Source organism: Sheuella amnicola, assembly GCF_010499255.1.
GTDB lineage: Bacteria > Pseudomonadota > Gammaproteobacteria > Burkholderiales > Burkholderiaceae_B > Zwartia > Zwartia amnicola.
In genome coordinates, this window is sequence record NZ_JAAGRN010000003.1 from 173,014 (window position 1) to 288,356 (window position 115,343).

The 115,343-nt window shown below is 49.6% G+C and carries 113 protein-coding genes, 4 tRNA genes and 1 pseudogene (2 of these 118 only partly in view); 52 read left to right on the forward strand and 66 right to left on the reverse strand.

Features of this window, described 5'->3' with window-relative positions; all coding sequences use genetic code 11:
• Nucleotides 1-408 carry the end of a phosphoserine phosphatase SerB gene (gene serB / locus G3I67_RS05590; RefSeq protein ID WP_163652384.1) on the forward strand. It extends 450 nt beyond the left edge of the window, so the window shows 408 of its 858 coding nt (coding positions 451-858); the start codon falls outside the window, past its left edge; its stop codon occupies nt 406-408.
• Between the two features lie 11 nt (nt 409-419).
• Here the strand turns inward: serB and G3I67_RS05595 are convergent, their stop codons facing one another.
• From G3I67_RS05595 to G3I67_RS05670, 16 genes are all read right to left on the reverse strand, one after another.
• Nucleotides 420-752 carry a DUF2818 family protein gene (locus tag G3I67_RS05595; protein ID WP_163652386.1) on the reverse strand — a complete coding sequence of 111 codons (333 nt, stop codon included), beginning with the start codon at nt 750-752 and terminating at the stop codon, nt 420-422.
• A 31-nt stretch (nt 753-783) separates the two neighbouring features.
• A complete protein-coding gene (gene nuoN, locus G3I67_RS05600) occupies nt 784-2,274 on the reverse strand; it encodes an NADH-quinone oxidoreductase subunit NuoN (protein WP_163652388.1) in 1,491 nt (496 codons plus the stop codon).
• A gap of 8 nt (nt 2,275-2,282) precedes the next feature.
• Nucleotides 2,283-3,785 carry an NADH-quinone oxidoreductase subunit M gene (locus G3I67_RS05605; protein ID WP_311197052.1) on the reverse strand — a complete coding sequence of 501 codons (1,503 nt, stop codon included), beginning with the start codon at nt 3,783-3,785 and terminating at the stop codon, nt 2,283-2,285.
• A complete protein-coding gene (nuoL, locus tag G3I67_RS05610) occupies nt 3,782-5,827 on the reverse strand; it encodes an NADH-quinone oxidoreductase subunit L (protein ID WP_163652390.1) in 2,046 nt (681 codons plus the stop codon). Before nuoL ends, G3I67_RS05605 begins: the two co-directional genes overlap by 4 nt.
• 17 nt (nt 5,828-5,844) lie before the next feature.
• A complete protein-coding gene (nuoK, locus tag G3I67_RS05615) occupies nt 5,845-6,153 on the reverse strand; it encodes an NADH-quinone oxidoreductase subunit NuoK (protein ID WP_163652911.1) in 309 nt (102 codons plus the stop codon).
• Complete coding sequence (locus G3I67_RS05620; protein WP_163652392.1) at nt 6,153-6,770, reverse strand: NADH-quinone oxidoreductase subunit J; 618 nt, start codon at nt 6,768-6,770, stop codon at nt 6,153-6,155. Before G3I67_RS05620 ends, nuoK begins: the two co-directional genes overlap by 1 nt.
• Before the next feature lie 19 nt (nt 6,771-6,789).
• A complete protein-coding gene (nuoI, locus tag G3I67_RS05625) occupies nt 6,790-7,278 on the reverse strand; it encodes an NADH-quinone oxidoreductase subunit NuoI (protein ID WP_163652394.1) in 489 nt (162 codons plus the stop codon).
• 29 nt (nt 7,279-7,307) lie between these two features.
• Entirely contained in the window at nt 7,308-8,381 is a 1,074-nt protein-coding gene (gene nuoH / locus G3I67_RS05630) for an NADH-quinone oxidoreductase subunit NuoH (protein WP_163652396.1), read from the reverse strand.
• On the reverse strand, nt 8,381-10,714 hold the full coding sequence (gene nuoG, locus G3I67_RS05635) for an NADH-quinone oxidoreductase subunit NuoG (protein ID WP_163652397.1): 2,334 nt from the start codon (nt 10,712-10,714) through the stop codon (nt 8,381-8,383). The genes nuoH and nuoG overlap by 1 nt, the downstream gene beginning before the upstream one ends.
• Nucleotides 10,715-10,729: 15 nt before the next feature.
• Complete coding sequence (gene nuoF / locus G3I67_RS05640; RefSeq protein WP_163652398.1) at nt 10,730-12,094, reverse strand: NADH-quinone oxidoreductase subunit NuoF; 1,365 nt, start codon at nt 12,092-12,094, stop codon at nt 10,730-10,732.
• Entirely contained in the window at nt 12,091-12,591 is a 501-nt protein-coding gene (nuoE, locus tag G3I67_RS05645) for an NADH-quinone oxidoreductase subunit NuoE (protein WP_163652400.1), read from the reverse strand. The genes nuoF and nuoE overlap by 4 nt, the downstream gene beginning before the upstream one ends.
• 32 nt (nt 12,592-12,623) lie before the next feature.
• Nucleotides 12,624-13,880 (reverse strand): NADH-quinone oxidoreductase subunit D, encoded by a 1,257-nt coding sequence (locus G3I67_RS05650; protein WP_163652401.1) that lies wholly within the window; start codon nt 13,878-13,880, stop codon nt 12,624-12,626.
• Between the two features lie 2 nt (nt 13,881-13,882).
• Complete coding sequence (locus tag G3I67_RS05655) at nt 13,883-14,503, reverse strand: NADH-quinone oxidoreductase subunit C (RefSeq protein ID WP_163652403.1); 621 nt, start codon at nt 14,501-14,503, stop codon at nt 13,883-13,885.
• Nucleotides 14,504-14,532: 29 nt separating this feature from the next.
• The gene (locus tag G3I67_RS05660; RefSeq protein ID WP_163652412.1) at nt 14,533-15,009 is read right to left on the reverse strand and encodes a NuoB/complex I 20 kDa subunit family protein; all 477 of its coding nucleotides are present in this window, start codon (nt 15,007-15,009) and stop codon (nt 14,533-14,535) included.
• Between the two features lie 23 nt (nt 15,010-15,032).
• Nucleotides 15,033-15,392 carry an NADH-quinone oxidoreductase subunit A gene (locus G3I67_RS05665; RefSeq protein WP_163652414.1) on the reverse strand — a complete coding sequence of 120 codons (360 nt, stop codon included), beginning with the start codon at nt 15,390-15,392 and terminating at the stop codon, nt 15,033-15,035.
• A 260-nt stretch (nt 15,393-15,652) separates the two neighbouring features.
• Complete coding sequence (locus G3I67_RS05670; RefSeq protein WP_163652415.1) at nt 15,653-16,834, reverse strand: porin; 1,182 nt, start codon at nt 16,832-16,834, stop codon at nt 15,653-15,655.
• Nucleotides 16,835-17,212: 378 nt separating this feature from the next.
• On the opposite strand from G3I67_RS05670, the gene G3I67_RS05675 reads away from it, so the two are divergent.
• Nucleotides 17,213-17,665: a PaaI family thioesterase gene (locus G3I67_RS05675; protein ID WP_163652417.1), complete on the forward strand. Its 453-nt coding sequence runs from the start codon at nt 17,213-17,215 to the stop codon at nt 17,663-17,665.
• On the opposite strand, the gene G3I67_RS05680 is transcribed toward G3I67_RS05675, so the two are convergent.
• From G3I67_RS05680 to tpiA, 5 genes are all read right to left on the reverse strand, one after another.
• On the reverse strand, nt 17,666-18,676 hold the full coding sequence (locus G3I67_RS05680; RefSeq protein WP_163652418.1) for a type II asparaginase: 1,011 nt from the start codon (nt 18,674-18,676) through the stop codon (nt 17,666-17,668). It lies immediately after the preceding gene.
• A 34-nt stretch (nt 18,677-18,710) separates the two neighbouring features.
• Entirely contained in the window at nt 18,711-19,916 is a 1,206-nt protein-coding gene (locus G3I67_RS05685) for a pyridoxal phosphate-dependent aminotransferase (RefSeq protein ID WP_163652420.1), read from the reverse strand.
• Between the two features lie 166 nt (nt 19,917-20,082).
• Nucleotides 20,083-20,167, reverse strand: a tRNA-Leu gene (locus G3I67_RS05690).
• A gap of 73 nt (nt 20,168-20,240) precedes the next feature.
• On the reverse strand, nt 20,241-20,708 hold the full coding sequence (gene secG / locus G3I67_RS05695) for a preprotein translocase subunit SecG (RefSeq protein WP_163652422.1): 468 nt from the start codon (nt 20,706-20,708) through the stop codon (nt 20,241-20,243).
• A gap of 27 nt (nt 20,709-20,735) precedes the next feature.
• Nucleotides 20,736-21,500 (reverse strand): triose-phosphate isomerase, encoded by a 765-nt coding sequence (tpiA, locus tag G3I67_RS05700; protein WP_163652425.1) that lies wholly within the window; start codon nt 21,498-21,500, stop codon nt 20,736-20,738.
• Between the two features lie 168 nt (nt 21,501-21,668).
• On the opposite strand from tpiA, the gene G3I67_RS05705 reads away from it, so the two are divergent.
• A tRNA-Ser gene (locus tag G3I67_RS05705) sits at nt 21,669-21,758 on the forward strand.
• Nucleotides 21,759-21,872: 114 nt separating this feature from the next.
• On the opposite strand, the gene G3I67_RS05710 is transcribed toward G3I67_RS05705, so the two are convergent.
• Entirely contained in the window at nt 21,873-22,847 is a 975-nt protein-coding gene (locus G3I67_RS05710) for a Bug family tripartite tricarboxylate transporter substrate binding protein (protein WP_163652426.1), read from the reverse strand.
• 119 nt (nt 22,848-22,966) lie between these two features.
• On the opposite strand from G3I67_RS05710, the gene G3I67_RS05715 reads away from it, so the two are divergent.
• Nucleotides 22,967-24,112 carry a M20 family metallopeptidase gene (locus tag G3I67_RS05715; RefSeq protein WP_163652427.1) on the forward strand — a complete coding sequence of 382 codons (1,146 nt, stop codon included), beginning with the start codon at nt 22,967-22,969 and terminating at the stop codon, nt 24,110-24,112.
• An 82-nt stretch (nt 24,113-24,194) separates the two neighbouring features.
• On the opposite strand, the gene G3I67_RS05720 is transcribed toward G3I67_RS05715, so the two are convergent.
• Both G3I67_RS05720 and G3I67_RS05725 read right to left on the reverse strand, forming a co-directional pair.
• Complete coding sequence (locus G3I67_RS05720) at nt 24,195-25,310, reverse strand: alpha-hydroxy acid oxidase (RefSeq protein ID WP_163652430.1); 1,116 nt, start codon at nt 25,308-25,310, stop codon at nt 24,195-24,197.
• Between the two features lie 10 nt (nt 25,311-25,320).
• Nucleotides 25,321-26,196: an isocitrate lyase/PEP mutase family protein gene (locus G3I67_RS05725; protein ID WP_163652432.1), complete on the reverse strand. Its 876-nt coding sequence runs from the start codon at nt 26,194-26,196 to the stop codon at nt 25,321-25,323.
• Nucleotides 26,197-26,347: 151 nt separating this feature from the next.
• Here G3I67_RS05725 and G3I67_RS05730 point away from each other — a divergent pair, with 151 nt between their 5' ends.
• The 5 genes from G3I67_RS05730 to G3I67_RS05750 all read left to right on the forward strand — a co-directional run bounded on the left by G3I67_RS05730 (nt 26,348) and on the right by G3I67_RS05750 (nt 29,272).
• Nucleotides 26,348-26,545 (forward strand): hypothetical protein, encoded by a 198-nt coding sequence (locus G3I67_RS05730; RefSeq protein WP_163652433.1) that lies wholly within the window; start codon nt 26,348-26,350, stop codon nt 26,543-26,545.
• Nucleotides 26,546-26,639: 94 nt separating this feature from the next.
• Nucleotides 26,640-27,530, forward strand: coding sequence for a DUF6662 family protein (locus tag G3I67_RS05735; RefSeq protein WP_163652434.1), 891 nt, complete (start codon nt 26,640-26,642; stop codon nt 27,528-27,530).
• Nucleotides 27,527-28,087 carry an FMN-binding protein gene (locus G3I67_RS05740; protein ID WP_235931718.1) on the forward strand — a complete coding sequence of 187 codons (561 nt, stop codon included), beginning with the start codon at nt 27,527-27,529 and terminating at the stop codon, nt 28,085-28,087. Before G3I67_RS05735 ends, G3I67_RS05740 begins: the two co-directional genes overlap by 4 nt.
• Nucleotides 28,077-28,832: an FAD:protein FMN transferase gene (locus G3I67_RS05745; protein ID WP_163652436.1), complete on the forward strand. Its 756-nt coding sequence runs from the start codon at nt 28,077-28,079 to the stop codon at nt 28,830-28,832. Before G3I67_RS05740 ends, G3I67_RS05745 begins: the two co-directional genes overlap by 11 nt.
• Nucleotides 28,829-29,272, forward strand: a complete 444-nt coding sequence (locus tag G3I67_RS05750; RefSeq protein ID WP_163652438.1) for a hypothetical protein — start codon at nt 28,829-28,831, stop codon at nt 29,270-29,272. Before G3I67_RS05745 ends, G3I67_RS05750 begins: the two co-directional genes overlap by 4 nt.
• Here the strand turns inward: G3I67_RS05750 and modC are convergent.
• The 3 genes from modC to modA are packed head-to-tail and all read right to left on the reverse strand — an operon-like array spanning nt 29,247 to nt 31,789.
• Nucleotides 29,247-30,311 (reverse strand): molybdenum ABC transporter ATP-binding protein, encoded by a 1,065-nt coding sequence (gene modC, locus G3I67_RS05755; protein ID WP_163652440.1) that lies wholly within the window; start codon nt 30,309-30,311, stop codon nt 29,247-29,249. The two genes, G3I67_RS05750 and modC, sit on opposite strands and share 26 nt — an antisense overlap.
• Complete coding sequence (gene modB, locus G3I67_RS05760; RefSeq protein ID WP_203583557.1) at nt 30,308-30,991, reverse strand: molybdate ABC transporter permease subunit; 684 nt, start codon at nt 30,989-30,991, stop codon at nt 30,308-30,310. Before modB ends, modC begins: the two co-directional genes overlap by 4 nt.
• A 30-nt stretch (nt 30,992-31,021) precedes the next feature.
• Entirely contained in the window at nt 31,022-31,789 is a 768-nt protein-coding gene (gene modA / locus G3I67_RS05765) for a molybdate ABC transporter substrate-binding protein (RefSeq protein WP_163652443.1), read from the reverse strand.
• A 140-nt stretch (nt 31,790-31,929) separates the two neighbouring features.
• Here modA and moaA point away from each other — a divergent pair, with 140 nt between their 5' ends.
• The 6 genes from moaA (at nt 31,930) to moaC (ending at nt 36,080) form a co-directional block, all read left to right on the forward strand.
• On the forward strand, nt 31,930-32,922 hold the full coding sequence (moaA, locus tag G3I67_RS05770; RefSeq protein ID WP_163652445.1) for a GTP 3',8-cyclase MoaA: 993 nt from the start codon (nt 31,930-31,932) through the stop codon (nt 32,920-32,922).
• Between the two features lie 82 nt (nt 32,923-33,004).
• Nucleotides 33,005-34,228, forward strand: coding sequence for a molybdopterin molybdotransferase MoeA (locus G3I67_RS05775; protein WP_163652447.1), 1,224 nt, complete (start codon nt 33,005-33,007; stop codon nt 34,226-34,228).
• A 33-nt stretch (nt 34,229-34,261) separates the two neighbouring features.
• Complete coding sequence (locus tag G3I67_RS05780) at nt 34,262-34,522, forward strand: MoaD/ThiS family protein (RefSeq protein WP_163652449.1); 261 nt, start codon at nt 34,262-34,264, stop codon at nt 34,520-34,522.
• Nucleotides 34,523-35,017: a molybdopterin synthase catalytic subunit MoaE gene (gene moaE, locus G3I67_RS05785; protein WP_163652451.1), complete on the forward strand. Its 495-nt coding sequence runs from the start codon at nt 34,523-34,525 to the stop codon at nt 35,015-35,017.
• Entirely contained in the window at nt 35,014-35,601 is a 588-nt protein-coding gene (gene mobA / locus G3I67_RS05790) for a molybdenum cofactor guanylyltransferase MobA (protein ID WP_163652459.1), read from the forward strand. Before moaE ends, mobA begins: the two co-directional genes overlap by 4 nt.
• Nucleotides 35,598-36,080, forward strand: a complete 483-nt coding sequence (gene moaC, locus G3I67_RS05795; RefSeq protein ID WP_163652467.1) for a cyclic pyranopterin monophosphate synthase MoaC — start codon at nt 35,598-35,600, stop codon at nt 36,078-36,080. Before mobA ends, moaC begins: the two co-directional genes overlap by 4 nt.
• A 38-nt stretch (nt 36,081-36,118) precedes the next feature.
• Here the strand turns inward: moaC and G3I67_RS15130 are convergent, their stop codons facing one another.
• The gene (locus tag G3I67_RS15130) at nt 36,119-38,881 is read right to left on the reverse strand and encodes an autotransporter outer membrane beta-barrel domain-containing protein (protein WP_163652475.1); all 2,763 of its coding nucleotides are present in this window, start codon (nt 38,879-38,881) and stop codon (nt 36,119-36,121) included.
• Between the two features lie 605 nt (nt 38,882-39,486).
• Between G3I67_RS15130 and G3I67_RS05805 the strand changes: the two genes are divergently transcribed.
• Complete coding sequence (locus G3I67_RS05805; RefSeq protein WP_163652477.1) at nt 39,487-40,755, forward strand: MFS transporter; 1,269 nt, start codon at nt 39,487-39,489, stop codon at nt 40,753-40,755.
• Here the strand turns inward: G3I67_RS05805 and G3I67_RS05810 are convergent.
• Nucleotides 40,739-43,366, reverse strand: coding sequence for a bifunctional diguanylate cyclase/phosphodiesterase (locus G3I67_RS05810; RefSeq protein ID WP_311197053.1), 2,628 nt, complete (start codon nt 43,364-43,366; stop codon nt 40,739-40,741). The genes G3I67_RS05805 and G3I67_RS05810 overlap by 17 nt on opposite strands.
• Here G3I67_RS05810 and G3I67_RS15065 point away from each other — a divergent pair.
• The gene (locus tag G3I67_RS15065; RefSeq protein ID WP_260074260.1) at nt 43,322-43,447 is read left to right on the forward strand and encodes a hypothetical protein; all 126 of its coding nucleotides are present in this window, start codon (nt 43,322-43,324) and stop codon (nt 43,445-43,447) included. The genes G3I67_RS05810 and G3I67_RS15065 overlap by 45 nt on opposite strands.
• A gap of 259 nt (nt 43,448-43,706) precedes the next feature.
• On the opposite strand, the gene hemN is transcribed toward G3I67_RS15065, so the two are convergent.
• The 3 genes from hemN to G3I67_RS05825 form a co-directional block, all read right to left on the reverse strand.
• Entirely contained in the window at nt 43,707-45,104 is a 1,398-nt protein-coding gene (gene hemN, locus G3I67_RS05815) for an oxygen-independent coproporphyrinogen III oxidase (RefSeq protein WP_163652481.1), read from the reverse strand.
• 13 nt (nt 45,105-45,117) lie between these two features.
• Nucleotides 45,118-46,371 (reverse strand): NAD(P)H-dependent flavin oxidoreductase, encoded by a 1,254-nt coding sequence (locus G3I67_RS05820; RefSeq protein ID WP_163652483.1) that lies wholly within the window; start codon nt 46,369-46,371, stop codon nt 45,118-45,120.
• Between the two features lie 110 nt (nt 46,372-46,481).
• Nucleotides 46,482-47,333: an IclR family transcriptional regulator gene (locus tag G3I67_RS05825; protein WP_163652485.1), complete on the reverse strand. Its 852-nt coding sequence runs from the start codon at nt 47,331-47,333 to the stop codon at nt 46,482-46,484.
• A 163-nt stretch (nt 47,334-47,496) separates the two neighbouring features.
• Between G3I67_RS05825 and G3I67_RS05830 the strand changes: the two genes are divergently transcribed.
• From G3I67_RS05830 to amaB, 8 genes are read left to right on the forward strand one after another with little or no spacing between them, the layout of a single operon-like run.
• Entirely contained in the window at nt 47,497-48,561 is a 1,065-nt protein-coding gene (locus tag G3I67_RS05830; RefSeq protein WP_163652487.1) for an ABC transporter ATP-binding protein, read from the forward strand.
• On the forward strand, nt 48,558-49,412 hold the full coding sequence (locus tag G3I67_RS05835) for an ABC transporter permease (RefSeq protein ID WP_163652489.1): 855 nt from the start codon (nt 48,558-48,560) through the stop codon (nt 49,410-49,412). Before G3I67_RS05830 ends, G3I67_RS05835 begins: the two co-directional genes overlap by 4 nt.
• Nucleotides 49,413-49,416: 4 nt before the next feature.
• The gene (locus tag G3I67_RS05840) at nt 49,417-50,211 is read left to right on the forward strand and encodes an ABC transporter permease (protein WP_163652491.1); all 795 of its coding nucleotides are present in this window, start codon (nt 49,417-49,419) and stop codon (nt 50,209-50,211) included.
• Between the two features lie 32 nt (nt 50,212-50,243).
• Entirely contained in the window at nt 50,244-50,528 is a 285-nt protein-coding gene (locus G3I67_RS05845) for a (2Fe-2S)-binding protein (RefSeq protein ID WP_163652492.1), read from the forward strand.
• Nucleotides 50,525-51,946, forward strand: a complete 1,422-nt coding sequence (locus G3I67_RS05850) for an FAD/NAD(P)-dependent oxidoreductase (RefSeq protein WP_235931720.1) — start codon at nt 50,525-50,527, stop codon at nt 51,944-51,946. Before G3I67_RS05845 ends, G3I67_RS05850 begins: the two co-directional genes overlap by 4 nt.
• Nucleotides 51,943-53,064, forward strand: a complete 1,122-nt coding sequence (locus G3I67_RS05855) for an NAD(P)/FAD-dependent oxidoreductase (RefSeq protein WP_163652494.1) — start codon at nt 51,943-51,945, stop codon at nt 53,062-53,064. The genes G3I67_RS05850 and G3I67_RS05855 overlap by 4 nt, the downstream gene beginning before the upstream one ends.
• A 57-nt stretch (nt 53,065-53,121) precedes the next feature.
• Nucleotides 53,122-54,210 (forward strand): ABC transporter substrate-binding protein, encoded by a 1,089-nt coding sequence (locus tag G3I67_RS05860; protein WP_163652496.1) that lies wholly within the window; start codon nt 53,122-53,124, stop codon nt 54,208-54,210.
• Between the two features lie 14 nt (nt 54,211-54,224).
• Complete coding sequence (gene amaB / locus G3I67_RS05865; RefSeq protein ID WP_163652498.1) at nt 54,225-55,736, forward strand: L-piperidine-6-carboxylate dehydrogenase; 1,512 nt, start codon at nt 54,225-54,227, stop codon at nt 55,734-55,736.
• Here amaB and G3I67_RS05870 read toward each other — a convergent pair.
• The 4 genes from G3I67_RS05870 to G3I67_RS05885 all read right to left on the reverse strand — a co-directional run bounded on the left by G3I67_RS05870 (nt 55,737) and on the right by G3I67_RS05885 (nt 58,677).
• Nucleotides 55,737-55,821, reverse strand: a tRNA-Leu gene (locus G3I67_RS05870).
• A gap of 45 nt (nt 55,822-55,866) precedes the next feature.
• A complete protein-coding gene (locus G3I67_RS05875) occupies nt 55,867-56,235 on the reverse strand; it encodes a Rap1a/Tai family immunity protein (RefSeq protein WP_163652500.1) in 369 nt (122 codons plus the stop codon).
• A 17-nt stretch (nt 56,236-56,252) separates the two neighbouring features.
• Entirely contained in the window at nt 56,253-57,509 is a 1,257-nt protein-coding gene (locus G3I67_RS05880) for a DUF3300 domain-containing protein (protein WP_163652502.1), read from the reverse strand.
• A gap of 109 nt (nt 57,510-57,618) precedes the next feature.
• Nucleotides 57,619-58,677 (reverse strand): serine hydrolase domain-containing protein, encoded by a 1,059-nt coding sequence (locus tag G3I67_RS05885; protein WP_163652503.1) that lies wholly within the window; start codon nt 58,675-58,677, stop codon nt 57,619-57,621.
• Between the two features lie 169 nt (nt 58,678-58,846).
• Here G3I67_RS05885 and G3I67_RS05890 point away from each other — a divergent pair, with 169 nt between their 5' ends.
• The 5 genes and pseudogenes from G3I67_RS05890 (at nt 58,847) to G3I67_RS05910 (ending at nt 64,081) form a co-directional block, all read left to right on the forward strand.
• Nucleotides 58,847-60,403, forward strand: a complete 1,557-nt coding sequence (locus G3I67_RS05890; protein WP_163652505.1) for an ABC transporter substrate-binding protein — start codon at nt 58,847-58,849, stop codon at nt 60,401-60,403.
• A gap of 3 nt (nt 60,404-60,406) precedes the next feature.
• Entirely contained in the window at nt 60,407-61,324 is a 918-nt protein-coding gene (locus tag G3I67_RS05895; protein WP_163652507.1) for an ABC transporter permease, read from the forward strand.
• A pseudogene (locus G3I67_RS05900) lies at nt 61,318-62,151 on the forward strand (ABC transporter permease); the annotation flags it as partial. The gene G3I67_RS05895 and the pseudogene G3I67_RS05900, both read left to right, overlap by 7 nt.
• 2 nt (nt 62,152-62,153) lie before the next feature.
• Nucleotides 62,154-63,137: an ABC transporter ATP-binding protein gene (locus G3I67_RS05905; RefSeq protein ID WP_163652936.1), complete on the forward strand. Its 984-nt coding sequence runs from the start codon at nt 62,154-62,156 to the stop codon at nt 63,135-63,137.
• Nucleotides 63,134-64,081, forward strand: a complete 948-nt coding sequence (locus tag G3I67_RS05910; RefSeq protein ID WP_163652951.1) for an ABC transporter ATP-binding protein — start codon at nt 63,134-63,136, stop codon at nt 64,079-64,081. Before G3I67_RS05905 ends, G3I67_RS05910 begins: the two co-directional genes overlap by 4 nt.
• 73 nt (nt 64,082-64,154) lie before the next feature.
• Here the strand turns inward: G3I67_RS05910 and G3I67_RS05915 are convergent, their stop codons facing one another.
• From G3I67_RS05915 to G3I67_RS05945, 7 genes are all read right to left on the reverse strand, one after another.
• Entirely contained in the window at nt 64,155-64,787 is a 633-nt protein-coding gene (locus tag G3I67_RS05915) for a class I SAM-dependent methyltransferase (protein ID WP_163652511.1), read from the reverse strand.
• A gap of 30 nt (nt 64,788-64,817) precedes the next feature.
• Nucleotides 64,818-65,546, reverse strand: coding sequence for an amino acid ABC transporter ATP-binding protein (locus G3I67_RS05920; RefSeq protein WP_163652954.1), 729 nt, complete (start codon nt 65,544-65,546; stop codon nt 64,818-64,820).
• 33 nt (nt 65,547-65,579) lie between these two features.
• Nucleotides 65,580-66,269 (reverse strand): amino acid ABC transporter permease, encoded by a 690-nt coding sequence (locus tag G3I67_RS05925; RefSeq protein ID WP_163652513.1) that lies wholly within the window; start codon nt 66,267-66,269, stop codon nt 65,580-65,582.
• Between the two features lie 9 nt (nt 66,270-66,278).
• Nucleotides 66,279-67,028 carry an amino acid ABC transporter permease gene (locus tag G3I67_RS05930; protein ID WP_163652515.1) on the reverse strand — a complete coding sequence of 250 codons (750 nt, stop codon included), beginning with the start codon at nt 67,026-67,028 and terminating at the stop codon, nt 66,279-66,281.
• Between the two features lie 74 nt (nt 67,029-67,102).
• Nucleotides 67,103-68,017 carry an amino acid ABC transporter substrate-binding protein gene (locus tag G3I67_RS05935; protein ID WP_163652517.1) on the reverse strand — a complete coding sequence of 305 codons (915 nt, stop codon included), beginning with the start codon at nt 68,015-68,017 and terminating at the stop codon, nt 67,103-67,105.
• A gap of 94 nt (nt 68,018-68,111) precedes the next feature.
• Complete coding sequence (locus tag G3I67_RS05940) at nt 68,112-69,068, reverse strand: tripartite tricarboxylate transporter substrate binding protein (protein WP_163652519.1); 957 nt, start codon at nt 69,066-69,068, stop codon at nt 68,112-68,114.
• A 100-nt stretch (nt 69,069-69,168) separates the two neighbouring features.
• Complete coding sequence (locus G3I67_RS05945) at nt 69,169-69,633, reverse strand: Lrp/AsnC family transcriptional regulator (RefSeq protein ID WP_163652521.1); 465 nt, start codon at nt 69,631-69,633, stop codon at nt 69,169-69,171.
• A gap of 132 nt (nt 69,634-69,765) precedes the next feature.
• Here G3I67_RS05945 and mdeB point away from each other — a divergent pair, with 132 nt between their 5' ends.
• Nucleotides 69,766-72,402 carry an alpha-ketoglutarate dehydrogenase gene (gene mdeB, locus G3I67_RS05950; RefSeq protein ID WP_163652523.1) on the forward strand — a complete coding sequence of 879 codons (2,637 nt, stop codon included), beginning with the start codon at nt 69,766-69,768 and terminating at the stop codon, nt 72,400-72,402.
• A 4-nt stretch (nt 72,403-72,406) separates the two neighbouring features.
• A complete protein-coding gene (locus tag G3I67_RS05955) occupies nt 72,407-73,078 on the forward strand; it encodes a PIN domain-containing protein (protein ID WP_163652525.1) in 672 nt (223 codons plus the stop codon).
• Here the strand turns inward: G3I67_RS05955 and G3I67_RS05960 are convergent.
• From G3I67_RS05960 to rpsO, 3 genes are all read right to left on the reverse strand, one after another.
• Nucleotides 73,058-74,275 carry a threonine ammonia-lyase gene (locus G3I67_RS05960; RefSeq protein ID WP_163652527.1) on the reverse strand — a complete coding sequence of 406 codons (1,218 nt, stop codon included), beginning with the start codon at nt 74,273-74,275 and terminating at the stop codon, nt 73,058-73,060. The two genes, G3I67_RS05955 and G3I67_RS05960, sit on opposite strands and share 21 nt — an antisense overlap.
• 144 nt (nt 74,276-74,419) lie before the next feature.
• The gene (gene pnp, locus G3I67_RS05965; RefSeq protein ID WP_163652529.1) at nt 74,420-76,585 is read right to left on the reverse strand and encodes a polyribonucleotide nucleotidyltransferase; all 2,166 of its coding nucleotides are present in this window, start codon (nt 76,583-76,585) and stop codon (nt 74,420-74,422) included.
• A 109-nt stretch (nt 76,586-76,694) separates the two neighbouring features.
• On the reverse strand, nt 76,695-76,964 hold the full coding sequence (rpsO, locus tag G3I67_RS05970) for a 30S ribosomal protein S15 (RefSeq protein WP_163652537.1): 270 nt from the start codon (nt 76,962-76,964) through the stop codon (nt 76,695-76,697).
• A 172-nt stretch (nt 76,965-77,136) separates the two neighbouring features.
• Between rpsO and G3I67_RS05975 the strand changes: the two genes are divergently transcribed.
• Together G3I67_RS05975 and G3I67_RS05980 are read left to right on the forward strand one after the other, a co-directional pair.
• Nucleotides 77,137-77,697, forward strand: coding sequence for a hypothetical protein (locus G3I67_RS05975; RefSeq protein WP_163652539.1), 561 nt, complete (start codon nt 77,137-77,139; stop codon nt 77,695-77,697).
• A 21-nt stretch (nt 77,698-77,718) separates the two neighbouring features.
• Nucleotides 77,719-78,216, forward strand: coding sequence for a hypothetical protein (locus G3I67_RS05980; RefSeq protein ID WP_163652541.1), 498 nt, complete (start codon nt 77,719-77,721; stop codon nt 78,214-78,216).
• 84 nt (nt 78,217-78,300) lie between these two features.
• Here G3I67_RS05980 and pssA read toward each other — a convergent pair whose 3' ends face one another.
• The 5 genes from pssA to G3I67_RS06005 form a co-directional block, all read right to left on the reverse strand.
• Complete coding sequence (gene pssA / locus G3I67_RS05985) at nt 78,301-79,062, reverse strand: CDP-diacylglycerol--serine O-phosphatidyltransferase (RefSeq protein WP_163652550.1); 762 nt, start codon at nt 79,060-79,062, stop codon at nt 78,301-78,303.
• A 7-nt stretch (nt 79,063-79,069) separates the two neighbouring features.
• Complete coding sequence (locus tag G3I67_RS05990) at nt 79,070-79,729, reverse strand: phosphatidylserine decarboxylase (RefSeq protein ID WP_163652552.1); 660 nt, start codon at nt 79,727-79,729, stop codon at nt 79,070-79,072.
• 76 nt (nt 79,730-79,805) lie between these two features.
• Nucleotides 79,806-80,822, reverse strand: coding sequence for a ketol-acid reductoisomerase (gene ilvC / locus G3I67_RS05995; RefSeq protein ID WP_163652554.1), 1,017 nt, complete (start codon nt 80,820-80,822; stop codon nt 79,806-79,808).
• Between the two features lie 77 nt (nt 80,823-80,899).
• Nucleotides 80,900-81,391 (reverse strand): acetolactate synthase small subunit, encoded by a 492-nt coding sequence (gene ilvN / locus G3I67_RS06000; RefSeq protein ID WP_163652563.1) that lies wholly within the window; start codon nt 81,389-81,391, stop codon nt 80,900-80,902.
• 10 nt (nt 81,392-81,401) lie between these two features.
• On the reverse strand, nt 81,402-83,120 hold the full coding sequence (locus G3I67_RS06005; RefSeq protein ID WP_163652565.1) for an acetolactate synthase 3 catalytic subunit: 1,719 nt from the start codon (nt 83,118-83,120) through the stop codon (nt 81,402-81,404).
• Between the two features lie 81 nt (nt 83,121-83,201).
• Here G3I67_RS06005 and G3I67_RS06010 point away from each other — a divergent pair, with 81 nt between their 5' ends.
• From G3I67_RS06010 to G3I67_RS06020, 3 genes are all read left to right on the forward strand, one after another.
• The gene (locus G3I67_RS06010) at nt 83,202-83,450 is read left to right on the forward strand and encodes a hypothetical protein (protein ID WP_163652567.1); all 249 of its coding nucleotides are present in this window, start codon (nt 83,202-83,204) and stop codon (nt 83,448-83,450) included.
• A 68-nt stretch (nt 83,451-83,518) separates the two neighbouring features.
• A complete protein-coding gene (locus G3I67_RS06015) occupies nt 83,519-85,750 on the forward strand; it encodes an FUSC family protein (protein WP_163652569.1) in 2,232 nt (743 codons plus the stop codon).
• Nucleotides 85,751-85,806: 56 nt separating this feature from the next.
• On the forward strand, nt 85,807-86,589 hold the full coding sequence (locus G3I67_RS06020; RefSeq protein WP_163652572.1) for a 3-hydroxybutyrate dehydrogenase: 783 nt from the start codon (nt 85,807-85,809) through the stop codon (nt 86,587-86,589).
• 21 nt (nt 86,590-86,610) lie between these two features.
• On the opposite strand, the gene G3I67_RS06025 is transcribed toward G3I67_RS06020, so the two are convergent.
• Nucleotides 86,611-87,780: a DUF3734 domain-containing protein gene (locus G3I67_RS06025; protein WP_163652574.1), complete on the reverse strand. Its 1,170-nt coding sequence runs from the start codon at nt 87,778-87,780 to the stop codon at nt 86,611-86,613.
• Between the two features lie 18 nt (nt 87,781-87,798).
• Complete coding sequence (gene yaaA, locus G3I67_RS06030; protein ID WP_163652577.1) at nt 87,799-88,569, reverse strand: peroxide stress protein YaaA; 771 nt, start codon at nt 88,567-88,569, stop codon at nt 87,799-87,801.
• Between the two features lie 106 nt (nt 88,570-88,675).
• Between yaaA and G3I67_RS06035 the strand changes: the two genes are divergently transcribed.
• Nucleotides 88,676-88,765 (forward strand) — tRNA-Ser (locus tag G3I67_RS06035).
• Nucleotides 88,766-89,372: 607 nt separating this feature from the next.
• Nucleotides 89,373-89,660, forward strand: a complete 288-nt coding sequence (locus G3I67_RS14920) for a site-specific integrase (RefSeq protein ID WP_203583558.1) — start codon at nt 89,373-89,375, stop codon at nt 89,658-89,660.
• 480 nt (nt 89,661-90,140) lie between these two features.
• Here G3I67_RS14920 and G3I67_RS06045 read toward each other — a convergent pair whose 3' ends face one another.
• Nucleotides 90,141-90,446: a hypothetical protein gene (locus G3I67_RS06045; protein ID WP_163652579.1), complete on the reverse strand. Its 306-nt coding sequence runs from the start codon at nt 90,444-90,446 to the stop codon at nt 90,141-90,143.
• Between the two features lie 178 nt (nt 90,447-90,624).
• Between G3I67_RS06045 and G3I67_RS06050 the strand changes: the two genes are divergently transcribed.
• Entirely contained in the window at nt 90,625-93,378 is a 2,754-nt protein-coding gene (locus G3I67_RS06050; RefSeq protein WP_163652587.1) for an autotransporter outer membrane beta-barrel domain-containing protein, read from the forward strand.
• A gap of 20 nt (nt 93,379-93,398) precedes the next feature.
• On the opposite strand, the gene G3I67_RS06055 is transcribed toward G3I67_RS06050, so the two are convergent.
• Genes G3I67_RS06055 through G3I67_RS06065 form a run of 3 tightly spaced genes read right to left on the reverse strand, consistent with a single transcriptional unit; the run spans nt 93,399 to nt 95,369 of the window.
• A complete protein-coding gene (locus tag G3I67_RS06055) occupies nt 93,399-94,025 on the reverse strand; it encodes an HAD family hydrolase (protein ID WP_163652589.1) in 627 nt (208 codons plus the stop codon).
• A 19-nt stretch (nt 94,026-94,044) separates the two neighbouring features.
• Nucleotides 94,045-94,500, reverse strand: coding sequence for an HIT domain-containing protein (locus tag G3I67_RS06060; protein WP_235931722.1), 456 nt, complete (start codon nt 94,498-94,500; stop codon nt 94,045-94,047).
• A gap of 17 nt (nt 94,501-94,517) precedes the next feature.
• Nucleotides 94,518-95,369, reverse strand: a complete 852-nt coding sequence (locus G3I67_RS06065) for a hypothetical protein (protein WP_163652591.1) — start codon at nt 95,367-95,369, stop codon at nt 94,518-94,520.
• A gap of 551 nt (nt 95,370-95,920) precedes the next feature.
• On the opposite strand from G3I67_RS06065, the gene G3I67_RS06070 reads away from it, so the two are divergent.
• From G3I67_RS06070 to G3I67_RS06085, 4 genes are read left to right on the forward strand one after another with little or no spacing between them, the layout of a single operon-like run.
• Complete coding sequence (locus G3I67_RS06070) at nt 95,921-96,325, forward strand: DUF2946 domain-containing protein (RefSeq protein ID WP_163652592.1); 405 nt, start codon at nt 95,921-95,923, stop codon at nt 96,323-96,325.
• Nucleotides 96,326-96,352: 27 nt separating this feature from the next.
• Nucleotides 96,353-96,850, forward strand: a complete 498-nt coding sequence (locus G3I67_RS06075; protein WP_163652595.1) for a copper chaperone PCu(A)C — start codon at nt 96,353-96,355, stop codon at nt 96,848-96,850.
• A gap of 15 nt (nt 96,851-96,865) precedes the next feature.
• Nucleotides 96,866-97,762, forward strand: a complete 897-nt coding sequence (locus G3I67_RS06080) for an MbnP family copper-binding protein (protein WP_163652597.1) — start codon at nt 96,866-96,868, stop codon at nt 97,760-97,762.
• A gap of 1 nt (nt 97,763) precedes the next feature.
• The gene (locus tag G3I67_RS06085) at nt 97,764-98,906 is read left to right on the forward strand and encodes a methanobactin export MATE transporter MbnM (RefSeq protein ID WP_163652599.1); all 1,143 of its coding nucleotides are present in this window, start codon (nt 97,764-97,766) and stop codon (nt 98,904-98,906) included.
• Nucleotides 98,907-99,079: 173 nt separating this feature from the next.
• Here the strand turns inward: G3I67_RS06085 and G3I67_RS06090 are convergent, their stop codons facing one another.
• Nucleotides 99,080-99,301, reverse strand: a complete 222-nt coding sequence (locus G3I67_RS06090) for a hypothetical protein (protein WP_163652142.1) — start codon at nt 99,299-99,301, stop codon at nt 99,080-99,082.
• Between G3I67_RS06090 and G3I67_RS06095 the strand changes: the two genes are divergently transcribed.
• On the forward strand, nt 99,196-100,488 hold the full coding sequence (locus tag G3I67_RS06095) for a tetratricopeptide repeat protein (protein ID WP_375539302.1): 1,293 nt from the start codon (nt 99,196-99,198) through the stop codon (nt 100,486-100,488). The two genes, G3I67_RS06090 and G3I67_RS06095, sit on opposite strands and share 106 nt — an antisense overlap.
• Before the next feature lie 56 nt (nt 100,489-100,544).
• Here G3I67_RS06095 and G3I67_RS06100 read toward each other — a convergent pair whose 3' ends face one another.
• The 3 genes from G3I67_RS06100 to G3I67_RS06110 all read right to left on the reverse strand — a co-directional run bounded on the left by G3I67_RS06100 (nt 100,545) and on the right by G3I67_RS06110 (nt 104,296).
• The gene (locus G3I67_RS06100) at nt 100,545-101,012 is read right to left on the reverse strand and encodes an Lrp/AsnC family transcriptional regulator (RefSeq protein WP_163652603.1); all 468 of its coding nucleotides are present in this window, start codon (nt 101,010-101,012) and stop codon (nt 100,545-100,547) included.
• 251 nt (nt 101,013-101,263) lie between these two features.
• Nucleotides 101,264-102,043 carry a LamB/YcsF family protein gene (locus tag G3I67_RS06105; RefSeq protein ID WP_235931727.1) on the reverse strand — a complete coding sequence of 260 codons (780 nt, stop codon included), beginning with the start codon at nt 102,041-102,043 and terminating at the stop codon, nt 101,264-101,266.
• An 87-nt stretch (nt 102,044-102,130) separates the two neighbouring features.
• Entirely contained in the window at nt 102,131-104,296 is a 2,166-nt protein-coding gene (locus tag G3I67_RS06110) for a cation:dicarboxylate symporter family transporter (protein ID WP_163652605.1), read from the reverse strand.
• A 117-nt stretch (nt 104,297-104,413) separates the two neighbouring features.
• On the opposite strand from G3I67_RS06110, the gene G3I67_RS15135 reads away from it, so the two are divergent.
• Complete coding sequence (locus G3I67_RS15135) at nt 104,414-104,560, forward strand: DUF6726 family protein (RefSeq protein WP_311197054.1); 147 nt, start codon at nt 104,414-104,416, stop codon at nt 104,558-104,560.
• A 5-nt stretch (nt 104,561-104,565) separates the two neighbouring features.
• Here G3I67_RS15135 and G3I67_RS06115 read toward each other — a convergent pair whose 3' ends face one another.
• Nucleotides 104,566-104,979, reverse strand: a complete 414-nt coding sequence (locus G3I67_RS06115) for a hypothetical protein (protein WP_163652606.1) — start codon at nt 104,977-104,979, stop codon at nt 104,566-104,568.
• A gap of 160 nt (nt 104,980-105,139) precedes the next feature.
• Between G3I67_RS06115 and G3I67_RS06120 the strand changes: the two genes are divergently transcribed.
• The gene (locus G3I67_RS06120; RefSeq protein WP_163652609.1) at nt 105,140-105,901 is read left to right on the forward strand and encodes a 2OG-Fe dioxygenase family protein; all 762 of its coding nucleotides are present in this window, start codon (nt 105,140-105,142) and stop codon (nt 105,899-105,901) included.
• A 7-nt stretch (nt 105,902-105,908) separates the two neighbouring features.
• Here the strand turns inward: G3I67_RS06120 and G3I67_RS06125 are convergent, their stop codons facing one another.
• Nucleotides 105,909-106,541 carry an FABP family protein gene (locus tag G3I67_RS06125; protein ID WP_163652611.1) on the reverse strand — a complete coding sequence of 211 codons (633 nt, stop codon included), beginning with the start codon at nt 106,539-106,541 and terminating at the stop codon, nt 105,909-105,911.
• A 169-nt stretch (nt 106,542-106,710) separates the two neighbouring features.
• On the opposite strand from G3I67_RS06125, the gene G3I67_RS06130 reads away from it, so the two are divergent.
• The 4 genes from G3I67_RS06130 to G3I67_RS06145 are packed head-to-tail and all read left to right on the forward strand — an operon-like array spanning nt 106,711 to nt 113,151.
• Nucleotides 106,711-108,180: an efflux transporter outer membrane subunit gene (locus G3I67_RS06130; protein ID WP_163652613.1), complete on the forward strand. Its 1,470-nt coding sequence runs from the start codon at nt 106,711-106,713 to the stop codon at nt 108,178-108,180.
• Nucleotides 108,180-109,247, forward strand: coding sequence for an HlyD family secretion protein (locus G3I67_RS06135; protein ID WP_163652615.1), 1,068 nt, complete (start codon nt 108,180-108,182; stop codon nt 109,245-109,247). The genes G3I67_RS06130 and G3I67_RS06135 overlap by 1 nt, the downstream gene beginning before the upstream one ends.
• Nucleotides 109,248-109,252: 5 nt before the next feature.
• On the forward strand, nt 109,253-112,027 hold the full coding sequence (gene rbbA, locus G3I67_RS06140) for a ribosome-associated ATPase/putative transporter RbbA (RefSeq protein WP_163652617.1): 2,775 nt from the start codon (nt 109,253-109,255) through the stop codon (nt 112,025-112,027).
• A 53-nt stretch (nt 112,028-112,080) separates the two neighbouring features.
• Nucleotides 112,081-113,151 (forward strand): ABC transporter permease, encoded by a 1,071-nt coding sequence (locus G3I67_RS06145; RefSeq protein WP_163652962.1) that lies wholly within the window; start codon nt 112,081-112,083, stop codon nt 113,149-113,151.
• Nucleotides 113,152-113,173: 22 nt separating this feature from the next.
• Here G3I67_RS06145 and G3I67_RS06150 read toward each other — a convergent pair whose 3' ends face one another.
• From G3I67_RS06150 to G3I67_RS06160, 3 genes are read right to left on the reverse strand one after another with little or no spacing between them, the layout of a single operon-like run.
• Nucleotides 113,174-113,593: a YeeE/YedE family protein gene (locus tag G3I67_RS06150; RefSeq protein ID WP_163652618.1), complete on the reverse strand. Its 420-nt coding sequence runs from the start codon at nt 113,591-113,593 to the stop codon at nt 113,174-113,176.
• Between the two features lie 11 nt (nt 113,594-113,604).
• On the reverse strand, nt 113,605-114,042 hold the full coding sequence (locus G3I67_RS06155; RefSeq protein WP_163652620.1) for a YeeE/YedE family protein: 438 nt from the start codon (nt 114,040-114,042) through the stop codon (nt 113,605-113,607).
• Nucleotides 114,043-114,044: 2 nt separating this feature from the next.
• Complete coding sequence (locus tag G3I67_RS06160) at nt 114,045-114,365, reverse strand: ArsR/SmtB family transcription factor (RefSeq protein WP_203583559.1); 321 nt, start codon at nt 114,363-114,365, stop codon at nt 114,045-114,047.
• Between the two features lie 159 nt (nt 114,366-114,524).
• Between G3I67_RS06160 and G3I67_RS06165 the strand changes: the two genes are divergently transcribed.
• On the forward strand, nt 114,525-115,343 hold the 5' portion of the coding sequence (locus tag G3I67_RS06165; RefSeq protein ID WP_163652622.1) for an MBL fold metallo-hydrolase. It continues 57 nt past the right edge of the window; only the first 819 of its 876 coding nucleotides appear in the window; it begins with the start codon at nt 114,525-114,527; its stop codon lies off the right edge, out of view.

Genomic DNA, 115,343 nt, shown 5'->3' on the forward strand with positions numbered 1-115,343 from the left:
AACCCGGGTGCTGAGCAACTCGTAGGCCGCGCTCGTGAAGCCGGCATTCGTGTATTGCTGGTGTCGGGCGGCTTTACCTTTTTTACCGAAAAACTCAAATCCAGACTTAATCTTGATGCCGCGCATGCCAATGTGCTGGAATCGGTCGATGGAAAACTGACAGGATCGGTATTAGGGCGCATTCTGGATGCTCAAGGCAAAGCGGATACGCTCAAAAGTTTTGCCGCCGAATGCGGCGCACAACCACATCAGATCATCGCAATCGGGGATGGTGCAAACGACTTGAAGATGCTGGCCAATGCAGATTACTCCGTCGCCTATCGAGCAAAAGCAGTTGTGCGCGCTCAGGCCAGATACTCGCTGAATGTCACTGCGCTTGACGGCGTACTGAACTGGTTCGAGCCTTAATCTCTGCGCGCTTAATCTCTACGCAACAAATATCGCAAAACAAATCCCGGAAAACCCATCACCATGAACAGACTGAAGGTGATGGCATAAAACTCCCACTTCTGCCTGAAGGGATTTCCCATCGTGCTTTCAAGCGCAAAGCCAATCGAGCCAACCAGCACATAAAGCAAAGTCATTTCGAACAAACGCAGCCAGAATGGCTTGCTGTCACGACTTGAATTGCCAGACACTTGCTTGACTATATTTAACTGAAAAATCGCAAACAGACGATCATTCAGAAATGGAACGTTCGCCGCTAATAACGCCAGCACGATCAGAAACCATACTGCAGATGTCTGATTCATATCGCGCCAACGCCCTATTTACCGAAAACCATCAAAACACAATCGTGTTTTTGATGGCAATCAGACACAGATTCATGAGACTCGATGGAATCAACCCTAGCACCAGCACCAGCGCGCCATTGAGCATCATCAATGTGCGAGGAAAGAAGCAAGTACGCGGCAAGTCGGGGGTAGCTGCAACAGGCTCATCAAAATAAACCACCTTGATCACGCGTAGGTAGTAGAAAGCACCGATCAACGAGAAGGCAACGGCTATCAATGCAAGCCACAGATGGTCATTGAGCATCAGAACCTGGAGCACCATCAGCTTGGCGCTAAACCCGACAAGCGGAGGCAAGCCGGCCAACGAGCACATCAAAACCAGAATCATGCCGGCCATCCATGGGCTGCGCTTGTTCAGGCCTTTCAGATCATCAATGTTTTCACATTCAAAACCTTCTCGCGACATCAACATGACCAGACCAAACGATGCAAGCGTCGTCAAGACATAAGTAATCATGTAGAACATGGCCGATCCGTACGCATACGAGTCAACTGCCTTGTCGCCTTCGATCGAGCCGGAAGACATCGCCAGCAAGACAAAACCCATGTGAGAGATGGTCGAATAGGCTAGCATGCGCTTGAAGTTGGTTTGCATCAAGGCAGTCAGGTTACCGATCGCGAGAGACAAAACGGCCAAAATCATGAGCATTGGCTGCCACTCGATGACCAGATCACCCAGTGCAGTCACCAATATACGCATTGCGATAGCAAACGCCGCCAGCTTGGGCGCAGCAGCCAATACCAAGGTCACGGCTGTTGGCGAACCCTGATATACATCTGGAACCCACATGTGGAAAGGAACGGCACCCAGTTTGAAGGCCAATCCGCAAACAAGGAACACCAGACCAAACACCAGCGGCAAAGCTTCAAAATCGCCGGATGCAATGAATTCAGCGACCCCGGCCAGATCAAGTGTACCGGTCGCGCCATAAATCATGGACACGCCATACAGCAAGAATCCGGATGCCAGCGCACCTAAGACAAAATACTTCATTGCCGCTTCGGTTGATTCGGTATGGTCACGACGGATTGCAACCAATGCATACAAGGCGAGCGACATCAGTTCGAGACCGAGATAAATCGTCAGGAAATTACCTGCCGAAATCATGACCATCTGGCCTAGCAACGCCAACAGAACCAGAACATAGAATTCGCCGCCCCGCAGCATATCGCGACTTTGAATATACTCGCGACCATATACGAGCGTAAGCGCCACAGAAATATAAGAAACGATCTTCAGCAGATGCGACATCGCATCACCGACGAATAGTCCCGAAAAAGTACGAGTAAAACTCGGCGTGTTCACCCACAAGTAGGACTGCATCACGGTCAAGACAGCCAAGGTAAGCAACGACAAAACATATGTTGTCGTACGGCGCTTACAGGTGCTGAAGGCGTCGAGCACCAGGATAACCATACCCATGACCAGCAAGGTAATTTCCGGTGCGGCCAGGGCGAAATCAAATTTGGATTGCATCATGGCGTAGCTTACAGTTTTGAATTGGAGACGTGTTGCAACAGGGCCTCGACAGATGTGTGCATCACATCGGCGAAGGGCTTGGGGTGAATCCCCATGTAAATGACTGCAATGGCAAGAATTCCCAAAATCAGGAACTCACGGGATGACAGATCCTGGAGATTACGCACATCGTCATTTGCGATTTCGCCGAATGCGACGCGCTTGACCATCCAGAGAGAATAAGATGCGCCAAGAATCAAGGCGGTCGCAGCAAGCATTCCAATCCAGAAGTCGTATTCAACGGCACCCATGATGACCATGAACTCGCCGACGAATCCACTGGTTGCCGGCAATCCGGCGTTGGCCATCGAAAAGAGCACAAAAAACGTGACGAACTTGGGCATCGTGTTGATCACGCCGCCATACGCGGCGATGTCTCGACTATGCACCCGGTCATACAACACGCCGATGCAAAGGAACATGGCTGCCGATACGAAACCGTGCGAAACCATTTGCACTATTGCGCCTTCAACACCGGCTGTATTGAAAATGAAAAATCCGAGGGTCACAAAGCCCATATGCGCAATAGAGGAATAAGCCACAAGCTTTTTCATATCACTCTGAACGATCGCGACCAGACCAATATAGATCACCGCAATCAAGGACAATGTGATGATGAATGGGCCCATGGCTTGCGATGCATCAGGAGCAATCGGCAACGACAGACGCAAGAATCCATATGCACCAAGTTTGAGCATGATCGCAGCCAGTACGACCGAACCACCGGTTGGCGCTTCAACGTGAGCATCGGGCAACCAGGTATGAACAGGCCACATTGGCACCTTGACCGCGAAAGCCGCCAGGAATGCGAAGAAAATCATGACCTGGGGCGTGTAATCCAGAGGCATCATTTGCCAGGTACGGATGTCGAACGATCCACCAGATACATTCCACAGATAGATAAATGCGATCAAGGTCAGCAAGGAACCCATCAAGGTATACAGGAAGAACTTAAACGCCGCATATACGCGATTGGGACCGCCCCACACGCCAACGATGATGTACATCGGAATCAATGTGGCTTCGAAAAATACATAAAACAGCAGTCCATCGAGGGCAACAAACACGCCGATCATCAATCCCGACAAAATCAGGAATGCGGCCATGTACTGGGATACTCGAGTAGTGATCACTTCCCAACCCGCCATGACGACGATGATGGTAATGAAAGCAGTCAGCAAGACAAACCAGAGCGAAATGCCATCGATGCCTAGGTGGTAATACACTGCGAAGGCAGGAATCCAGACTGATTTTTCGACAAACTGCATATCGGCTGTCGTTGCGTCGAATCCGGTATACAGCGGTATGGTCACCAGAAAACTGACGATTGCGCCGATCAAGGCAAGCAAACGCGTTGCCCCCGGACGTTCATCGCTGCCAAAGGCAAGCACGATCAAACCGAATACGATCGGTACGAAGATCGAAAGGGTCAACCAATTTGTAGATAAAGATGCCATCATGCTTGCCATTATTTGGGGCCAAAGATAATGAGAGTGATCGCAGCCAATAGGCCGATGATCATCGCAAATGCATAGTGATAGATATATCCTGACTGCAGGCGGCGCGTCACCGAAGCGATCATCCCAACCAGGCGTGCCGAACCGTTAACCAACAGGCCATCGATCAGGCCGCGATCACCTTGCTGCCACAGGCCTTTGCCCAGACAACGTGCGCCTCGCGCCAGCACTTGCTCATTGAACCAGTCGAAGAAATATTTATTTTCCAGTATGTAATTCAAACCTGACAGTTTGCGCTGAATCGTGGCCGGGATTTTGGGATTGATCAGATAGCAGTACCAGGCAACGACGGCACCAGCCACAACCAACCAGAATGGCAGGGTCGAGAACGCATGCAGCGCGTAAGACACCCAGTCATGGAAATGCGATTTCAAGACCCCCATCGCCGGGTGTGAAGATAGATTGAAAATCGTATTTTTAAAGTAATCGCCAAACAGAAGCGGCTTGACCACCAAAGCACCAATGACGATGGATGGAATCGCAAGCAATACCAGCGGTAAAGTCACAACCCAAGGAGATTCATGCGGAACGCCACCGTGATGGTCGTCATGACCGTGTCCATCATGAGCATGATCATCATGTGCATGCGATCCATGACCATGATGTGCATCTTCTGTGGCAAAACGCTCTTTGCCATGGAATACAAGGAAATAAACCCTGAACGAATACAGCGATGTGACAAACACACCTATCAAGGTTGCGTATTTGGCGAAAGTCGCACCCCAGACGTTGGCATTGGCAGCGGCTTCGATGATGTGTTCTTTCGAATAAAAACCCGAAAAGAACGGTGTTCCCACCAATGCAAGCGTGCCGATCAGAAACGTTAGCCAGGTAATCGGCATGTATTTGCGCAATCCACCCATGTTGCGGATGTCCTGATCATGATGCATACCGATGATGACCGAACCCGCTCCAAGGAACAATAAAGCCTTGAAAAAAGCGTGCGTCATCAGATGGAAAATAGCGACCGAGTAAGCCGAAGCACCAAGGGCAACAGTCATGTAGCCAAGTTGCGACAAGGTCGAGTATGCAACCACACGCTTGATGTCGTTTTGGATGATGCCGAGAATACCCAAAAACAAAGCGCCAATCGCTCCAATTACGATTATGAAGGACAGCGCAGTATTGGATTGTTCGAACAGAGGCGAAAAGCGTGCCACCATGAATATGCCGGCCGTCACCATGGTTGCTGCGTGGATCAGCGCGGAAATCGGAGTCGGGCCTTCCATCGAATCAGGCAGCCAGGCATGCAAGGGAACCTGGGCGGACTTACCCATCGCACCGATAAACAGACAAATACAGGCAACGGTGATCAGCATCCATTCCGTGCCCGGCAACATGAGGCCCTTCAATTTATCGATCTGGGAAAACACTTCGCCATAGTTCATTGTTCCGGTATTTGCGAACAACAAACCGATTCCCAACACGAAGCCAAAGTCACCGACACGGTTTACAAGGAATGCCTTCATATTTGCAAAAATCGCGGTCTGTTTGGTGTACCAGAAACCGATCAGCAAATACGAAACCAAGCCCACAGCTTCCCAACCGAAGAACAACTGAACCATGTTATTGGACATGACCAGCATCAACATCGAGAATGTGAACAGCGAAATATAAGCAAAGAATCGTTGATAGCCCGGATCATCCGACATGTAGCCAATGGTGTAAATGTGAACCATCAGAGAAACCGATGTCACGACAACCATCATCAATGCCGACAGTGGATCAATCTGGAAACCGATCTCCAGCTTGATGTTTCCGATCAGACTCCACGTATAGATCGTGTCATTGAAGAGCGTTCCTGTCGCATGATGCATCACTTGATTAAGCACATAAACCGATCCGATTGCCGAAACGGCAACCAGAGCGATCGTGATCATGTGCGAACCACGGCGACTAATGAAGCGTCCGAGAAAACCGGTTCCGAACAGACCGGCAAGGATCGCACCCAGTAACGGAGCCAGTGCGATGAGCAGGTAAAGAGATACGTTAGACATATTGTTCCGTCGTCCGATCAGCCCTTAAGGCGGTCAAGTTCATCAACATTGATCGTGCTGAGGTTGCGGAACAACAGCACTAGAATCGCCAGACCGATCGCAGCTTCAGCTGCCGCAACGGTCAAGATGAAAAACACAAAAATCTGTCCTGCCGCATCGCCGAACCAAGTCGAAAATGCGACAAAATTCATATTGACCGCCAACAGCATCAGCTCTATCGACATCAACAGTACGATCAGGTTGCGACGGTTCAGAAAAATCCCGAATACCCCAACCGCAAACAGAATGGCGCCAAGCACCAAAAAATGGGGCAAAGTCAGCGTCATCATGACTGTTCTCCTGATTTCGCGTTAAACGCTTCCTGCGCGGGAACATCCAACAGTCGAACGCGATCCTTGGCGCGTACGCGCAACGCGGCACCCGGATCGTTGTATTTGACATCACGACGGCGACGCAACGTCAATGCAATTGCCGCCACCATGCCAACCAATAACAACACCGCGCCGACTTCGACGGCGAACGCATATTGTGTGTAAAGCTGCTCGCCAAGCGTGCGCGCGTTGTTGTAATTGTTGCCCAAATCGGCGGCCGGTCCGACATCGCCCCAGCTCAGACTCAGCACGAGCGACATTTCAACCACCATGATCAGACCGACAGTCAGTCCGAGCGGAAGGTATGTTTTGATGCCGGCACGTAATTCTTCCATCTTGACATCAAGCATCATCACAACGAAGAGGAACAGCACCATCACAGCACCGACGTATACCAGCACCAAAAGCAAAGCAAGAAACTCGGCGCCCAGAATCATCCAGATAAACGAGGCATTCACAAACGCCAGGATCAAATGCAAAACCGCGGTCACAGGGCTCTTGGCGGTAATGACGCGAAACGCCGCAACGACCAGAACCAGCGCGAGAATATAGAAGAGTATGGTTGTAAACATTCTTTGTCAGCCCCGATGATCAGCGATAAGGCGCATCGGCTGCGCGATTGCGGGCGATCTCTGCTTCGTAACGATCTCCAACGGCCAGGAGCATGTCCTTGGTGAAGTAGAGATCGCCACGTTTTTCGCCGTGGTATTCATGGATATGCGTTTCAACGATTGAATCGACCGGGCAGCTTTCTTCGCAAAATCCGCAAAAAATACACTTGGTCAAATCAATGTCATAGCGCGTGGTGCGTCTTGAACCATCGTCACGTTGATCGGATTCAATCGTAATCGCCATGGCAGGACAGACAGCTTCACATAATTTGCAAGCGATGCAGCGCTCTTCCCCGTTCGGATAACGGCGCAACGCATGCAGGCCACGAAAACGCGGCGACATCGGAGTCTTTTCCTGCGGATAGCGCAAAGTGATCTTGCGCCTGAAAAAATATTTGCCAGTCAGCTTCATACCCTTGAGCAACTCAAGGAGCATGAGACTACCGAAAAAATCTTTGATCGCTTCCATAACCTGCCTTTTTTACCGTCGTGTCGCGGTTATTTCCAGATATTCCAAGGCGTCTGCATCCAGATCGCCACCACAACCAGCCACACACCAGTCAAGGGAATGAAAATTTTCCAACCCAAGCGCATGATCTGGTCATACCGATACCGTGGAAAGGTCGCACGGAACCAGATGAACATCGAAACCACCACAAAAGTCTTCAAGCCAAGCCATAACCAACCTGGAATCCAGGTCAACGGCGCAATATCCACCGGAGGAGTCCAGCCGCCAAGGAACATGATCGATGCCATGCATGACAAGAAAATCATGTTGGCGTATTCACCCAGGAAGAACAGGGCAAAAGCCATCCCCGAATATTCGACCATGTGACCGGCCACAATCTCGGATTCACCCTCCACCACATCGAAGGGGTGACGGTTGGTTTCGGCAACGGTCGAAATCACGTAGATGACAAATAATGGCAACAGTGGCAACCAGTTCCACGACATGAAGTTCCATCCTCGCTCGGCAAACCATCCACGAGTTTGCACATTGACGATTTCGGACATATTCAAGCTACCGGAAACCAGCAATACGGTAACGAGCACAAAACTGATGGCAAGTTCATAAGACAACATTTGTGCCGATGCGCGCATGGCGGCCAAAAACGCATATTTGGAGTTTGACGCCCATCCTGCCACGATCACGCCATAGACTCCGATCGAGGTAATCGCCATGACGTACAACAGGCCGGCATTGACGTTTGCCAGCACGAGGTCGGGACCGAAAGGAATCACGGCCCAGGCAGCCAACGCAGGCATCAGTGTGACAACTGGCGCCAGAACGAACAAGACTTTGTTTGCCTGTGAGGGAACAACAACCTCTTTGGTCAGCAACTTGAATACGTCGGCAAAAGGCTGCAGTAACCCTCTGTAACCAACCTGCGTTGGCCCGAGACGAATATGCATCGCACCGATCATTTTGCGCTCCCAATACGTCAGATACGCAACACAAAGAATGATTGGCACGGCGATGATGAGAATCTTAACCAGTGTCCAAACAACCATCCAGATTGTCGGGCCAAGCAGGTCTGTGCCCATTGTTTCAAGAACGTTCAGCCACTGCATCAGGCACGCTCCACGTTAAGTTGACCAAACGCACTGCCAAGCGCGGCGGTCTGTTCGAAACCGGCCGATACCCGCACACAACCGGAAGGCAATGTCGCATCATTTTCTGCAATCAATTCGATCTGACCGGTTGTGGAACGAACGCGGACTTTTGCCCCCTCGGCCAAACCAAGCGCAGTCATCGAGTCAGGATGCAAACGTGCAACCGGTTGACGAGATGCCTGAGAAGCCTGCAGAGCATCAGCACGTCTGACAATCGCATCGGTGCGGTAAATCGGCACATCAGTCACGCGCTGCAATGCTCCACCCGCGTGTTGCGTTGACAATCCAGGCTTCGATTGAACTTGATTCGAAAGACGACTTTGGATATTTCCGGACAATACGGCATCGCGCACTGACTCGGATGACTCTTCCTCGAAACCGGTCAAATGCAGAATGTTGCCCAACACTCGCAAGACTTTCCAGCCGGGGCGCGTCTGGGCAAATGGCGCAACCGTCGCCTTAAAGCTTTGCGGCAAGCCTTGCGCATTGACAAAAGTGCCTGAAGTTTCGGTGAATGGAGAAATCGGCAAAATGACTTTTGCCCATTCTTTTGCAGAGGATGCGTAGGGAGTCAGCGCAACCGCGAATTCCGCAGCCTTCAATGCAGCGATCGCTTGGGCTCCGTTATCCGCATCAAGCAATGGTTCGGCATTCAGGACAATATAAGCCTTCATCGGATGCGTAAACATCGCAGCGGCATTTTTTCCGCCGTTGACAGGCATAGCACCGGCAAGATAACCACCAACCGTGTTCGCACCTGCAGTCAGGAAGCCAAGCTTCGCGCCGGACAATTGAGCAACCATCTGAGCATTCGCAACGATACGCGCAGCATCAGGTGCGTTCACAGCCACATTGCCAAGCAAGACGGCTGATTTTTCGCCACTAGCCAGACTTTCGGCAATCTTTTGCGCATGCGCGCCAACGGATACGCCAGCAAACTCTGCGGGTACATCGACAGATTTAATGTTTGCTAACGCAACAGCTACTTGAGCGAGCGTATCAGCTATTGCCGATGGTGCAACTGTTGCGCGAGCCGTCAGATTAAGCAACGGATCATCGCCCGCCACATCAATACTCGTAATTTGCGAACCACGCTTGGCTGCCTGACGAAGGCGTTGCGCCATGAGTGGATGATCCTTGCGCAGGAAAGAACCTACAACAAGTGCGCGATCCAAGGTTTCGAGGTCCGTAACAGACATCCCCAGCCAAGGCACACCAGTCAGTGCGCCATCAAGGGCAGCATCAGTTTGCCGCAAACGAAAATCGATGTTTTCGGACCCCAGACCGCGCGTAATTCGTGCAAGCAGCGCAAGTTCTTCAACAGTTGCATATTCAGTAGACAACGCACCAATCTGGTCACCACCCGACTGATCACGCACGTCAAGCAGCGCATGGGCAACAACCTGCAAGGCATCCGACCAGGAGGCTTCACGCCACTGACCATCGTCACCCTTGACCAACGGAGTCGACAAACGATCGTCCGAATTTAGACCCTCATACGAGAAACGATCCTTGTCGCTGATCCAGCACTCGTTAATGTCTTCGTTTTCAAAAGGAACCACTCGCAGCACGCGATCGCCTTTAACCTGCACAATCAGGTTCGCACCCAGACTATCGTGAGGAGAAATCGTACGGCGACGTGCAAGCTCCCAAGTCCGAGCCTGGTAGCGGAATGGTTTTGAAGTCAATGCACCAACTGGGCAAAGATCAATCATATTGCCGGACAATTCTGATTCGACAGATCGACCGACAAAAGTAGTGATCTCGGAATGCTCTCCTCGACCGACCATTCCCATTTCCATCATGCCGGCGACTTCCTGGCCGAAACGTACGCAACGCGTGCAATGAATGCAACGAGACATTTCCTCGGCAGACACCAGTGGTCCCAAATCCTTGTGGAACACAACGCGTTTCTCTTCGTTGTAGCGCGAATCCGATCCACCATAACCAACGGCCAGATCCTGCAACTGACATTCACCGCCCTGATCGCAAATCGGACAATCAAGCGGATGATTGATCAGTAGAAACTCCATCACACTCTTTTGCGCAGCGATCGCACGCTCAGAACAAGTATGAACCACCATGCCATTGGTTGCCGGGGTCGCACAAGCGGGCATCGCCTTGGGTGCCTTCTCGACTTCGACCAGACACATGCGACAGTTCGCCGCGATGGACAGCTTTTTGTGATAGCAGAAATGCGGCACAAAGACGCCGAGCTTATGCGCGGCATGCATCACCATGCTGCCTTCCTGCACTTCGACTTTCTTGCCGTCGATGGTTAATTCAACCATAACCTTGTCCAAACCTTAAATATAGGGATCCACCACACAGCGCTTATGCTCGATGTGGTGTGCGAATTCGTCTCTGTAATGCTTCAGGAAGCCACGAACCGGCATAGCAGCCGCATCACCCAACGCACAAATCGTGCGTCCCATGATGTTGCCGGCAACCGAATCGAGCAAATCGAGATCCTCAGGGCGTCCCTGACCGTTTTCAATGCGATTGACAATGCGATAAAGCCAACCCGTACCTTCACGGCATGGGGTGCATTGTCCACAACTTTCTTCGTAATAAAAATAAGACAAACGAAGCAACGACTTCACCATGCAGCGACTCTCATCCATCACAATGACAGCACCCGAACCCAGCATGGAACCTGCTTTGGAAATCGCATCGTAGTCCATCGTGATATCCATCATGATGTGACCGGGAATCACAGGGGCACTCGACCCTCCTGGGATAACTGCCTTGAGTTTTGCACCGTTGCGCATGCCGCCGGCAAGTTCGAGAAGCTTGGCGAAAGGCGTGCCGAGCGGGATTTCGTATGTACCCGGACGCTCAACATCACCTGTGATCGAAAACAGCTTCGTGCCACCGTTGTTTGGTTTGCCCACCTCAAGGTAAGCCTGTCCGCTATTGCGGATAATCCAGGGAACGGCCGCAAAGGTCTCCGTGTTGTTGATCGTCGTCGGTTTGCCATACAAACCAAAACTTGCAGGAAATGGTGGCTTGAAGCGAGGCTGACCCTTTTTGCCTTCTAGTGATTCAAGCAAAGCGGTTTCTTCACCGCAAATATAAGCACCAAATCCATGGAAAGCATGCAACTGGAAGTTAAACGATGAACCGAGAATTTTTTCGCCCAGAAAACCCGCGGCACGCGCCTCTTCCAGCGCCTCTTCGAAGCGTTGATAAACTTCGAAAATCTCGCCATGGATATAGTTGTAGCCGGTTGGAATCCCCATCGCATAGGCGGCAATCGCCATGCCTTCGATCACAGTATGTGGATTCAGACGCAGAATATCGCGATCCTTAAATGTACCGGGTTCACCCTCGTCAGAGTTACAAACCAGATACTTCTGCCCCGGGAATGTACGTGGCATGAAGCTCCACTTCAGTCCCGTCGGAAAGCCTGCACCGCCCCGACCACGCAAACCTGATGCCTTGACTTCGGCAATCACATCTTCTTGCGACATGCCTTGCGTCAAAATCTTACGAAGCGCCTCGTAACCGCCGCGCTTGACGTAATCGGCAAGCCGCCAGTTATTACCATCCAGATCCGCAAGAATTTGTGGACTGATATGTCGACCGTGCAAAGCCATTGACGTGGCCAGGTCACCACCTGGATTTGAATTCAGGCCTTGCGAGTACTTTTGAAGGATTGCTGCGCTCATGCTGCGGCTCCTTTTGCGGATGCCTTCAACTCGGCAAGCATTTCGTCAATTTTTTCGGCTTGCATGCGTACGCACATATGCTTGTTATTGACCAGCAAAACCGGGGCATCACCGCAGGCACCCATGCACTCACCTTCAACTAGCGAAAAGACGCCATCCGGAGTCGTTTCACGAAAGCCGATTCCGAGTTTGTCTTTCAGATAGTCCGCAGTCTTTACACCATCGCGCAAGGCGCACGGCAAATTAGTGCAAACTGTAATTTTGTATTTACCGATGGGGCGCACGTCGAACATGTTGTAAAACGTGGCGTTTTCCTGAACCAAAATGGGAGGCTGCCCCAAGTAGTCGGCAACAGCCTGGATCACTTCGGGAGAAACCCAGCCGATTTCGTCCTGCGCAATCGAAAGCGATGCCATGATGGCGGACTGCTTCTGATCCGCCGGATATTTGGCGATCTCGCGGTCGATTTTCTTGTAGGCCTGTTCAGAGAGCAACATATTGTTAATCCGGTAGTAGCGAGTAGATGCGATTAGCGATCAATCTCGCCGAAAACGATATCTTGTGTACCGATGATGGTCACCGCGTCCGCAATCATGTGTCCGCGTGACATTTCATCAAGTGCCTGCAAATGCGCGAAGCCCGGCGCACGAATCTTCAGACGGTAAGGCTTGTTCGCACCGTCGGAAACCATGTAGATACCAAACTCACCCTTTGGATGCTCGACAGCCGAATAGGCCTCGCCAACGGGCACATGGAAACCTTCAGTAAACAATTTGAAGTGATGAATCAAATCTTCCATGTTCGACTTCATGCCGGTACGGCTTGGTGGCGACACTTTGTGATTGTCGACCATGACCGGACCGGGATTATTCTTCAGCCAGTGCACGCACTGGCGAATGATGCGATTACTCTCGCGCATCTCGGCCACGCGAACCAGATAGCGATCGTAACAATCGCCATTAACACCTACAGCAATATCAAACTGAAGCTGGTCATAAACTTCATACGGTTGGTTCTTGCGTAAATCCCAAGCCACACCCGAACCACGCAACATCGGCCCGGTAAAGCCCAAAGCCTTTGCACGATCTGGATCGACCACTCCGATACCGACCAGGCGCTGCTTCCAGATACGGTTATCAGTCAGCAGGGTTTCGTATTCATCGACTGCGGCAGGAAAGCGATTAGTGAAATCCTCGATGAAATCGAGCATCGAACCCGAACGCGCATCGTTCATTGCCTTGAGTTCTTTAGCCGAACGATACTGACTGGATTTACCGTATTGGGGCATCGCATCGGGAAGATCACGATAAACGCCACCGGGTCTATAGTAGGCAGCATGCAAGCGCGCACCGGATACCGCTTCATAGCAGTCCATCAAATCTTCACGGTCGCGAAAAGCGTAAAGAAAAATCGCCATCGCACCAACGTCCAGACCATGGGTACCGATCTGCAACAAGTGATTCAGCAGACGGGTAATCTCATCGAACATGACCCGAATATATTGGGCACGAACCGGAGGAGTCACACCCATCAGTTTTTCGATGGCCATGACATACGCATGCTCATTACACATCATCGACACATAGTCGAGACGATCCATATAGGGCAATGCCTGAAGGTATGTGCGATGCTCGGCGAGCTTTTCGGTGCCACGGTGTAGAAGACCGATATGCGGGTCTGCTCGCTGAATGACTTCGCCATCAAGCTCGAGCACAAGTCGCAACACGCCGTGTGCGGCCGGATGCTGAGGACCAAAGTTCAGGGTGTAGTTTTTAATTTCAGCCATGATTAGCGCCCGATTCCGTAACCATCTTCACGAATTACTCGCGGTATGTTTTCACGTGGGTCAATGGTGACGGGCTGGTAAACCACCCGCCCTTGCTCTGGGTCGTAACGCATTTCTACGTTGCCATAAACGGGAAAATCTTTGCGGAATGGATGACCGATAAAGCCGTAGTCAGTCAAAATACGGCGCAAATCAGGATGACCTTCAAAAACGATTCCGAACAAATCGAATGCTTCACGCTCAAACCAGTTCACGCTTGGCCACACGTTAACCAAAGAGTCCACAACGGGAAAATCTGAATTAGCGGCAAAGGTGCGAACGCGCATGCGTGCATTGTGAGTCAATGACAACAGATGTGCGACTACAGCGAAACGGCCGGATGGAACGACAGCTGATTGAGATGCCTCTCCAACCTTGCCGACACCGTAAGTCGAAAAATCAACACCACACAAATCGATGCATGACTCAAAGCGCAGTGATGGCTCGTCACGCAATCTCAAACAGGTTGATTCCCATACGTCAGCAGATACTTCGAGAGTAATCTCGTCGTATGCGACAGTAATGCGTGCCTGCTCACCGAGCAGTGCGACTAGTTGTTGATGCAGGTTATCTAGCCTGGACATGTCTTACGCCTGATTAATGAATTCAATGATTAACGTGCAATCGTGTTGGTCTGACGAATCTTATTTTGCATTTGCAAAAGACCATAAACGAGCGCTTCGGCAGTCGGTGGACATCCTGGCACATACACATCAACCGGCACAATCCGATCGCAGCCACGCACCACTGAATACGAGTAGTGATAATAGCCACCACCATTTGCGCAAGAACCCATGGAAACAACCCAACGCGGCTCAGGCATCTGGTCATAAACCTTGCGCAGAGCAGGTGCCATCTTGTTGCACAGCGTGCCTGCAACAATCATCAGATCGGACTGACGAGGACTTGGTCTGAAAATAATGCCGAACTGGTCCAAGTCGTAACGCGCTGCGCCCGCGTGCATCATTTCAACCGCGCAACAAGCTAGACCGAATGTCATGGGCCACATCGAACCGGTTTTAGCCCAGTTGATGAATTTATCAGCGCTGGTTGTGATGAAACCTTGTTTGAGAATGCCGTCAATTGCCATAAGTTTATGTGGGCGTGAGTGGGTTATTCCCAATCAAGCGCGCCTTTCTTCCATTCGTAGATGAAACCGACAGTAAGTACAACCAAAAAAATCATCACTGTCACAAAACCAACCAACCCCACGGCATTATTCGCAATAGCCCAAGGGAACAAAAATGCGATCTCAAGATCGAACAGAATGAAGAGGATGGCGACGAGGTAGTAACGGACGTCGAACATCATGCGGGCATCGCCAAAGGCCTCAAAGCCGCACTCATATGGGGAGAGTTTTTGCGCATCGGGTTTATTCGGACCAATCAACGAACCGGCCGCCAGCAAGGCGAAACCGATCAGCGTCCCCACCGCGATAAACAGCAAAACGGGAAAATATTGTTGTAGATTCATTTGCTTGTTTCTCTCTACATCAAGCTGTTGCACAAACTTTTAGATTGTAGCACTCGGACTAGGGTTTCTACTTTAGAAACACTTGTTATTTACATCAAAAAGTTTTTTATTTTTGAATTTCAAGTTCACTGAAATCGAACACAAGAAAAAATCTCAATTGCAAATTTCAACATTGACTGAACACCAAACAAAACGGGCCACCCGAAGGTGACCCGTTTTTGCAAATTAACCGAAGTTAACTTGTTGCTCTAATCGCGAGATTAGAACTGGTGACGCATACCCAGACCAACAACGGTCGAGGACAAGCCGTCGATAGTTGCGTAGTTCTGAGCGTACGAAACGTAGGCGTACATGTTGGTACGCTTGGTGAAAGCGTAGGTGTAGCCCAGGTTGTACGTATTCATGTTAGCTGCATTGTATGCATCTTGCATGTTGCCGTTCGGACGAGCCATGCCCCACGATGCCAGAACGTTGCCAGCCGAACCAACTGGAATCGTTGCGCCGATCAGGTAGGAGTTAACACCCCAGTTCGAATCAAACAACAAACCGCCGTTGCCACCGAAAACCTTGTTGTTAACAACACCGGAAGCGTCGATGCTTGCACCGCTGTTACCCTGCGAGTTTTGACCAGCCATCCAGCCGCCACGGGTCTGACCGTAAGCTGCAGACAGTTTCACGACTTTGAAGTCGTAGCTACCGCCCAAGTTCCATTCTGAAGGCGAAGCTTCTGGTGAGCCACCAACAATGCCAGTTGCGCCGTAGAGTTTGTCGTACGAAGCAGCCACATAGATCGGGCCGTTAGCGTACTTGGCACCCAAGCTGACCTGACGTGTGTTGTTGGTAGTTGCGTAGTTGTAGCCCGAACCGCTGGTCACGTTAGCACCGTTGTTGAGGTACAGAGCGTCGTAACCGGTTGCGAACGAGTATGCAACACCAGCCTGGAAGCCAGACATGTTAGGTGTCTGATATTTCAGAGCGTTGGACATACGGTACGTGTTGGTCGAACCCATCACGGCACCGATGTTAGCTTGCGCAAAACCTTGAGCAAACGGATCGATTGCGCCAAAGTAGTCAGTTGCGAAGTTCAACTGACGACCCATGCGAGCATAACCCCAAGCGTCGTTCTCGACACCGAACCAAGCCTGACGACCGAATTCACGGCCCGACTGACCGAGCGTACCGTTACCGAGGTCGAAACCGTTTTCGAGTTGGAAGGTCAGGCGATTGCCGCTGCCCAGATCTTCAACGCCGCGCAGGCCCCAACGGTTACCCGACTGGGTGCCGTAAGCAACACCGAAGTTGCTCAGAGTGTTGTCGCTGTACTTGAGTTGCTTGTATGCAACGCCGGCATCCAGAATACCGTACAGAGTTACAGATGATTGTGCCGAAGCGGCACCAGCAAAGCCGGCTAACAGGGCGGCAGCGAGCAGAGTCTTTTTCATTTAAGAAATCTCCAATGTTTGAGTGACAAGAGCAACAAACAGATTATTTGTCTGCCGCCCCCCTAACTCCGCTAAGGGAAGTTGACGCTATTGCATCAAAAATACGGAGCCGTGGCTATGAATCTCGACATAAATGAGTCACAGAGGGCATCATTTGTTGGGTTACCGCAACAAATGATGCTTTTTCCCAACAATCGATAAGGGTTTACCCTTTGTTTTAAGTTTCCCCATTTTTCATGAAAACAACGCAACGCACCGCTCTAAATCCGCGCTTCGCTGTTACCATTTGTTCACCAATAAACGAGTTTTCCAGTCTGAGTCTGATTTCTCAATCTTCTCAATCGGAACCAGACGGCTCAATCAATATCGGACATTTTGATGCGCACATCCAATACCGCAACAATTGAACGTAATTCAATGATTTCATTGGATGATTTTATTAACCTGCTGGATGCGCACCACCCTTTTGCCAAACTACTCGGCATTCAAATACGAGAAATCGGATTTGGCACTGCAACGCTAGCGTTGCCGCCGAATCCGGACTTTCAGCGCTTGGGTGGGATCGTTGCCGGTCCAATGCTTATGGGAATGGCCGATCTTGCCATGTATGCCGCCGTGGTGGGAGCGACAGGCAACACCGAGGCCGTCACATCCAGCCTGACGATGAACTTTTTGCGCAAAAGCCCACCCGGAGTGGTCATTGCTCACGCAAAAGTGCTCAAAACTGGACGACTTTGTGCCGGAGAAGTCACCTTGACGTCCGAAGGTAGTACGGCCCCCCTGGCTCACAGCATCAGCACCTGGTCGCTGCCTTCGAACAAGGCGAAGTAATTAATACTCGTTAAAAATCCGCTGTAAAACTTCTCTGTCATTAGTTTTTAACAACGCCAGGCGCAGCAATATTCTGGCTTTTTGGGGGTTCAGCGACTGTGCGGCAACGGTACCGTGGCTCTTGTCATTGATTGACACGCCAACCCTGCCCTGGCCGACTCGCGTTGAGCGAACAAATGCGATCCCTGCTGCCGCAGCAAGTTCGGCCGCCGCAATGGCTACGTCAGACATACTTCCATTACCGGTACCGGCAAGGACAATACCCCGAGCACCTGACGCAATCGACGCTTGATACAAATGAAGTCCAGCGCCTTGATGCTCGTAAATAATGTCTACGGCAGGCAAATTCTTGACAGAAGGACTCAGATGCAACTCGCTCTGTGCAGTATGACGCTGTACAGGGGCGGCGTCATATCCAACAGTCACGCCTGAAACCGTTCCCAAGCACCCTTGCTCGGTTAAGTTGAAGGTATCGACAAAAGTTGTATTGTGTTTACTGACGTGTCTGGCCGAAACCATCCTGTCGTTCATAACCACCATCACGCCTTTACCCACAGAGTCAGGATGTACCGCCACGGAAACGGCATGAAAAAGATTCAGAGGCCCATCCGCACTCAAGGCCGTTGCCGGGCGCATTGCCCCAACCAAAACGACAGGCTTGTCGCTATTGACGACAAGGTTTAGAAAATATGCAGTTTCTTCCAACGTATCCGTGCCATGGGTAATGACAACTGCCCTGACATCCGGATCAGCCAGTCCGACATTGACCCGATGAGCAAGCTTGAGAAGCACCTCATCGCCGATCAGAAAACTTTTGATATTGGCAATTTGCTCGAAATCGAACCTTGCCAGCTGCTTTAGCTCAGGCACAGCCTGAATCAACGCATCGACACTCGTCCCGACACTGTAATCGCTGAGCTGAGTCGCCACCGAACCTGAAGCAGCAATCGTGCCACCGGTTCCAAGAACGAGCACTTTAGGCAAAGATAAATTTGAGGATGGTCTTGTCATGAGTTTTTCTTTAGGGTCCCGAACAACTGCTCTGTTAGCCGACTAGTTTTTCAACCGCGCGTTTGAGTCTGACACACGCCTCGTCGAGCACGTCCATCGATGTCGCGAAAGAAAATCTGAAGAATGGAGAAATACCGTATGCGGCACCCTGTACGCCTGCCAGCATCTCGGATTCCAACAGATACAAAACAAAATCCTCATCGGTTTTAAGAATTTGACCGGAGGCAGTTTTCATACCCATCACGCCCGCGCACGAGGGAAACACATAGAACGCCCCCTCGGGTGAATGACAGCTGATGCCTTTGATCGCATTCAATTTACTCACTACAGCATCACGTCTGGCCTGAAATATCGAGATACGCTCAGCAATAAAGTCCTGGGTACCGGTTAAGGCTTCGATGGCGGCTGCTTGGCTGATCGACGAGGGATTCGAGGTACTTTGCGACTGCATCTTCGTCATGGCCTTGATCAATTCTTCAGGTCCGGCACAATAACCGATACGCCAACCAGTCATGGCATAAGCCTTGGATACGCCATTGATGGTCAAAGTGCGGTTTTTTAGTTCGGGAGCGATCTGAGCCATCGTGCAAAACTCTCGACCGTCGAATAAAACATGCTCATAAATATCGTCCGTCATCACCCAAACTTGGGGGTGACGAACCAGCACGTCCGCCAGTGCACGCAACTCCAGCCGAGAATAAACTGCTCCACTGGGGTTGTTGGGAGAGTTCAAGATTAACCAGCGTGTATGAGGTGTGATCGCACGCTCAAGGTCTTCGGGTTGTAGCTTGAAACCCTTTTCAGGAGGACATGTAACCGCAACTGGCGTGCCCCCGGCCATCGTAACCATTTCGGGATAGGAGACGTAATAAGGTGCGGCCACAATGACCTCGACGCCTTTTTGCACCGTTGCCATGATCGCATTAAAAATCGCCTGTTTACTGCCTGAACTGGCCATGACTTCGGCAACAGAATACTCGAGTTGATTTTCGCGCAAGAATTTCGTGCGAATCGCGCCCTTCATCTCGGCCGTACCACCAATGTCGGTATATTTTGTTTTGGATTGCGCCATAGCCCGGATCGCAGCCTCCACCACATTGGGAGGCGTATCAAAATCCGGCTCACCCGAAGTTAACCCCACGACATCGTGCCCTGCCGCCTTCAATGCTCTGGTCTTTTGGGTCGCCATTGAGCTTGGCGAGGGCTTGATTCGATTCATGCGGTCAGCAATAAAGGACATTTTGTCTCCGTGCGATTGCAATCAAAAAGTTAGGTGCCGCGGTAAAGGTATGCGCGGTAAAGGTATAAATAATTTGCAATATTAATATTGAATACGACTCAAAACGAAAGGCAACAAAAAACCCGCTCTTCAACTTGGAAGGCGGGTTCATTGAGGTACTGCTTTATGGTGCCGACGGCGAGACTCGAACTCGCACAGCTTTCGCCACTACCCCCTCAAGATAGCGTGTCTACCAATTTCACCACGTCGGCGCAAAACACATCGCAGTAAGCCAGCGATTATAGCACGACAGTACAAACCAAGTCATGCTGATCAATACGATGATTACTTGGTTGCTGGCACGCCGGAGGAAGGTGCGGGCACAGGTGCCGATGGAACGGCCGCTGGTGCGCCAGGTACGGCTGGAACAGCATTGGTGGCACCCGGAACGGCAGATGATCCGGAAGCCGAACCAGCTGGTGCGGAACCCGGCACCAACGACCCTGAAGGCGCAGGAGCAGCAGGCTGAGTTTGCGTAAAGTTTGACATGAGTCCAGTATCCTGACCACCTGCGCCACGGTTTGCCACATAAGCCAGACCGATGGTCGAAATAAAGAATACGACAGCAGCCCACTTTGTCGCGCGCGACATGAAGTTAGCCGCACCGGTTGCGCCAAAAAGACTACCGGCCGAACCACTACCGAAAGACGAACCCATATCCGCCCCCTTACCCTGCTGCAGTAAAACCAGGGAGATAATGGTGAGCGAAGAGATGATCTGCACAACAAGCAGAAGCGTAAACATCAAAGACATCGAAATTACTCCAAAACGAATTCAGATTTATGCCTGATCACCGCAAGCGGCAATCGAAAGAAACTCATCGGCGATCAGCGCAGCCCCGCCCACCAATGCCCCATCAATATCAGGCATAGAAAACAAACTGGCTGCATTTGCCGCCTTGACGCTACCGCCATACAAAATCTGGATATTGCCTGCGCCAATCGCAGACAAGGCAGCACGAATCGCTGCGTGCACTTCTTGTGCTTGCTCCGGGGTTGCAGTCCTGCCGGTGCCGATTGCCCAAACAGGTTCATACGCGACAACTAACTGATTGACCGAATCGGCGCCTAATGCCAAAACCGGCGCCAGCTGACGCTGAATGACGGCAACCGCCTGACCGGCATCGCGCTCAGCGAGCGACTCGCCCACACAAACGACAGGGGTCAAACCGACAGCAAGCGCTGCACGAGCTTTGTCAGCAACAAGCTGATCCGATTCCGCATGCATCGAACGCCGCTCGGAATGTCCGACTAGCGTCCAGCGGCATCCAAAATCCTTAAGCATCGCACCGCTGACTTCGCCTGTATAAGCACCGTGTGAATGAACGCTTATATCCTGAGCCCCCCAAGTGACAGAAGATCCTTTGAGCGCATCTTGCGCTTGAGCTAGATAAGGAAATGGTACGCAAACGGCCATAGCCGCATTTTTAGATGCGTAGGGGCGCAAAGCGGCAAGCAATTTTGCATTGTCTGCAAGGGTGCCATGCATCTTCCAGTTACCCATCACCAGGCACTGACGCTTGCTGTTATTGGATGCTGTTGTCATATAGTCGACGATTGAAATCGTTTCGCTTCAGTTCAGATTAACCATACATTGTAACTTGTTACGACAAAAATGACGCCAGACTGCCGCACCTAGCCCCTAACGGCGCAAATATTTTTTTTGCAAATGGTTTATGATTCAGTCCTTCGCGAAATGATCTGCCTATTTCCGGGAAGCGTGGCCGAGTGGTTTAAGGCACCGGTCTTGAAAACCGGCGAGGGTTCACGCCCTCCGTGAGTTCGAATCTCACCGCTTCCGCCACCTCTCAGCCACTTTGCTGACTTTCAATTTCAATGACGTCCAAGCCTTGCCAACTCTTCGAGTCGGTCATTCAGGTCGGATCAGAAGTTTCGCCCGACAAAATTACTTTGACGCTTACTGACTCCCTTTGATGCCTGCCTCGGTAATAATCTTGCCGAACAAGTCATAATCGACTTTGTATCGCTTTGCCATATCCTCTGATGTTCCCCCCATCACGCTATAGCCGCTAGTTTGTAATTTTTTAACAACTTCCGGATCGGACAAAGTCTTAGTCAATGCGGAGTGTAGTGTTGCAATCACGGCTGGTGACGTTTTACCGGCCGTCATCAAACCCCACCAGATCGTCTGATTGATGTCCTTGAAGCCGCTTTCGACAAACGTCGGCACATCAGGTAGCGCAGGTGAGCGTTCGCTGGCGACAACGGCCAACGCACGCACCTTACCGGACTGGATATGAGGTAACAGGGTCGCAACCGATCCGGTATACAGATCGATACGCTGACTCACCAGATCGGTATATGCAAGTGCCCAGCCTCGATATGGAATATGCGAGAGATTCACGTTGCCAGTCTTTCGCCACAGATGTCCGATCAAATCACCCGAACCTCCAGCCCCCGGGATACCAAGCGTCAACTTTCCGGGTGCCGCCCGGGCAGCCTGTACAACGTCCTGAAGCGTCTTGAAAGGGGAATCGGGAGCGACAACAAATACGCTTGGCGAAGATGCAACCAGTCCCACCGGTGCAAAGTCTTTAAAGGTGTCGTAAGTCAGTTTGTCATACAACCATGGGTTCAGCACGATATTGTCGGTCTGCGCCATCACAAGCGTATAACCATCAGGCTTGGCGCGCGCAGTCGCATCAAGTGCCAGATTGCCGCCTGCCCCCGGCTTGTTTTCGACAACAATCTTCCAGCCGGTCTTATCAGCCATGCCACCTGCAATCAGACGGGACAAGGTGTCTGTGCCGCCACCTGGAGGAAAGGGCGAAATAATCGTGATTGGTTTGGATGGAAAATCCTGTGCGCTCACAACGCATGAACCGAGTGCCAGTAGCATCGTGAGTGCCAATCGCTTAAGCTTTAAGAACATAGTGCGCCGTCCGTGCATCGTTGTTAAATATTTAGGCGTATTAATAACACAAATGTCCGAAATTCCCGCTGAATCGGTTATGGTGTCCGGACTCATATCAACCTATTATTCGAATCAACATGACAAATTCACTGAGTGCCATCGCCCTTGCGCAACAACTCGCAGACGAACTCAGCGTGTGGATCCAATGCGAATCTCCTTCCAACTTCCCTGAAGGCATTCATCGCATGGCCGAGTTAGCCGCCAAACAAGCGCGCGACTCAGGACTCACCGTCAATCTCACTCGCATCGGCAAGAATAATGAATTACCGCTGCTCGTCGTCACCAACCGTGCAACAGGCGACGCCCGCCCTGGAATTCTGGTGCTAGCGCATCTGGATACGGTGCACCCCGTGGGCACACTCAAAGACAATCCATGTCGAATCGAAGATGACAAACTTTATGGCCCGGGCAGTTACGACATGAAAGGTGGGGCCATGCTCGCGCTTAAAGCCTTGGGTGAACTATCAAAACCCGGCGCGACAAAACTGCCTATCGATTTTGTCATGGTGCCTGACGAAGAAGTTGGTAGTCATGCTTCACGCCCGTATATCGAAGACTTCGCGAAACGATCTATCTACACTCTGGTCGCGGAACCTGCCCGCCCCAATGGCGGCAAGTGCGTGACTGCCCGCAAAGGCACCGGCATGGTTCATCTATGCGTCAAGGGTCGCCCATCGCATGCCGGCCTCCAACACGAAAAAGGCCGTAGCGCCATTCGCGAAATGGCGCATCAAATTCTGAAACTCGAAGCCATGACCGATTACGACAGAGGCATCACTGTAAGTGTCGGCACGATTAGTGGCGGCACTGTCACGAATACAGTCCCTGCTCATTGTGAAGTCATGGTTGACTTCCGGATCCCGGATATGCCTGCGGGAGAAGAAGTGCTGGCCCGCATGCAGGCACTTTCACCAGTTGGGCCGGACGTATCGCTCGAAATCGATGTCGAGTTAAATCGCCCTCCTATGGTCAAAACACCCGAATCGACCAGGCTGGTCGAAAAACTCAAAGGTTGCGCATCCCAAGCTGGGTTTCAACTGGAAGATGCTCCCATGACTGGCGGTGGTTCAGATGCAAACTTCACCGCAGCGTTAGGCATACCTTCAGTTGACGGTCTAGGGGCGGAAGGCGATGGTGCACACACCCTCAATGAATATGTATTCGTATCGGCGTTGCCTCGTCGCCTGCAATTCTGGCGCAACATTCTAGCGACGCTCGAATAACGTTTATAAATTAAATAAACAATCTTCGGCTCCCTGCCTACGCTTGATTTTCAAATGAAGCAAGGAGCCGCTTTACTAAGGCTTAATAAAACGCCTTGTCATCTAAGGACAAGTGCGGAAAGGCGCTTAAAACATGGCTTGGCCCTGAATACGCCTGCTCTTTCAGATAGCTGCGATTCAATTCAGACAACTTGCAGACACCCAGAAGCCCCATGCACGATCGCATTTCGGCCTCCAACAACTCAAGCATTCTGACTACACCATCCACCCCCGCAGCCGCAAGGCCGTAACATTGCATTCGCCCTAAGCCGACCATATTCGCCCCCATGGCGATCGCCTTGACAATGTCGGAGCCGCGATTAAATCCACCATCCACGATAATCGTAGCGCGACCTTTAACCACGTCAACAACTTCAGGCAACACTTCCATGGAACCCCGATCGTGATCAAGCTGGCGACCGCCATGATTCGATACGTAAATCATATCCACGCCATGATCCAGCGCAATTACGGCATCCTCAGCCGTAGCGATCCCTTTGAGAATCAGGGGTACTTTTAGACGCGACTTGAGACGATCGACATCTTTCCAAGTTAGCTTGGGCTGATTTTCACGACCCGGCACCACGCTTCTACGAATATTGCGTTGAGCGATATCACGTTCGCGACGACTGTAATAAGCACTATCGACTGTCAGGCAAAAGGCTGCGCATCCGGCGGCAACAGTTCGGTCGGCAATATCATCGACCCATGCCGGATCACCATGAACATACAACTGGAACAGACGCAACGCATCGGGCACAGCTTGAGCGACTGCGTCGTAGCGCACCTCACAAACCGAACTCAACATGTGCGCGACGCCAAATTGGAGTGCGGCTCGAGCTGCGGCAATTGCAGAGTCAGGCGCAAAAAGCTCCAAACTCCCAACTGGTGCCAGCAATACTGGCAACCTCAATTGGCGTCCGAGAAATTCAGTACTGATATCGATATTGCTGACATCTCGCAAAACCCTAGGCTTGAATGCCAGCGTATCGATTGAAGCACGGTTGCGCTGCACTGTCGTTTCAGTTTCGGTTCCGCCGACAATGTAGTCCCAATTGTCATGATTCAATCGCTGCCGAGCCTTTTGCACGATTTCGTGCAAAGTTAAAAAGGGTGATGTAGCTGCAGCCGGCGCGGTCGTTGTCTTGTTTTGGTTCATTATCGGTTATTCACTCAAGATACTGTTTTGCCTGGGCATCATACTCTTCGTTATTCAACACCATTCTCATGGTCGCTTCAGACGCTTTGTTTTTCAACTGACTGGGCTTACCTCCAGCAACGATTGCTTGCATGGCATCATGCAGTGCCTGCACCGCGACGGCAAAAGTCTGATGCCCCCACATCCAGATTTTGACGCCCCGGCTTTCCAGATACTCCAAATCGTACAGACTCTCATCCGAGCCGGCGACTATGATGGGCAAGCTGACAACTTTAGCGATTTCGTCAAGCTCTTCCCTCTTTTTTAAATAAGGTACAAACAGCGCATCCACGCCTGTTTTTTCATATGCCTGCAAACGCTTTCCTGCATCACGCGCATCCGTAACAGCGAATGCGTTTGTGCGCGCAAGTATCAGCATATTGCCATTGGGTCCTCTGGCCTGAACTGCTGCCTGCATTTTTTTGACGCCCTCTTCAAGAGAGACCAACGACTGCCCTCTTTGACCATAAGGGCGTGGCAGAACAGAATCTTCAATGCATGTGCCCGATACGCCCGCGGCTTGCAATTCGCTGATGGTACGCATGACATTCATCGCATTGCCATAGCCATGATCCGCATCCACAAGCAGATTTACACAATCGGTTCTACAAATACGTCTGGCCTGTTCAACCAATTCAGTTGCCGTCAACAAAACGATATCTGGAGCGCCTAATACAGTATGGGATGCAACCGAGCCGCCCAGAACACCTACTTCGCTTCCCAGGTTTTTAGCCAACCTTGCTGAAATCGGGTCATAAACCGAACTTGCGATCAAACATCCTGGGGCAGCGAGGATCTCTCGCAAAGATCTGCGCGCGACTTGTTGGCCATTCGAACTGTTTGTCATCTTTTCTCTGCCTTTTAACCTTTTAGTTGAATCATCTTGTTGCGAGAATCTTGATACATATTTACTAGCAATGCTAGGTACAGGCAAGATATCAGTCCAAACCAACTCCCATTACAATGCTTATTGAATTATTTATCTCTCGGGACGATTCATGTCTTTTCTTCGGTTTATTTCGATTCTGATTGTTACCGTTACGACAGCCGGATGCGCGTGCACAGACAAAGTGTGCATGGCGCCAGATGGTTCACCCGGATTGTGGAGCGATGTTGCAATCCTGCCGGACATGACGAATTCGCCCGAGCTTAAGCGAACGCCAGACGGCTTCGATCCCCCGTTTAACTACTACTGATACTTTGCATAGCGATTGATTTAATCGCTTATTTGACTTATTGAATACGAATCATTATCATTTGCTTTTGCATTAAAACGGAAAGCAAACTCGTATGAAACTACGCGCAAAACTTGGAGCTTTACTTTTTGGGGGGTGCCTTCCATTCTCCGCCATGTCGGGTGAAGGTGTTTTCGGATGGCTGTACACCCTTGATCTTCAGCCTAAAGGTGCCATAGAGCTCGAGCAAAAGATTGACTACACAACTGGACACGCAACTGGTAGCTATAACTTGTGGAAAAGCAAAACCGGCATCGAGTACGGGTTAACAAACGACATCCAGGTCACAGGTTATCTGGATGCCTATTCGGTCAATGCAAAACAAAACTATCATCAGTGCGATGACATCTCCCCCTGCACTGCCGGGTTTGGCGTACCGGGCTCGGCCAATGGTTTGAATTCCTATTCCAAGACAGCGGTCAATGGCGGTTCGGCCGAAGTAATCTGGCGCATCACCAATCCAGTCACTTCTCCGGTCGGTGTTGGTCTGTATTTCGAACCATCAATCGGCAGTCTCTCGGAGTCGTTTGAGATGAGGCTTTTGTTGCAATCCAACTTTCTTGATGATCGACTCATCCTGGCGGCAAACTTTATTGCAGAAACTGAGAAATTCAAATTCGATCCCGCCGAGACGATTTACGAATCTTCTTTCGATATTCGTTATGGAGCATCTTACCGGTTCGCACCGAATTGGTCCGCAGGCGTAGAGGGCAGATTTCATAACGACTTTGAAGGAAGCTGGTACGGCAAACAAATCCAGCGGGCGAACTTTATCGGCCCCAACCTTCACTATGGCGGTAAAGACTGGTGGTTTACGGCGGCATGGCTTTATCAACTTGGTGGTCAATGCTGGGCTCCCGGCGATGCCGAATGCTCAAACGGTCGCGTCTGGGACAGCCACGGCAACAATCAATTCATGTTTAAAGTAGGGATGCCGTTGCAATGAAACTCCAGTTCAAATGGATGCCATTACTCGGCACCGCCGCCTTTGCTCTGAGTCCTGCATCGGCTATCTACGCCGCACCGGCAAAAATATATGTCTCAGTGCAACAAGCTCAGCAACTCATGTACGGAACGAGCCATTTTGCCCACCACCCCATCATCCTGACAAAGGATATGCAAAGGGAAATGCGCTCTGCTTCATCGGTGAGCCACCCTTTCGACGGATCCCGTATCTGGAAAACAGATTCCGGAAAATGGTTCGTCGTGGATGAAGTCGTCGGCAAACATGAAATGATTACTTATGCGCTTGGCCTAAGCGCCGAGGGGGTCGTAGAGCATGTCGAAATACTCGAATACAGGGAGTCATACGGTTATGAAGTTGCCCACACAGCGTGGCGCAATCAGTTCATTGGCAAAACATCCCAGTCTACGATCAAACTGAATCAGGACATCGAAAATGTATCGGGAGCAACGCTATCAGCCAAGCACCTGACCGATGGAATCAAGCGCGTGCTTGTCATGTTCGATCTCTCACTTAAACGAGGACAACATGGATCTTGAAAGGCGTTGCCGCCCCCTATTGGGCACTTATGTCGAAATCGGCGTGGACAAGCATGTCGAAGCGATCGAATCCGCTTTCGCATCGATCGAAAAGGTGCAAAAACTGATGTCTTTTCATCAACATGACAGCGATTTAAGCCGAATCAACCAATCGAGCTCCGGACAATCTCTTCAAGTGGATCCATGGACTTGGTCCGTTTTGAAACGAGCCATCGAGATGTATCACAACACGCGGGGGGCTTTTGATTGTGCAATTCAGGGAGACTTGTCTGACATTCACCTATGCAAACACAACATCGTTCGTATAGATGACTCGGTATTGCTTGATCTTGGCGGGATTGCAAAAGGATTCGCAGTCGATCAGGCGATCGAAACATTGCAACTATCTGGTGTCGATCAAGCGATTGTGAACGCAGGGGGAGACCTACGGGTCTACGGTGACGATCCAAGACTGATTACCGTGCGAGATCCGAATCGACCATCCGGCGTGATTCCCGCCGGATATCTTACCTGCGGCTCAATCGCTACATCCGCCCCCTACTTTTCCTATCAGCAAAATGCATCAAATGAAACATGTGCACTCATGAACCCGTTTACCAGATTGTCCATTTGCGACCTGAAAAGCTATTCCGTCATTGCGCCTAACTGCATGGATGCAGATGCACTCACTAAAGCGCTTGCTGTCCACCAAAATCCAGATGCCGATTACTTCAAAATATACAAGGCGCACGCGTTATTGCAATGAGTACAAAAATCCGCCCACAACCGGGTCGAATGTTGAAATGGCATCGACAAATCAGCTATTGGGTTATTGGCTTGTGTTGCTTAAGTGGTGTTGGTTGGTTTGCGCTTCAAGTGGCGACGGATCAAATGCCGGCTCAACTTAAACCCTGGTGGCTGGCACATGGCGTGACCGGTTTGACAGCCCTTGTGATCCTTGGCGCGGCCTTGCCTCAACATGTCATCGTGACTTGGCGTAACGGACGAAATCGATTCGCCGGGGCATGTTGCCTTCTTTGCTTAGCCATCCTTGCAATGACTGCGATGATGCTCTTTTATGCCCCCGAAACATTCAGATCCACGTCGTTCTGGCTGCACAGTGCTGCAGGATTATTATTGTGCCTGATGTTCCCATTACATGTAATTAAAGGGAAAATCTCTAAACAAGCAGCGCTACGGCCTTGATTTGAGCCCAAACAGTTTGTCCGGCGAGAAGGTTCAATCTTCTCGTGGATGCTTGCGAAATGCGTGCCAGTAATTTTTGATCAAAGTGATCCCCGGCGCCCAACTCGACCAGCACTTGGCCATTCAACGTTTCGCGCAACGACAAAATCCTGGTCTGCAATATGTTCAGCACACTACTATCGGTATGATGACTTAAAGCAATGCTGACATCGCGCGCTTGAAGTCGTACTCTCACCACTTCACCGCAGCATTGTTGCGCGCCTTGTCCAAACAAAACCCCCAGAGGACTTTGCAACGTCAACATCCCCGTCGCATCCCGAGCAACGACGGTGGCCGGCACAACAATTCCAGCATCATCCCTAAGCGCCAGTGGCACATCCGGACGATTAATCACTTCGAAAGCATTTCCGGCGTGTCGAACCTGCCCCGCACGCATTAGCACCAGATAATCGGCCAGGCGCGACATTTCATCGACCGCGTGGGTAACATAAATCATCGGAATCGATGTGAGTTGTTTCAACTGCTCCAAGTAGCGCAGGATTTCGGAACGCCTGGCCGCATCCAGGGCGGCCAATGGCTCGTCAAACAACAACACGTCAGGTTGCGTCAGCAAGGCCCGGCCAAGTGCAATACGTTGCCGTTCGCCACCTGACAGTTGTGAAATTTTGCGATTAAATAATGGTGCCAAATCCAGTTGTGCAACGCAATCGTCGAATTGAGATTGACTACCCGCTGCGCGTCTCCAGCCAAAACGCAAATTATCCTGAACGGATAAATGGGGCAACAAGCCGGCGTGCTGAAACACAAAACCGACCCTGCGCTGATGTGGAGGGACAAACAAATCATCTTTTTGCCAGCATTGTCCATTCATCATGACTATGCCGCGCACATCCGGCTCCAACCCTGCGATCGCCCGCAAAATCGTAGTTTTGCCACCCCCTGAGGGTCCGAATATGACCGTGGTCCCTTTCGAAGGAAGCTCAAGTGCGATATTTAGCCTGAAGTCAGCACGATCAAGTTTGAGGGCAAGGTTGATCATGACATCCTCGTTGTCTGATGACGCCCATTAGCGTAGAGATGCATCACCAGCAAAACCATAAAGGAAAAAGCCAATAAACCCGCAGCAATCCAATGCGCATCCTGATAGGCCATACCCTCTACTTTGTCGTACAACAGAACTGATAGCACGCGCGTCTGACCTTCGATATTGCCGCCGACCATCAAAATCACGCCGAACTCTCCAACCGTGTGGGCGAACCCCATCACCGTTGCAGTCAAAAAGGCCGGCCGACACATCGGAACAACGACATGCATGAAACGATCGAATGGTCCTGCCCTTAAAGTCGAGGCCACATCAAGCACCACCGGATCAAGCGAAGCGAATCCCGCTTGAAGCGGTTGCACAACGAATGGCAATGAATAGATCACCGATGCAAACAGCAATCCGGAAAATGTAAATGCTAACGAGCCGATACCCAAGAAGTCTGTTAGTTTGCCTATCGGTCCGTCAGGCCCCATCATGACCAGAAAATAAAACCCGAGAACAGTGGGTGGTAGCACCATGGGCAAAGCCACCAACGCAGACAGCGGTGTTTTAAAAACAGAGCGAGTTCGCGCCAACCACCAGGCAAGAGGCGTACCGAGCAAAAGCAAAATCAGCGTGGTCAGGCTTGCCAATTTAAGAGTGACAAACAGCGCTGGCCAAAGGAAGCTCAACATATATGATTAACCGTTCCTGATCGCAACGACTTAATCATAGCCGTGTGACACGATAATCCGACGCGCATCTTCACTTTTCAGATAGCGCATGAAAGCCATTGCTGCCGGGTTGGCTTCACCCTTTTTGAGAATAACTGCTGCCTGGATAATAGGGGTGTGCCACTCCTGAGGAATGATCCAGCCATTAAATGCTCTCTTTTGAGTCTGCCTTGCCTCCAGAACCATGGACTGAGGTAAAAATCCCGCTTGCGCGTTGCCACTAAAAACGAACTGGGCAGCTTGTCCAATGTTTTCGGCCATCACTATTCTATTTTCAGCCATTTGTCTCAATCCCAGATGCTCAAGGGTCTGAATCGCAGCTTTTCCGTAAGGCGCCAGTTCCGGGTTGGCAATGGCCAATTTTTTGAATTGCAGATGGCGCAATATGTGTTCGGGCGAGAGGCTATCCTGCTGGTTGATCGTTACGAAAACCAGTCGACCTCTCGCATAGTCATAGAGAGTCGATTCAACCGCCAAACCATCCCGAATTAGTCGCTCCGGTGTCTGGCGGTCAGCCGAAAGCAACACATCAAAAGGCGCCCCTTGAGTAATCTGTGCATAGAATTTGCCGGTCGACGCAGTGCTAATTGAGACCTGGTAGCCGGAAATTTCGGAAAAATGACGAACTAGTTCTTTTGCACTATTAGCAAAGTTGCTGGCAACGGCCAAACTCAATGAATTCGCATGGGCGAGCGTCGAAAAACTAAAAATAATCAATAAAATCAAATGATTAATTATTTTTTTCTTAATCCAAATCATCTCGAAAAGCCTATTAAGAAGAACTATTCGTCCAATGACTTACCCATAACCACCCAAGGGGTAACACCTGACGAAAAATTAAAACAGGATTAAAGTGATTCTAGTGGTTAAAAGTATTCAAACGATGCACAATTGACCTTATGAGCTTATCTCGATCGCCCTTAACAGACCGCTTCGGCAGAAGCATCGAATATCTGAGATTGTCGGTTACCGACCGTTGCGATATGAAGTGCACTTATTGTCTGCCGAAAAGCTTCAAGGGCTACCAGGAGCCGGCCGACTGGCTGACTTTTGATGAAATAGAGCGTGTTGTCGGGGCCTTTGCACGATTGGGTACTTCGCGGGTGCGCCTGACCGGCGGTGAACCTCTTTTGCGTCGCCACCTCCCTCAGCTCGCCAGCAGGATTAGTGCATTGCCCGGGATTCGTGATCTGTCACTATCGACGAACGGCACGCAGCTGCCAAAATATGCCGAATCCCTGCGCGCCGCCGGCGTGACGCGCCTGAATATCAGCCTTGACAGCTTGACACGCGAATGCGTGACACAAATCACCGGTCGCGACACGCTTGATGACGTCATGGCGGGACTGGATGCTGCGCAAGCGGCCGGATTTGATCCCATCAAGCTAAACATGGTCGTCATGCCTGGTGTCAATGACCATGAAGTCGAATCCATGACCGAGTTTTGTATTAATCGCGGATTCATCCTGCGCATGATCGAAACCATGCCAATGGGCAGCACAGGCTTAGCGTCCGGATTCACTCCGCTAGGCCCGATTCTGGACAAACTGCGCGACCGATTCGACTTGATACCTGAGATCAAGGAAATGGGTGGTGGTCCGGCTAGGTATTGGCGTACCCGTGACGGGCGCGGCCAAATTGGTCTAATAACGCCAATCAGTCAACATTTCTGCGCAACGTGCAATCGTGTCCGATTGTCGGTGGATGGCACTCTTTATCTTTGTCTGGGCCAAGAAGAAAAGGTAGAGTTGCGACCACTGCTGCGCGCTGGGATTTCCGATTCAGATCTTGAGCAAGTCATTCGCGAAGGAATCGAGCTCAAACCTGAACGTCACGAGTTCAGGGAAGCTCCGACCAAGATCATCCGTTTTATGTCCCAGACCGGCGGCTAATCTCCATCGACTATATTCCTGATAGCCTGCCATGCCGAATCAGGCAAAATAGCGTTTTGAATTTAACTGACTTGTTTCACCCATGAAACCCAAAGCCAACCTGCTTGACTTCGAAAGCGCACGCGAACGATTACTGGAATTTGCTGCATTTCCTGAACAAACCGAAAGCGTCGGATTACTTGAGGCGCAAGGTCGCGTGCTTGCACAAGACATCACCTCGCCTATCAATGTTCCCGGTTTTGATAACTCGGCCATGGATGGATATGCATTGCATATATCGGACGTGAACGCTCAACCTGAATCTTTTGATGTGGTGCAGCGCATCGCTGCAGGTCAAACAGGTACGGCGCTTGCACCAGATACAGCGGCTCGTATCTTTACTGGTGCACCTATTCCCGATGGTTGCAATGTCGTTGTGCCCCAAGAATTAACAAGCGAAGAAAACGGATCGGTCAAATTACTAAAACCCGTATCGTTGCACCAACACATCCGGCGCAAGGGCGAGGACATCGCCGAAAAAAGCATTGTGCTCACCGATGGGCAGAGACTCGGCCCTCAACACCTCGCGATGTTGGCATCAATCGGCGTCGGTAAAGTATCAGTCTATCAACGCCTGAAAATCGGAATCTTCTTTACCGGAGACGAGTTAACCGAACCTGGCACGCCTTTGGCACCTGGTGCCATATACAACAGCAATCGCTATGCAATCAGCGCGCTATTAAAGCAACTAGGCTGCAACACACGGGATTACGGGATCATCCGGGACTCTGCCGATGCGACGCGTGAAGCGCTAGCACTTGCAGCCAAGGAAAACGACATCGTCATCACATGTGGTGGCGTATCGGTTGGCGAAGAAGATCACGTCAAAGCTGCAGTTCAATCCCTAGGACGCCTAGACCTTTGGCAAATATCAATGAAGCCCGGCAAACCTCTTGCCTATGGCAAGATCGGCGTAACGGATTTTATCGGCCTGCCTGGCAACCCTGTCAGTTCATTTGTTACCTTCCTGCTCATGGCACGCCCCTTCATACTGAAACGCATGGGTGTCAAAGACCACGGCATGCGTTATATGACGGCTCGCGCAGGATTCGAGTGGCCTCGTCCGGACAAGCGTCGCGAATTCTTGCGCGTTCGTCTCGAACGCGATGCGAACGAGCAAAATATATTGCGCTTGTGGCCAAATCAGGGATCAGGCGTAATGAGCAGTCTGGCGTGGGCCGATGGGCTCGTGGACCTTGCGGCCGACACACCAATCAAGGCCGGCGACAAAGTGCGCTATCTTTCATTATCGGATTTGTTGAACTAGACGCCGAATCAATAACAGGACAAACAGCCGATCATGCAACTCAAGGTTCTTTATTTTGCCCAATTGCGCGAACGTTTCGGTATATCCGAAGAGTTGATCGATGCGCCCGAGGCCGTGATACGCGTGCGCGATCTGATCGATCTGCTCGCCTCGCGCGGAGGGGTTTGGAATGAAACATTTGCAGTGGGCGCAGGTGCTTTCAGAGTAGCCATGAATCAAGACATGGTTCAAATGGATACCCCTCTGCAAAATCACGCTGAGGTGGCGATTTTTAGACCCGTGACCGGAGGCTGAATGGTCAGGAACGAGCAACCTTCCGGCGCTTGCGCACGTTTGTCCATAGCGGTTCAGACCGAGGATTTTTCATTACAAACCGAACATGCGAACCTAGTTTCAGGCGATCGCAGCATTGGGGCTGTAGTCGCCTTCATTGGCATGGTGCGCGATCTGAATTTGGCCGATGATGTTGTTGCGCTCGAGCTGGAACACTATCCCGGAATGACCGAAAAAACTTTGCATAACATCGCACAACAAGCGGCAAAGCGTTGGTCTCTTCAGGCAGCCCGCATCGTTCATCGTGTCGGAAAAATGTACCCCGGGGATCAAATCGTGATGGTTTTGACGGCAAGCGCTCATCGACAAGATGCCTATGAAGCGAATGCCTTCATTATGGATTTTCTCAAAACCGAAGCACCCTTCTGGAAAAAGGAATGGACGCCCGATGGTCCCAGATGGGTAGAAGCACGCAGCTCGGATGATGCTGCGGCTGCAAAATGGAGTCATGCATGAGTGCCTTTGATGCACTAATACTGGCGGGCGGACGTGGTCAACGCCTAGCAGGCAAAGACAAAGGCTGGATCATGTGGGATGGCTTGCCTTTGATCGAACATGTTTTGGCTCGATTACATTTACAAGATAAAAAGCCTGAACGGATTCTGATTAGCGCAAATCGTAATCTGGACGCCTACAAACAGACCGGCTATCTGGTTGTATCAGACGAACGACCGGACTTCCCCGGCCCACTTGCCGGAATTGAGGCCGGTCTTTTACGCTGTAAACGAAATCGCTTATTGGTTGTTCCATGCGACACGCCATTAATACCAACCGATTTACACGAAAGACTCGACCAGGCGATGAATGATCAACCGAATGCAAAAGCAGCCTATGCAACAACATCCGATGGGCCGGAGCCCCTATGTTGCCTGCTTGATCCATTAATAGGCGCATCGTTATCCCATTTTTTAAGTCGTGGTCATGGATCCGTTATATCCTGGCTTGAAGATATCAAAGCTGTAGCCGTCGAGTTTTCAGACCCCGATGCCTTTAGAAATTTCAATACTCCAGAAATCTTCGATAGCAAGCGATCAACATGAACCAGGACCTGACCCATTTTGACGCAGCCGGACAGGCTCACATGGTTGATGTCTCTGCCAAGGCCGAAACACACAGGAAAGCAATTGCGCAAGGCAAAATCATAATGTTGCCCGCAACCTTCGCCAAACTGGCTGCCGGCGAGGCAAGCAAGGGAGATGTGTTGGGGATTGCGCGGCTGGCAGGCATTATGGCTGCCAAGCAAACCGGATCATTGATCCCGTTATGTCACCCCATTCCATTGACGCGCGTCACGGTTGATTTCGAGCAGCATCCGGAGTCCAGTTCGGTCACGTGCACAACATGCTCCGAAACCGTCGGTAGAACCGGTGTCGAAATGGAAGCCCTCACAGCTGCCAGTGTGGCTTTACTGACGATTTATGACATGTTGAAAGCGATCGATCGGGGCATGGTGATTGATGGCGTCAGGCTGATCGAAAAATTAGGCGGCAAGTCAGGGCACTGGGTTGCGCACAAGTAAGAGTTAGCCTTTTTCGATACTTACCTCACGCCCTTCAATCAAAACTGAATCCTGACACCCACATTCACGGCACCGAGCGTCTGGCCACTGCGCGCTTCGCCAGACAATCCGGCAAATGCATACGCATGATCAGAAATTTTGGCAGTGCCATACAAGCCAGCCTGCACAAAGGTTGATCCTGCATTCGGCGTACTGATGTTGGTACCCATCCCTGCGATGGATGCATTCAAGTTCGGATTTAACACACCTGATGTATCTGCACCGACAGCTACATAAGCTCTATACGTGTATTTTTCAGTCATGGGATCATTGGCTTTCGAACCTACCGCCACGCCCAGCATCCCTCGCACACCATCTCCTGTGTAGCGATCGACACTTAACGCTGAAGCCGCATCGCCCTCTTGGACACCTGACTGTGAAACGATCTGCCACGTCACCCGAGCAAATGGCGTGACACGAAAATCGTTCACATCAATTGGACGACTCAACCCTAGGCTGACAAGAGCATCATTTCCTGAAACCGTTTTGTTTCTGAAACCGTTGCTCAAACCAGTGATATCCCCGCGAGATAAATCACTTGAGTTCAAGGCAAAGCTTGCCATAGCATCCACTACATAATCATCCAGCGGCATCTTGCCATAGGCAAAGACTGAGCCTTGCTGGATGGTGCCCGAACCAAAAGTGGGATTGAGCGAGGTGCTGGAGAGCGCAATACCGCCACCGACTCTCATACCCTTTGCGACATAAAAGTCTGAACCGAACACTAGTTGATAAAGGTTACTGTTCCAGCCACCCGAATAACTGTCACTGCTGCGATTACCTTTCTGATAAGCAAGATCACCCCAGATGTTGCCATTCATCAGCGATTTGTATTCAGTATTGGGCTCGACGCTTGGATTGCTGCTAACGGTTGAGGGCGCTAAACCCCCAGATAACGCCACATTGCTTGATGTCATCAGGGCTGAATTGCCAACTGGTGTCATAGCATTGGGTACGCCAAGACCCATCGTATCGCCCAGACGTGTCAACACGGCTTGCTGTACACGCTGTGTAGTTTGTGCGATCACGGCAACAGCTGCGGAATAGACCTCACCCGCAAGACTTTGAGCATAGGCAACCAGACTGCCCGCATTTTGCGTAGAACCTGCATAAAGTAATTGATCCTGCGCATTGGTCGATACACCTGCCTGAGTGGCAACGACCATTCTGTCCAACGCCGCGCCGATCGACTGAGCATTCTTGTTGCCCGAGTTCACAGCGATTGTCGTTGCATAGGACTTCGGAATCACGGCTAGATCAAGGCTGTTGGTGCCGTCCATGTTATAGAAAGGCAGAAACTGGATATCAGAAGTCAGTTCTGCAGGTTGCGTGACCGTCGAAAATTTACCCGAAATACCACCATCAGCCGTCACCATACGAAACCGATCACCTAGAACAGGCGTGTATGGCGTACTGCCATAGCCAGGTTCAACCTCGTTAAACAGATTCGACAAGGCGGGAGTCAGTGTTGAACCAGAGTTGATGATGAACTGGCCACCTGTAATATTCAGATACGAATAATATCCAGTGGCTCCAACCGGGGATGAGACGCTGGATTGCATCGTGCCTGCAATATCCTGCTGGTACACAGAACCTGTCGTCATGGTGACGTTTGCACTTGCGCCAATATAGCCAGGTGAGTTACCGGGCTTGAATAAACCCGCTACCGTCACGGGGCCTGAGATGCTGCCCGTACCCATCAGTTGTGCGCCCGGTGCAACATAAACCTCACCCGAACCCAATGTCCCACCAAGTAAAGAAAGGGTTCCAGACTCTACGGTCGTACCGCCCGTGTAAGTGTTCGCACCTGATATAACGGTCATGCCAGTACCGTTGAAGGTCACTTTGCCGGGTCCAGACAATGTACCGGAAAGCTGTGCAGCACCACTTGTTGGTGCAGAAATGGCTCCCCCTTCACTTAAAATCGATAGGGACTGACTTGAACGTTCACCTTTTGTCAGAACGATCGTGCCACCAGCAAGTACGGGGTTGACTGTCACTCCGATACTGCTCATTCCTACAGTGGTACCGTTAGTGACATTAGTGACCGCAGATGTAGTACTGGAATTATTTGTGCCATCACCTGTGGCAGGGCCACCAGTCACTACCAAGTTCCATCTTGTACCGGATACGTTGACTAGTGACCAGTTGTAGTCACCATATGTACCAGATGTACTACCTACAAGATTGATTGATGGTACTCCAGTTAAAACTGATGAGTAGGTGCCTGCGGTCAATATTGATGCTGCCACACCAGTCACCCCACCCGAGTAGATGCCAAAAGACATCGTTGACGATGGAGTTGAGGCTGACAGTTGCCCGTACTGTGTGGGAGACTTCACAATGATGTTATAGCTGGTTGGTAGTTTTCCGTAGTAAGTCAATGCTGTTGTCGAAGCACTTGAACTGTTGCCACCTTGACCATTATTAAACGTACTGATCGTTCCTACGGTTCCTGACGCTGGATTTGCATAAACACCAAACCCACTGGTGCTACTGATCGCCCCAGCGTTCGTAAAATTTGTGATGATTGTATTACTTGAACCGCCAATCTTGATGCCTGAGTTACCCGCACCACCTCCACTCACCGTACCCGTATTGATAAAGTTGGTGACGTTACCCGAGTAATTGTATATGGCGTGAAAATTAGTACTTGAAAGCGTACCGCTGTTATTGAGTGTAGTGAGGCCTGTGCTTCTGGTGCGTATTGGATTGCCTGTACTCGTATCCCTAATCGTTCCAGTATTAGTGATACTCCTCACAGTATTGCTCAAGTTGGTATAGATACCAAAGCTACCCGTAGTCGAGATTGTTCCGTTGTTTGTGACTGTTGATCCAGATCCGGAAAGCGTTACCGCCGTTGTTCCCGAGCTTGGTTGAAGTGTAATGTCAGTATTAATGGTTACTGCACAGTTCGAGGTGGCACCATCGTTAATGGCTGTCGAACTGTTGCTAGAAACTGTGATGGGACAAGATGCTCCAACTGCTGCTGCGAAACTAGAATACACACTTAGAGATGCTGCTGACAAAATAATTCTTAGATTTAACTTCAATTTGATTCAAATACGCTTAGTAGATTTGTGTTGATTTATATTTATTTATGACCATTAAAATGAACATAACTTTATCAGCCATAAGGCGTACAACGATAGTTGTTTAGCGTACTTCTTTTTGATTTTGGTGGATTAATTTCGAATTGTTTAAATGACACAACACGTTAAGAGCAATAACTCACGCCCAATTTTTTAGCTCGCATAAATAAGCCACTTGAAAAGATAGGATGACGAGACTTTCCACAGCGTTAGGATCAGCATTTAAAAGACTGGAAAGCGTAATATCACGAATTTCCGGATCTAGATAAATACCAATGTCACAGCTTACGCACCGCGACGTCAAAACATTAGGGCTATCCGCTTTAGGTGGTGTGCTCGAGTTCTATGACTTTATTATTTTTGTATTTTTTACAAAAATAATCGCTCAATTGTTCTTTCCTCCGGACATACCCGATTGGTTGCGTCAACTGGAGACATACGCGATCTTTGCTGCGGGCTATCTTGCTCGGCCACTTGGCGGAATCATCATGGCGCACTTCGGTGACATGATGGGGCGAAAGAAAATGTTCACACTCAGCATTTTTCTGATGGCGATACCAACACTTGCGATCGGACTCATGCCTACTTATGCGACCATAGGAATTTGGGCACCTATTTTCATGTTGCTATGCCGAATTATGCAAGGCGCAGCGATTGGTGGCGAAGCCCCGGGAGCATGGGTGTTTGTGGCTGAACATGTTGCTCCACGCCACATCAGCTTTGCTTGCGCCTTGTTGACATCCGGATTAACAGGCGGAATTTTATTGGGAGCTGTCGTTGCCGCTGCGGTAAACGCATCCTTTCAACCAAATGAATTGCTTGATTACGGCTGGAGACTTCCTTTTATCCTTGGTGGGATTTTTGGGATGATTTCAGTTTGGCTACGACGCTGGTTGCACGAAACGCCCGTTTTTCAAGAGTTGCAATCAAAAAGAGCGATTTCGGAAGAAATCCCTCTGAAGACAGTCCTAAAATCTCACCGATCTGCTGTGATTTTGACAATGTTATTAACGTGGCAGTTGTCAGCGGCTATCGTCACCATGATTCTGATGACACCGGCTTTGCTTCAGTCATTACATGTCACGGATGCAAAGCTCGCACTTGAGGCAAATATCATAGCCACCCTCACATTGACGATCGGATGCGTATTTTTTGGTGCTCTAGCCGGTAAGTTCGGGGCGGGGCGTCTATTATTTATTGGCTCATTGGGTTTAGCCGTTACTTCAATTTATTTTTATCGACAAATATTGGTTTCAACCGAGCAGATCTTTATTCTCTACGGTCTGTGCGGATTTTTTGTTGGCGTGATCGGTACCATTCCCGCAGTGTGTGTCATGGCATTTCCGGCAAGCATACGTTTTACCGGATTATCGTTTTCCTACAATATCGCCTATGCAGTTTTCGGTGGCTTGACACCGGTCCTTGTTAGCTTGTTGTTACCGTTTAATCACATGGCGCCCGCTTATTATGTTGCTGCCCTAAGCGTGCTAGGTATGCTCGTAGCTTTACACTTGCTGAGTAATCGAGTCAGGGCGAGTGTTTAGCTGCAAGATAACCTTCCAGTTCATCGATTGGTAACGGACGACTGAAAAGATATCCCTGATACAACACGCATCCTAATGCGAACAAGGCATTACGCTGCGCTTGTGTTTCAACACCTTCTGCAATCACGCTAAAACCAAGCGTCTTACCTAGTTCAATCACTGTTCTGGCGATTGCTTCATCATTACGATCTACCAAAATATCACGGATAAAACTTTGATCGATTTTCAGTTGATCCAGAGGCATACGCTTCAGATAGGATAATGATGAAAATCCGGTTCCAAAGTCATCCAGTGAAAACTGGACACCGATCCCTTTTAACAACTTCATTTTTTCAATCACACTTTCGGCTTGATTGATCAAAACGCTTTCGGTGATTTCAAGTTTTAGGTTATGCGGCTTAGCACCCGTCCGATGAATAGTATCCATAACCATCGGTACAAAATCCACTTGATTGAACTGGCTGGCACTTACATTGACGGCAATGGTCAAATGAGCGCGTGAAGGGATAGAACTCCATTGGACCAACTGTAGACAGGCCTCTTCCAACGCCCAAATCCCAATCGGCAATATCAACCCTGTTTCTTCGGCCAATAAGATGAAATCGGCAGGCGGAACCATTCCATACTGAGGACTTGACCAACGTATGAGGGATTCTAAGCCAACGATTTGGCCAAACTCATCAACCTGAGGCTGATAATGAAGAATAAATTGATTGTTACGCAAGGCCTCACGTAAATTGGACTCCATTGTCGCGCGGGCACTCACCTCCAATTGCATTCTACGATCATAAAAACGATAAGTATTTCGCCCGGCCGATTTAGCCTGATACATAGCAAGTTCGGCTCTATTCAGCGCTTCGGAAGCTCGTTCATCCTGATTTCCAAACAGCGTAATACCTAAACTACAAGTAGTGAAATGTTCCAGTCCGCTCAAATAATAGGGTTGAGATAAAACAGTTAGGACTTTATCGCCTATCGATTGCGCCTGCGTAGTCGCCAACTCTTGCTCACCACTTAAATGTTGAAGCAAAATCAGGAACTTATCGCCCCCAATTCTCATCGCAATATCATCAACACCTACAACTTCTTTGATACGTCTAGCAACTTTTTTAAGAAGCAGATCACCCTTGTCATGTCCAAAGCTTTCGTTAAGCGACTTGAAATTATCTAAATCTATATAAACAAGAGCACATAATTCATTTTTCGCAACACTATCGGAAACTGACAGCTTAAACTGCCTATCAAAAAATTTACGGTTAGGCAAACCGGTCATGGTGTCGGTATACGAAAGCTCTTGTATTTCGATCAAGGCGGCTTTGCGCATGGATATATCATGCGTCACTGCAAGCAGACACAGCTCACCGTTCAATTCGATCGTATTGCCAGAAACGATTGCAGGTATGAGTCTTCCATTTTTCTCGATAAATGTAGTTTCGAAACTTTCACAACGACCGGTCAAACGTAATTGCTCCATGAAGGATGTGCGGTCTTTTAGGTCGTGCCAGATGCCCAGTTTTATGGAAGGAATACCGACAACCTCATCTCGTGTCCACCCGAATAATTTGGTAAATCCATCATTGACGTCAAGATAGCAGCCGTCCGAAAGCCTGGTGATGGTCACTGCATCAGGACTCGTACGAAACGCAACGCGGTGAAGCTCGGTACTTTCCTGCAAAAGCTTTTGCCTGTTTGCCAGGTCAGCAAGCAAACCATTAAAAGCTTCGATCAACTGTCCAATTTCATCGTCTCGACCATAACTCAACTTCAACTCAGTCTGATTAACATCTCGAGACATGGCAAGCCGAGCAGCTACGCGCTGCAAAGGGGCCAATTGGCGCCCTAGGACCCACCAGGTTAAACAGCCAGCTATCAACGTAAATAAAAAAGCTGCCAGAAGTATATTGCGCTCCAAATTACGTATTGGTGCAAATGCAATACGCGAGGGCAGTACGATAGCCGCATACCAACCAGCAACAGGAATGGATTTAACAGAAGCCAGCACCTCTTCATTAAGAGGATTAGTGAAAACCATTGTGCCTTCGAACCCACGGATAAATCGATCCAAGGGGACATTGACACCTTCCGGCGGCAACAACTCCATCGTTCTATTTTCTTCAGACGCCTGAACAATCAATCGATTTCTGGTGTCTACGATTAAGAACCGCTCATCTTTGTTTAGATATGTCTTGTGTAACGCGATCAGTGCGTTTGACTCCGACAAATTCACAATGCTGGCCAAAACCCCAATTACTTTTTTGTCAGAATCAAAAATCGGAACGCCAAGTCCCAAAATAGGGGTATTTAATCTGCGACCAATAACCGGTCGCCCAACAAAAGGTTTACCCGAACTGAAAACCTGACGAATATAATCCCGGTCTTCATAGCTGACGCCTACCCTGCCTGCACTACTCGGAACCGAGGCAATCGCTACGCCATTCATATCCACAACGAATGCCCCGGCATTGAATCGATCCTGCAATAAAGGCTGACGCTCCAGACTGACTTGAAGCGCGTTACCATCTGTCATCATTTCCGGACGAATGTTTACTGCAACACGGTTAAGCGCATGCAACGCGTTTTCGATTTCGTGATTGACTTCAGCCGCCAGCACCGATGCTGTCAAGTACTGTTGATTGCCAAGCAGGTCATGGATATCACGTTTCAGCGTGCGATCGGCATACAAAACCAGTGACCATATGCTGGTCAAAAAGATAACCAACGTGAGCAAAGTTACCCGAGTCTTAAGGGAATGCTTTTGCCGCCAGTTAAATTTCGAAAGAGTCTGCTGTGTCAAAGTATTTTCTAAGTATGAACGTGGCTAAACAACGTTTATTTGATGATGATAGCCCTGTTTTACTCAGAACATAACTTTCAAAGTTATGAAACACGCAATGTTACGTTTTTACAAACATAACTCCTAAACGATCAACACAAAAATACTATTTTTTTGCTCAAATCACTTTGGAATATTTGGCGTGCGTTTTGGCATTGCGTAGATACTGATCAAAACGCATCGCAACGATTCTTGCTAAAAAACGACCTCTAGGCGTGATCCGGATAACGTCTGAATCAATAACAACAAGCCCATCTGATTGCAATTCGTTTAACTGCGTCAAATCCTCGGCAAAATACTGCTGAAAATCAATATCCCATTTCGATTCGAAAGATTTGACATCCACTTCCGACTGACAAAGCAGATCATGAATCACCGAACGGCGAATGTTGTCATCGCGTGTCGAGACCAAACCTTTGATCAATGGCAGTTTGCCCTGATCAAGGTCCTCATAATAAGCATCCAGCTCTTTTTGATTCTGAGCATAAACATCTCCTACTCGACTGATCGCAGACACGCCAAGCGCGACCAGGTCGCAATCGGCTTGGGTCGAGTAGCCCTGGAAATTACGCTGCAAAGTTCCTTGATCCAAAGCTTGCGCCAACTCGTCCTCAGGCAATGCGAAATGATCCATTCCGACGTATACATAGCCGGCATTCAGTAGAGTCGTGACAGCAAGCTTCAGCATGGCAAGCTTCTCTGCAGGCAAAGGAATATCGGCTGATTCGATGCGACGCTGTGGCATAAACCGCTCGGGCAAATGCGCATAACTATATAGCGCGATCCTATCGGGCCGCCACGCCAACACTGTAGTCAATGTCGCACGCATTGTTTCAACGGACTGCAAGGGCAAACCATAGATCAAGTCGAGATTGATCGACTTAAATCCCAAGGCCCTTCCTTGCTCTAGGACAGCCTGTGTCATTTCAGGCGGTTGAATGCGATTAACCGCACGTTGAACGGCTGGATCAAGATCCTGCACTCCAATGCTCATTCTATTAAAGCCGTAAGAGGCTAACAGGGATAGCGCGCCGTTATTCAGTCTGCGAGGATCAACTTCAACCGAGCATTCCGCGTTTTCGGAAAAATCGAAATTGGCGTGAAGCATCTTCAGTAGACGCTCCATTTGCTGATTTGTCAGAAATGTTGGTGTCCCGCCCCCAAGATGCAATTGACTCACTTGAGGCTGTATATCGAATTGCGCACAAACCAATGCGATCTCTTTCTCGAGATAATCAAGATACTGGTCAGCACGACCTCTATCCTTGGTCGCAATCTTGTTGCAACCGCAGTAATAACAAACCGTGTCGCAAAAAGGCAAATGCACATAAAGGGATAAGGGTTGACTCTCACGATCTCGTTGACGCAACTGCAAGGCTTCTACATATTGCTTTGCAATCGAGCCCGTTGTGAAACGATCCGCCGTCGGATACGAGGTGTATCGGGGACCACTGCCATCGTGCTTCACGATCAATGCCGTATCGAACTCGACCGGACTTAATTGAGATAAATGCATACTGCGTCTTCCATCAAACTGTCTGCGCAGAAGCGCGACCCAACCCCAGCGGCATAAAGCCGTGCAACAGGTACTCGATCAGCTCATTGACCGGACGCATCACCTGACCGAATGGTAAAGACCCGGCGCCCCTGAAGAAAAGGCCTTTGCCAATATCACCTTTTAGCGCGGAAACCAGCTTTGTATCAATGCAAAATTGCCCGATCCGACTGATGCCATCTCGCAAGCCGCATTGGGTCAAACAATCGGCACGTTGGGCGCAACGCCTGGGATCAGCCTTAGCGCATGCCTGCATTTGAACTTCATGCTTACGATACTGATTCAACCAGTTAGTTGCAACGGCACGAGCAGGCAATCCGGCTACGCTTACAAACTCTGTCAAAGCTTTCGGATCGGCCTGCATCAAAACACGCTTAAATTCCTGATGCGCATCGCCCTCGGTACTGACTGCAAAAGCCGTACCCAGCTGAACGCCGCTCGCACCCGATCCAAGCCAATGACGCACTTTTTCATGACTATCGATACCGCCCGCTACTATCAAAGGTGGCGCGTCGGCTCCAAGTTCCAATTCATCGAATAATGCGTGACATTCCGAAAGTACGGTTTCGAAGTCGAATCGGGTTGCATGAAGATCATCGACTTTTGCGGCACCAAGATGGCCACCTGCATATCCCGGATGCTCGATGATGATCGCAGCAGGAAGATGGCCTTTTTTAAGCCATTTTTTAAGCAAGATGGCAACGCCACGAGATTCTGAAAGAATGGGAACCAATGCCATTTTCGGAAAATCGGCAACCATCTCGGGCAAGTCCGTGGGTAATCCTGCCCCCATCACCAGTACATCAGCACCGCTCTCACAAGTTTGCCTCACCAGTTCAGGATGCTGCCTTACAGCTTTCATGACATTTACCGCGATCAAACCACGACCTTCAGATAAAGTACGAGCGGCTTTGATTTCACGATCCAATGCGATCAGGTTGACCTTGTCGATCAACTCGCGATCCCTGCAACGATCGGTTTGTTCCATCAAGTCGGGGTGATGGTGTCTTAAATCGATGCTTGCGATCGTGCCCATTGCGTTTTCGCGAGCAACTGTACCGGCAAGCGAATGCGCAGAGACGCCTACACCCATGCCGCCCTGGACAATCGGAAGAATCTTCTTTCCCGCCAGGGATAGTGGCTTAAACCAGGACGCAGACTGGAGCTGATTTTTAAGTGCTTGATTAAAAAATGAATTTTCTAAATTATTGAATAATGAATCAATCATGTGAACTTTCCTTGCGATGCGATAAATTAAGGCCTAACTCGCTTGGAAAGCACCGATCATCTGATGTTTAGTTGATCCATCACAAACTTTTGATCAAAAGCCCGACTAAATTACTCAATTTTTGATGCGTTGTTCGCTGCAAAATTCTTAGTGGGCTTACGTATCGTCGTATCAAAAGGATTGATTTGAGTGCTGAGCGATTTTGCCTCGCGTTTAAGCAACTCCACAACCGTAGGCAATCGGTCCGCGTTCAATCTCCCGGACAACGTTCCTACGCTTAATGCAGCTACAGGCCGACCGGTGCTGTCAAAAATCGGCACGGCCACACCCGCCATCCCCTCGATCAAGCCATTATTCTGGGCAGAATAGCCCTGTTTTCGGACTTGATCGATTGCAGTGCGCAGATACACCTCATCAAAGGTGCCCAGTTCTCTTAATCGTGGAAGATTCATGCGAATTATTTCTTCTCGTTCAATTTCCGGTAAAAATGCCAGAATCGCAACGCTGCCTTGCCCTACTCCCAAAACGACACGACCACCAATATCACCGGTAAATGATCGAATTGGAAGAGGTCCCTCGCAACGATCAAGACAAATTGCGTCCAGACCGCTTCGCACCAGCAAAAAAATCGTATCGCCCAAACTGATGCTGAGTCGAATCAAAACAGGTCGACATAAATCCCGCAAATTCGATGGATGTGCAGCCCGCGCGGCGAGCGAAAAAAACTCGAGACTCAAACGGTAATGCTTGGTTGACTCATCCTGCTCCACCACTTGTTGCTCAATCAATGCCTGAAGCATTCGGTGAACTGTGCCTTGAGTTAACGCGGCCAGTTTTGCAATCTGCGTGACGCGCATGCCTTGCGACGGACCATCAGCCAATATCCTGATCAGGCTGAAAGCACGTTGGATCACACTTTTACCGGATCCTTCAGATATAGCTTCAGAATTTTTGTTGCTCATTATTGTTTTATTTTGAAATAAAAAAGTAAATTAATATCAATTAATTTTATTCAATGGAATATATCAAAAATTAATATCACTGAGCGGAATACTGCAAACCAATTTGATTGACCCCTTAAATTTTCTGGTGCAAGATCATTCGGAATGCATACGGGAGTTCTTCATGTCGTTTCTGTCACTCGCTCATGTTTCAAAGCTTTATGGCAAAAACTACGCCGTTGAGGATTTGTCTCTTGATGTGCAGAAAGGCGAATTCGTAACTCTTTTGGGGCCTTCCGGCTGCGGCAAGACCACGACTTTGCAAATGATTGCCGGCTTTGCCGAAGTGACGAGCGGGTCAATTTCACTTGATGGACGTGACATCACTCATGCCAAGCCTAATGATCGGGGACTGGGCGTTGTATTTCAAAGTTATGCGCTGTTTCCTCACATGACCGTTCATGAGAACGTGAGTTTTGGTCTGGAAATGCGCAAGACTCCGAAAGCCGAACGATTGGACCGAATCAAAACAGCGCTGGGACTGGTTCATCTGGAGGCGTACGCCGACCGTTATCCTAGGGAATTATCCGGGGGACAGCGCCAACGTGTCGCGCTTGCGCGAGCGCTCGTGATCGAACCGCAAATCCTTCTGCTTGATGAACCCTTGTCCAATCTGGATGCGAAACTGCGCGAGGAAATGCAATTCGAGTTGCGCAGGATTCAACGCAAAATCGGAACCACTACGATCATGGTGACGCACGACCAATCCGAAGCCATGTCCATCAGTGATCGGGTTGTTGTGATGCAGGCGGGCAAAATCACTCAAATCGATCATCCGCACAAACTCTATGAACATCCTCGCTCAACATTCATTTCCACTTTCGTCGGCAAGGCTAATTTGCTCAAAGGATTGATTAATAAAACAGGAGCAGCCGGACATGTCGACATTAAAAAAATTGTTATTGAAGTCGCGAATCTTGCTGGAGAAAATGGGCAAAGTATTTGTCTGAGTCTTCGACCCGAAAAAATCACGATCAAGCCATCCGGCCAAGGTCGGGTTGATGGCGTGGTTTCTGTCAGATACTTTTTGGGTGATCGCTGGATCTATTATTTCAACACTGCGCTAGGCGAATTAATTGTCGTTACACCTAATTCGAATCAGGATCAATTGATCGAAAACTCGCGCTGCGGTCTCTGGTGGGAGCCCGACTCACTTAAAGTCGTCACAGAGCAGGATGCAATGCAATGATCAGGACGAACAACTTCCGTCCCTGGCTAATGTCCACTCCCGGCATCCTGGTGTTTGCCGGACTACTGATCATTCCGCTCATTTTGACCGCAACACTGTCATTTAGCGTGTTCGATCATGCGACAGGCGTAAAAAACGAATTCACGCTCGAGCATTATCTTACCGTTCTCACCGACCCCTACTATCACGGAATTTTCTGGCGAACAGTTTGGATTTCAGCGCTGACCGCATTCATCTGCATGTTGATTGGTGTACCGGAGGCATACATACTGAGCCGCATGCGCACACCATGGCGAACAATTTTTCTTCTGATATTGTTGGCCCCACTTCTGGTATCGGTCGTTGTCAGATCCTTTGGCTGGAGTATTTTGCTTGGCCCCAAAAGTGTTGTGCATGACATCTTGCATGCTATCGGTGTAGGCAGCGTCAAAATCCTCTATACGGAAACGGCTGTCATTATCGCCTTAGTGCACGTGATGCTACCCTTTATGGTCATCCCGGTCTGGACCTCCCTGCAAAAACTGGATCCTGATGTGCAGAATGCGGCTCTATCGCTGTCGGCATCGCCACTGACCACCATGCGACGCATTATCCTGCCTCAAATCACGCCAGGAATTTTATCCGGCACGCTGATCGTTTTCGGACTAAGCGCAAGCTCATTCGTGATACCGGGTTTACTTGGCGGAAGACGATTAAAGATGGTGGCAACCATTGTTTACGACGAATACTTGCATGAATTGAACTGGCCTCTGGGCGCAACAGTCGCACTGATACTGCTAGCGGTCAATTTATTGATTATGGTGACCTACAACCGATTGCTAGAAGGTCGCTATAAAAAGGCACTGGGTTGATGCAATGAAAAACAATGGACCCCTCGCCCTTGCTTTCAATGCGCTCGTTGTATTGTTCGTCCTCGCTCCGCTGATTGTTGTATGCCTTGTGGCTTTCACGCCCGGCATCAGCTTGAGCGTGCCTACATCGTCATTTTCGATTCGCTGGTTCAAGGCTGTATTCGCGCACTCTGATCTGATGCAATCATTTAGGAACAGTTTGTGGCTGGGATTCTTTTCCGCAAGCATTGCCACGCTGATCGCCGTCCCCGGGGGCCTGGCAATCACGCGCTTTAACTTCAAGGGCCGGGATTGGCTCAATGGATTGTTTTTATCTCCATTGATGATTCCTCACCTTGTTCTGGGAGTGGCATTGCTGCGTTTGTTTTCGCTCATCGGTGCGACAGGCAGTTTCATCTGGCTTGTTTTTGCCCATGTATTGGTGATCACTCCTTATGTTCTGCGGCTTGTGATCGCGGCTACAGTCGGCTTCGACCAATCATGCGAACAGGCCGCCAAATCATTAGGCGCAAGCAATTTCACGACTTTCAGACGAATCACATTACCGATGATCTTACCCGGCATCACCGGCGGATGGTTGCTCGCCTTCATCAACAGCTTTGATGAAGTCACCATGTCCATATTCGTCACGGCGCCATCAACCGTCACTCTCCCCGTTCGGATGTATATGTATGCCACCGAGTCTATCGACCCACTGATGGCAGCAGCATCGGCTTTGATCGTGTGCTTTACCCTTGTCGTCATGGTGGTGATTGATCGGCTATACGGTCTGGACAAAATATTGGTGGGTGGAAAGTGAACTCTTCAAGCATCCCTTCTTTGCAATCTCCCATGTTCAAACGCCTGAAGGAAACAGGTCGCGAGCCGATTGCGTTCAAATTGAACGGCCACTTCGTGCAAGCCCTCAAGGGCGATACGGTATTAACTGCGATTCTTACCAATCAAGGGTTTCTCAGGCATAGTGATCATCAAAACCAGCCTCGGGCAGGATTCTGTCTGATGGGTGCATGCCAAGACTGCTGGGTCACCCTCGAGTCCGGCGAACGTGTGCGCGCCTGCACCACCGCCATCGAGCCGAATATGCATATCGTGACCAACTTCGGATATCCCCGATGAGCAATGCAAGTAAATTCGACATGATCAAACCTGTCATCGTCGGCGCAGGGCCTGCTGGCATACGCGCTGCGCAAACATTGGTTAGTCACGGTCTACGCCCGACCGTGCTGGATGAGTCACCTTCATGGGGGGGGCAGATCTACCGACAACCTTCCGTCCACTTTAAGCGCACCAAAAAAGGGTTGTACGGTTTTGAAGCCGGCCGTGCGGATTCAGTTCATCAAGCAATGGCCGAAATACTCGACCGTGTGGACTATCACCCTGACACACTGGTTTGGAACGCTCAGGACAATCAACTTGACACCCTTAGCAGTGGAAAAACATCCGTATCAAGTTATAGCCACCTGATTCTTGCCACGGGCGCAACTGACAGGGTTCTGCCGTTCGAGGGCTGGACGCTTCCAGGCGTATATTCCCTAGGCGCGGCACAAATCGCACTAAAAGCTCAAGGCAATTCAATTGGCGATCGCGTGGTCTTAATGGGCACGGGGCCTTTGCTGTATCTGGTCGCGTATCAATATGTCCGTGCGGGAGCAAACGTTGTTGCCGTGCTTGATACCTCCAAACGCAAGAGTCAAGTCGCCGCAACCGGCTCCATGCTCTCATTACCAAGCGTTCTGCTTAAGGGCGTTTACTACATTGCATGGTTGCGCGCACATGGCGTGCCTCTGTTTGAAGGAATCAACCCCATTCGCGCATCCGGCCATGAAAGAGTAACCGGAATCGTCTGGGAAGATGATCGGGGCAATCACGAGATTTCTTGCGATGCGATTGGATTCGGGTATGCATTACGGTCCGAAACTCAGTTGGCCGACATTCTAGGCTGTCGTTTTTCATTCGATAGACTTCAGCGCGCCCATCTCCCCGAGCGGGATGAGTGCGGAAGATCGAGTATCGACGGGGTGTATCTGGCTGGTGACGGCGCCGGCATCATGGGTGCCGATGCGGCTGAAAAAGCCGGAGAACTCGTCGCATTGACCTTGATCTCAGACGCTCAACCTAGCTTAATACATGAAAAAGACCGCACGAGAATGAAAGAATTGCAGTCAGAACTAAGCAGGATCAAACGATTCCGTCTTGGACTGGAGCAAGCCTTTCCGTTTCCGCAAAACTGGGCTAATCAAACTCCCGATGATCTCATCATATGTCGTTGCGAAGAAATCTCCGCGGGTCAAATCAGACAGGCCGTTCAAGTGAACGGAGCAATCGAAATCAATCGTGTCAAAGCGCTCACTCGCGTCGGCATGGGACGATGTCAATCGCGCATGTGTGCCGCAGCGGCAGCCGAAATCATCGCTGACTGTGCCGGAATCGATATCAGTGAAGTCGGCAGATTGAGAGGGCAACCACCAATTAAACCGATCCCCTTTGTCACCGAACAGCAAACGGGCGAAACGCAGATTCGAGACAAGCAATGACGCAACACGCACAGACAACAGAGGTGGTCATTGTAGGCGGAGGTATTGTCGGTAGCGCAGCCGCACTCGCTCTTCGCAAAATGAATATCGCAGTCACCCTGCTAGAACGCGATTTATGCGGATCACATTCAAGTGGTGTGAACTACGGCGGCGTGCGTCGCCAAGGAAGAACCATCGCTCAACTCCCGCTTGCAGCCCGTTCGCACGAGATCTGGGGGCGATTGAAAAACTTGATAGGCATTGATGGCGAATATATTCGTTCGGGCCACCTGAAACTTGCACGTAGCGAATCCGATCTTGCATCGCTTGAAAACTACCGAAACAATACGCATGGGTTCGGCATGGATCTGCGCATGCTGGGTGCAGCGGAATTACGCAAACAGTACCCTTGGCTAGGTGTTCGCGCAGTGGGCGGCTCGTTATGCCCCGAGGATGGTCATGCCAATCCCCGACTGGTTTCACCGGCATTTGCTGCTGCAGCCGCACAAGCCGGCGCAATCATTCATGAGCGCACTTGCGTAGAAGAAATTCAGCACGATGGTGAGCGATTTCATGTGCTAACAAACAATGGGCTTGAGATTAAATCCCGGTTTCTATTGAATTGTGCGGGTGCATGGGCGGTCAATATCGCGAAGCAATTCGGTGAATCCGTACCGATGCAATCCATACATCCTGTCATGGTAGTCACCGAACCGCTGCCTGCTTTTATGAACTTGAGTCTGGGAGTCGAGGGCGGCGGGGTCTATGCGCGCCAAGCCCCCAGCGGTAATTGTGTCATCGGCGGTTCAAGGGGATATGCGCTGGATGACAAGCGGGCTCGGCCCAGCCGTGCTGCGATTGATCTGGTTCTGCAGCAAACCGTCGAGTTGCTCCCATCATTACGACATGCGCACATTATTCGCTCCTGGAGTGGTACAGAGGGTGACTTACCGGACCGTCAGCCGGTTATTGGTTTGAGTCGAACGACACAAGGACTTATTCATGCTTTTGGTTTCGCGGGCGCAGGGTTTCAGACCGGGCCTGCTGTAGGAGAAGTACTCGCAGAACTCGTGCGCGATGGCAAAAGCACCACGCCGATCGATGCGTTTGGCATTGAGCGTTACACGCAACACCTATGACCGCAGCACAATAAACTTTCCATCAAGTAACCGTACGCCCCAATAAAGGAGTCATTCATGAAAAACAGCGATAAAAGAATTAAATCCGCACATACGATTATTAAACAGTCCGCCCTTGTACTGGCGATCGCCTGCGCCGGGGCTTGGTCAACTCCATCCATGGCGCAAAGCAAAACCCTTTACATTGGGATGAATGGCGGAATCATGGAAAAAACCTGGGTCGAACATGTCTTTCCCGCGTTCGAGAAAGAAAACAATGTGAAAGTTGTCGTTGTGCCGGGTACTTCGTCAGACATTTTGGCCAAAGCGCAAGCAAACAAAGACAAACCGCAAATGCATGTCATGTTTTTGGATGACGGCGTCATGGTTCGCGCAATCGGCATGGGGCTGTGCGAAAAAATGCAGCCAAGTGCGAATCTCAACGAAATCTATCCCGCGGCTCGCTTTAAGGATGACATGGCGGCCGGCGTCACAATGGGGATGACTGGTATTTCGTACAACAAGAAAATGTTTGCCGAAAAAGGCTGGGCACCTCCCACCTCATGGATGGATTTAGCTGATCCGAAATATAAGGGCAAGGTTTTATTTCAATCCATGCCATCCTCTTCATTTGGTCTTCATGGCTTTTTGATGTTTAACCGTATTCAAGGCGGAAATGAAAAGAATGTGGATCCCGGCTTCAAAGCTTGGCCAAGCAAAATCGGCCCGAACGTGCTGGAATACATTCCCAGTTCGGCCAAAGTATCCGAGATGATGCAAAACGGTGAAATCGCGCTTGCCCCCCTGACCCCGACCTCTGTCGCGGTTTTGCAGGACAAAGGTGTTCAGATCGAATACGCTCAGCCCAAAGAGGGATCGGTGGTTCTGATGGTGGCCGAATGCGTCATCGCTAAAAACAGCGAACCTGAACTATCGCAAAAACTCGCTGCGTACCTGCTCTCGGCAAAAGCGCAAGAAGCTGGATTGCAATACGGCAGCCAGATCCCATCCAATCCCAAATCCCAGGCTGTTGGTGATATCGCCCAGTCTCGACTTAAAAAGTTCGTTTCCTATATGGAAAACGCCGTCACAGTCGACTGGGATGCCATCAATGCAAACAGACCAAGCTGGAATCAGCGCTGGAACAGATCAATCGAATCCAAATAGGACGGAGTAAAGAAATGACGCACGCAAGCACGATTCAGAAGATTTTCAAGGACATTGGGGTCGACTATCGCGATAGCACCGATAGCAACGCCCTTGCCGTCCATACCCCGATCGATGGATCGTTGCTTGGTCGCGTCAAATGCACCAATCAATCCGAGGTCGCAGCCGCCATTGCACGAGCACATTTGCGTGCCCAATCCTGGCGAAACGAACCCGCACCAAGACGCGGAGCCGCAATCCGTGCATTTGGCGAAATCGTGCGCCAGCATAAATCCTCTCTGGCGCAGTTGATCACTCTCGAAGCCGGAAAAATCACACAGGAAAGTTTGGGTGAAGTTCAGGAAGTCATTGATATTTGCGAATTCGCACTCGGCCTATCCCGCCAACTCTACGGCCTGACGATTGCCAGTGAACGTGCAGACCATAAATTGCTCGAAACCTGGCATCCGCTCGGCGTGGTTGGTATCGTATCGGCCTTTAATTTTCCGATGGCGGTTTTTGCCTGGAATGCTGCACTGGCGATGGTCTGCGGCAATACACTGGTCTGGAAACCATCGGAGAAAACACCACTCACGGCAATGGCCTTGAATGGCCTGTTGCTGAAGGCTTGCGCCAGCGAAGGTTTCGAGCCCCTCGGGATGAGTGAGTTACTAATAGGCGATCGTGAAGTGGGAGCCACCATGGTTGCCCATCCTAACGTCAAGCTTGTAAGTGCAACAGGATCAACCGCAATGGGGCGCGAGGTTGGTATTGCCTGCGCTTCACACTTTAAGCGTTCTCTGCTTGAGTTAGGCGGCAACAATAGCGCGATCGTGACACCTACGGCAAATCTTGACCTTGTTGTCAGGGGTGTGGTTTTTTCAGCGGCGGGAACCGCCGGGCAACGTTGCACAACGCTACGTAGATTGTTCGTCCATCGCTCGATTTACTCGAAACTTGTTCCCGCTCTTGTGCGTGCTTACGCAGGTCTTCCAATCGGGGACCCTCGCGATCCAGGAACGTTAGTCGGACCGCTGATAGACGAACGATCGTTCGCAGCCATGCAAACTGCGCTTGAACAAGTCAAGCAATCGGGAGCAACCGTTCATTTCGGAGCAAGGGAAATCGTGCTAGGCGAATCAAGCTTTTATGTGCGTCCATCCATCGTGGAGATGCCTGAACAATCGGGTCCGATGCTGAAGGAAACCTTCGCACCCATTCTTTATGTCACTCCATACGATGATTTTGAGCAGGCGATCGAGATGAACAATGAGGCGAGCCATGGCTTGTCTTCGGCTGTGTTCACTCAGGACTTGCGGGAGGCTGAAATATTTACGTCGGCCCGAGGTTCTGATTGTGGCATTGCCAACGTCAATATTGGCACAAGCGGTGCCGAGATCGGTGGTGCATTCGGAGGGGAAAAAGAAACGGGCGGAGGTCGCGAATCTGGCTCGGACGCCTGGAAAGCCTATATGCGCCGCGCAACGAATACGATCAATTATGGATCATCACTGCCGCTTGCACAGGGAATCAAGTTCGAAATCTGATGGTGCCTCGAGCCGGAATCGAACCGGCACGCCCTTAGGCTGCAGATTTTAAGTCTGCTATGTCTACCAATTTCATCATCGAGGCAAAACAACAGGCAGCATTGTACAGAATCTGCCCGTTGTTCGCTTTTTATCCCTTACAAGGGAAACGAACCGGCAGGAATTTCAACACGGTTGAGGCGGCATAATCCTTGTCATACTGAGGATTTGCACGCGTCCATCTGATGAATTCGGCCAGAACCTCGGAGCGCGTCACCCCAATGCCCTCTTTGGGAATACAAATGGTCTGGGGAGTTTTAGGGTCGCGTGTCACGACGTGCCCCTGGTAAACCCCTTCGCCATAGCCGAAACAGAAGGTTTGAGCCAACTCGTCTGCCGGATCCTGACATAGCGCCACGAATTTTTCCGTTGACACATCGGCCAATGGCAAAGTTTGTGCGCCAGCGTGCATGGCCGGCAAAAACGCAAGGGCAGTCATTGCAATGTATTTCTGAATCATGTTGTTTCCTTTAACCCTTAGCGCCTAAATCCACCAAAATGTCCGCCACCGAAGCCGCCGCGACCGCCACCAAAGTTACGCTCGCCGCCACCAAAGCTACGGCTGCCTCGATCCTGGCTCCAATCGCTACGCCCCTCGCTGCGCAACTGATTTTCTTGTGATGCTTCACGCGCCATGTTGGGACTTGCTTTGTCTTGCGACCAATCGCTTCTACCCTGCTGCCTTAACTGGCCTGCTTGCTGTTTTTCTTGGGCTGAAGCATGGCTATTGAAGGTGTTTTGCGCATTTTCACGGGCCTGTTGAGCACGTTGCCTGTCTTCGGGGGTTGCGTTATTGCGCCAGTCATTCATCGCGCGCTGCTGACGTTCGATGTTGTTGCGATCAATTCCGCTCTGGTTGCCAAACCTTTGGTTCAATGCAGTGCTTCCATAACTGACGCCGTCACGGTGCGCAGGGTTGTGTGTCCAATCGCTTGTGTTACCCAGACGCTCTGAGGACCAATTGCTTGCATTGTTGAAGTTGCGATTAAAGTTGTTGAACGTATTGTTGTTAACCGTAATCGACCCGCTTCCCCAGTGAGGTGTGGACCAAAGCGCGGCACCAACCGCCATTCCCAAACCGAAAGTCATCAACCCCCAAGCTGGGTTATAAGCCGGATAAGGTGGATAGGCGGGGTATGGCCAAGCACCGTAAACCACTGTCGGGTTATAGGCTGGTACATACACGACCTGTGGATTGGAAGGAGCGATAATGATTTCGGATTGCGGATTGGTTGTCACCTGTATCTGCTGGTTCGACTGCAAGTTGCCGGCCTGCTTAGCCTTGGCACGCAAGACCTGGATAGCTTGCATCACATCCTTAGGCTGGGCAAGATAGGCATTGCCAAGTTGCTGTGTCCAGTCAAGCTTGTTGCCGAGCATATTCAGGGCGTCGGGAAACGATATCAGCGATTTAACGCTGTTATCCCACGTTTGATTTTTAAGGGCATCTTGCAGCTGAGTGTCCGACAAACGATTATTGCCACGCAACCAGTTGGCGGCCTCTGCTACTTCAAGCGGATAGGTCGATGCCATAAGCATCTGCGACAAAAGCGAGTCCGGATACAAAGCAATCGGCGAGACCAGCGACTGTAATTGCGGCGCTGACAGATTGCCGGATTGTTGAGCGGATTGCGCATGAGCGACTGAACTAGGGTTCAACCCGGTCAGTTCGCCTCCAACACCAATGGTCAGGGCCAATGCCGCCGACGCTGCAGACAAGACAAATTTACGCATGAATATCCTTCAATGCTCAAAAGTGGGTTTTGGTAGGCGCATCATAATGCAAGCATGAGCAACATGAAAGTTACCAAATAGACATGTAAAAAAGGGGAACTTTTCCAGTTCACCCTTTGGTAATCGCCTGGAATACTTTGCCGAAAAATTGATCCGCAAAGGCCGAGTTCAACCAGCGCACGATGACGACCATGCGATTTTCGGGTTCAATCCATGTAAATGAGCTACCTGCCCCGACTCCGAAATAGCTCGATTCAGGCACCGAAGGAAATACTTTGCGATCATGGTTCAACCAGACCAAATATCCGTAATAGGGAGCCAAGGCGCAAGGTTTTTGCATCCGCTTGATCCAATCTGCCGACAAAACCCGTTTGCCGTCTCTTGCAACCCCTTCATCAAGAAGCATTTGTCCGACCAGTGCCTGATCTTCACTGCTGATGGACATTCCACCACCCCAGTGTGACCCTCCGGGCACGGACTGCACGCGACGACCGGCAATCTCCACCCATGCATCGTCGTAGCCAACCCAATTCCAGTCCTCGGATGCACCAATTGGGCGCATGATAGCCTCACGAAATACTTCGGGTAACGGTCGCTGAAATAGATGCAACAACGCCAGGGACAATTGATTGATACGAACGTCGTTATATTCCCAGTATGTGCCGGGAGCTTGCAGGGGCCGGGCATCACCTTTCTTACCATTGGGCTTATCGCCAAATGTCACGGCACGATAACGGTCAGCCTGATCGGAAATGCCGAATAATGTTCCCTCCCACTCGCTGGTTTGTTGCAGCAAATGCTCCCAGGTAATCAAAGCATTATTGCCTTGGTCAAAACCAATTCCCTTCAGTGTTTTGCCGATGGGTTCATTCAGGTTTTTAATCAATCCGCGATCAAAGGCCACGCCCGCGAGCAGCGCCAAATACATTTTGGCAACACTAAACGTCAGATCCGCGCGTTTGGGTTCGCCCCATGACATGACCGTTTTTCCATCGACCAGAATCGTGCCGGAAACCGGACCACGGGAATGCACTGGACCATAGAGTCGATTCCATGGTGGTGGATCATTCTGATGCACTCCCCAGACTGGACCATTGCAGTCACGATCCCAAACCGTTTCATGCTCGATTGCAAACTGCACTGCTTGCTGCAAAGCAACATTCGACATATCACGCCTCTTTTAAACTGGTGAAAACCCATGGTTGTTGATACATAGCCTAAGATATACCATGTAGGCACTCTGTGAGCGACAGGTTTATGAAACATCTGGCATGCAACTTGCTTGAGTGTTCATTATGTAGCTCAATCAATTTGTACCAGGACTTTAAAGGACTCTTATGAAGCGGAATGTTTCTACAGCGGCATCGGTCTTGCCCCTCAACAAGGCCAAGCTTGCACTATCGGCGTGCCTGCTTGCCGCCTGCACGCTCAGCCCATTTGCTCACGCAGGTAAAGCCAACAATACATTAGGCATGGCCTACGATCAGGCCCCGGAAAACATTGACCCCTACTTTAACAACGTTAGAATCGGCGTCATCATCGCCAACAACGTCTGGGATACGCTTGTCTACCGAGACCCTCGCACTGGTGGATACTCGGGGCAGCTGGCAAAAAGCTGGAAACAGGTCGACGACCGCACCCTCGAGTTCGATCTGCGTGAGGGAGTCAAATTCCATAATGGTGAAGATTTTGATGCCGATTCGGTGGTCTACACTCTCAACTTCGTGGCCGATCCAAAAAATAAAGCTACAACCCAATCTAATGTGCGCTGGATCGATAAAGTCGAAAAAATCGACAAATACAAAGTCCGCATCATCAGCAAAGAACCTTTTCCGGCAGCTATCGACTATCTATCCACCACGCTTGCAATCCATCCCGCCAAGTACTATCAGGAAGTCGGTCCTGCAGGCATGAACGCCAAGCCGGTAGGCACGGGTCCGTACAAAATCATTGAACATGTGCCCGGCAAATCAGTCACGCTTGAACGCAATGCAAACTACTTCAAAGACTCTCCAAAGTCCCAGCCAACCATTAACAAGGTGAGAATCCGCTTCTTGCCCGATCGTCAGACCCAAATGGCGGAAGTCATGTCCGGTGGCGAAGACTTCATTATGCATGTACCTAAGGATCAGGCCGAAAAGCTGAAAGGACTGCCGCATTTGCAGGTCCAATCCGGCAATACGATGCGTATTGTGTTCTTGTCCCTGAATTCGCTTGATAACACCCCTGCTCCCGAACTCAAGGACGTTCGCGTTCGTAAAGCCATCGCTCATGCAATCGACCGTGAAGCCATGCTCAAGAACATTGTGGGTGGCGGAGAAATCATCAATACCATTTGCACGCCTGGACAGGTTGGCTGCACTAGCGAAGGCGCGACCGTTTACAAATACGACCCGGCCCTGTCGAAAAAACTTTTGGCAGAGGCCGGATTTCCGAACGGTCTATCGCTCGACTTCAATAGTTATCGCGAACGCAATCAAGCCGAAGCGATGATCAACTATCTACAGGCAGTCGGCATCAAGGCTAAGCTGAATTTCATGCAATATGCAGCCATGCGTGATCTGGCCAGATCGGGCAAGGTATCTGTTGCCCATCAAACCTGGGGATCAAACCTGATCAACGATACCTCTGCATCTACACCGGTTTATTTTGGTGGAGGCGGCGATGATTTGACTAAAGATCCCGAGGTCATCAAATTGCTCGACAAGGGGGATCACACCATCGATCCCAAAGAGCGCAAGGAAATTTACGGAAAAGCCTTGGCGCTTATTTCCGAAAAGGCCTATGCCGTTCCACTTTGGACGCTGCCTGTCTATTACGTTGCGAACAAGGATGTGAAATTTACGCCTTATCACGACGAACTCGTCAGATTCTGGGAAATGGGCTGGAAATAATCGATGCTTGGTTATATATCCAGGCGACTGGGCCTGGCGGTTTTGGTTGCGCTCACGGTTTCAATTCTTGCGTACATGATGCTTCACCTGACAGGCGACCCGGCCCTCGCCTTGGCCGGTGAAGGGGCCAGTCAGGCTGACATCGACTTGATTCGTCAGACCTATGGCCTGGATAGGCCACTCGTCGTTCAATACGGTGATTGGCTGTGGCAGTTATTGCGCGGCGATCTTGGCACATCGGTTTATTTCAAAACCGCAGTGGGCCCATTAATCATGAGCAAGCTCGAAACGACCATGCTACTTGCTGTGTGCTCACTGATCGTGGCGCTTGTCATTTCGATCCCTCTGGGCGTCCTAGCGGCCATTTACAAAAATAGCTGGATAGACCGGGTCTGCCTGGCGATCGCAGTGTTTGGTCAGGCTTTGCCGAATTTTTTCTTTGCCTTGATCCTGATTATGCTGTTTTCCATCACCTGGCGGATGTTGCCTGTTTCCGGTAGTGGCACTTGGCAGCATCTGGTGATGCCATCCATCGCGCTTGGCTATTATGCCGCCCCTGCTTTCATGCGACTGATCCGGGCCGGCATGATCGAAGTGCTGGGTGCGGATTACATCCGCACCGCACGGGCCAAGGGCTTGCCTCCCGGCGTTGTGATTTTTAAACATGCATTGCGTAATGCGATCGTTCCTGTCGTTGCGTTAGCAGCAGTGCAATTGGGCTTTTTGCTCGGAGGCTCGGTTGTCATCGAGACGATTTTTGCCTTAGACGGGCTTGGATACCTGGCGTACCAAAGCATTACCTTTAAAGACTATCCCGTCACTCAAATCATCGTATTGCTTCTTTCGGTGATTTATATCTTGCTGACATTGGCATCCGACATCGCCAATGCCTGGCTTGACCCAAGAATCCGAGTCGTCTGATGCTGAAAAATAAAGCGCTATCTATTGGCGGTGGATTGCTGTTGCTGATCATCATGATCGCGATTTTCGCTCCGCTGCTTGCGCCGTTTGATCCTTATGTGCAAGATTTGTCCAACCGCACAGCGCCACCCTTTTGGTACGAAAACGGATCATGGCTTCACCCTCTTGGTACGGATCAACTCGGCCGTGATTACCTGTCGCGTTTGATGTATGGCGCCCGCATTTCACTACTGATTGGACTCAGTGTCGCCGTTATTTCGGGATTGATCGGCACGACCATGGGGATGCTTGCCGGCTATTTTGGCGGTCGCGTCGACATGCTGGTGTCCTTTCTGGTGACCACGCGCCTGTCTATGCCTGTGATTTTGGTGGCACTGGCCACCGTAGCGATTGTCGGTGGCTCATTATGGGTCGTGATCCTGGTGCTAGGGCTCTTGAAATGGGATCGCTTCGCGGTTGTCATGCGTAGCGCCACCCAGCAAGTGCGTGCGATGGAATATGTCTCGGCAGCTCAGTCCGCTGGCGCATCCACATCACGAATCCTGCTAACCGAAGTTCTGCCCAATGTCATGCCCCAACTGATTGTGATCGCCACACTTGAAGCGGCCAGTGCGATTCTGCTTGAGGCGGCACTATCGTTTCTGGGATTGGGGGTCCAGCCCCCACTGCCATCCTGGGGACTCATGATCTCTGAAGCCAAGTCCTATATGTTCTTTTCATTCTGGTTGATTGCAATTCCCGGGTCGGCTTTGGCGCTTTTGATCTTTGCGATCAATCTGGCCGGTGATGGCTTGCATCATCTTTTCACACCGCAAGAGAGAGCATGATCATGCAAGATCGCGAAATTGTGCTCGAGGTTCAAGACCTTAAAGTCGACATCCAAACCGGGCGCGGCACGTTGCATGCCGTGCGCGATGTGTCTTTTGAAGTCAAGCGCGGGGAAACGCTTTGCATTGTCGGCGAATCCGGCTGCGGCAAATCCATGACATCGCTATCAATAATGGGGCTGTTGCCCAAGGTTGCGAAAAGGAGCACGAGCGCGCTGAAGTTTCTGGGGGAAGAGCTCGGAGCGGCAAGCTCGGCTCGCCTAAACAGCCTTCGCGGCAACAAGATGGCGATGATCTTTCAGGAACCGATGACTGCGCTGAATCCCGCTTACACGATCGGTGATCAGTTAACCGAGCACTATCGTCATCATAAAAAAGCCTCCAAAGCCGAAGCGATCGCGCGTGCGACCGAACTACTCGAAAAAGTCGGCATCGCCTCGGCGGCTCAACGATTGGGACAATACCCTCATCAATTATCCGGTGGACTGCGCCAACGCGTGATGATCGCAATGGCGTTGATGTGCGGGCCTGATCTGCTGATTGCAGACGAGCCCAGTACTGCCTTGGATGTAACGATTCAAGCTCAAATCCTGCGCCTGTTAGCCGACCTGCAAAAAGAGCTTGGCATTGCCATGGTACTGATCACGCACGATCTTGGCGTAGTGGCCCGCATCGCCGATCGCGTTGCCGTGATGTACGCCGGACAAGTTGTTGAAGAAGGCAGTGCCGCCAACATATTCTCAAAACCCCGTCATCCTTATACACAAGGGTTGCTGAACTGTATCCCAGTTCCCGGACGCACCGAACCCGGCGGGCAACTCGGTACGATTCCGGGTGTTGTGCCCTCTCTGATCGGTCAGATTAAAGGGTGCGCGTTTCGCGATCGTTGTCGTTATACGCAATCCAATTGCGAAAAAGATATTCCTGTTCATCATGCCGGCAATCATCAATGGCGTTGCGTGATGACAAGCGAGGTTGCAGCATGACCGCATTGATTCAAACCGTCGACTTGCACCGAACCTTCACGGTGAATGCCGGCATTTTTAAAGCTCGTCAAACCCTGCACGCGGTCAATGGCATTAACTTATCCGTTGATCGAGGCGATGTGATGGGCATTGTCGGCGAATCCGGTTGCGGAAAATCGACACTTGCGCGCATGTTGCTCGGACTAACTCCGCCAAGCCAGGGGAAAATCCTGATTGATGGGCAGGAAGTCGGCAAAATGGACAGACGGGAGTTGGCCAGGCGGGTGCAGCCCGTATTTCAGGATCCATACTCCTCATTGAACCCTCGTCGCAACATCGCTTCGATCGTCGCGTTTCCCCTGGATGTGCATGGCATCGGAAGCCCGCAAGATCGTAGAAACAAGGCAATCGAAATGCTGGAGCGTGTTGGACTGCCGGCACGTTACGCGGACAATACCCCGGGTCAACTCTCCGGTGGCCAGCGCCAACGCGTTGCGATCGCAAGAGCATTGGTCATGAACCCGGAACTGGTGATCTGCGATGAGCCTACTTCCGCGCTAGATGTTTCGGTTCAGGCTCAGATCCTGAATTTACTGATGGACTTACGCAGGGACTTTAACCTGACGTATGTTTTCATCAGCCACAATCTGGCGGTGGTTGAGCATATCGCGACACAACTTGCCGTCATGTATCTTGGACGCGTGGTCGAACTCGGACCAACCGCAAACATCTTTAAACAACCTCGCCACCCTTATACGCAGGCATTACTCGCATCAGTTCTCACCCCTGAGCCTGGCCTTGGCATTCCGGATATGGGACTGGGTTTATCATTTCCCGATCCTTTGCACCCTCCGTCTGGCTGCACGTTTCATCCCCGGTGCAAACAAAAAATGGAGCAGTGCTCCAAAATGAATCCGCAACTCAAGAAAGATGGATCAGGCGAAGTGGCCTGTCACCTTTACTAACGAGTAATACAACCTGTGTAATTTGCACCGCGTCAACTCAATCGATGCGACAAGTGGCATACCAATACGATGTTTAGGCAACCTCGTATTCGAACGCCCAGAAATACTGCCATGTTCTATATGCAGGGTGCGCACCTAACCCATCGATACTCTCGATGAGTTCGTACTCGGTCGGAAAATTCTTTAAAACACTATGCAGGGAACCGTCAGCAAGCGTTCTATGCTGATAAGTGTTGCCTTCATCATCCGATTCGGTCAGTGGCGTGCTACTACCCTGAACATAGGAATTATCGAGAAAAATAACCTTTGCGCCCTTTTGCAGTACACGATTCAATCCGATCAAAAATTCGCGTCGACGCGATTTTGGAACATGCGAGAACCAAAATCCGGCAAAAGAAGCATCAAACAACGGATCAGGCATGGGAATCTCGTAGGCATCCCCGATCAACCACTGCACATGTTTTTCAGACACACGGTTTCGTGCGACTTCAAAGGTTTCCGCAGAGGAATCTAGCGCAACCAGGCTTGCTGCAACAGGCGCGATGAATTGGGTCCAATAGCCTGTGCCGGCAGCAATCTCCAAAACATGTTTACCGATATAGTTCTGTGGCAGCCATGTTTCGATTAGTCTTAGATCGGCCTGACGCTCGGGCTTGCTGTATATCTTGTCATATTCTTTGGCACGTGCCGCATAATATTCTTTCATATCGCAGACCTATGAGTGTCTTTTATCCAATCAGTGTTGCAGGATTTTGGACAAGAACTGGATCGCACGATCGCTCTTCGGTTGATTGAAGAATTGATCTTTTGTCGCATCTTCGACAATTTCGCCCTGGTCCATAAACACGACCCGATGGGCGACCTTCCGTGCAAAACCCATCTCATGCGTCACCACCATCATCGTCATGCCTTCTTTGGCCAGCTCGACCATGACATCAAGCACTTCGCCCACCATTTCGGGGTCTAGAGCGGATGTCGGCTCATCAAACAACATCACGACAGGGTCCATGCTTAGTGCCCGGGCGATCGCCACGCGCTGTTGCTGACCTCCGGATAACTGCCCCGGATGTTTATCCTTGTGCGCAGTCAACCCGACACGATCAAGCATTTTAAGGCCGCGTGCGATCGATTCGTCCTTATTGCGGCCTAATACTTTAATCTGAGCCAACGTGAGATTTTCTGTCACAGTTAGGTGCGGAAACAACTCAAAGTGCTGAAACACCATACCCACTTTGCTGCGCAATTTAGGCAGATTGGTCTTAGGATCATGCAATGCAACACCATTCACCGTCAATTTGCCCTGTTGAAAAGGCTCCAGCGCATTGACACATTTAATCAACGTGGATTTACCCGATCCTGAAGGACCGCAAACGACAACGACCTCACCGCGATTCACATGGGTCGAGCAGTTTTTCAGTACGTTGAAGCTGCCGTACCACTTCGACAAGTCTTCGATTTGGATCATTTTTTCAGTCATGTGAGTTCCGCAATAAATAATTCAGGCAACCGCCATGCGGCGCTGCAATTTTTTAACTAGATAAGACGCCGCAAACGAGATGATGAAATAAACTAGCGCTGCAAATATGTACATTTCGACCAAGCGACCATCTCGTTGAGCAACCTTGCTTGCCGCCCCCAGAAAATCGGTGATCGACAAGACGTAAACAAGCGAAGTATCCTGGAACAATACGATGGTTTGAGTCAGCAACAACGGCGTCATCGCCCTAAAAGCCTGAGGCAGCACCACATAGCCCATAACCTGCGGATATCGCATTCCCAATGCCTGCGCAGCGGCAACCTGCCCTTTAGGTACAGCCTGAATCCCCGCACGCATGATTTCGGCAAAATAGGCCGCCTCGAACAAAGAAAAAGTGATCAATGCCGACATGAACGCCCCGACAGTCATCGGGCGCTCCGTTCCCATCAGCCATTGTCCGATATAAGGCAACAGAAAATAGAACCAGAAAATCACCAGAACCAGAGGTAGGGATCGGACCAGGTTCACATAAGCAGTGCCGACTTTTTCCAGAATCATGATGCCTGACAAGCGCATCAATGCAATCGTTGTTCCGAGCAAAATACCGAATAACGTCGACATGGCAGTCAACGTTAAAGTAAACGTCATTCCTTCCTTGAATAGATAAGGCCAGGTTCGCGCGATGACATCAAAATCAAAATCACTAAACATTCGCGTCTCCTAGTGAACAGCCGCATTTGCGGATGCGCCGAGATAGCCGGGGACGGCGACAGCCTTTTCAAGTCTACGCATCGCAAATGTCACTACGATATTGGTTACCAGGTATAACACTGTCGCAACCGTAAACGCCTCGAAAACCTGAAACGAAAACTCCTGCATCGATCTCGCGCGCGCGGTCAACTCCATCAAACCAATCGTCAAGGCAACGGACGAATTCTTGATTGTATTGAGCAACTCTGAAGTCAATGGCGGCAAAATAATGCGAAATACGTTAGGCAGCAATACATACCGGTACGACTGCGCTGTCGTCATGCCCAAAGCGGTACTAGCCATCATCTGTCCCTTGGGCAAGGCGAACACACCTGCTTTAACCTGCTCGGCCACACGAGCTGACATAAACAATCCCAAACCGACCACAGACGTATAAAACGCAGCGTTGGGCAACTGCTTAAGCCAATTGCCAAAATTTTGCGGAACCAGTTCGGGCAACACGAAGAACCAGAGAAACAACTGTACCAATAAGGGAATGTTACGGAACAACTCTACGTAAGCATCGCCCAGTATCCGGCCGATCTTGCCGGGCAATGTGCGCAACACACCGATCAGCACACCGAAAATCAGCGCGATAATCCATGCGGCTAGGGCTGTCTTCAACGTCCAGACCAGCCCTGACAGCAACATATCAAGATAAGTGCCCGTTCCATCTGGTGCATCCTGAAACAGAATGCCCCAATTCCAGTTGTAATTCATATTTGCTTCTCGATAAAAACTAAGCGCTGCCAGACCTGGACTTCAGTCTTGACAGCGCCCTTGGTACTAAAGGATCAATACGAAGCGGGATCAGGATTATTGGTCGGATTCGCCAATGCTTTCTTGAGTTCAGCCGTCATCGGTTGATTCAGGTTAACACCCTTGGGTGGAATCGGCTTTTCAAACCACTTGGAATACAGTGTCTGCATCTCGGCCGATTTGTATAACTTAGCCGCGGCGGCATCGACAACTTTCTTGAACTGCGGATCATCGCGACGCATCATGAAACCATAAGGCTCTGGTTTTGAGAAAGCATCGGAAGAAATCACATAGTCTTTAGGCGCTTTCGAATTGGCAACCAGACCGGCCAGCAAAATATCATCCATCACGAAAGCGGCAGCGCGACCTGTTTCGACCATCAGGAAGCCTTCGGAATGATCCTTGGCGGTCAAGATGTTCATATCAAGATTTTGTTCTTTATTGGCTTCGATCAACAACTTCAGGTTAGTTGTACCGGCTGTGGAGACAACGGTCTTGCCTTTTAAGCCTTTGATATCCTTGATGCCGGATGCGGTCTTTGAAACGTAGCGGCTCGCGGTCAGGTAATACGTGGGGCCGAAATCAACCTGCTTCTGACGCTCGGCATTATTGGTGGTTGAGCCGCACTCGAGATCAACCGTGCCGTTGGCGATCAACGGGATACGCGTAGCCGAAGTGACAGGATTCTGTTTGACCTCCAGCTTTGGCAGCTTCAGTTCGCGCTTGATTTCCTCGACGACGAACAGGCAAATGTCGAAAGCGTAGCCAACAACCTGTTGTTTATCGTCGTTATAAGAAAAAGGGATCGATGCATCGCGTGTACCAATGGTGATCGAACCGGTTTCCTTGATCTTTTTAAGCGTACCGGTAAGATCCTGAGCCATCACAGAACCACCCAGCACCAAACCAGCCAACGTCGCCAAACCATATTTCAGGTATTTGCTTTGCATAAAGACTCCTTGAATTCAAAAGAATTACGTGTAAGAGTAGACATTTTGCATCGCAAAAATTTTTTTAGCTAGTCCCCCCAAGGGTAATACCCGATTAGTCCTTCATTTTGCTGACAAACGGCTTTAGCCAGTCACGGATCGCATCCAGGGATTGCGTCCACTGCACTCCGGGCATGAAGGCCAGAACGGCGGCATCGTTTTTGACCGATTTGATGAATACCGGATCTTCCAGTGTGTCTTTAATCGCATTTTGCAGCTTAATGGCGATATCGTCGGGCAACGCCTTGGGAGCGGCGATACCTCGCTCGGATGTCACAAATACTTTGTACCCCAACTCGGCTGCGGTTGGAACAGGTCCCAAATCATCAAATCGTTTGTTGCTCAGAACAGCAATCGCCTGAACTGAATCGTTTTTGGCGGCCAAATATTCGCCAACACTTAAAAACGCATAATCGACATGCCCACCCATTAAAGCTGAGCGAAACTCACCCGCACCCTTATAGGCAATGTCCGTACCCTTGAAGTCGGCGACTTGTTCTAACCCAAGTAACGACAAATGACCGCTGGTGCCTCGACCACTATTGGCGAAGGAAAGTGAACCGGGGTTCTTTTTCAACTGAGCAATGATGTCCGGCAGTGTCGTAAACTTCGCATCCTTTCTGGACATCAATACGCTCGGATCGTCTACGACGCGCGCAATGATGCGAAAGTCGCTGACTTGATACGTTGTCGGTTTATGCATCGGAGAGAACACGAATCCGGGCACATTAATGAAACCAATGGTGTAACCATCCGGTTTCGAGCGAGCGAGATACGTGGCGGAAATTTCACCACTTGCCCCGGGCTTGTTGACCACAACGATTCTGGCACGGCCACCCAGTTTTTTTTCCATGAATGGCGCCATGGCGCGAGCCATCAAGTCGGTCCCACCGCCAGGTGCAAATCCGACCACCATCTCGATAGTCTGGTCATCGGGCCAGGCCGCCATTGCAGGTGCAACGAACGACAGACCAAGGGCCACAGCAAAAGATTTCTTGAATTTATTGAACATTGTTTGTCTCGACCGGATATGAATTAGAGTTTTCTGAATGATACGGGCGAAACACTGCCTTTGTCACACAAAAGTCATCTGACAACAGGCCGACTGTTCATCAGCGAGGAATAGGTAGTGCCGTCTTGTATCGAACCTGCTTAAGTGCGAAGCTGGAGCGGATTTTCTCGATTCCCGGAATCGGTGTGAGTTGCTCGAGAATAAATTTCTCAAGCGCCGCAATGTCCGTCACCTGGACACGAATCAGATAGTCACTGTCGCCAGTCATCAGATAGCATTCCATGACCTCGTCATGCTCACCAATCCGTTGCTCGAAGTGAGCAAGCGCCTCCTTGCTCTGGCTTTTAAGACTGATGCTAATAAACACATTTAGCCCCAATCCCAATGCTTTCGCGCTGGCAATCGCTACATAGCGATCAATCACCCCCGCGGCTTCCAAGGCCCGCACCCTCGCCAGACAGGGAGAGGGGCTGAGGTGCACTCGCCTGGCCAACTCGACATTGGAGAGCGCCCCATCCTGCTGAAGCTCTTCAAGAATCTTTAAATCAATCAGATCAAGGTTCATTATTCTTTGAATTAAATGAAAATCGATATTTTATGCTTTAAATTCAATTTTTATATTGTTTTTCAGCACCTCATGCTGGTCGCACATCATTAGAATTCAAGACTTAACCATCATCTAATAAATCTTGCCGATATGAACGCATCCATTGATCCACGCCTGAGCAGCTGGTTCGTCACTTCAAACGATACCGATACCGAAGAAACAGCTGAATGGCGTCAAGCCTTCATGACGGTGCTCGCCAATGAGGGGCCTGAACGGGCGCGTTTTTTGCTTGATGAATTAGTTCGTACCGCCCGTACAAGCAAAATCGGATGGCAACCTGAATTAAGCACTCCTTACGTCAACACGATTCCGGCCGATCAACAGCCAACGTTCGCGGGTGACCTTGCAATCGAAGAGCGACTTGCATCGATCATGCGTTGGAATGCCCTAGCCATGGTAGTGCGCGCCAATCAGGCCTATGGCGAGCTAGGGGGACACATTGCCAGCTATGCTAGTGCCGCTGATCTGTTTGAAACCGGGTTCAACCATTTCTTTCAGGCGCGCCGCGGAACCGGCCCCGGTCAGCACAGGGGAGACCTTGTGTTTTTCCAGCCCCACAGTGCGCCGGGCGTGTACGCCCGAGCATTTCTTGAAGGACGACTGACCGAACAGGATTTACTGCACTATCGCCAGGAAATCACCGCAATCGAATCCGGCGCTCAAGGCTTGTCTAGTTACCCTCACCCCTGGCTCATGCCTGATTTCTGGCAGTTTCCGACAGGATCAATGGGAATCGGTCCGATCAGCTCAATCTATCATGCGCGCTTCATGCGCTATCTAACTCATCGCAATCTGCTTGATTGCTCCAACCGCAAAGTCTGGGGCGTATTTGGCGATGGCGAAATGGATGAACCGGAATCCATGAGTGCTCTCACCCTGGCTGCGCGCGAAGGTCTGGACAACCTGGTGTGGGTTGTCAATTGCAACCTGCAGCGACTAGATGGTCCTGTGCGCGGAAATGGCCGCATCATTGACGAACTTGAAAAACTTTTCACCGGCGCCGGCTGGAATGTCATCAAGTTAATCTGGGGCAGTGATTGGGACGGGTTGTTTGCTCGGGACCTGACAGGTGCATTGACGCGCGCGTTCGCAAACACCGTCGATGGACAAATGCAGACTTTCGCGGCAAAGGATGGTCGCTTTAACCGCGATAATTTTTTTGGTCAAAATGAAGAGCTGGCTCGCCTGGCACAAGGCATGACCGACGAACAAATCGATCACCTCAAGCGTGGCGGTCACGATTTGGTCAAGATATATGCTGCTTATGCTGCTGCGGCAGCACATAAGGGTCAGCCCACTGTCATTCTGGCTCACACCAAAAAGGGATATGGCATGGGTAGTGCCGGTCAAGGCAAAATGACTACACACAGCCAGAAAAAATTCGATGAAACCGATCTGATCGAGTTTCGCAATCGATTTAATTTGCCTCTTAGCGATCAGGAAGCCACTTCACTCAGTTTTTACAAACCCGGCCCCGATAGCGCCGAAATCAAGTACCTCATGGCGCATCGTCAGGCTTTGGGAGGCTTCTTGCCCAAAAGGGAAATCGAGTGCGAAAAAATCGATGCTCCGCCGCTTAGTCAATATGGCGGATTTGCTTTAAATGCCGATGGCAAAGACATGAGCACGACGATGGCATTCGTACGCATGCTTGGAAACCTGCTGAAGGATGCAACACTTGGACCAAGAATTGTTCCGATTGTTGCGGATGAAGCCCGCACGTTCGGCATGGCGAATTTATTCAAGCAAGTTGGAATCTACTCCAGCGTTGGACAGCGTTACGCGCCTGAAGACATCGGATCAGTTTTGAGCTATCGCGAAGCCCTGGATGGCCAGATCCTTGAAGAAGGCATCTCCGAAGCCGGCGCCATCGCCAGCTGGACAGCGGCGGCAACCAGCTACAGTGTGCATGGTCTTGCCATGCTGCCTTTTTATATTTACTACTCGATGTTCGGATTCCAGCGCATCGGCGATCAGATCTGGGCAGCGGCTGACCAAAGGCCTCGCGGATTCTTACTGGGCGCCACGTCCGGACGCACCACTCTGGGTGGTGAGGGATTGCAGCATCAGGATGGATCCAGCCATCTTCACGCCGCCACAATTCCCAATTGCAAAGCATACGATCCCGCATTTGCCGGCGAAATGGCTGTCATCGTCGATCAGGGCATTCGGGAAATGATGATCGAACAAAAAGACGTTTTTTACTACGTCACACTGATGAACGAAAGCTATGCGCAACCATCATTACCCGAGGGTGTGCGTGAGGACATCATTCGCGGGTGTTATTTATTTAAACAATTCGAAGTTGATAAACCAAGTGGATCGGTCACGTTATTAGGTTCTGGCGCTATCCTGACAGAGGTCATTCATGCTGCCGAAAAGCTTGTCGAGCAAGGCATTCGCGTCAGCGTGTACAGCGTAACCAGCTGGTCCGAAATCGCTCGCAATGGTCAAGCATGCGAAACAGCCTTGTTGAATGGATCGACGCAATCCGAAATCCCATTTATTTACCAACAACTCGAAAAGAGCAAAGGTCCAATTATCGCGGCAACAGACTATGTACGTGCCTTGCCCGAGTCAGTCAGGGCGTACATCCCGTCCAATCGACGCTATATGACACTGGGCACGGATGGGTTTGGGCGAAGCGACACACGTGCGGCATTGCGGGCATTCTTTGGTGTCAATGCAGACACCATCGTCAAAGCTGCGCAGCTGGCACTAAAATAGGCCGATGGATGACTCGAAGATTGCACAATCCCGGGATGACCCCCGTCACCCGCAGAACCCAAGCAACTCAACCACACCATTGACCTCCCAAATGGGGGGTCTGGTGCTGGACGCTTGTGTCATGATGTCCGGGCTACTGAGGCCATTGTTGTTAAATCTTGCATCCATTGGTTTGTTTGTACCGCTGTGGAATGACAAAATCGGACAAGAATGGATGCGCAATGCCTCGCGCCTATGGCCGATAGGCAGGGAACTGCTGGAAGCGGAATGGCAAAAAATGCAAGACTCGTTTCCGGCCGCCAATATGGGCGATGTCAAATCATTTGAGGACAGTTTGCGTCATACGGACCGCAAAGACAAACACGTGGCTGCAACAGGGATTGCAGCTGTTCACCGAGGCATCTCGGGTCCGATTAACATCCTGACCTGGAATATCAAGGACTTTAGTCGCTCGGAATTAAGAAAACAGCAATTGGGCCTGATGGATCCTGACCGTTTACTCACGCAATGGTGGCTTAACCATGGTTCTGAGATCAAAGATCAAATCGAGAGAACTATCCATGAACTGATTTCCAGTGGACGTCGCCAGCCGGAACCCGTCATCGATTTGCTCAAGCGTGATCGACTTTTCAGACTGGCTGCCTCCTATGACCGCTCAGTGCTCGCCTCGATGTGATTCAAAACCTGCCTTTCTCAACATTTGAAGAATTTCTTCGACATGTTGGTGGCCTCGTGTCTGCAGTACAAGATCAACCTCGACATCCTGTGCCGGCAATGATGTAAAGGCACGCTGATGATGCACTTGAGTGATGTTTGCGCCCGCATCAGCGACAAGTTGAGTCATTTGTGACAACGCTCCCGGCAAATCCCGAATACTGACTCTGATTCGAGCCAAACGACCTGCTCTAACCATTCCACGCTCGATGAGCCCACCCAACATCAGCGGATCGATATTGCCACCACACAATACGATACCGACTTTTTTGCCCTCAAATCGAAAATCATCCGCGGCTTGAGCATGCAGCAAAGCTGCAAGCCCTGCCGCTCCGGCGCCTTCTACAACCGACTTTTCAATTTCAAGCAACATTACTATCGCATGCTCGATATCATGCTCGGATACGAGAACAATGTCATCAACCTTGTCCTTAATGATCTCAAGCGTTTTGACGCCTGGAGTTTTGACGGCAATCCCCTCGGCGATCGTTCGTGTCAATCCTTTAACCTTCTGACCTCTAATCGCTGCAGCCATATGTGGGAAGGCCTCAGTCTGAACACCGATCACTTTAATATCGGGACGCAAGGCTTTTGCCGCCGTTGCTATCCCGGATATCAACCCTCCGCCTCCAATCGGTACGACCAACATATCCAAATCAGGATTATCCGCAAGCATTTCAAGACCAATCGTGCCCTGCCCTGCAATGATTGCATCATCGTCATAAGGATGAATCAACGTCAGCCCCCGAGCCTCGACAAGCTCAAGCGCACGCGCTCGAGCATCATCGAAGGTTTCTCCGTGAAGCACAACCTCGGCGCCTAGTCTTTTGGTATTGGCAACTTTGACAGTTGGAGTGAATTTAGGCATCACGATGACAGCAGGAATTTTCATCCTTTGCGCATGGTAAGCCACGCCTTGCGCATGATTACCGGCCGACATCGTAATCACGCCGCGGCTGCGTTGCTCCGGCGTGAGCGCCCTCATCCGGTTAAAAGCACCACGCTCTTTGAATGACGCGGTGAATTGAAGGTTTTCGAATTTCAGCCATATTTCCGATCCCAAAATTTCAGACAGCGTGCGCGAATGCGTAAATGGCGTACGCACAATTTGCCCGACTAAAGCCGATTGTGCATTCTGGATATCGGAAAGTTGAATCATTGTCCTGAAAACCTTGGCAAACGCAGTTAGGCCACTTTAACTGCTCGCTCTTTAGGAGTAAACATCTGCTATTGAAACAATCGAAACAGACGTAAAAAAGCCCGCAGGGCTTAAGCCGTGCGGGCTGATTTAGAGCAAACCGAATTACTGTTGTGGCGCTTCGGTCGCAGGAGCTTGTTCAGCGGATGCCGCTTGCTCGCCCTGCTGTTCAATGCCACCAATTGCCTTGACAGACAACCGCAGACGACCTTTGTCATCGGCTTCGATCACTTTAACGCGAACGTTTTGACCGACTTTCAGCACGTCATTGATGTTGGCGATACGGTAGTTAGCAATCTCAGAGATGTGAAGCAACCCATCACGACCGGGCAAGACCTGAACGATTGCACCAAAATCAAGCAGACGCAAAACGCTACCCTCATAAACCTGGCCAACTTCAACATCAGCGGTTAATTCGGTGATACGGCGCTGCGCTTCGTGTGCGCGGTCCAGATCGGCGCTAGAAATGGTGATCGTACCGTCATCGCCGATATCGATCTGCGTACCGGTTTCTTCGGTCAGCGCACGAATTGTTGCGCCGCCCTTGCCGATCACATCACGGATTTTCTCGGGATTGATCTTCATCGAAATCATGCGTGGGGCGAAAGCAGACAAAACGCCGGTCGAGCCCTGAATGGCTTCACGCATTTTGGACAAGATATGCAGACGACCGTCGCGCGCTTGCGCCAAAGCAACTTGCATGATTTCTTTGGTGATACCCTGGATTTTGATATCCATCTGCAAAGCAGTAATACCGTTTTCAGTACCAGCCACTTTGAAGTCCATATCGCCCAGATGATCCTCGTCGCCAAGAATATCGGTCAGAACGGCGAATTTACCGCCATCCAGAATCAGGCCCATTGCTACACCGGCCACGTGATCCTTGACCGGCACACCTGCATCCATCATCGCCAGCGAGCCACCGCAAACCGAGGCCATGGAAGATGACCCGTTGGATTCGGTGATTTCGGAAACCAATCGAATCGTGTACTGGAAATCAGCTGCTTCAGGAAGCAGTGGAACGAGTGCACGCTTAGCCAAACGTCCATGACCGATTTCACGGCGCTTGGGCGTACCGACACGGCCGGTTTCACCGGTCGCAAAAGGAGGCATGTTGTAGTGCATCAGGAAACGATCACGGTACTCGCCCATCAACGCATCAATAACCTGTTCGTTTTGTTTTGTGCCGAGGGTTGCGATCACCAATGCCTGAGTTTCACCACGGGTGAACAGTGCGCTGCCATGAACACGTGGCAATACGCCCAGACGGATATTGATCGGACGAACCGTGCGGGTGTCGCGACCGTCGATGCGAGGTTCGCCCGACAGAATCTGGCTACGAACGATGCGGGCTTCAAGGTCGAACAAAATGTTGTCAACAGTGACGCTATCAGGTGCAGAAACGCCCTGGGCAGCTGCCTGCTCTGCCAGTTTGGCATGAACATCGGCATAGACCTGACGCAATTGCGTGGTGCGCTCTTGCTTCTGGCGGGTTTGATAAGCGGCATTCAAGGCATCTTGGGCGGCTGCCGTAACGGAAGCGATAAGCGCTTCGTTTTTAGGAGCGGGTGCCCAATCCCAATCTGGCTTACCGGCTTGTGCAACCAACTCGTTGATCGCATTGATGACGGCTTGCATTTGATTATGGCCATACACGACACCACCAAGCATGACTTCTTCGGACAATTGCTGGGCTTCGGATTCAACCATCAACACTGCTGTTGCCGTACCAGCCACAACCAGATCCATCTGCGAAGACTTCAATTGTGTTACGGTCGGGTTGACCAGGTATTGGCCATCGATATAACCGACGCGCGCGGCGCCAATCGGTCCATTGAAAGGAATGCCCGACACGGCGAGCGCAGCCGAAGCGCCAATCATGGCGGGGATATCGGGATCGATTTCCGGATTGCACGAAAGCACGTGGACGATGACCTGAACTTCGTTGTAGAAGCCTTCAGGAAACAGCGGGCGTAACGGACGATCGATCAGACGCGAAGTCAGCGTTTCTTTTTCGCTTGGCTTACCTTCGCGCTTGAAGAACCCGCCGGGAATCTTGCCGGCTGCATAGGTCTTTTCTATGTAATCCACAGTCAGGGGAAAGAAATCCTGACCTGCTTTTGCGTCTTTTTTAGCAACGACCGTTGCCAGAACGACGGTGTCTTCGATGGTGACGAGAACGGCACCAGAAGACTGGCGAGCGATCTCGCCAGTTTCGAGCAACACAGTGTGCTGCCCGTACTGAAATGACTTGGTCACTTTATTGAACATGACAATTTATTCCTTACAAATGAAAAACCGTGGAATGTGCGGCGAACGCCGCGACAACCACGGTTGCTTCACGGGGAGACTGCCCCCTGGATTCCGATCAAGGAAAATATCACTTACGCAGACCGAGTTTTTCGATCAGAGCACGATAGGAATCTGGGTTGCGGCCCTTGAGGTAATCGAGCAGCTTACGACGACGGCTGACCATACGCAGGAGACCACGACGCGAGTGGTGATCTTTCATATGGGTTTTGAAGTGCTCTGTCAGCTCGTTGATGCGAGCAGTCAGCAATGCAACTTGTACTTCGGGTGAACCGGTATCGCCTTGAGCGCGCTGGAATTGCGCAACGATGTCGGATTTATTGATATCAGCTACAGACATTTTATGACCTCAGATAACAAGCGCCAGGGCCGAGGTGCCCGGACGTGAATGGATTAAAAAACAACTAAATACACTTTACAGCCGCAGAATTATAGCCGATTAGCTAAAATCCTCCTACAAGACCACCATTCAGGCTGCTTCAGGTGGTGCGAAACACTTTACGCGAGCAAACATGAGCACGTCATTATTTCAGTTTCGTAGTCTAGCTTTACGTTCGCAGCACCAAAGAATCACCTTGACAACTCTAAAAATAGCTTTAATTGCCAGCTTAACGGGATGTGCCTCTGTCAGTAGTGTTCCAGCCGGCACGCCTGTTTCGACTGTTATCCAACAGTTCGGCAAACCCGCTGTTCACTGTAAGAGCCGTAACAATCTGCCACGCTTAGTCTGGACTTCCCAGCCCAGTGGTGAAACAGCCTGGGCAACCGAAGTCTCTACACAGGGCCTGGTCAATGGCTTTGAACAAGTTTTGACTGATGCCAAATTTTCCCTATTAAGCAATCCGGGATGGACCAAGGATATGGTCCACTGTGAGTTCGGTCCACCTGCTGAAATCCAGAATCTAGGGTTTTATGACAAACATACGGTCTGGACCTATCGTTATATGAGCGAACGTCTTGGACATGCGATGATGACTATTACCTACGGCGATGACGGCATCACCGTGATCCGCCACCGGGCCATATTTGATTCGGTCATGGGCGAAGCCGCACGGGGATATGGTCCGAATTGATTTTTTATTTAAAGGCTTTGTATGCGTAAAGTTCTATTTACTCTTGGGCTGATCGGCGCAATCAGTGGCTGCGCCAATATAACCGCCGTTCCTGCAGGCACGCCGGTTACCGAAATCTTGCAAAAGTTCGGTGCCCCAACTACCGAATGCCCTCTACCTGACGGATCAAACCGCATGATTTGGAGCACCCAGCCAAGTGGGCAGTATGCATTCGGGGGAAATGCCTCCAAGGCGGGTACTCTAAACGGTCAGATACAACAAATCCTGACCGATGCGCATTTCGAGGTTTTGCGCCAAGGCAAATGGACTCAGCAACAGGTTTTATGCGAATTCGGTCCGCCGGCAAACATCGAAGGCGTAGCTAAAGACAATGAAATCGTATGGTCTTACCGATACAAGCAATCAAGTGTTTGGCCATCACTGATGTACGTCTATTTTGATTCCAAGGGTGAACAGGTCACTCACTTTCATCCCGGGCCAGACCCATGGTCTCTGGGAGACGGCGATCGAGTGCACTAAAGATGCGCTAAAGATGTACTAAAGATGTACTAAGAATAAGACCCTAGGATTTGTTGACGCAAATCCAGGGCTTGGAGCTCTTTTTTAGATCGAACGTCTGCTCAGGCTACGGGCTCGCTTGTAGCGCCATAGCCATACGCCCCATCCGGACAGCCCATAAACGATAAATAATGCAAAAAGCACCACCGGTGGATTGCTCGAAATGAAGACGAAACCGGCGACAAAAACCAGGATGACCCAAAAAGGGACACTGCGCCCAAGCGCAAAAGATTTGCCGCTGTAAAACGGCAAATTCGTCACCATGGCGATACCGGCATAAATGGTGATTCCAAACGTAGCCCATGCCAGGATTTCTTTTGGAATCTGAAGGCGGTTATCAACCACAAGCCAGACAAAACCTGCTACTAACGCAGCAGCGGCAGGACTGGGCAAGCCTTGAAAAAAACGTTTATCGACAACCGCAATGTTCGTATTGAAACGCGCCAGTCGTAAAGCTGCACCGCAGACATAAACGAAGGCAGCGAGCCAACCCCAGCGCCCAAGATCGTGCAACATCCACTCGTAAACAACCAATGCCGGAGCGACACCGAATGAAGTCATGTCAGACAGGGAATCATATTGTTCCCCGAATGCAGATGTCGTATTGGTGAGTCGAGCCACGCGCCCATCCATACCATCCAGCACCATCGCGACGAAGATCGCAATCGCAGCCATTTCAAAACGGGAGTTCATTGCCTGAACCACCGCATAAAACCCGGCAAATAAAGCCGCGGTTGTGAATGCGTTAGGCAATAAATAGATACTGCGATGACGCAACTCGGGATCACGATGAGGCTGATTGGACATAGGCACCTCAGGAAATCGTTTCAGGTAATTCTGCCAGAACCGTCGTCGTCGCGCTGACTTTGTCTCCAATAGCCACCCGCGGTTGCGAACCGGGCGGCAAGTAAACATCGACTCGCGATCCGAATCGGATAAAACCATAACGCTGGCCGCGCGACAAAACATCTCCGGCCTTGGCGTAACAAAGGATTCGCTTGGCGACTAAGCCGGCCACCTGAACCGCCGTTACGATGTGGCCTGCAGGGGTACGAAGCACCATGGCATTTCGTTCGTTTTCAAGGGAAGCTTTATCGAGCGCGGCATTAAAAAACTTGCCAGGAAAGTACTTGACGCTCAGAACCTCGCCATCCACAGGACTGCGATTGCTATGCACATTGAAGACATTCATAAAAACACTGATTTTCAGTGCGTCGCGGTTGCCATAGGGGTCTTGTGTATGTTCGACCACCACAATGCGGCCATCAGCCGGCGAAAGCACGGCATTCGGCTTGGTAGATCCGGATCGAGCCGGGTCACGGAAAAACTGCAAAACAAAAACGGCAATAACCCAGAATGGAATCGACCATCCAGGGGAAATGTAACTAACTAGCAAAGCGATCGCGATGGCGCCTGCAAGAAAAGGCCAACCCTCGCGGGCAATGATGGGGTGAGGATAGTGTGGTGTATTCATATAAAGCAAAGATTAACCCAAAAAAACACGCCCCGAAGAATTCTTCGAGGCGCGCTTGGGGTGAACTGACAAAGTCTTAGTTCTTGGTCTTATCAACCAGCTTGTTCGCTGCAATCCAAGGCATCATGGCGCGCAGCTTGGCACCGACCACTTCGATTTGCGATTCAGCGTTGATGCGACGGCGCGATGTCAGCGCAGGTGCACCAGCCTGATTTTCGAGAATGAATTGCTTGGCGTATTCACCGGTCTGAATGTCCTTGAGGCACTGGCGCATTGCTTCGCGGGTCGCCTCGGTTACGACTTTAGGTCCGGTGACGTATTCGCCAAACTCGGCGTTGTTCGAAATCGAATAGTTCATGTTGGCGATGCCGCCTTCATAGATCAGGTCGACGATCAACTTAAGCTCATGCAAGCATTCGAAATAAGCCATTTCAGGCGCATAACCTGCTTCGACCAATGTGTCGAAACCAGCCTTGATCAGCTCAACGGTACCACCACAAAGAACAGCCTGCTCTCCGAACAAGTCAGTCTCGGTTTCTTCACGGAAGTTGGTTTCGATCACGCCGGCACGACCGCTACCGATTGCGCAAGCATATGACAGGGCGACATCACGTGCGGCACCGGATTTGTTTTGGTGCACGGCAACCAGAGCGGGCACGCCGCCACCTTGGGAGTAGGTGCCACGAACGGTATGGCCAGGCGCCTTGGGGGCAACCATGACAACGTCGATGTCTTCGCGAGGCACAACCTGACCGTAATGGACGTTAAAACCGTGAGCGAAAGCAAGTGCTGCGCCCGGCTTGATATTGGCGTGAACGCTTTCGCGATAAACCTGGGCAATGTTCTCGTCAGGCAAGAGCATCATGACCAAGTCGGCCGATTTCACGGCGTCGGCGACTTCGGCAACCTGCAAGCCGGCATTGGCGGCTTTCTTCCAGGATGCGCCATCTTTGCGCAAACCAACCACAACCTTGACGCCGGATTCATGCAAATTCAGTGCGTGTGCGTGACCTTGCGAACCATAACCGATAATGGCAACGGTTTTACCTTTGATCAGGGACAAGTCACAATCTTTATCGTAAAAAACCTTCATTCTGAGCTCCAGATTCTTTGTAAGAGGAATGCTATCAATCGTTAAAAAAAGACCGTTTTGATTTGAACAAGCAGCGATCAAAGCTTGAGAATACGTTCACCGCGACCGATGCCGGAAACGCCAGTGCGGACAGTTTCCAGAATCGCGCTACGGTCTAGCGCATCAATAAAAGCCTGAATTTTGCTCTGGTCACCCGTGAGCTCGATCGTGTAGGCCTTATCTGTTACATCGATGATGCGACCGCGGAAAATATCCGCCATCCGCTTCATCTCTTCGCGCTCCTTACCGACCGCGCGCACCTTGATCAACATCAGCTCGCGCTCCATGTGCGGGCCTTCAGTCAGATCGACAACCTTGAGGACATCAACCAATCGGTTCAGGTGTTTGGTGATTTGCTCGATCACATCATCAGACCCTTGAGTCACCAAAGTCAAACGCGACAAAGTTGCATCTTCGGTTGGTGCGACAGTCAATGTTTCGATGTTGTAACCACGAGCTGAAAACAAACCCACTACACGCGACAAGGCGCCAGGTGCGTTTTCCATCAGAACGGAAATAATATGTTTCATGGTGGTCTCCTTACAGATCTTCAGAGCCGAGCAACATTTCTGTCAGACCACGACCGGCTTTCACCATCGGCCAGACGTTCTCCGATTGATCGGTAATGAAATCCATGAACACCATGCGATCTTTCAATTTGAAGGCCTCGCGCAAAGCGCCCTCGACATCGGCCGGTTTATCGATTCGCATGCCGACATGCCCATAGGCCTCAACCAGCTTAACGAAATCGGGCAGCGCATCCATATACGATTCAGAATAACGCGAAGAATAATCGATCTGCTGCCATTGGCGCACCATGCCGAGATATCGATTATTCAAACACAACACCTTGGGTGTCAGATGGTACTGACGACAAGTCGACAGCTCCTGAATGTTCATCTGGATGGAGCCTTCGCCTGTGATGCAGGCGACCGTTGCGTCCGGATTCGCCATTTGCACGCCCATGGCGTAAGGCAAACCGACCCCCATTGTTCCGAGTCCGCCAGAATTGATCCAGCGACGCGGCTTGTTAAATCCATAGTACTGAGCGGCCCACATCTGATGCTGACCAACGTCTGATGTCACAAAAGCATCACCGCCTGTGACTTCCCACAACTTTTGAACAACATATTGCGGCTTAATGACTTCAGTCGAGTTCTCGAATTTCAGGCACTGTTTTGCGCGCCAAACTTCGATTTGCTGCCACCACTTGGCGAGCGCATCCTTGTTTTGGCGAGCCTCAAGCGCAGCGGCCTCGTATTGAGCAATCAGATCGACCAGCACGTCCTTCACATTACCAACGATTGGCACATCGACTTTGACGCGCTTGGAAATCGAAGAGGGATCAATATCGATGTGAATGATCTTGCGGGGATTCTGTGCAAAATGTTTCGGGTTGCCGATCACACGATCATCAAAACGCGCACCCACTGCGATCAACACGTCGCAATGCTGCATTGCCATGTTGGCCTCGTAAGTGCCGTGCATACCGGGCATGCCGACATACTGCGAATCGCTAAACGGATACGCTCCCAAACCCATCAAAGTATTGGTGCAAGGTGCCCCCATCAACTTGACCAGCCGGGTCAATTCAGCCGAAGCATCCGACAGGATGGCTCCGCCACCGCTGTAAACCATTGGGCGTTCGGCCTGTAAAAGCATCTGAACAGCTTTCTTGATTTGCCCCTGATGCCCTTTCACCACAGGGGTATAAGAGCGCAACACGGGCTCACCCTTGGGCAAACTGTATTTGCAGTGTGCAACCGTAATGTCTTTAGGGATATCGACCAGAACAGGACCGGGACGACCGCTGCGGGCGATATAGAAAGCCTTGCGCATGGTGTCGGCCAGATCCTTGATATCGCGGACCAGAAAGTTGTGTTTGACGCAAGGTCGTGTGATACCGACGGTATCGCACTCTTGAAACGCGTCTTCTCCGATTGCATGCGTGGGAACCTGACCGCTGATGATAACCATCGGGATCGAGTCCATGTATGCAGTTGCAATACCGGTTACGGCATTAGTCACGCCCGGACCACTGGTCACCAGGCAAACGCCCACTTTGTCGGACGAGCGGGCATACGCATCAGCGGCGTGAACTGCAGCCTGCTCATGCCTGACCAGAATATGTTTGAATTTGTCTTGCTTGTAGATTGCGTCGTAGATGTAGAGTACTGATCCACCTGGGTAACCGAAGACGTGCTCTACGCCTTCTTCAGCCAGACAACGCACGATGATATCCGCGCCATTGAGTTCCATAAATCATTCCTTTCATTACCGGCATTGCCCATCAGACTGTCATCCTGGAGAGGACCACTGAACCGCGACGGAAACTGCAACATGACCCGACGTTTTCAGACTCACGGAGTCTGGCCACTCGGACACCTTGCCAACCCGGCGCGCATTCGCCATCAGGCTTTGCACGCACCCAACAGGGGTGCACTGGATCGAAACGGACGTGACGTCCACACGCTTTTGGCGGGGGCGACACAAAAGTTTGCGATAGCGTGCGCTGGTGAAGCCCTGTCAGGGACCAAACCGGGGGGTGACCCGTACTGCGCAGCAGCCATTGCACAAAAAAATGTTTGACTTTTTTGCACGAATCTTACACTTTAACGTTTTGTGCGAAGCAGCGCAAATCGCCACCAGGATGCCGGATGAATTTCAGTGTTAGTCAACTGCAGCGCTTTATATATAGCCACCACTTCTATAGCGGGGTCAGACGAGCAGCTGGAACACTTTTGCCTATTCTGGTGCTTGGCGGAATATTTGGCATGTACGCGACAGGCCTGGTGGCGACTTTTGGCGCCCTATGCGTGGCTTTTATCGATCAACCGGGCCCGCATGAGCATCGCATCCGGGAAATGTTCGGTGGCGCACTGCTAGGTGCAATCACAGTTGCCATAACCGGCCTTGCCTCTTCCCACCCGCTGCTGATCTGGCTGGCGGTTATCGGACAATGCTTCTGGTTTTCAATGCTATCGGTCTACGGCAAAAAAGGGGGACAGATCGGATTCGCATGCTTGCTGTTGATGACAGTCACAATGCATTCCCCCCTGTCATATGACGAAGTATGGGTCCATACGCTGACATCATTCGGCGGGGGCCTGTTCTACACCTTGTTCAGTTATTCGATCAGCCGACTCATGATCATGCGCGAAAAAGAACAAGCTCTTTCTGTTGCCCTATTCGCGACTGCAGACTACATCGCCAGGCGAGCTGACATGTACAACCTGAATATCGATCTTGATCAGGGCTACCAGAAACTCATCGTATGCCAGTCGGACATGACAGAAAAGCATCAGGCTGCGCGCGACATGGTACTGCGAGGACTGACCAGATCACATACGCAAAAAAACTCGCGTCGAATCATGCTCTGGAACCTGTTTGTCGAAATGATTGCCATTCTCGACACACTGGTTGCGACACGCACCGACTATGCGTTACTCAGGCCAACGCTTGCAAAATCCGATGCGCTTGTTTTCATGCGCGATGCTTTATACAAAATGTCGCTTGATCTCGAACACATCGCACTGGCTGTGTCGCGTGAAAAACCCGTGCTTCACCGCAGCAGCGTAAAAGCAGAACTGCGTGCGCTAGAGTACGAAATCGAATTAATGCATAAAACCGACTTCCCAACGCGCGAGCCTGATGTCTACCGACTCTGCGTTGAAATTCTGCGACGCCTGCGAAATACCGCGAGAACCATTGACAGAATGGTTGAGACCACCCATGACTCAAGCAAAGCCAAACCACTGCATGCAATTGAAGTGAATAATTCGCTTGGCCATTTTCTTTCGCGCAATCAATTCAGAATTGGCATGCTGACCAGCAACCTAAGACTGGACTCGCCATTTTGTCGATATGCGCTGAGGGTTGCGTTAGCTGCAGGGGTAGCCATGGTCCTGTCCAACATGATTCCTGCATTGGCGCGCCAAGGATATTGGATTCTACTGACCGTGCTCATTATCATGAAGCCCGGTTTCGCATTGACGCGCCAGCGCAATGCATGGCGGTTAATCGGCACACTAATCGGTTGCGCAGCCGCATTTGCAGTCCTCTTTAGCGTCCACCATGAAACGGCGCTATTTATTCTTATGCTGGTCGCCACCATCATTGGCGGCAGTCTGCTGCAAATTAATTACATGGCGGCATCGGCCTTCAACACGACTGCCGTATTGCTTGCGTTTCATTTCCTCGATCCAGCCGCAACGACTGTGATTGGCGATCGCGCAGTCGACACATTGATTGGTTCGCTAGTTTGTTTTGCCTGTAGCTATTTTCTACCTTGGTGGGAAGCACAATACATGCCCTCCTTGGCGAAGGCTGCCATTTCCGCAAATCGGACCTACCTGCAGGCCGGATTGAATTATCTGGCCGTACTAGATCAGTCCGGTCACAATCACCAATCACCTGAAGTGAAACACGCGGATCTGCTTTGGCGACTTGGGCGTAGAAATGTGCATGTCGCATTCAGCAATTTTGCCGAGGCGTTTTATCGCATGATGCTTGAACCGAAGTCCAGGCAAAAACATGTGCCGGCTTTCAATAGCCTATTGATTCAAAATCATATGCTCGCGTCGCAAATCGCAGCGGTGATGAATATTCTATTCACAATGACAAAACCACCAGAAGATCTGATTGCACACATGGAAGAGCTTGTCTCGGTCTTAACGGTCAAACAGAAATTCGAGATGGGCAATCTCACGACAGAAGTGGGCATTCCTCCCCTACCCCCATCAATCACTAATAATCAATACCCCGATTTACTTTATCCCGTAAAGCAACTCCAACGATCTGTTCAAGGGCTTTACGAGGACATTCGGATAATCAAATCGGATCAATCTCAAAACGGATTGTCAGCAAACAGTCAAGCTGTTGCGGTTTAATCCAGTTAAACTTTTTGAATTGCACAATCTTTTTACCTTTAGAGTAGGAGCTGGTCATGTCGTTAAAGGATAAGGTCGCACTGGTTACAGGAGCCGCAAGCGGTATCGGTCGCGAATGCGCCATCACAATGGCCCGCCAAGGTGCCGCACTCGTCATTGCCGACCTCAACAAGGAAGCGGCTGAGGTAGTTGTTAAAGAGATCGTTCAAGCCGGCGGCCGGGCAATCAGTGTGGTGATGGATGTCACGAATGAGGCCGCCGTAACGGCCGGAGTGCAGGCTGCCGTAGACAAGTTCGGTAGCATTGATGTTCTGGTTTCAAATGCGGGAATTCAGATCGTGCACCCGATCGAGGACTTTCCCTACGAAGACTGGAAGAAAATTATCGCCATCCACTTGGATGGATCCTTCTTGACCACCAAAGCCGCTATTAAACACATGTACGACAGCGGCAGAGGCGGTGCGATCATTTACATGGGATCAGTTCACTCGCATGAAGCATCAAAGCTCAAATCAGCATATGTCGCCGCTAAGCATGCTCTTCTAGGCCTGGCACGTGTTGTCGCCAAAGAAGGCGGTCCTCGTCGGGTACGCGCCAACGTGGTGTGTCCCGGCTTTGTGCGCACCCCTTTGGTTGAAAAGCAGATTCCGGAACAAGCGAAAGCTTTCAATATCAGCGAAGCCGATGTAATCAAAAACATCATGCTTAAAGATACTGTCGACGGCGAATTCACCACGACGGCAGACGTTGCAAACACGGTCGCATTTCTGGCGGGCTTTGAAACAAATGCATTAACAGGCCAGTCCATCACCGTCAGCCACGGATGGTCGATGCATTAATCCACTTGACGCATGCACCGTCTATTGATGACGGTGCACGTCATATGTGACAAAGTTCTCGCCTGGCGGCGGCATATCAAGACATTTCGGATTATCGAGTGTTCTGCTCAAATCTTGATAGCCGGTCGTCCAATGATGACGCATGGTTTCGTGACTAAACTCGAAATCCTTGTAATGCCCCGCAGTTGGCTTGTTTTTATAAATCAAATGGATGCAGTTGTACCGCGCTCCGTACATCGCTTTTTCGACTTGATCAAACCAGGGATCGGTTTTACGGACCGCTTCCGGAATGCGCTCAATGACATCCCAAACCGTTTGACGCAATCGCTGCATCTCTTGGATATTGTTGGTCACACCACGCGTACGGCTTGAGTAACGTATATCTTTTTCACGCTCCAACACTTCAAAAATATCCGTGGGCAGCTTGCCTACAGCGCTCCACAAATCAACCTGAAAAACCAACGTATCCTTGCGCGGCTTATCGTTGATGATGTACTCAAGCGGAGTATTCGATACGCAACCGCCATCCCAATAAAACTCGCCATCAATTTCGATCGCTGGAAATCCGGGAGGCAATGCTCCTGACGCAAGAATATGTTCAGGGCACAACTTCATATCCGAATTATCAAAATATACGAAATTGCCGGACCGAACATTGGTTGCTCCGATTGAGACCCGCATTTCACCGCTATTGATTCGATCGAAATCCGCGAATCGTTCAAGCGTACTAATCAAAGGTGAGGTGTCGTAAAAACTGATCGTACCGGGAGACCCGGCACCCGGTGCCATAGGTCTCGGAACAAAAAATCCGTTTTGTCCCTGCATAATGGTTTGCGTTGCGGCAAATGAGCCAAAAAAACGCTCTGCGCTTGCTTGTGTCATGTCGCGTACAACATGCGCATAGGGCCCAAACATATTCACAAAGTTATCGACCGTATTTTGCGCAATCGACGGCGGCTGACAAATCGTTTCCCAGAATGCCCTAAGTTTTTCGACGCGTTTTTCGGGTGCATTACCTGCGATGATAGCGCAGTTCAGCGAACCTATTGAGATTCCGGTCACCCAATTCGGGTGAATATTGGCTTCATGCATGCACTCGAACACACCTGCCTGATACGATCCCAGGGCTCCACCCCCCTGAAGCACCATTGCAATGCATGGATAAGGGGGGATACGAAACGATTTTTTCATATAGATAGTTCAGATCGGTTAAGCGGCACGGCGAAATACCAATTTGTCGTCTGACGATACAGATGGTGTGTACACGTAACCTTCACTATCGAACTTCTTAAGTTGCTCAACCTTGGTTACCCTAGTCTCTATGGCAAAACGCGCCATTAAGCCACGCGCCCGTTTAGCATGAAAACTGACCACCTTCCAGGCATCGTTTTTTCCATCCTGAAACACACACTGCACCACTCTTGCATTCAAGACTTTGAGGTCAACCGATTTGAAATATTCTTCAGATGCCAGATTAATGATCGTCGGCGCCTTGTCGTCAGCAAGTCGTTCATTAAGATATGGCGCCGTTGTCTCTAGCCAAAACTCATAGAGATTCTTGCCGCGAGGATTTTCCAATCGCGTTCCCATCTCCAGGCGATATGGCTGCATCAGATCCAAGGGACGCAAAACACCATATAAACCGCTCAAAATCGCGATATGCTCCTGAGCCCAGAGCAAATCCTTCTCTTTCAAAGAGCTTGCGTCCAACCCTTCATATACATCGCCATTAAATGCCAGAATGGCCTGACGGGCGTTTTCTTGAGTGAATGTTGGTCTCCAGGCTGCATAACGCTCGGCATTTAACTTTGACAGTGCCGGGCTCAAATCCATTAATTCGCCAACCTCTTGTGGCGACAATTCTTTAAGCACCTTAATTAATTGAGCGGCTTGTTTCACAAAAAGCGGCTGTGTATGCGTTTGAACGGGTAAAACCGAGTCGTAATCCAGTTTTTTGGCAGGCGAAAGCAAAAAAAGCATGAGAGCAGTCTCAGAAAAAGGCACCCATAGAGTTTAGCGGGATTACGTGACTTTCCAATATGCGACTTTCTGCTAGAATGTCGGACTTGACCAGAAATCTGGCTGCGGAGAGGTGGCAGAGTGGTCGAATGTACCTGACTCGAAATCAGGCGTGGGTGCAAATCCACCGTGGGTTCGAATCCCACCCTCTCCGCCATGCACCTCGCCAAGAGGCTCATGAAATATAGAGATACAAGTTTAGTCAGCTAGTATCCCACCACTTCTGCAGTCGTTAAATCACACATAACGCACGTAAGTACTGTCTGACAGTATTGATGTGAGGTCTTGTCTTGAAGCAACGTACACCCAATTGACTTTTTAATGCCCCCCATCCCTTGCTGTTTTTTCGACATGCAATTGGCTTACCCCCACTCCCCGAATTTAGTTTGATGGTACCTACGGTATTACTTGCACTGGATTTTGCTCGAATGACAACTAGTTTAGAGTTTTGCTTTTTCGAGTAATTGAGCAGCTGAATCGCTACTAGTTATGTCAGTTGTATTGAGCGTTACTTCCTGCCCTACTTTGGCGACAGGCAATTTGAACAGCTGACTCATCAGGACATCTTAGACTTTGAACTGTGGCGTGACAGGCAAATGGCAAAGAAGCCAAGAGCATCCACATTGATGAATTTCGCGAGTGCTTGGAATCGACTAAGTGAAACTGGTGGGCGATGACTAATTGCCAAACACGCTGCTGTTGGAGTTTTACAGCGATTACACGCGATGCAAAGTGATATTGCTGAGATGGACTTTGAGCAGTTATTGACCAGCAATTGCTCCGAGTTGGCATTTCGTACTAGCGACCTACATCAACCAGCACGATTGGATGGTGCATTTAAGCGATTATTGAGGGATGTCGAATTACTGCGGGATGCGAGTGGTCAGGTGAGAACGCCGTATTCACTCAGACATACTTACGCCACACTGGAACTGCTGAAGAACTCAAGAGACATTCATACACTGGCTAGGCAAATGGGTAACTCTGTGCTGATGATTGAACGTCATTACTCCAAGCTATCGGCAACTATGGCGGCTGAGCGGTTGGCTTGATTGTATTGTTTTGAATGACGGTTTGTGTTCGGTTATGTCCTTTCGAAAGGACATTTACGTGCACGACTAACTCAATGATTGACAGGTTCTACGCCAAGCCCTTGAGTGGGGAAATGAACATCGGGATGCTACAGAGTAGGTGTAGGCGGGCTAAGGGTGGCTTGTGTTAAAGGTGTCGTGTTAAACGACAGCTGATAATGGTGCGAGCGCCTTGTTTCGGGACGCTTAATTATTTATAGAAATTAGGGTGAAGATTTTTAGCAGGCAAACTAATCACCAAATTGCAAATCATTTTTATTTTGTGTATTGAAATCAGAATAAAAGCCCTGTAGATTTATTGGGTATACGCCTTTTGTCATATATTTAATGGTTAAATTATCCTGCATTAATCTAGTAAAAGTGTCATTGTTATTAAAGTTCGCAAAATGAAAAAAATTAAAAACATATCGTTTTATTCGCTGCGATCATTGGTACCTTGATCTATTCGACACAATCGCCAGCACAAGTAAGTTGTCCTATCACACTTGCCGCTAACAGCAGCAACGAGTTGCTAGGATGAGTGGTGATATTAAGTTGTTCTAGTAGAAATTTTTTATATAAAAATTTTACGTACGTCCATAATCCCACTGAAATAAATTTTTGACGTAACCCTAGATCAATGAAAATTTTTTTCAAAATATTTTGGTTTGTAGCGATATCTCTGCAGTTTTTATTTTTATCTGCCCACGCTGCTCCTTGTACATCACCGACGTATGTATCTGTGTCTGGCTCAACCAGTACTATCATCGCAGACTGCACGTCCTTTGTTTGGTCAAGTGGAAATGTCGACACGAACGCTAAGACGATCACCGGCGATGGAACAGCCTATACAGTTAGCGCGCCCACGACTGGATCAATCACGTTAGGCACATTTTCCAACTCGGGCAATATTAATGGGCGAACATCTGGATCGTTCACCGTCGGAATGGCATTTGATCCGGACTCCACCAATGCGTCGGTGAACATCACAAAAATTAACAACTCAGGAACAATCATCGGCAGGTATGGTGTTTACATTGGAAGCCATGTCACGTTGAGTGAGCTGTATAACTCCGGAACAATCGGCCTAAAGTTGGGCGATGTTAATGGTTTGTGGATTTATTCAGGAACAATCACAACCATCAACAACAGCGGCACGATAAAATCTGCCGATGTGGGCCTACTGAACCAAGGCACTATCGGTACTTTAAACAATACCGGAACGATCGACGGGAGTAACTACGGACTTAGCAACGTGGGAACCATCACTACGATCAACAACCTGCAAGGTCGTGGCAATGCAATTGGTCCGATTGTTTACACGGGTCGCCTGCCGACAAATTACAACGTCATCGTGAATTCCACGTCGCAGTTTGGACGATTGCAGGGAGACAGTGCAACCGGTGCGATGACCTTTGGCATTTACTCGGGTGGTGTGACGGGCATTCCGGCCTCGACGTTGACTGTAGGCACTTACACCTCCGTGCTGACAGGACTTGTCGCAAGTAATCTGCGGAACACGTCGGGTACGTACGGTGCCTACAGTTGGGTGCTTGTGAATCCGAGCTTGAATAATTGGAACTTGGTTGTAAGTTTGAATAGTAACGGCGGTGGCGGTGGATCTAGCGATGGCTCAAGCAGCAACACAACCACGCCGACAACAACAAACATTACCAGTGGCACAAGCTTTGGATTAAATAGCATTGGCGTGACAGCAAATCCTGTGCTGGCAGGTGGCACGATCGTTTTGACAAAGGGCGAACGCTCAAGTCAGGCACTGTCCATTCTCAGTGCAGGTGGAACGATTTCAGCGCCAACAACTGGAGCCGCACAGCTTTTAGGTACATTGTCTGGCTCAGGTAGATTGACCTTCAATGGTTCAGGTATGACCGTACTGTCAGGTTCCAATACTTATACTGGTGGCACGGCAGTGGAGTCTGGCACGCTTTCATTACTTGGTGGCACTTTAGGTTCGGGTGATGTGTATGTGGCACCTGGCGCACAGCTGGTGGGTACGGGCAGCATTGCTGGCCCCATCACAGTAGCTGGTTTGATTAAACCCGGTAATTCGCCGGGCTACCTCGCCGCGAACGCAAGCGTCACAATGAACTCAGGCTCAACGTATCAGCAGGATATTGCAGGTACTATTCAAGCCAGTCAGGTTTCCCCCGTGGGTGCCACAGGCTACTACTCATTTATGAACGTCACGGGCGGTCAGTTCATTATCAATTCAGGCGCAACCTTAAAGCCCGCACTTTCAAACTTGTTCAACGAGTCAGAGTCAGGATACGGCAGCACGCCTTACACTCCTGTACTGGGTGACCGCTTCCGTATCGTCACAGCCGATGGTGGTATCTCGGGCAAGTTCGCAACCGTGACACAGCCCGCAGAGCTCACCGCTGGAACGCAGTTCCTGACGTTCTACAACATGAATGGTAGCAACAGCATTGATTTGGCATTGATACCGACTTCTTACAACACAACGATTGGGACCTTATCAGGTAATAAAAACGCACAGTCGGTAGGTGGTGCGTTAGACAAGATGGTGGTGGCATCACAAGCTGGAACTTCTACCGCAGCACAAGACCAGTTGTTGTATGCGACGTCAGGCCAGAGCGCATCAACACTCTCATCCTACGCTCAAGGTTTAGCAGGTGAAGTGTATGCAGCGGCAGTGGCGACCATCGCACAAATCACGCAACGTGTTCAGCAATCGGTATTGAATCGCCTGGGCGACACGATGGGCATCGGTTTGCCCAGCTCAATGACTAATTCCACAGGCAACACCGATCTGATGGCCAACACGCAGGCCACAATGTCGGGTGGTGTGGCTACCGCCGCAGTCAGTACCAACCCAAACGCAGAAGCCAAGTCGTTTAATAACGGTAACATCTGGGGTGATATGGCATACCAGAAGGCCAATCGCTCAAGCGATGAATACTCGGGCGGATGGAACAGCAATCTGTATCAACTGGTTTTCGGATCAGATTTTCAAACCGAGAGCGGGGCCACTATTGGTGGCGGTTTAGCGCTTTCCAATACCAATCTGAGCCCAACGTATGGATCAGCCACGATTCAGCAGGGATCAATCTTTGCCTACGGCAAGATGCCCGTACAAGAGTTTGTTGTTGATGGAATGGCAAGCATCGGCTTGAACTCAAGCGACATCTCACGTAGTGATGTGACGGGACTTAGCAACGGCTATAGAAACAAGTCCGTGACGGGCAATGACGCAATGATTAGCCTTGGGTTAAGCCGCCCTTTCGACGTCAATAACATCCGCATCACACCGTTCGCCCGTGTGACATGGCAAATTATTTCGCAGGCAGGTGTTAATGAAGGTGAAACTGCATCGGCAATTAGCGTCAAGGGTTTTACTGGTAATGGTGTACGCGGTATGTTGGGAATCGCAGCGGGCTCGAAAGCGAATAATCCGATGACTGAGCAATTTACCTACCGTGCTTATGTAGGTGTTGGTGCTGACTCATCTGGAGTACTGAATCCGACACTGAATGCTTCCCTGGCAGGTATGGGCACCAACATCACCACACCTAACGCAGGAGCAACATTTGTTCAGGCCGGTTTGTATGGCACTGCGAAGATTGCGGATAATGTTTATGCGTATGCTGGATTGTCAGGTGAAGCCCGTAGCGGACAGACGCTGGGTGTGATCAACGCAGGTATACGGTTTCAGTTCTGATCTAAGTGATCTGTAGTGATCTATGCCCCAATACCGAACTGCGAAAGAATAATGCTTAATGCATCTTGACCTGCTTCATGCGATGCGGTGAATACCGCGGCATTCAACCCTGTCACCCGTGCTGCCATCACACTGGATTCCTGATCATCAATAAACAAGATGCTGCTTGGGGACACCCCCAATTTGGTGATGATCGATTGGAAATATCTTTCATCAGGCTTAACAAAGCCGATGTCGCAAGAATAGAACTCCCTGTCGAAACACTTTGAATATCCTAAGGTTTCAGACATGAATCGCGCTCGATATGCTTGCTGATTGCTGGCAAGACAACACTGGATTCCGGCTGATCGCAATGCACCTATCATTGCGAGGATAGATTCGTTTGGTTTTATTTGCGTTGATATCTTTAATACTTGGTCCGCATCTTGCGAGAGATTCCAACGTTTGAGTAAATCAATGAGATCATTTTGGAAATCAGATCCACCGGCTAATGACGATCGCTCGGCAAAAAAAATATCAAGAAAAAACTGATCCGCCTCATGCATTCGAGGGCCAAGCAATTTACTGAATGCCTGTTTGTAATCAACTCCGGGATATTGCAGAACACCATCTGCATCAAACAAGATCGTGGAAATTTTTTGACTCATGATGCGCGATCAGCCTATATCACCAGAATGGGGCTTTTAACTGCCTGCCGCCAAGAAGATGGATATGGAGGTGATATACCGTTTGCAGCCCTTGAGGATTTGTATTGATCACCAAACGAAAACCCGAGTCGGCAATCCCGTGCTGCGCAGCCGTTTCCTTTGCCAACTGGATCATTTCAGCTATCAAGTCCTGCGGCGCATCTAATATGGAGATTATTCTTACTTTTGGAATAACGAGAAAATGAATGGGAGCGCGAGGCTTTTTATCTCGAATGACAAAAGCACGCTCTGACTCATTGATATAACCACTTTCAAGATTTTCAATAAAAGGACTTGGTCTTTTAATTGCTAAATCCCTGTGCGTGTAAAACTTGGGCTCTCGAATTCGAAACATAATTGATTTTATTGGTAACGCGAATTCACCAATAATCAATCCGAGAAGAAAAAATAACCCGCAATAGTAAAGAATTTCCAAAACTCGAATCCAATATTTTATTGTTGAACAATGACCGAATTCTCTTCCATGTTCGGTAAAGTTACCACTTTTCTATTCGAATATAGGTTTGATTTAGGTTTTTCCTCGGCATCAGCTAAATAAATAATTTCCGGTAAGTTGCCGGGCTTGCCGGTGGAGTCCAATCTACTGGTCCACATTTCTTCAAATCGCTTTTCCGCTGGAATACGCTTGATATGCTCAAGCTCTTTCTCGGCATGCGACTTGTAGATAGAGTGCTCAAAAAACCGGGTAATAGGTGCTAATGCGAATCGCCTAAGTTGCTGAGGAGCGGAAAGAAAATAAAAATCCGGTAATTTCTGACCCTCGTAATTGAGATTTAATCCGATAAACGGACGATAGTTTGAACCAATTTGAATCCATTTCAATTCAGCGTCAGAGTCAATATGCGCAATTATTTTCTTAGGATTCAATTGTTTGATATTCGTGAACTCAATCGATGATCCCAAGGGAAAAGTGACCTCTTCAAGGCTATCAGGTTGCACCTTTGCATGACGTGTTTTGATGACAGTCCAAATAACAATTGGGGCATGCTCAACGACGACAAATGCAAAACGGCATGCACCAACAAATGTATTAGTCGTTGTAATTGTATTTACGTTTAATCCTCCATCTCCGATTCCGTTGTAGATTGAGGTGGAACCATTGCGGCATGAAGCCACCCGATACACTTCACCACTGTAGTCGGGTAATTTATTTATCCCGGATTGCATTGCCGCAATCCGCACAAGCGTCTTTTTAAGTATGCGGCTATTGAACTGATGAAATTCTCTATGCATTAGGAGTTTGTTGTAAACGGTATATTCACCACCATTTACAAAAGTGAACATGGCTTTTTTTTCTAATGTACTTAACTCACGATGGTTTGTTTCACTCAGCCGAAATGAATTGTTTGATATGTGGTTGATAAATTCAGATACTGAGTAAATTCGATTATTCAGAACAACTTGCCATCGACCGTCAGAAGCTTCTTTTATTTGTATTTTTTCTATTGAACTTATCAATCCAACACTCCCAACATTTTATTAATCACATACCTTCCGATGGCGGTGGGGCTAGGTAAATAATCAAAGATGTACGCCAATCGATAGTACGCCATATTTTTATCAAAAATGCTAATTATTTTTTTATGACAATGCGCGCAGTTAAGTATTTTTTTGCTAATAATTGGCCTCTGAGAGATACGATTTATTGATGCATACCTTGGCAATTGTCGAGGTCATGGGTAGAACCCTAAATTGATAAAAAAGATAATCACTTAACAAAAGTTATCACTCGAAAAATACACATGACAATTTCCATGCATCATGCATTCGCATCAAAATTCAAAAATTCTTAGCCAATTGCCATTCAATTTAAAAATCTCATCTAAAATGCAGTCGTGACTACTCAACACTCCAACCTGCGTAGATTGACTGCATGGATCGCCACGCTTGCGATCTTGTTTGGCGTTTTTTCGCCAACTGTTAGTCACGCGTTGGCGAAGTCATCCGGGCAAGATGGGCAATATCTTGCTGTTTGTACATCAACTGGAATTCAGTACGTCAAGCTGGACCTGGATAACTCGGACGGCCAACCGGTTGATGTGCATCGGGTGCAATCAGAGTGTGCTTGGTGCTTTTCCACCTTGCATGCCATCGGAATACCGGCAGTTGAGCACCCTCATGATTTCTTTATTCCAGGCAAATCGGTTACTCACAGCCTGGACATCGCTTCGCCAGATCGGCGTTTTTCCTGGCCCCCCTCCCTCGCGCGCGCTCCCCCTTCTCAATCTGAATTGAACTGATTTTTTCAATTCTTATTCGAGGAAAACATGCTTGCACCTACACACTTGAGGTGGTGCATGCGCTTGGTTGCCTTTGCTTTGCTTGTACCCGGTTTAGTCCGGGCACACGACTACAAGCTGGGGGAACTGCGCATGGATCATCCCTATGCCCTGATCAAATCGGAACCAACCACCAGGCTGGAAGTTTATTTTCGTGCTTTCAAAAATGAAGGTGGTCAGTCTGATCGTCTGAAGTCCGTAAGAACACCGGTGGCTTCTCAAGCCACTATCAGAACAGAGACTCACTCGGAAGACCACGAAATCACCTGGGTACCTATCCATAGCCTGGAAATTCCAGCCAAAGGACAAGTAGCGATGCGTCACGATGCACCCTACGGCTATCAGGTACTACTCACCGAACTCATCCGACCTGTGAAGCTTGGCGACCGATTTCCCCTTTTGCTGAACTTTGAAAAGTCTGGCGAAAAAGAAGTCATGGTTTGGATTCAGGCCCCCAGAAACAACTCATCAATACACAAACATTAATCCAAGGAGTTCTATATGACTCTCGTCAAAAAACTTATCAAACGTAGTCTACGCACGACATTGATTGCAACGACAACCCTTGTCATCCCTGTTTTTGCACAAACTCAGGAAGTCATCATTCAATTTGCGGCAAACGTGAATGGACAACCTTTTGAATGTGGCAAAAGCTACCCGGACATCGGCACAACCCGCTCAGTCATCACGCCGAGTGATTTTCGCATGTACGTGAGCGATATACGTCTGATCAATCGCCAAGGCCAGGCTGTGAAAGTTGATCTTCAGCAGGATAAAGTCTGGCAACTGGAGGACATTGCCCTTCTCGACTTTGAGAACGCTCAGGGACCTTGCCGCAATGGAACGCCAGCACTGAACAAGACTGTACGAGGTCGTATTACGTCTGGCCAATATGAAGGCATACGCTTCACTTTGGGCGTACCTTTCGCCCGTAACCACGGTGATCCCACCACCGCACCTGCCCCCCTAAGCAGCACAGCCATGTTCTGGAACTGGCAAGGCGGATACAAGTTCCTTAAATTCGACACCACAACCTCCGGACAGAAAACCACTTCAGCCCCACCCGGGCAACATGGTGGCGGTAATGCCTCGGGATTCTCGGTTCACTTGGGTAGCACGGGCTGTGCGTCTGCATCCAAGACAACCGCCGCCACTTCTTGTCAAAATCCCAACAGGGTTAGTGTCGAATTAACTCCTTTTGATGTCAGCAAAAATGTAGTTATTGCCGACATCGCACCTATCCTGGCCGGATCGGATGTAGACACCAACACAGCAGGAACCTCACCTGGATGCATGAGCTTTTTAGGTGATGCGGACTGTGTGCCGGTCATGCAGGCGTTAGGATTGCCATACATGGAACACAAGGCAAATCCGCAGCAACTTTTTAAAGTGAAGTGAAATGGGACGCCAGCAAATGATCGGTTGTCTGCTGGCGAGCCTGTTGTGGCTCGTCAGTGGATTGAGTATGGCAGAAGAAAATTCTTCGGCGAAATACAAGTGGGATTTGCCGGATTGGGTACCTCGTCCAATCGTACCGGCAGACAATCCCATGACTCGGGAAAAGGTGGAGCTAGGACGCCATCTTTTTTATGACAAGCGTTTATCCGCTAATGGATCGATGGCTTGTGCGACATGTCACCTTCAGAGTCACGCTTTCACGGATGGCCGAGCAATGTCGCCAGGCGTGACTGGCCAGCCTGGTAGCCGCAGCGCCATGTCATTAGTCAACGTGGCCTACTTGCCTGTGTTGACCTGGATGAATCCATTACTCGATACATTGGAGTTACAAGCGCTGATTCCCTTGTTTGGCGAACATCCAGTAGAAATGGGTCTGACCGGTCGAGAACAGGATATCTTCAAAATGTTCAGCCAGGATGCCCGTTACGCTGAATTATTTAAAAAAGCATTTCCCAATGAAGCCAACCAAGGCGCAGAGTCCCTTTACTCACTTTCCACGCTCACCAAGGCTTTAGCCTCTTTCGAGCGCACATTACTGTCCTTTAACTCTCCTTACGATCACTATAAATACGGCAACCAACCGGAGGCAATCAGCGAATCAGCAAAACGCGGTGAAGCACTGTTTTTTGGCGAAAAAATGGAGTGTTACCACTGCCATGGTGGACTAAACTTGACCGACAACGTCAAGCACGAGAGACTACCATTTCCAGAACTAGGATTTCACAATACGGGGCTTTACAACATCGATGGAAAAGGCTCCTATCCGGTCAAGAACCCTGGCATCATTGAGATCACAACGGACAAAGCCGACAAGGGAAAATTTCGCACTCCAGGCTTGAGAAACGTTGAAGTCACTGCCCCTTATATGCACGATGGTTCAATCAAGACACTTGAGCAAGTCATTCGTGGTCATTACGCCAATGCGGGTCGAGCCGGCGCTAAAGGCAAGGCTAATCCTTTGCGTAGCGAATTCCTTGTGGGATTCGAGGTTGACGAGCAGGAGGTGCAAGACCTGATTGCGTTTCTGAATTCGTTGACCGATCGTGCTTTTTTGACCAGCAAAGATTTTTCAGATCCTTGGTAAAAAATATTTTCAAAAATTAAAATCAATCAAAATTCGGAACATTACGATTTGGTCATAAACGAAAACATAGCAGTATTTTTCCTTAAACGCGCAATAGAATCGTCCCTCGTAAAAATTGAAAGCGTGGCGTCAATCCAGAGGAATGATCTTGAATGCTATCCCGGACCAAACATTCAAAACTGCAGCCTTATGCTACGGCGATGGTAATCGTGCAAAAGCAAAAGAAATTTGCCTAGTGATTCCGAAGTCTTGCGCGGACTTTGCAAAAGCCCGATATCTGCTTGGATTGATATCGCAAGATGAAGGAGATCATCAAGAGGCGATCTCCTATTTAATACAAGCAAATCAAGCGAATCCTGCAAACACTCAAATTCTTTTTCAGCTTGCAGTTTCATGCAATCGCATGGATATGCAAACGCAAGCAATTGACTACTACCAGCAACTCCTATCGATCAACCCCCACCAAATCGAAGGGTTGTGCAACCTGGGTAACTTATTCCAAAAAAACAACCAGACTCTAAAAGCAATCGACTGCTATAACCGTGCCATCGCATTGAACCCAACAATTGCACAAATTCATTACAACCTTGGTGTCTGCTATCAAGCAAACTTTCAACCAGAGAAGGCAATTTCAAGCTTTCGGACGGTTTTACGTTTGGATAACAAACACGCAGTGGCTCTCAATAATCTTGGTGTATCGCTGACCGAACTTGGAATGATAGGCGAAGCGATTTCTTGTTTGCGAAAAGCGCAAAAAATCGACTCAACCTATGCTGATCCTTTATTCAATCTGCATGCAATTCTCTTGAACCCTGAAGACTTAACGGAATCGATACATTGCCTCGAAATGGCTTTGCAGCTGGAGCCAGCAAATCAAAGCTATCGATTTTTTCTTGGCTTGTTGCATGATTATCGAGGTGATAGTGCAATAGCGAAGCGATACTTTGAAATCGAACAGACAACCAAGGCGTTTCAAGCCGACCTCACGGCATGGCAATTCATTAAGCAATTTCAAAAAAATCTGCCAGTCATTCACGGACATGCCTCGCAAGTACTTAAATATGCATTGCAACACGCTGTAGTCCAAGGGCTCGTACTTGAATTTGGTGTTTTTAACGGTAAGTCCATCCGAATGATTGCCGATCTTGTAGAGGGGCCGGTACATGGCTTCGATAGTTTTGAGGGTATCCCTGAAGACTGGAATCACGAAAAAGCAGGAAGCTACTCAACTCATCAAGCCCTTCCCGACGTGCCTGGCAATGTTTCTTTGCATCCTGGATGGTTCCATGAGTCGATTCCGGAATTCATCAAAAAAGAATCCTCTGCGATTCGATTTATGAACATCGATTGTGATTTATATAGCTCAACTAAAATTGTTCTATCTTTAATGGCAGCCCAAGTCGTTGCCGGTACCGTCATCGTTTTTGATGAATATATCGGCAATACATCCTGGAAAGAAGATGAACACAAAGCCTTTCAAGAAGTTGCAACGCAGCACAACTGGGCATACAAACTGCTGAACTTCAGTTTTATGACAAAACAACTCGTCGTTCTGATCGAATCAGTCGCCACGTTTCTTTAGTCTCGGAAAATAAGTGCAAAAGAAGTCAGTCGCTTCGATCAAAAATTCAAGCCACATCAGGGAACAACAGAATGAGTTCGCTTCAGACATCTCAGTGCGAACGTAGAACGACTATGTCGAATGCCCGGTATCTTATAAAGCTTTTCACGTAAAAACTTTTCATATCCGGCGGTTCCAGATATAGCTACCTTGATCAGATAATCATATTCGCCCGTCAGTAAATAGGCCTCGATCACTTCAGGCAACTCAGCCAACGCTTCACCAAATCGTCTGAAGATTTCGTCATCATGTCGTTCAAGCGTCACTTCGATAATGACGGTATCCGGCAAACCTAATGCTTGCTGATCAAGAATAGCAACATAGTTCATGATCACCCCGGATTCCTCCAATGCTTTCACACGGTTCCAACACGGAGTAGGAGACAAATTAACCTGTTCTGACAGCGCTTGATTACTTATCCGACCATCTGTAGCAAGAACACGTAGAATTTTCCGGTCGACTTCATCTAAACGACCATCTTTCATTGAAATATCCTTACAAAATCAATTCATTAGGAAGAACTTCCTGATAAATAAATATTATAAAGGTAAATATTCTTCAAAATAGCCTTTTCATTAGATAAAAAAGAAACACATTCTGCTCTTATCTAGATAAGATATCTACATACTCACAAGGTATAAAACAGCTTGTAATCATGCCCTCTTGACCACAGAAGGTATGCAAGCCAAAGCGATCAACACCACTTGATTAGGGCGACTTGAGGCTAGGCAACCGGCTAAGAACTAAAATTTTTGATTTGAATACCTGCCGCCTCAAGCGTCTTGCGCACCTGGACAGCCATGCCAACTGCTCCGGGAGTATCGCTGTGTAAACAAATTGAATCAATAGGCGTGTCAAGATAAGCACCACTGCGGGTCTCGATTGCCCCTTTGCTCACCATGCGCAACACCCGCTGCGCACACTGATCGGGGTCGTGAAGAACAGCTCCTTTTTCTGAGCGTGGTACCAAAAAGCCTTCTTCCGTATATGCCCGATCGGCATATATTTCGTGGTAAGCCTTCAAGCCCATGTCCAGGCTGACGTTTAGCAGTGCACTGCGAGCAATACCTAGTATTGACAGACCCGGATCGACGGCACGAACTGCACGCGCAACGGCCTTGGCGACATCCACATCGGCTTGACCCTGATTGCCCAAAGCACCATGCGTCTTCACGTAAGTCAGTTTGTGACCTGCGTAGGTTGCCAGGGCTTGTGCCGCACCAATCTGATACGCAACCAGTCTTTCTATTTGAGCAAGAGAATGGGGAATGATTCGACGGCCAAAGCCAGCCCTGTCGTTATAGCCGGGATGTGCCCCGATAGAGACGCCACGCTCTTTTGCCAACTCGAATGTTTTAACCATGATATCCGGATCACCGGCATGGAAACCACAGGCGACGTTGGCTGAACTCACGATGGCGAGTATCCCGGCATCGTCACCCATTTTGTAATCACCGAACCCCTCACCCATATCGGAGTTCAGATCAACACGAGTCATTTTGGATGTATTGGACATGATGAACAGTTCGGCTTGTTGATTAAAGTCGGAATCGGATCAAGTCAATTTACATCAAAAAGACTGTCGAACCAATTCATCTCGGTATCACCAACCTAAAACATCCTCTTTGATCGACCAGCGTCTGACCCTTTTATTCACATCCTTACCAAGCACCCAATGCGCATAGGCTCGATCAATCGCACCATTTGCCTGAACGATAGACAGCCAGTAGTTGATGTAGTTCGACAACCCCTCATTTAAGCGATGCGTTGCGATGCCGACAGGCAATCTGAGCAGCGTAGGCTGCGGAACAACCACCGAAAATCCGGGATTCAAAATCGACCAGGCTGAAGCGCTCGAAGCAAGCATGAACATTCCGTCAAGATCAGGGTATTTGTTATCGAAATAATCGCCAATTGATTTGATCTCCACGAATTCAACCTGCACACCTTTTAGACGGCCTTTGAATAATTGCGCGATTCCCATGTCATCTGTAGATAAACCGACTTTGAGATATCCTCGTTCACGAATTTGCGCAACAGATTTGAATTTGTATAGATCTTCATCCTTAACGACCAAGCCAATCACTGTATCGAAATATGATTTGGAATACCTTAAGTCTTCGAACGAATTCATATCGTAGGGCATGCTCATCATGACATCTATACGGCCTTGGACAAGCGCCGAATTCACTTGACCTGAGCTCACCTGAACGAACTCTAGTGCACTGACGTTTAACGCTTTAGCCAGGTCATTTGCCAACTCGACATCCATACCGACAAGTTGATTATTCGTATTTGTGAACGTAAATGGGAACCGATTTTCGATGTATCCGACACGAAGGGCGCCTCTGGCACGAATTTGTTCCAAAGTACTCACACCTGCGGAAGATTCAGGCGGCAACTCTTTGGTAACGATGACAGGCAAAGATTCTTTCAATGTCATTGAGCGTAATGACTCATCCTTGGTGTAATCATCGCTCACCACAAAAGGAAGGATGGTTCGCAGAATAAAAAATGACGAAACACAGGCAAAGGCAATAATCGCCAAGCAACGCAATAACCTACCCGGACTGAAATGCAAATGTCCCGTCATCGCCATGATGCCCAAAATATTAAAAGACAGAAGTGACATGGCGGATGTCATCGCACCAAAATTAGACGTGACGACACCGGATGAAATGAAAATATTGAGATAGCTTTGTTTGACTCCCAACATATCAAATAAACCCGGCATCACAACTTGCGCACTGGCAAAGACGGAAAACAAGCCAACAATCAGCATTTCCGCATAATCTGACTGAAGAAAATACTCACCTCCTGACCAAGCCGCAAACGGCACGAATATCAACACCAAAAGCTTGCCGGGATTCGGAAATGTCAAAACCGTTGGAGACAGGGCCTGAACAGTGGATGTCGCATCCTGACAAAACATATCCTTCTGACGCATCAAATGATTCAGTTGCTCGCTCATGAGCGGCATGGCCATGAAAGGATTAGAAGTGAAAAATGCAAGCACAAGCCCGTCCTTACCGGATCGCATCAACTCGCGATAACTGACAGGTGTTATGTGGGTCACAATAATTGGCAACAGGATAAAAATCAGCAAACCTGCTAAAAAATAATATGAAACAAAATAAACCAGTAAATGCTGGAAATCTTCCGTGGATATCGTGCCTGCGGTGATAGCCGTGATTGCAAAAACACCGATTGGCGAAAACTTGATCACAAGCAACATCACTCTAAGCATTGCAGTGGCAAGAAGTTGTAGATTCTCGATCAATACGCTTTTGTTGGCGATTCCAATTAACGAAACTCCGATAGCAAGACTGAATATCACTACAGCGGGGATCACCGCATTGGTCATCGAACTAAACGGGTTGACGGGAATGAACATATTCAGAAGATCAAGTTTTTTGGGGGCCTCGATAAGTTCATAACTGAAAAACGATGCGTTTTGCATCTTAGGAAATGTCAGCGGCAGAAAATAGAGCAACACTAACGTTAGGATCCAAAAAGAGATCATGAGTATCAATCCATAGCGTGTCAGCCGGATTGCACCCTGGACAGATAACTGTCCGATGCTAATCATCAGGGATAACATCAGATAAGGAACGACCATCATCTGAAACGAATTCAGATAAATATCTGAAATCGGTTTTAAATGTGCAGTGGATTCGCCAAAAAAGATTCCCGTTAATACGCCTGCAACCATTCCGAAGAGAATGCGTTGAGTCAGGCTCGTTTCCAGCAACCAATTTTTGAGTTTCATGTTTGTTATTAGTTCGATGAGCAATCTCGCCGACTAAGGCGATTGAGCGTTAAAATCCTGATTATTTGCAATTGATACCATAATTACGTGAAAAACCACGTTGCAAAACCAATATTGATGATTATGCTTTGCGCAATATTAAGCGGATGCGGCGTTGCAGCGGCACCTTGTCGTGTTGCTTCAGCGGTTTTAAAAATGGTTCCGGTCGTGGGTCATGCCGCAGCGGTGCCAACTGACGGATGCGCGGCAGCGATCGATCCCTAGCTGATTCAGAACATGCCTAAATTCTTGGCGACAGTTTTCACCGGTTCACTTAATGGTCTGGAGCGGATTGCGCAACGAGTCAACTCTCTCGAAGCAGCATAGTACTGGTTGTAATCGGATATGAATAACTCCTGAACCGTTTTTGCCCGCTGACTGGAACCACCCAGAAAGGTTGGCATAAAACCCATAGGCGAAGGCTGGAGTTGCTCCCAGCTTTCAGACACCTTGACTTGCATCTCATCTATTGCACTGTTGTAGCGACTTGCAACGAGATCACAAGGTGCCTTTGCATAAATATCGTCATCGTAGGATTTAAATATCGACGTGAACGAATCCATCGAAGGCAACGAAGGCATCGATGGCATGTAGGAACATCCGGTGATGAACAGCACGATCAATGGCAAAGCTTTTCGATTCATATTGTCCGATACACAAATCAATCAAGAGGTGCTACCTTGCTGGAGTGTATCGAAATTCAATCAATCAGATGTCGTACGCCGCGAGGCGTAAAACCCTCTAAAATCAGTATGCGGGAATAGATTTTCCACACCCGACTGACGCCATTTATCGAGTGCACCAATGTCCACCCATCAAGCAGTACAAAACGAAACTTGCAAAGATATTCAGCTAAACGGGTTTGCGAAACTTTCGACAAATAAATTAGCTGGTCTGATAGGAATCAATCCTGCTTCTTTCATCGATAAATGGAAGAAACTACACACCTCCTGGAACAATCTTTGCAAAGATAATCATCTAAAAGACGGGGGCATGTATCGATTGCGTCGTCACAGCTGTTTCATTCAAAATCTGAATGAAAGCGCACTGACGCTCACAGCGCATCGCGCTCATTGGCAGCCGACCGAATTCAACGCTTTGCATGGTGGATATGACAGGATGTTCGAACCAATCGAGCAAGATATTACGCATGATCAATCATTTCTTGATTTGATCACCGAGCTCGGAAAATGCTTTGCCACAATTCATCCAACCGAAAAATGGTTCATCGAAGCGCATCAGTTTCGCATCAACACGAACGGAGGGATCGGACGCCCCACGCCAGAGGGAGCCCATCGGGATGGTGTTGATTATGTTGTTGTGATGATGCTCGGGCGCCACCACGTCAAAGGAGGTGAAACGCGCGTCTTTAGAGCCGATGGACCAACCGGGGTCAGATTCGTGATGGACGAACCCTTTTCTGCAATCTTGCTCGACGACGAAAAGGTCATTCACGAAACAACCCCCATCCAACCGGAGTCGGAACACTTTACCGATTGCTATCGGGATACGCTTGTACTGACATTCAGGGCTGGGGGGTTTCAATCACCACAAAACAACATGTAAATCGGGCTCAACAATTCGCGAGTGGATTGGGGGTCGGCTCGGCAATCTTATTGAGCAAATTCCGATCTGTATGATGAAAAAGTTCATCCTGTCCTATAATTTTCAACACCGTGTCTTCTTCATAGCCCCAGGTTCCGTCGTCATTGATTCGGACGATGATTTTAAATTCGACCGTCTTAAACGCATGATCAAGAAACGGCGCTGAACGGATGCCAAAATGTGGGTCCACATGCGTTGCGGTCAACTCGAACTCTTTTGCGTCCGCATGAGCTTTTCCTGAAGCCATTACGACCATGCCGCGTGGAATCGTTAGCGTATGGATGACTGTTTCAGTCGCCGGCTCCCACAACCAATACCCGACCTGATCATGATAAGTTTTGATCTGATCCGGTTTGGTGATGTGGGTGTGATACCGCAAACCATACAACAGCTGTGGACCATTAGTCTGAGGATCGATCGGCTGCAATTCAATGCGCTCGACAAAAGCTTGCTTCTTGGGCCCTTCTGCCTTGGGCTTAACATCAAGTCCCCTTTGTCCTTGCCAGATCCCGGCCATTGCCCGCAAAGGCCCAAGATTACGAAGCGTATCCATATCGATGTTTACGGGTTCGGTATATATATCCTTGGCAAATTCAGACATGATGCATCCTTTAAAACAAACAAAAACATTCAATTAAGTCTAAAACAAACTTCATGAACACGCCAAATCTGCATCACTCGTCACATCTAAAGTGCTAAAGTGAACTTATGGTAGATCGAATTCCGGTTAACCAATGTCATCGGCCAGATACGGATCAGTGTCATCGACAATGATAGGAAAAACAAACAGCAATTTTTGGCACATCGCCAACGTGGCATGTCTCGCTGCATTGGCGGGTTGTTCATTTAACCCGGACTATCACCGCCCTGCCCTTCCTGTAGCTAACTCCTATACAGCTGAAACGGCAGAACACGCAACGGATCGGATCGGTGCAATGTCTGAATATGCGGACTGGCAAGATTTTTTTATCGATCCTGAACTTCAGGCGTTAATCCGGCAAGGATTGAAAAGCAATCGCGATTTACGCTCAACGGCGTTCCGAGTAAAAGAAGCGCAAGCTGCTTATGGAATAAAAAATGCGGATTTATTTCCCTCTTTATCCGGATCGGCCGCCGCAGCCAGACTTGGATTGCCTGCCGAAATCACTCCCATTGCTAACGGCAAACCCGTCAGTCAATACATTGCGGGTTTCAATACGTCTTGGGAAATAGATTTTTGGGGGAGAGTGCAGAGTCTAAGTGATTCTGCGCTCAACGAATATCTGGCAACGCAATCCGCTGAACTTGCCGCCAGAAACATACTGATTATCCAGATCGCCGACACATATCTGAACCTACTGGACTTGAACGAAAGACTTGCGATTGCCCGGCAATCCGTCTTATCAAGACAAAAATCCTACGACATGCTCAAAAAGCGTTACGAAATAGGATCCGGCAATAAACTTGATCTGGTTCAATCCGAAACACTTCTCACTCAGGCTCAGACTTTGGTGACACAGCTTGGGCTAAATAGATCCATGCAGATCAATCTAATGACACTGCTCATCGGTGACGGGTCAACCTATGCGCCAACAACGTCCGGACTGAAAGACAACGTGATGGCAACCAACCTTGGAATCGGACAGCCCTCGGATTTATTGCTTAGACGACCCGACATCGTTGCAGCCGAGTTTCGACTTAAAGCGGCCAACGCAAATATTGGCGCAGCCAGAGCCGCGTTTTTCCCGAGAATCACCTTGAATGCCGCTTATGGTGGAATCAGCACGGAGCTCAACGGACTATTCAGCTCCAACAATCGCGCCTGGATGTTTGCGCCAAATATTTCTGTTCCGATTTTCGAAGGTGGTCGCCTGTCATCCAATCTCGACCTGTCCGAGGCAAGGAAAGACATTGCCATAGCCAATTATGAAAAGACAATCCAAGTCGCGTTCAAGGAAGTATCCGACAACCTTAACGCAACACAAGCATTGGATAGGCAGATCGATATTCAACTAAGGGCGGTCGCTGCGCAAAAGGAAAGATTGCGACTTGCCTCCATGCGCTATGACAATGGGTCATCCTCTTATTTTGAAGTCCTCGATGCAGAGCGGGATTTACTCTCTGTTCAGCAACAATATGTCCAGCTCAAGCGAGCCTTATTCTCTACGCGGGCAAATCTATTCAATACGTTGGGTGGGGCCTCAAATACCGAGACCAAGTCGACCTCAGTCCCCAACGAACAGATCATGCGGAGCAACTGATGAACCCTCCTGAATTTAAAAAACATCTACCTTGGATCATCGTCGGCATACTAGTTGTCATTGGATTATTGCTTTGGAAACAAATGCAAAACAATGGTCTAAGTTCTAACTTCGTAAGCGGCAACGGTCGCATTGAAGCCACCGAAATCGACATCGCCACAAAAGCGCCGGGAAGAATCGATAAAGTTTTAGTCAAAGAAGGCGAGTACGTTCAAGTCGATCAGCCTTTGGTTCAGATGCAGCTCGATATTGTTCAAGCACAACGCGATGAGGCAATCGCACGCGAGCAACAAGCCAAGCATGCTGTTGTCAGCGCTCAGGCTCAGTATGCGGCACGACTCAGTGAACAGACCGCGGCTCAAGCTGTGGTTGTCATGCGTGAAAGCGAATTGCAAGCGGCGCGCAGAAGGTTCACAAGGACTTCGGTCTTAGCAAGGGAAGGCGCGTCATCGAAACAAGAGCTCGACGACGATTTGGCTCGCGTGCAAAGTCTGGAGGCCACAATAAGCGCTGCCAAAGCGCAGGTCGAAGCTGCTCGTGCTGCAGCGCTCGCAGCCGAAGCGCAAATAACCGGCGCGCAAGCTCTGGTGACGGCATCACAAGCCACAACGAAAAGAATCGAAACAGATCTCAGGGACAGCTTGTTGAAAGCACCTCGCTCCGGTCGAGTCCAGTTCGTGATTGCACACGAAGGCGAAGTACTCGGAACCGGTGGAAAAGTCTTAAATCTAATCGATCTGCAAGACGCGCATATGTCATTCTTTTTGCCTGAAATGATTGCCGGAAAAGTGCAACTTGGAGCACAGGTCAGAATCATGCTTGATTCCGCACCCGGTAAACCGATACCCGCCAAAGTGACCTTCATTTCAAACACGGCTCAATTTACGCCGAAAACAGTGGAAACCGCGAGTGAACGTCAAAAACTGATGTTTCGCGTAAAAGCCAAGATCGACCAGACATTCATTGAAAAAAATATCGACATCATTAAATCGGGCATGCCCGGCGTGGCTTGGCTGTCGCTGAATTCAAACGGCGCCTGGCCGAACTTCCTCGAGATTAAGGATTAGTTTTCATGTCGACGGATCTTGAATTCGTTGCCGTTCTTTGCGCAGTATCGCTACGATTCGGAAAAAAAATCGCTTTGGATCGCATTGACCTGAAGATTCCTGCCGGAAAAATGATTGGCCTCATCGGACCGGATGGCGTAGGCAAATCCAGCTTGATGTCATTGATCGCCGGCTCCAGGAAAATCCAGACCGGCGCCATCGAAGTGCTAGGCGGCGATATGGCGAACGAATCGCACAGGGATCTTGTGTGCCCTCACATAGCATATATGCCTCAGGGACTTGGTAAAAATCTTTACCCCACACTATCCATCGAGGAGAATCTGGAATTTTTCGGTCATTTGTTCGGTCTGGATGACGCCGAATGCAGGAAGCGGATTGATGAGCTGACCAAAGCCACGGATTTGTACGCTTTTCTCTCAAGACCGGCCGGAAAACTCTCAGGCGGGATGAAGCAAAAGCTCGGATTGTGTTGCGCACTGATTCATGATCCAAAACTCTTGATTCTGGACGAACCAACCACAGGTGTCGATCCCTTTGCGCGAAGTCAGTTTTGGGAACTGATCGATCGAATCAGACAGCAACAACCCGGCATGAGCATTCTGGTCGCCACAGCTTACATGGATGAGGCGGCCAAATTCGACTGGCTCGTCGCGATGGACAATGGCAAGCTCATCGCCCAAGGCACGCCAACGGACTTGCTTTTAAGAACCCATCAGTCTTCCCTTGAAGCCGCCTATATTGCCCTGCTACCCGAGGAAAGAAAAAAAGGTCACCGTGCAATCGATATTCAGCCACTTGGCGATAGCATTGACACTGACATAGCGATAGAAGCACAAGATCTGACTTTACGTTTTGGCGATTTCACGGCAGTGGATCACGTCAATTTTCGGATTCGCAAGGGTGAAATTTTCGGCTTCATCGGTTCGAATGGTTGCGGCAAATCAACCACGATGAAAATGCTCACGGGTTTGCTCCATCCTTCCGAGGGCAAAGCCTGGCTATTCGGCAATCCGGTGGACTCACGCGATATCGAAACCCGTAGACGCGTCGGATATATGTCGCAGGCATTTTCCCTTTACAGCGAGCTGACGGTCAGGCAAAACCTGGTGTTGCATGCCCGAATCTTCGGCATACCCGAACCCGACATCCCGGGCAGAGTGAAAGAGATGTCAACGCGCTTCGAGCTGGACGGATACCTGGACACCCTGCCCGACACATTGCCCCTTGGAATACGCCAACGATTATCGTTGGCAGTCGCGATGGTTCACAAGCCTGAAATGCTTATTCTTGATGAACCGACCTCTGGAGTGGATCCAGTGGCCAGAGATGCTTTCTGGCAACTCATGATCGATCTGGCCCGAAAGGATCGCGTCACCATTTTCATCTCGACTCATTTCATGAGCGAAGCGCAAAGGTGCGATCGAATGTCACTGATGCATGCCGGTCAGGTATTGGTGACCGATACACCCGATAAGATCATTGAACAAAGCGGTCACGCCACCCTTGAATTAGCGTTTATCCACTTTATCAAGCGAGCAATGGACACGCATGATAAGAACAGCGTTGACATCGAACCCATACAAGCCATTCGGGATGAAAAAACCATCTCCTCAGACGATTCTCTTGCGAAGTCGGTAAATATTTTTTCCGGATTCAGCCTGACTCGATTATTTAGCTATTCGCGCAGGGAGACGCTCGAATTATTGCGCGATCCCATGCGATCCGCGCTTGCACTAATCGGCAGCTTGCTGCTTCTTCTGATTATGAGTTTCGGCATCAACATGGATGTGGAAAATCTGACTTACGCCATTTTGGATCGCGACCAAACTTCGCTCAGTCACAATTATGCGAATCATCTGAGCGGGTCGCGATACTTTATCGAAAAACCCCCTATCCTTAACTACGAAGACCTCGATGCCAGAATGAGGAAGGGCGAGATTTCGCTTGCAATAGAGATCCCGGTTGGATTCTCGCGCGACATCAGCCGGGGAAACAAGGTTCAGATCGGAGCCTGGATCGATGGAGCCATGCCTCAACGTGCCGAGACAATCCTTGGCTATGTGGATGGAATGCATCACAATTGGCTCATCGATTATGCAAAATCCAAGTCCGGAAAAGTGACCAATCAAGGTCCCGTAGACATCGAAATGCGGTTTCGCTACAACCCTGACGTTAAGACATTGCCCGCAATGGTTCCCGGTGTCATGACCTTGCTCATGCTCATGATCCCCGCCATGCTTGCCGCCTTGTCCGTCGTGCGCGAAAAAGAGCTTGGCTCCATCGTCAATCTATATGTGACGCCCGTATCCAGAACCGAGTTCCTGATAGGCAAACAATTGCCGTATATCGCGATCGGTATGCTGAATTTCTTGCTGATGGTATTTGTTGCCGTGGTCTTCTTCCGTATCCCCCTCAAAGGAAGCTTTCTCACCCTGGCTGTCGGCTCATTGATCTTCATTAGCTTTTCAACAAGTTTTGGCATGCTTGCATCAACGTTCACTCGTAGTCAAATCGCGGCTATTTTCATTACCATGGTCTTTACCATTCTTCCCGCAGTGCAATTCGCGGGACTCATCAATCCGGTATCGGCCCTGGAGGGGATTGGTCGCGCGATCGGTGAAATCTTCCCGGCCAGCTATATGCTTGTTATCAGCCGGGGCACATTCAACAAAGCCTTGAATTTTCAAGATCTGCATACTTCGTTTCTATTTATCGGATTGTCCGTGCCGGTGGTTACGACGCTAGCGATACTGTTGCTTAAAAAACAGGAGCGCGGGTGAAACAAAGACTCTCCAACATTTATCGCCTGGGTATCAAGGAGCTGTGGAGCCTAATGCGCGACCCTGCGATGCTCATCCTGATCTTTTATAGCTTTACGGTAGCGATCTATTCGGCTGCCACTGTCATGCCCGAAACATTGAATAAAGTACCCATTGCGATCATCGATGAAGACAACTCTCAGTTGTCTAATCGGATCATCTCCGGGTTTTATCCTCCCCAGTTCATCACTTATCTCGCATCATCCCCTAAGGAGGTCGATCACGGAATGGATGCGGGTCGCTTTACATTTTCTTTGACGATTCCCGTCGGTTTTCAACGCGACGTTCTTTCCGGAAAATCTCCAGCCATACAACTGAACGTCGATGCAACCCGCATGAGTCAAGCATTTTCAGGAAGCGGTCATGTACAGAAAATCGTCATGACGGAAGTGACCGAGTTTGTGATGAGGCATCGAACAATTGCTTCGATACCGATCGAACTGAATCCAAGGATACGATTCAATTCTTCGCTAAATCAGTCATGGTTTGGTTCGATCATGGAAATCATCAACCAGATCACCATGCTCTCGATCATTCTGTCCGGCGCAGCGCTGATTCGCGAACGCGAACACGGCACGATAGAACACTTATTGGTCATGCCGCTTAAACCGCATGAAATCATGCTGGCTAAGGTCTGGTCAACCGGGATTATCGTGCTGATCGTCACTGCTCTTTCACTTACATTGATTGTCCGTGGACTACTTCATGTACCCATTGAAGGCTCGATCCCACTCTTTTTATTTTGTGTTGCCTTACATCTATTCGCCACGACGTCCATGGGAATTTTTATGGCAACCATCAGTCGCAGCATGCCGCAGTTCGGACTCCTGCTCATCATGACTTTATTACCGCTCGAAATGCTTTCCGGAGGAATGACTCCTCGGGAAAGCATGCCTGACTTCGCTCAATTTCTGATGCTAGCGGCACCGACCACGCACTTTACTGCAGCATCCCAAGCGATACTCTACCGTGGAGCTGGTTTCGATATTGTCTGGCCTCAAATGCTGGCGATTTTTATAATCGGTAGTGCTTTTTTTCTACTGGCCTTGGGCAGGTTTCGCAAAACACTTAGTCAAATGGCTTAAGCGTCCTGCGCTTACCTACGGCTCAACGGCGCTGCGTACGCTGGATGAATTCGTACGCAATCATGCCGGCAATCATGGCAATGACAAATATCAACGCTTTGGTGTTTCCGGATGCCATTGTGACCCATGCCGGCCCCGGGCAGAATCCTGCCAACCCCCAACCTGCGCCGAACACAAGTGAGCCGAGCACGAGACGCTTGTCGATCTGGTTGGACTTCGGCAGATGCAAGGCTTGTCCCAGAAAGTTTGTGGTTCTCTTCTTGGCCAATGCAAAAGCGAACAAGCCAACAAATATGGCACCTCCCATCACAAAGGCAAGTGAAGGATCCCAGGATCCGAACAAGTCAAGAAAACCAATCACCTTACCCGGATCTGTCATGCCTGAAAGGATCAAGCCCAGACCAAAAATAAGGCCAACTATGAATTCGCTCAATCTATTCATAATTCCTTTCCTTAAAATACATGGCGTACAACAGCGACTGTCAGAAACCCAGCAGCCATGAACGACAACGTTGCCACAAGCGATCTTGGCGAAAGTCGCGATAAACCGCAAACTCCATGCCCACTTGTGCAACCCGATCCATACCGCGTTCCGATTCCGACCAGCAATCCTGCAATCACTATCGTCGCAAATCCCGCATCAATGCGCGGCATCCGGACCATATCCGAGGGTGCCAACAAGGCATATACCGCAGGTGCCGCCGCCATACCTAAGAAGAACGTCACTCTCCAGAGCGTGTCGCCGGACTTGGGTGGCAACAAGCCACCCAGAATTCCGCTTATACCGAGAATGCGTCCATTAAGAAGAATAAATAATGCTGAGGCCACGCCAAGCAATACTCCACCGGACAGTGACGCCCACGGCGTAAAATTTGCCCAATCTATCGTCATCTTCAATCCTTTTCTGAAGTACAAAATTCCCGATACAACACGTCCATCAAAGCAAGCGCCTTCGGACTGGCAACTTGATAGAAAATATTCTTTCCTTCCCTTCTGGTGGTAACAAGCCCTTCTTCCCGCAAAACAGTCAACTGTTGCGACAAGGTGGGCTGAACGATGCCAAGGCTTTCTTCAATATCACCGACACATCGCTCGCCCTGGGCAACTTGACAGAGAATCATCAATCGATCCCGGTTGGACAGCACTTTGAGTAAACGGCAAGCTTGCTCCGCTGAACTCTGCATCTGAGCAAGATTGAATGTTGCGACTTCCATCTGAATCCTTGCGTTGAATTGATCTGGATCATACTTATGATGACCACATCAATAATTATATTGAAAAATACATTATAAATAAATATAATGTATTTAATCTAATTAATATTCCCTTAATAAATAATTGCCGGGAACATAACTTCCGAAGCGAGGATTCGTATGACGGATAGCAAAAACATCGCGCAAGTACACGGGATTTTCGATCCTCAAACGTGGACGGTGACGTATGTCGTTCATCAAGGCGTTGGATCGCAATGTGCAATCATCGACTCCGTCCTGGATTACGACCCCAAATCCGGGCGTACACGCCACACATCGGCTGACAAAGTGATCGATTATGTACGCGCGAATCAGCTTCAGGTTGCCTGGATTCTCGAGACCCATGCTCATGCCGACCACTTGACTGCGGCTCCTTACCTCAAGGCACAACTAGGCGGTCAAACCGCTATTGGCGATCACATAACGGGTGTGCAAAAAGTATTCAAGGGGATCTTCAACCTTGAACCTGAATTCAAGCCCGACGGATCCCAATTCGATCATCTTTTCAAAGAAGATGAAGAAATTCGCGTTGGAAACCTGATCGGTAAAACATTGTTTGTGCCCGGTCATACACCTGCCTGCGTGGCCTATCAGTTTGGCGATGCCGTTTTTGTCGGCGACACTTTATTCATGCCGGATGTTGGAACTGCACGCTGTGATTTTCCCGGAGGTGATGCCAAAGCTCTTTATCAATCGATTCATAAAATTCTGAGCTTGCCGGCCGATACACGGCTTTTCATGTGTCATGATTACCCTCCGACAGACCGTCCGATCTCCTTCGAAACAACTGTAGCCCAGCAGCGTGCTTCAAATATACATATCCGTGATGGCATCTCCGAATCCGAGTTTATAGCGATGCGAAACAAGAGGGATGCAACGTTGGAAATGCCTGTGTTGATTCTGCCTGCAGTGCAGATCAATATTCGTGCGGGTGAATTC

Excerpts from the sequence above, each read along its gene's own strand:
- G3I67_RS05595 (WP_163652386.1), bottom strand. The coding sequence starts at position 752 with ATGAATCAGACATCTGCAGTATGGTTTCTGATCGTGCTGGCGTTATTA.
- nuoN (WP_163652388.1), bottom strand. The coding sequence starts at position 2,274 with ATGATGCAATCCAAATTTGATTTCGCCCTGGCCGCACCGGAAATTACC.
- nuoL (WP_163652390.1), bottom strand. The coding sequence starts at position 5,827 with ATGTCTAACGTATCTCTTTACCTGCTCATCGCACTGGCTCCGTTACTG.
- nuoK (WP_163652911.1), bottom strand. The coding sequence starts at position 6,153 with ATGACGCTGACTTTGCCCCATTTTTTGGTGCTTGGCGCCATTCTGTTT.
- G3I67_RS05620 (WP_163652392.1), bottom strand. The coding sequence starts at position 6,770 with ATGTTTACAACCATACTCTTCTATATTCTCGCGCTGGTTCTGGTCGTT.
- nuoI (WP_163652394.1), bottom strand. The coding sequence starts at position 7,278 with ATGGAAGCGATCAAAGATTTTTTCGGTAGTCTCATGCTCCTTGAGTTG.
- nuoH (WP_163652396.1), bottom strand. The coding sequence starts at position 8,381 with ATGCAGTGGCTGAACGTTCTTGAAACAATGGGCACAGACCTGCTTGGC.
- nuoG (WP_163652397.1), bottom strand. The coding sequence starts at position 10,714 with ATGGTTGAATTAACCATCGACGGCAAGAAAGTCGAAGTGCAGGAAGGC.
- nuoF (WP_163652398.1), bottom strand. The coding sequence starts at position 12,094 with ATGAGCGCAGCAATCCTTCAAAAGTACTCGCAAGGCCTGAATTCAAAT.
- nuoE (WP_163652400.1), bottom strand. The coding sequence starts at position 12,591 with ATGTTGCTCTCTGAACAGGCCTACAAGAAAATCGACCGCGAGATCGCC.
- G3I67_RS05650 (WP_163652401.1), bottom strand. The coding sequence starts at position 13,880 with ATGGCTGAAATTAAAAACTACACCCTGAACTTTGGTCCTCAGCATCCG.
- G3I67_RS05655 (WP_163652403.1), bottom strand. The coding sequence starts at position 14,503 with ATGTCCAGGCTAGATAACCTGCATCAACAACTAGTCGCACTGCTCGGT.
- G3I67_RS05660 (WP_163652412.1), bottom strand. The coding sequence starts at position 15,009 with ATGGCAATTGACGGCATTCTCAAACAAGGTTTCATCACAACCAGCGCT.
- G3I67_RS05665 (WP_163652414.1), bottom strand. The coding sequence starts at position 15,392 with ATGAATCTACAACAATATTTTCCCGTTTTGCTGTTTATCGCGGTGGGG.
- G3I67_RS05670 (WP_163652415.1), bottom strand. The coding sequence starts at position 16,834 with ATGAAAAAGACTCTGCTCGCTGCCGCCCTGTTAGCCGGCTTTGCTGGT.
- G3I67_RS05675 (WP_163652417.1), top strand. The coding sequence starts at position 17,213 with ATGCGCACATCCAATACCGCAACAATTGAACGTAATTCAATGATTTCA.
- G3I67_RS05680 (WP_163652418.1), bottom strand. The coding sequence starts at position 18,676 with ATGACAAGACCATCCTCAAATTTATCTTTGCCTAAAGTGCTCGTTCTT.
- G3I67_RS05685 (WP_163652420.1), bottom strand. The coding sequence starts at position 19,916 with ATGTCCTTTATTGCTGACCGCATGAATCGAATCAAGCCCTCGCCAAGC.
- secG (WP_163652422.1), bottom strand. The coding sequence starts at position 20,708 with ATGTCTTTGATGTTTACGCTTCTGCTTGTTGTGCAGATCATCTCTTCG.
- tpiA (WP_163652425.1), bottom strand. The coding sequence starts at position 21,500 with ATGACAACAGCATCCAATAACAGCAAGCGTCAGTGCCTGGTGATGGGT.
- G3I67_RS05710 (WP_163652426.1), bottom strand. The coding sequence starts at position 22,847 with ATGTTCTTAAAGCTTAAGCGATTGGCACTCACGATGCTACTGGCACTC.
- G3I67_RS05715 (WP_163652427.1), top strand. The coding sequence starts at position 22,967 with ATGACAAATTCACTGAGTGCCATCGCCCTTGCGCAACAACTCGCAGAC.
- G3I67_RS05720 (WP_163652430.1), bottom strand. The coding sequence starts at position 25,310 with ATGAACCAAAACAAGACAACGACCGCGCCGGCTGCAGCTACATCACCC.
- G3I67_RS05725 (WP_163652432.1), bottom strand. The coding sequence starts at position 26,196 with ATGACAAACAGTTCGAATGGCCAACAAGTCGCGCGCAGATCTTTGCGA.
- G3I67_RS05730 (WP_163652433.1), top strand. The coding sequence starts at position 26,348 with ATGTCTTTTCTTCGGTTTATTTCGATTCTGATTGTTACCGTTACGACA.
- G3I67_RS05735 (WP_163652434.1), top strand. The coding sequence starts at position 26,640 with ATGAAACTACGCGCAAAACTTGGAGCTTTACTTTTTGGGGGGTGCCTT.
- G3I67_RS05740 (WP_235931718.1), top strand. The coding sequence starts at position 27,527 with ATGAAACTCCAGTTCAAATGGATGCCATTACTCGGCACCGCCGCCTTT.
- G3I67_RS05745 (WP_163652436.1), top strand. The coding sequence starts at position 28,077 with ATGGATCTTGAAAGGCGTTGCCGCCCCCTATTGGGCACTTATGTCGAA.
- G3I67_RS05750 (WP_163652438.1), top strand. The coding sequence starts at position 28,829 with ATGAGTACAAAAATCCGCCCACAACCGGGTCGAATGTTGAAATGGCAT.
- modC (WP_163652440.1), bottom strand. The coding sequence starts at position 30,311 with ATGATCAACCTTGCCCTCAAACTTGATCGTGCTGACTTCAGGCTAAAT.
- modB (WP_203583557.1), bottom strand. The coding sequence starts at position 30,991 with ATGTTGAGCTTCCTTTGGCCAGCGCTGTTTGTCACTCTTAAATTGGCA.
- modA (WP_163652443.1), bottom strand. The coding sequence starts at position 31,789 with ATGATTTGGATTAAGAAAAAAATAATTAATCATTTGATTTTATTGATT.
- moaA (WP_163652445.1), top strand. The coding sequence starts at position 31,930 with ATGAGCTTATCTCGATCGCCCTTAACAGACCGCTTCGGCAGAAGCATC.
- G3I67_RS05775 (WP_163652447.1), top strand. The coding sequence starts at position 33,005 with ATGAAACCCAAAGCCAACCTGCTTGACTTCGAAAGCGCACGCGAACGA.
- G3I67_RS05780 (WP_163652449.1), top strand. The coding sequence starts at position 34,262 with ATGCAACTCAAGGTTCTTTATTTTGCCCAATTGCGCGAACGTTTCGGT.
- moaE (WP_163652451.1), top strand. The coding sequence starts at position 34,523 with ATGGTCAGGAACGAGCAACCTTCCGGCGCTTGCGCACGTTTGTCCATA.
- mobA (WP_163652459.1), top strand. The coding sequence starts at position 35,014 with ATGAGTGCCTTTGATGCACTAATACTGGCGGGCGGACGTGGTCAACGC.
- moaC (WP_163652467.1), top strand. The coding sequence starts at position 35,598 with ATGAACCAGGACCTGACCCATTTTGACGCAGCCGGACAGGCTCACATG.
- G3I67_RS05805 (WP_163652477.1), top strand. The coding sequence starts at position 39,487 with ATGTCACAGCTTACGCACCGCGACGTCAAAACATTAGGGCTATCCGCT.
- G3I67_RS15065 (WP_260074260.1), top strand. The coding sequence starts at position 43,322 with ATGCAACGCGTTTTCGATTTCGTGATTGACTTCAGCCGCCAGCACCGA.
- hemN (WP_163652481.1), bottom strand. The coding sequence starts at position 45,104 with ATGCATTTATCTCAATTAAGTCCGGTCGAGTTCGATACGGCATTGATC.
- G3I67_RS05820 (WP_163652483.1), bottom strand. The coding sequence starts at position 46,371 with ATGATTGATTCATTATTCAATAATTTAGAAAATTCATTTTTTAATCAA.
- G3I67_RS05825 (WP_163652485.1), bottom strand. The coding sequence starts at position 47,333 with ATGAGCAACAAAAATTCTGAAGCTATATCTGAAGGATCCGGTAAAAGT.
- G3I67_RS05830 (WP_163652487.1), top strand. The coding sequence starts at position 47,497 with ATGTCGTTTCTGTCACTCGCTCATGTTTCAAAGCTTTATGGCAAAAAC.
- G3I67_RS05835 (WP_163652489.1), top strand. The coding sequence starts at position 48,558 with ATGATCAGGACGAACAACTTCCGTCCCTGGCTAATGTCCACTCCCGGC.
- G3I67_RS05840 (WP_163652491.1), top strand. The coding sequence starts at position 49,417 with ATGAAAAACAATGGACCCCTCGCCCTTGCTTTCAATGCGCTCGTTGTA.
- G3I67_RS05845 (WP_163652492.1), top strand. The coding sequence starts at position 50,244 with ATGTTCAAACGCCTGAAGGAAACAGGTCGCGAGCCGATTGCGTTCAAA.
- G3I67_RS05850 (WP_235931720.1), top strand. The coding sequence starts at position 50,525 with ATGAGCAATGCAAGTAAATTCGACATGATCAAACCTGTCATCGTCGGC.
- G3I67_RS05855 (WP_163652494.1), top strand. The coding sequence starts at position 51,943 with ATGACGCAACACGCACAGACAACAGAGGTGGTCATTGTAGGCGGAGGT.
- G3I67_RS05860 (WP_163652496.1), top strand. The coding sequence starts at position 53,122 with ATGAAAAACAGCGATAAAAGAATTAAATCCGCACATACGATTATTAAA.
- amaB (WP_163652498.1), top strand. The coding sequence starts at position 54,225 with ATGACGCACGCAAGCACGATTCAGAAGATTTTCAAGGACATTGGGGTC.
- G3I67_RS05875 (WP_163652500.1), bottom strand. The coding sequence starts at position 56,235 with ATGATTCAGAAATACATTGCAATGACTGCCCTTGCGTTTTTGCCGGCC.
- G3I67_RS05880 (WP_163652502.1), bottom strand. The coding sequence starts at position 57,509 with ATGCGTAAATTTGTCTTGTCTGCAGCGTCGGCGGCATTGGCCCTGACC.
- G3I67_RS05885 (WP_163652503.1), bottom strand. The coding sequence starts at position 58,677 with ATGTCGAATGTTGCTTTGCAGCAAGCAGTGCAGTTTGCAATCGAGCAT.
- G3I67_RS05890 (WP_163652505.1), top strand. The coding sequence starts at position 58,847 with ATGAAGCGGAATGTTTCTACAGCGGCATCGGTCTTGCCCCTCAACAAG.
- G3I67_RS05895 (WP_163652507.1), top strand. The coding sequence starts at position 60,407 with ATGCTTGGTTATATATCCAGGCGACTGGGCCTGGCGGTTTTGGTTGCG.
- G3I67_RS05905 (WP_163652936.1), top strand. The coding sequence starts at position 62,154 with ATGCAAGATCGCGAAATTGTGCTCGAGGTTCAAGACCTTAAAGTCGAC.
- G3I67_RS05910 (WP_163652951.1), top strand. The coding sequence starts at position 63,134 with ATGACCGCATTGATTCAAACCGTCGACTTGCACCGAACCTTCACGGTG.
- G3I67_RS05915 (WP_163652511.1), bottom strand. The coding sequence starts at position 64,787 with ATGAAAGAATATTATGCGGCACGTGCCAAAGAATATGACAAGATATAC.
- G3I67_RS05920 (WP_163652954.1), bottom strand. The coding sequence starts at position 65,546 with ATGATCCAAATCGAAGACTTGTCGAAGTGGTACGGCAGCTTCAACGTA.
- G3I67_RS05925 (WP_163652513.1), bottom strand. The coding sequence starts at position 66,269 with ATGTTTAGTGATTTTGATTTTGATGTCATCGCGCGAACCTGGCCTTAT.
- G3I67_RS05930 (WP_163652515.1), bottom strand. The coding sequence starts at position 67,028 with ATGAATTACAACTGGAATTGGGGCATTCTGTTTCAGGATGCACCAGAT.
- G3I67_RS05935 (WP_163652517.1), bottom strand. The coding sequence starts at position 68,017 with ATGCAAAGCAAATACCTGAAATATGGTTTGGCGACGTTGGCTGGTTTG.
- G3I67_RS05940 (WP_163652519.1), bottom strand. The coding sequence starts at position 69,068 with ATGTTCAATAAATTCAAGAAATCTTTTGCTGTGGCCCTTGGTCTGTCG.
- G3I67_RS05945 (WP_163652521.1), bottom strand. The coding sequence starts at position 69,633 with ATGAACCTTGATCTGATTGATTTAAAGATTCTTGAAGAGCTTCAGCAG.
- mdeB (WP_163652523.1), top strand. The coding sequence starts at position 69,766 with ATGAACGCATCCATTGATCCACGCCTGAGCAGCTGGTTCGTCACTTCA.
- G3I67_RS05955 (WP_163652525.1), top strand. The coding sequence starts at position 72,407 with ATGGATGACTCGAAGATTGCACAATCCCGGGATGACCCCCGTCACCCG.
- G3I67_RS05960 (WP_163652527.1), bottom strand. The coding sequence starts at position 74,275 with ATGATTCAACTTTCCGATATCCAGAATGCACAATCGGCTTTAGTCGGG.
- pnp (WP_163652529.1), bottom strand. The coding sequence starts at position 76,585 with ATGTTCAATAAAGTGACCAAGTCATTTCAGTACGGGCAGCACACTGTG.
- rpsO (WP_163652537.1), bottom strand. The coding sequence starts at position 76,964 with ATGTCTGTAGCTGATATCAATAAATCCGACATCGTTGCGCAATTCCAG.
- G3I67_RS05975 (WP_163652539.1), top strand. The coding sequence starts at position 77,137 with ATGAGCACGTCATTATTTCAGTTTCGTAGTCTAGCTTTACGTTCGCAG.
- G3I67_RS05980 (WP_163652541.1), top strand. The coding sequence starts at position 77,719 with ATGCGTAAAGTTCTATTTACTCTTGGGCTGATCGGCGCAATCAGTGGC.
- pssA (WP_163652550.1), bottom strand. The coding sequence starts at position 79,062 with ATGTCCAATCAGCCTCATCGTGATCCCGAGTTGCGTCATCGCAGTATC.
- G3I67_RS05990 (WP_163652552.1), bottom strand. The coding sequence starts at position 79,729 with ATGAATACACCACACTATCCTCACCCCATCATTGCCCGCGAGGGTTGG.
- ilvC (WP_163652554.1), bottom strand. The coding sequence starts at position 80,822 with ATGAAGGTTTTTTACGATAAAGATTGTGACTTGTCCCTGATCAAAGGT.
- ilvN (WP_163652563.1), bottom strand. The coding sequence starts at position 81,391 with ATGAAACATATTATTTCCGTTCTGATGGAAAACGCACCTGGCGCCTTG.
- G3I67_RS06005 (WP_163652565.1), bottom strand. The coding sequence starts at position 83,120 with ATGGAACTCAATGGCGCGGATATCATCGTGCGTTGTCTGGCTGAAGAA.
- G3I67_RS06010 (WP_163652567.1), top strand. The coding sequence starts at position 83,202 with ATGACCCGACGTTTTCAGACTCACGGAGTCTGGCCACTCGGACACCTT.
- G3I67_RS06015 (WP_163652569.1), top strand. The coding sequence starts at position 83,519 with ATGAATTTCAGTGTTAGTCAACTGCAGCGCTTTATATATAGCCACCAC.
- G3I67_RS06020 (WP_163652572.1), top strand. The coding sequence starts at position 85,807 with ATGTCGTTAAAGGATAAGGTCGCACTGGTTACAGGAGCCGCAAGCGGT.
- G3I67_RS06025 (WP_163652574.1), bottom strand. The coding sequence starts at position 87,780 with ATGAAAAAATCGTTTCGTATCCCCCCTTATCCATGCATTGCAATGGTG.
- yaaA (WP_163652577.1), bottom strand. The coding sequence starts at position 88,569 with ATGCTTTTTTTGCTTTCGCCTGCCAAAAAACTGGATTACGACTCGGTT.
- G3I67_RS06045 (WP_163652579.1), bottom strand. The coding sequence starts at position 90,446 with ATGATAGTACTGGTTGAGCCAGACACAGATACATACGTCGGTGATGTA.
- G3I67_RS06050 (WP_163652587.1), top strand. The coding sequence starts at position 90,625 with ATGGCATTTGATCCGGACTCCACCAATGCGTCGGTGAACATCACAAAA.
- G3I67_RS06055 (WP_163652589.1), bottom strand. The coding sequence starts at position 94,025 with ATGAGTCAAAAAATTTCCACGATCTTGTTTGATGCAGATGGTGTTCTG.
- G3I67_RS06065 (WP_163652591.1), bottom strand. The coding sequence starts at position 95,369 with ATGTTCACTTTTGTAAATGGTGGTGAATATACCGTTTACAACAAACTC.
- G3I67_RS06075 (WP_163652595.1), top strand. The coding sequence starts at position 96,353 with ATGCTTGCACCTACACACTTGAGGTGGTGCATGCGCTTGGTTGCCTTT.
- G3I67_RS06080 (WP_163652597.1), top strand. The coding sequence starts at position 96,866 with ATGACTCTCGTCAAAAAACTTATCAAACGTAGTCTACGCACGACATTG.
- G3I67_RS06085 (WP_163652599.1), top strand. The coding sequence starts at position 97,764 with ATGGGACGCCAGCAAATGATCGGTTGTCTGCTGGCGAGCCTGTTGTGG.
- G3I67_RS06090 (WP_163652142.1), bottom strand. The coding sequence starts at position 99,301 with ATGAAACTGCAAGCTGAAAAAGAATTTGAGTGTTTGCAGGATTCGCTT.
- G3I67_RS06100 (WP_163652603.1), bottom strand. The coding sequence starts at position 101,012 with ATGAAAGATGGTCGTTTAGATGAAGTCGACCGGAAAATTCTACGTGTT.
- G3I67_RS06105 (WP_235931727.1), bottom strand. The coding sequence starts at position 102,043 with ATGTCCAATACATCCAAAATGACTCGTGTTGATCTGAACTCCGATATG.
- G3I67_RS06110 (WP_163652605.1), bottom strand. The coding sequence starts at position 104,296 with ATGAAACTCAAAAATTGGTTGCTGGAAACGAGCCTGACTCAACGCATT.
- G3I67_RS15135 (WP_311197054.1), top strand. The coding sequence starts at position 104,414 with ATGATTATGCTTTGCGCAATATTAAGCGGATGCGGCGTTGCAGCGGCA.
- G3I67_RS06115 (WP_163652606.1), bottom strand. The coding sequence starts at position 104,979 with ATGAATCGAAAAGCTTTGCCATTGATCGTGCTGTTCATCACCGGATGT.
- G3I67_RS06120 (WP_163652609.1), top strand. The coding sequence starts at position 105,140 with ATGTCCACCCATCAAGCAGTACAAAACGAAACTTGCAAAGATATTCAG.
- G3I67_RS06125 (WP_163652611.1), bottom strand. The coding sequence starts at position 106,541 with ATGTCTGAATTTGCCAAGGATATATATACCGAACCCGTAAACATCGAT.
- G3I67_RS06130 (WP_163652613.1), top strand. The coding sequence starts at position 106,711 with ATGATAGGAAAAACAAACAGCAATTTTTGGCACATCGCCAACGTGGCA.
- G3I67_RS06135 (WP_163652615.1), top strand. The coding sequence starts at position 108,180 with ATGAACCCTCCTGAATTTAAAAAACATCTACCTTGGATCATCGTCGGC.
- rbbA (WP_163652617.1), top strand. The coding sequence starts at position 109,253 with ATGTCGACGGATCTTGAATTCGTTGCCGTTCTTTGCGCAGTATCGCTA.
- G3I67_RS06145 (WP_163652962.1), top strand. The coding sequence starts at position 112,081 with ATGCGCGACCCTGCGATGCTCATCCTGATCTTTTATAGCTTTACGGTA.
- G3I67_RS06150 (WP_163652618.1), bottom strand. The coding sequence starts at position 113,593 with ATGAATAGATTGAGCGAATTCATAGTTGGCCTTATTTTTGGTCTGGGC.
- G3I67_RS06155 (WP_163652620.1), bottom strand. The coding sequence starts at position 114,042 with ATGACGATAGATTGGGCAAATTTTACGCCGTGGGCGTCACTGTCCGGT.
- G3I67_RS06160 (WP_203583559.1), bottom strand. The coding sequence starts at position 114,365 with ATGGAAGTCGCAACATTCAATCTTGCTCAGATGCAGAGTTCAGCGGAG.